This is a genomic window from Roseibium sp. SCP14 (genome assembly GCF_040329475.1).
Classification (GTDB): domain Bacteria; phylum Pseudomonadota; class Alphaproteobacteria; order Rhizobiales; family Stappiaceae; genus Roseibium.
Window position 1 is genome coordinate 1 of sequence record NZ_JBDZYH010000001.1, and the last position, 112918, is coordinate 112918.

The window sequence follows — 112918 nt, forward strand, 5'->3', positions numbered from 1 at the left end:
TATTGCCGGAATTGCCGTTTCCGTTGCTATTGCCGGAATTGCCGTTTCCGTTGCTATTGCCGGAATTGCCGTTTCCGTTGCTATTGCCGGAATTGCCGTTTCCGTTGCCATTGCCGGAATTGCCGTTTCCGTTGCCATTGCCGGAATTGCCGTTTCCGTTGCTATTGCCGGAATTGCCGTTTCCGTTGCTATTGCCGGAATTACCGTTTCCGTTGGCATTGCCGGAATTGCCGTTCCCACTACTCCCGAAGATACTGCCAAGCACATTCTGACTATTCCCGCCGTCTGCAACTTCTGCAGCGCCCGGGACATTCTTCACTGGTGGAGTATCAAAAGCAGGCGCCCGCTTGGCTCCTTTTCTGACGGATGGCTTTGTGAGACCTGCAACCTTCAGACCAACATTTCGTGTCGGTTCACTCGAAGCCGATTGCCCCGCACCCAAATCTGCTCTGTCGCCGGAAGCAAAGTCCTCAACTTCCACGAGGCCGCGCTGTACCGACACTTTGGCTTTTTTGCCCCGCACCGAAACTTCAAATCGAGTGCCCTTTACCACTGCCGCGAAAAAAGGCGTTTCAACCGTGAAATGCGGCTTGCTGCGCTTTTGGACGTCGACCTCGATTGTTCCCTTGCGTTGCAAGAGTGTCGTCCGAACGCCCTGACTGCGATACTTCGAAATCGCAAATGTGGTGTTGGGACCAACCGAAATTGTCTCATTTCCACGTGCGATCAACGCTCTGGCTCCTGCACGTGTGCCCAATGTGAAACCTTTTTCGAAAACCATACCGCGCTTGGCGCGAAACGCTTCGACGTTGGGAGCAACGAAGTAAACGATGCCCGAAACACGCTTGACCACCCAGGCTTGCTCCGCCGCATGCGCGACAGTGCTTCCCGTCAATGAAAGCACTTGTATTAAGAACAAGGCAGCAAAAAAACCAGGAAGCACTTTTACGCCTCCTTGCATTTGCTCACCGAACAAGCGGATCGAAAACTTCGTGATGTTCTGCGATTTTTCAAACTGAGTCATTTTGGAGCGTTCCGTCCAAACTAAACTTCGAAGAACGCTAACAGTAAGCAATTAACTCAAGGTGAAATTGCACACATTCCCTTGGTTTACTTCCAAACAGTTACCCAGAAACACGAAAAGACAGTAAACAAAACATCTACACGACCAAGGGCGCACGGTTTACCGCCCACCCCTTTCGCGCTTTCCGATTTCGAGACTGCTCCGGCACATGACAGCGCGATATTAAATGGTATCCCGGCACAGATGGATTGAAGTCTATTTCTTGCCGTTACCACCGGAATTGCCGTTGCCATTGCCACCGGAGTTTCCGTTGCCTTTGCCGCCGGAGTTTCCGTTGCCATTGCCACCGGAGTTTCCGTTGCCATTGCCACCGGAGTTTCCGTTGCCATTGCCGCCGGAGTTTCCGCTGCCATTGCCGCCGGAGTTTCCGTTGCCATTGCCGCTGGAATTACCGTTGCCACCAGAGTTGCCATTATTGCTACTGTTCGAAGAGTTAGCATTTCTACTGGTGTTTGCGGCGTTTGCCTGTTCTTGTGAGGTAGGTACGTTTTTCACAACGCGCGTCTTGAATGCGGGAGCTCTTTTGGGTCCAGCAAACACCTCCGGCATGCTTTTCCCGCCAACTTTCAATCCAATTCGCTTCGTAGGGTTCGTTCGCGCGGACTGACCCGCTTCAATATTCGCACTGTCTCCAGATGCAAAATCGTGCACATTGACCTTACCTCTCCCAACGTCGACATGGGCGCTGTTTTGACTTACGCGAACTTTGAACTGAGTTCCCTTGACAACGGCGGCAAGAAACGGCGTTTCCACTTTGAAATGCCTGTACCAGCGACGTTGAACGTCGACTTCTACCACTCCGCGATCTTGATAAAGCACTGTCCGCTTAATCAAAAAACCTTTTGGCTCAAGGGTCACAACGGAATTCGGGGCGACCGTAAACCTTTCTTTTCCCCGCCCAATGATTATGCGGCCGTGACCGGTATTCACCGTCCAGCCACGTTGGATCCGCATCCCTTTTTCGGCCACCAACTTCTTTCCGTTGTCGATCTCAAAGATCACGCGACCACTGACACGCTCTACATACCAATGCCAACCATTGCGGGCACCTTGGCTTTCAGCTGATCGAGCATCAAACGAAAAGAAAAGTATCGTCGCAACTGCAACCGCAAACAGCGCGATCGTCCGTGTCAGATCAATAGAGCACAATCGGAATCCGATCAGATGGGCAGGCTTACCCTGATCGAAACAATCGTCACCAACGACACTGATATTCATCGCAAACTCCCGAGAGCTGACGGAAAAGTCAAACGGAAGCATACCGATCGTTATTTAACGACGATTAAATAAGCATAAGAAACACAACACTCAAATATATTAATGAAATTTATTCAAATTATAAACATCGAAACTCATAAATATAATTTCACCAAAGAACTCAAAACTTTTAAATATTACTCCAGGTACGCTTCTACTAACCTCTCTTTACCGACTTTTGATAACTGATTTCAGACCAATATCTTCAGTTTGCGCTCTACCTCCCTGAAAATCTCAACATGATCGATGTTCATTTGCTGGATGCCGCAGCGGACGGCTTTCTCGAACACGGCCCGGTCATCTCCGGCATAAAACAATTGCGTCACCAATCCGGAATTCCTGGCTTCAGCGACCAGGTACTCGTCGAAGCAATCTTCGTGAAATTCGAGAATATGCGCCTCCTGGGCAACGGCGCGTTCCACCGATCCGACATGTGCGAACAGAACCATGCGTTTTAGGTCCGGCACCTTTGCCCGCGCTTCTGCCCGGATGGACTGGTCGAATGAAAAGGTCCACGCGTCGTTCAACATGCCGCGCACGGCCAACATGTCCCGCACCTCTCCCGGGTCGCCCTCCTTGATCTCGACATAGGTTCCGATCCGGCCCTTGCATGTGTCCAGAAAAGTGTCGAAGCGCGGCACCTTCTGCCCGGCAAATTCCGGGCCGAACCAACTGCCGGCATCAAGCCGGTCTATCTCAGAGGATGTCATATCGGCGAACCGTCCGGTGCCGTCCGTCGTTCGATCGACGGTCTCGTCGTGCATGACGTAGAGCACGCCGTCCTTTGAGGGCCTCACGTCGAACTCGACCACATCCGCCCCAAGGTCGATGGCCTTTTCAAGTGCGGCCAGTGTGTTTTCCGGCGCGGCAAGGCACGCCCCCCGGTGACACACTATGACTGCCTGTTTCACGATTGATTCTCCTTCATCTCCAGACAATGCCTGGAGTCATGTTTGGCTGAGGGCGCCCGGGACCTGAGGGAAACTGTTCAAACAAATGCACGCGATTGGTGATGGATTGATGACACAACAATTTTCTTCGACATTTCAGCGCCTTGCCACTCCACAAAACAACCTGCAGAAAAGTAAGCTACTCAACTGGAATTGATTCTTCAGTTACCCGGCCTTCAGTTTACCCTCGGCCGGTACGGAATGTGCACCCATTAAGGGTGGACAGGCAAATGTCTGACTTCAATGACGGAAATGCGTGAGAACCGGCCGTGGCGACGAGTGTGGAATTGTTCATCCTGCACGAACAGACAGTCAAATAGCGCTCGCGTATTTTTTACATATATCTGGCTGGCAGCGTTCATGAGCGAACGCTCCCGAAACAGTCAAAGAGGTTTGATCATGATCCGTTTTGCAGCTTCTGCGCTTGCATTGTCTCTCCTGGCCGGAACCGCCGTTGCCGAACCTGTCGCTTATGATTTCGACAAGTCTCACGCCAATTTGTCCTTTACCTACAATCACCTTGGGTATTCCACCACGGATGGCCGTTTCGGCGACTGGGAAGGAAACCTTCTGATCGACAAGGACACGCCGTCCAATTCCTCTATCGAGTTCAGCATCGACATCGACAGCCTCGACACTTTCTGGGCGGATCGCGACACACACCTGAAGAGCGCAGACTTCTTCGACGCTGCAAAGTTTCCGAAAGCAACCTTCAAAAGCACCAAGGTTGAGCAAACCGGTGAGAACCAGCTGGAAGTTACCGGCGACATGACCATTCGGGACATCACCAAGCCGGTCACGTTGCAGGTTCAGGTGACCGCGATGGGTGAACATCCAATGGCCAAAAAAGAAGCGGCCGGTTTTGCCGTCACCACCGTCCTGAAACGGTCAGATTTCGGCATGGACAAGTACGTTCCCTACGTCAGCGATGAAGTGAACGTGACTTTCCACGCAGAAGCGCTTACCGCTGCTCAGACCAACTAAAGAGATCATTGCGGAAGCCGGTTTCGACCGGCTTCCCCTTTCCAGGGAACAGACATGCTGCGCAATACATCGACAGGGTATGGGCAAATAGCCATCTTCTTCCATTGGACGATGGCCCTCCTGATCATCGGCATGCTCGCATTCGGTCTTTATCTGACCACGCTGCCGCAAACCGACCCTGCGACTTTCCAGTTGTTCCAGCTGCACAAGTCCATCGGGTTTGTCGTTTTGACGCTCGGAGTGCTGCGGTTGGTCTGGCGACTGTTCAATCCGTCGCCAAAACTGCCCGAGGGCATGCACCCGCTGGAAAAAATCGGAGCACATCTGGGTCACGTCGGTCTCTATGCACTGATATTCGCGATGCCGATCACCGGTTGGTTCATGGTTTCAGCGTCTCCCTGGGGCATTCCGACAATTCTGTTCAATGTGCAACCCGTGCCTCACCTGCCGGTTCCCGAAATGCTGGGGTCCAAGGAACAGGCAGAGAGCTTCTTCAAACTATTGCATCAGTATGGTGCCTACCTTCTGATTGCGCTGATCGTCGTGCATGTCGCGGCAGCGCTCAAGCATCATTTCATTGCCCGGGATGACACGCTGAAGCGCATGGTATCCACGGCACCTGCAAAAAACGACACCTGATAGATAGCTTTAGGAAAACACTACATGGCTCTGAAAAAACTAGTATTTGTACTCCCCATTTTAGCCGTTTCGACTTTCTCCAATTCTGCGTTCGCCGAAACCTGGACTGTCGACCCTGCGCAGAGCACGCTTGGTTTTGAGGTCAATCAGGCAGGCAACACGCTTGCAGGTACCTTTGCCACCTGGACCGCGAACATCGACTTCGATCCGAACGCACCGGAAGCTGCGAAAATTTCCGCCGAAATCAATCCGGCAAGCGCCACGACCGGCAATCCGCAATTCGATGGCACGCTGCCTGGCCAGGAATGGTTCGATGTAGACGGGTTCCCGGCCGCCGAATTCAAGGCTGACAGTGTTTCGCTGGTTGAAGGCAACAGCTACCGCGCCAGCGGCACCGTAACCATCAAGGGCGTTGCCCATCCGGTGGAACTGGATTTCACGCTGCAGATTGACGGCGACACGGCGAAGGCCGAAGGCAAGGCAATCCTCAACCGCCTGGATTACAAGCTCGGTGCAGGTGTGGGCACTGATACGGTGGGCGATATCGTGACAGTTACCCTGGATCTGACCGCCACGCGGTAATCCGGCAAACCTGGGGTCCGACCAATTGGGCAGGCCACGGCACTTGGCGTCCGTGGCCTTTTTGCCGTATGAGAACACCACTCATTGCTCCAGCGCAGCCGGTTCGCGCTCGAACCGGCAGAAGCCAGATCAGGAAAGCTGTCCCATGAACGCTCCCGTCACCCCTCCCGACTATCAGCACAGCGCTCTTTTCCCGCAAAGCCAAGACGAAACGACGTATCGCAAGCTGACATCCGATTATGTCAGAACAGAAGAGTTCAACGGCGAAGACGTCCTGATGGTGGAACCGGAAGGGTTGCGCCTGCTTGCCGAGGAAGCCTTCAAGGACATCAACCACTACCTGCGTCCGGGCCACCTGGAACAACTGAAGAAAATTCTGGACGATCCGGAAGCAACCGAGAACGACAAGTTTGTCGCATTCGATCTTCTCAAGAACGCCAATATCGCCTCGCATGGCGTCCTGCCCATGTGTCAGGACACCGGCACAGCCATCATCATGGGCAAGAAGGGCCGCCGTGTCTGGACTGACGGGTCGGATGAAGCGGCGCTCGGAGAAGGTGCACGCGATGCGTACTTCAGGAAAAACCTCCGATACTCCCAACTTGCGCCGCTTTCCATGTTCGAGGAAAAAAACACCAAGAACAACATGCCCGCGCAGATCGAGCTCTATGCGGAAGGCGAAGACGCCTACAAGTTCCTGTTCATGGCAAAGGGCGGTGGTTCGGCCAACAAGACTTTTCTCTTCCAGGGAACACCGTCTCTGCTCACCCATGACCGGCTGGTTGAATTCCTGAAGGAAAAGATCCTGACGCTCGGCACTGCGGCCTGTCCGCCCTATCACCTGGCCATCGTTGTCGGCGGCACGTCGGCCGAGCTGAACCTGAAGACTGCCAAACTGGCATCCGCGCGGTACCTGGACAACCTTCCGACGGAGGGATCCGAGCTCGGCCATGCCTTCCGCGATACCGAGCTGGAACAGGAAATACACAAGCTTACACAGGCAACAGGTGTCGGCGCACAGTTCGGCGGCAAGTATTTCTGTCACGATGTGCGTGTCATTCGCCTACCGCGCCACGGAGCCTCGCTGCCGATCGGCCTTGCCGTTTCCTGTTCCGCCGATCGTCAGGCTGTCGGCAAGATCACCAAGGACGGGATCTTCCTGGAACAGCTTGAGATGCATCCGGAAAAGTACCTTCCGGAAGTGACCGACGATCACCTTTCCGACAATGTGGTGAAGATAGACCTGACCAAGCCTATGCCGGAAATCCTTGGAGAACTCTCCAAGCATCCGATCAAGACGCGCCTGTCCTTGTCCGGTCCGCTGATCGTGGCGCGCGACCTGGCCCATTCCAAGCTGCGTGACCGCCTGGAAGCCGGAGAGCCACTGCCCGATTACATCAAGGATCATCCCGTCTACTATGCCGGACCGGCCAAGACACCGGAAGGCATGCCGTCCGGCTCCTTCGGACCGACAACGGCTGGGCGAATGGATGCCTATGTCGATCAGTTCCAGGCAGCCGGTGGCTCCATGGTCATGCTGGCCAAAGGCAATCGCTCGGCGCAGGTCCGCCGCGCCTGTCAGGCTCATGGCGGCTTTTATCTCGGCTCCATCGGCGGCCCGGCCGCCCGTCTTGCCCAGGACTGTATCAAGAAGGTCGAAGTGGTCGAATTCGAGGAACTGGGCATGGAAGCCGTCTGGAGGATCGAGGTCGAGGACTTCCCGGCCTTCATCGTGGTCGATGACAAGGGCAACGACTTCTTCAAGGAGCTCAACCTGAGCTGAGCCCCTCCAAAATCCGCAAGACACGCAGGCAGCCATTCGGCTGCCTGTTTTTTTGCCGTGACTGGACTCATTGATCGCCGCATCAGGTGATTGACAGAATCGTTCTTCAGCCAATACGCTCCGGCCTTGCAGGGGAGCCCCGCTAAGGGGGCTGAGAGGTGGACATCGCGCGAGCGGAGTGAAGCGACCCTTTGAACCTGACCCAGGTGATACTGGCGTAGGAAGCATTCAGAGCGGGCCGCTTTCCGGTCGACCTTTCATGGTCAACAGCTCCCCTTTCCTGCAAAAGCATGACGACGGGTCTTTCTGAGCAAACAGCGCTAGGAGAGAACCTTGACCACTCCCTCAGTTGACATCACCACCGGCTGTCTGCCGGCCTCCCGGAAGATTTACGTTTCCGGGCAATATCATTCCGATATCCGCGTTCCGATGCGAGAGATCGGCCTGCATCCGACCGCTGGAGAGCCGCCGGTCACGGTTTACGACACGTCCGGCCCTTACACCGATCCGGAGGCGACCATCGATATTGCCGCCGGTCTTTCCAAAACACGCCGCGACTGGATCTTGAAGCGAGGCGATGTCGAGGAATATGACGGCCGCACCATTCAACCCGCCGATAACGGCTTCGTATCGGCAGAAAGGCTCGTGCCTGAGTTTCCGAACACTTCGCAGCCCTTGCGCGCCAAGGATGGCCGCCCGGTCACCCAGCTCGCTTATGCCCGAGCCGGGATCGTAACCCCGGAAATGGAATACATCGCCATCCGGGAAAACCAGAAACGCAAGGCGGCAACCGGGCGGGACGGAAACGACTGGGGCGCAAACATTCCCGACCTGGTCACACCGGAATTTGTGCGCGACGAAGTGGCCGCCGGTCGCGCGATCATTCCGGCAAACATCAATCACCCGGAAAGCGAGCCGATGATCATCGGCCGGAATTTTCTGGTGAAGGTCAACGCCAACATGGGCACGTCTGCCGTCACCTCCTCCATGGCGGAAGAAGTCGACAAGATGGTGTGGGCAATCCGCTGGGGTGCGGACACCGTGATGGACCTATCGACGGGCAGAAACATTCACAACACCCGCGAATGGATCATTCGCAATTCACCGGTTCCGATCGGCACCGTCCCGATCTACCAAGCGCTTGAAAAAGTCGGTGGTGTCGCCGAGGACCTCACCTGGGAAATCTTCCGCGACACCCTGATCGAACAGGCAGAGCAAGGTGTCGACTATTTCACGATCCACGCAGGCGTGCGGCTTCACATGGTGCCGATGACAGCGAACCGGGTGACCGGAATTGTCAGCCGTGGCGGCTCGATCATGGCCAAGTGGTGCCTGCATCACCACAAGGAGAGCTTTCTCTACGAGCATTTCGCCGAAATCTGCGACATCTGCCGCACTTACGACGTCTCCTTCAGCCTCGGCGACGGCCTTCGCCCCGGCTCCATCGCCGATGCGAATGACAAGGCGCAGTTCGCCGAGCTCGAAACCCTGGGTGAACTCACCAGGATCGCCTGGGACAAGGACTGTCAGGTCATGATTGAAGGTCCAGGCCACGTCGCCATGCACAAGATCAAGGAGAACATGGACAAGCAACTGGAGTGCTGTGACGAGGCGCCGTTCTATACGCTCGGACCGCTCACGACGGACATCGCGCCGGGCTACGACCACATAACGTCCGGCATCGGCGCGGCAATGATCGGCTGGTTCGGTTGTGCGATGCTGTGCTACGTCACTCCCAAGGAACACCTGGGCCTGCCTGATCGCGACGATGTCAAAACCGGAGTGATCACATACAAGATCGCCGCGCACGCAGCCGACCTAGCCAAGGGTCTTCCCGGTGCTCAGGCACGCGATGATGCGCTTTCTCGCGCCCGGTTCGAGTTCCGGTGGGAAGACCAATTCAATCTGTCCCTAGACCCTGACACGGCACGTGACTTTCACGATCAGACATTGCCGAAGGAAGCCCACAAGGTTGCGCATTTCTGCTCCATGTGCGGACCGAAATTCTGTTCAATGCGGATCAGCCACGACATCCGCGCCGAGGCCCAGAAAACAGGCATGGCCGAGATGGCAATGAAGTATCGCGAGGGGGGAGACCTTTACATGCCGATCACTGATCAGAACACCTGACCAAGGCATCCGCCGGAGGCTGAACTCTCCAGCCCCCGGCGTCACAGTCCGGAATCACACAGTCTGCGCTGGTCCGAGAGCCCCCAAAGCGGCTTCCTTTGCACATTTTTCTGCAGAGAATTTCAAAAATTCCGCTGATAGGTTCAAAATCAACACTCAACCGGAACATCGGTATTAATATCAGCACGTTTGACGAGATTTGTCAGGACAACGAACTGCTCGAGCATAATTTCGTTGCAATTTCAGCAGATTTGAACGACCTCAAGCGAACTCACATCAACGTGAGATTCCTTTCACGCCCATTTTGGGTCATGATTGTTAACAGTGCGGCAAGGACATTCTCCTAACGTAACCTTCGATTTGAAGCGCGCCATTTGTGGGCTGGGCGCTGATGGGGGAAAAAAGATGAAGACTTTTTTATATGCAATGATTGCTGTCATAGCCGGAGCGCTGATGCTTCCAGCCGACGCTTCCGCGCGGGCCGGCTTCTTCGACCACAGCACGAACACATGGGTAACACCCAAATACCATCCGGGCGGCAAATCGCCGATCAAGCGGAAAAAGGTACGCTACAGCGGCCCTTACAAGCCGGGCACGATCGTCGTTAACACGTCCGAGCGTCGTCTCTACCACGTTCTGCCGGGTGGAAAAGCGATGAAATACGGTGTCGGTGTCGGCAAAGACGGCTTCCAGTGGGCCGGGACGCACCGCATTACCCGCAAGGCGGAATGGCCGAGCTGGACTCCTCCGGCACAGATGCGCGCTCGTGAGCGCAGGAAGGGCCGTATTCTTCCTGCCTACATGCCGGGTGGCCCGCGCAACCCGATGGGAGCTCGCGCCCTTTATATCGGCTCCACCCTGTACCGCATTCACGGCACGATCGAACCATGGACGATCGGCTCGGAAGTTTCTTCCGGCTGCATCCGCCTTGCCAACGAAGACATCATCCATCTTTATGAGAATGTTTCAGTCGGTTCGAAGATCGTCGTAACGCGTTGATCTCAAATTTCATTATTCAAAAGCCGGGCAATTTGGCCCGGCTTTTTTAATGCCGTCCGCAAGTCAAACCTGAGGCGTAGCACGGCTTCAACAGATCCTTGGCTAAGTCAGCTTCCAAACTGGGCAGCAATGAGGGTCTCCGCCGACAACTTCGCAGCTCCTGCAGGATCCGGGTCAAAACCCATATGAGCTGCCACAATCGCCCCCTCCTTCAAAAGAAGCAACTGACGCGCAAGCAAATCCGGATCGGCCGCTCCTGCCTCCTCAGCCAACGTTTTGAGGGCCGTCTTGAGCAGCCTCTTGTGTTCGGCGGACTGGATGTAAGCCGGGCTCTCAGGATCCTGAAATTCCGCAGAGGCCTTGATGAACATGCAGCCCTTGAAGTCAGTTTCTTCAAACCACTCCCTCAGAACATCAAAGACAGCCAACAGGCGCTGGCGCGGCGGCAACGCAGTGTCGTCCAACTTGCGGAAGAACCAGTTCCGAAAAGTTTCATCGCGGTATCGCAGGACGGCCAGGATCAGGTCATCCTTGGTCCGGAAGTGCTTGAACATTGTGGTCTTAGAGATACCGGTCTCAGCCACCAGCGCATCCATGCCCGTGGCATGAAAACCGTCCCGGTAGAAAATCGCCTGTGCCTTTCGGACAAGTTCGTCTCGTTTACTCGGGCGCATGAATCCCCTTTCCGTACTGACCTGTAAATATTATTTGACCGGTTTCTTTTCAAGTCTTTTTGAAGAGCGCATGTTTGCGCTCCCTTTATCCTCTTTCCACCCTTTGCTTAACATCTTATTTTCTATCGATTTTTGACTATCTTCCATTCACAACACGCTTCTCTGACAGTTTTCTCAAGGTCAAAATTCTCGCTTGCGCAAATGAACTGATCGGTACATATAAGATTCATTACTGAACAGAACAGTACATAAACTCTGTTCGATGTCAGGAGGCTCACGATGTTTTCCGTCAGACCAGCTTTCCCGCGCAGCTTCTATGCATTCGGTGCCGTGCTCACTGTGCTGCTGCTTGTGATGAGCACATTTCAAAACCGCTCGGTTGAGATGAGAGTTGCGGAGAACGTGCCCCCTCCACCAACCCCGCAAGTTCTCGCTCTGGATCTCAATAAATGACCGAACAACGTCCCCCTCTCCCGCCATTCACGGAAGAAACCGCCCGGCAGAAAGTACGCGCAGCAGAAGACGGCTGGAACAGCCGCAACCCGGAAAAGGTTGCCCTTGCCTACACGCCCGACACTGTCTGGCGGAACAGGTCCGAGTTTCCAGTTGGGCGGGAACAGGTGGTCGCGTTCCTCACGCGCAAATGGCAGCGGGAATTCGAGTATCGCCTGATCAAGGAACTCTGGACATTTGCCGACAATCGGATCGCGGTCCGCTTTGCCTATGAATGGCACGACGGCGAAGGTCAATGGTACCGTTCCTATGGCAATGAAAACTGGGAATTCGCTTCAAACGGACTGATGCAGCGGCGCTTCGCCAGCATCAACGACCTGGCGATTGATGCTGCGGACCGCAAAATGCTCTGGCCCCAGGGTCCACGTCCCGAAGACCACCCGGGCCTGAGCGAACTCGGCCTTTAAATTTCAGGAGAGAGAAATGGCCCGCGCCTTTTCGGAGATCGCCTTCACCCAAAGTGTTCGCAATCGGCAACAAGAGCTTGGTTCACGTGACGGCTACGCATCTTTGGATGCACCGGAGATGGAGCCGGGCGACAAACTGACGGAGATCGAGGCCAGGTTCATCCAGGCTCGCGACGGCTTCTACCAGGCAACAGTCTCTGATTCCGGCTGGCCTTATGTACAATTTCGCGGCGGTCCCGTCGGCTTTCTGAAAGTCCTTGATGCAACGACACTGGCTTACGGAGACTTTCGCGGAAACCGGCAGTATATCAGTTCGGGCAATCTGACAGACAATGATCGTGTTTCGATCATTCTTATGGATTACCCGAACCGAACCCGTTTGAAAATCTGGGCGCGAGCCCGACAAGTTCCGATCGAGGACGGCCAGGAGCTCGCCGCGATAGTCGCACTGCAGGGGTATCGCGCTCTTCCTGAACGTATTGTCGTTCTGTCTGTCGAGGCCTTCGACTGGAATTGTCCGCAGCACATTCCGCAACGCTTTACGCTCTCGGAGCTTGCGCCTGACCTGACAGCTCTGCGAAATCGCATTCGCGAGCTTGAGCAGGAAAATGCGGAACTCAAGACGTTTTTGAAACTCTGAAGGATCGGATGGGGCGCTCCCGACATGTCCCATCCGGTCTTTTTGCTTGAGAAGACACCTCTTTCAACTCAGGTGTCCAACTCTTTCGTAGGTGCCTTTTGCGTTTCAGTTCGCAAGAAGAGCCATTTGTCCATCATGCAGAAAGCACCCTTTTGTGAACAGCGAAAGATCCACGGGATTTGGTAGTCTCAGATCTGAGAAGTCTGGCAGTCTTTTCCTTTCCGGATCAAAAGAACGGTGGATCTGGGAGAGAAAGACCAGCCGGATCTTTCGCCTTGTTGCAAAGTTCTTCAGCGTCCTGATCTGCTGCTCAAGTTCAGGGGCCGTACGGCGCTGATCAAGCGCCTGCAGGTAGTCGATCACGGCAACCGTGCCCGGTCGGGCCGCCGATAGCTGACCGACAATGAGATCTGCACAAAGGTCCTCGGAAAGATCGATCTGAATGCCATCAGGACTGAAAAGCTCTTCTACGGAATGATGAGGTAACCGCCTTTTGATCTCCTTCTCGGAGCATTCGACCGAAAAGAAGGTCGAGGGGGTTCCTGCTTTTGCCGCTTCTGCGAGCAGATTGAGGCCGAAGATCGTTTTGCCGTGTCCTGGACGCGCTGCGAGGAGCAGCATTTCGCCGTTTGCCAATGAACCAAGAACATGTGTTTCGGGTTTTGCTTTCGACTGAGCAGATGACAAATGCGACCAACTGCAAAATCCTTCGCGGGCTGCTACTCGATCAAGTGCAACATGAAGTGGCAGCTTTGCTTCGCGTGCCAGCTGGCGCGCCTGACGTTTCAATCGAAAAAGTGGAGCCGATAATTTCATCCGTGACCTGCCCGTTCTCGTGCGCTGGCCGCAATCCCTCCTTATGCGAAAACACGATCAGGTGGTTCTGAATGAATGTACCCTGCAGGTCGGCTGCTGCTCCGATGGAGGGGGAAGGCTTGGGTCGAGCTCAAACCGACAATAGCCGATTCTGTTTTCGCTTAACCAGCCACCAATTGCGCCGGTAAACCTCAGCGATCTCTGCTGAGGCCTTTCTGCTCCAGTTCCTGCAGGTACACTCCCCAATGCTTTTCCGGTTCATTGGCCAACTCGAAGAAGTAAGTCCAGGAATAGATACCTGAATTGTGCATGTCGTCGAAATGGATGCGCACCGCGTAATTGCCGACCGGTTCGATCTTCATGATCTCGACATTGCGTTTTCCAGGAACAGTTTGTTTCTGTGAAGGATTGTGTCCCTTGACCTCTGCTGAAGGCGAACAGACACGCAGATACTCCGCGGACAAGTCATGTCGCTCGCCATTGTTGAATGCGATCGTCAGTATTTTCTTGTCTTGTGAAACACGCAGCTCGGTTGGCCAGGGGGCGGTGTTGTCGGTCATGGAGAAATCCTGTCTGAGCAATGCTGATAGCTGGTCTGCGCGGACGATAGCGCTGCGGGCTCCTCCGTCAAGCCGCGTTTTGTCCCGCCTGTTTCACCGCTTCGTATCCCTTTAGCGCCGCCCTTCGTGCCGAAGCATGGTCCACAATCGGATGGGGATAGGTTTTCCCCAAAACGACGCCAGCTCGATCCAGGTCCTCTTTCGAGGCCTCGAACGGTGCAAAGAGATCCGCGGTCTTCAGGTTTTTCAGCTCCGGCACCCATTTTCGCACATAGACACCTTCCGGGTCGAATTTCTGTCCCTGACTGATCGGGTTGAAAATACGAAAATACGGCGCAGCATCCGCGCCGGACCCGGCGACCCATTGCCAGCTGGCGGAGTTGCTAGCCAGGTCCGCATCAACAAGAGTGTTACGGAACCAGGCCTCGCCGTGCCGCCAATGAAGCCGGAGGTGCTTGATGAGGAAACTTGCCACGACCATCCGCACTCGGTTGTGCATGTAACCTGTTTGCCATAGCTCTCTCATGCCGGCATCCACGATAGGATAACCCGTCCGCCCTCGTTGCCATCGCCTCAGGTCTTCCGGGCTTTCACGCCAGGGATAGGCATCAAAGCTCGGCCGCCAGTTTCGGGACGGGAGGTGCGGAAAATGGTATAGGAGATGATAGGAGAATTCGCGCCAGGCGATCTCCGAAAGAAATTTCGTTCCATCAGACTTCGGATCGTCATTGCCAGCCAGTCGCTTCCTGGTTTCGTGCCATATCTGTCGCGGTGAGATATCACCGAAATGAAGGTGCGGCGACAAACGTGAAACATTGGGAAGATCCGGCCGATCGCGCAGCTCCCGATATCCCTGAAGCCCGTTTTCCAGAAACGATCTGAGCTGCGACAGTGCACCGGCTTCACCCGGCTGCCAGAGGTGTTTCCACCCAGCTGCCCAGTCCGGATTTTCAGGCAGGAGCTTCAGACCTTGCAGGCTTTCGCCGTACTTATAGGTCTCGGCAACCATTCCCACCGGAGCAGCGAGCGGCAATCCGACCTCCAGGTGCTGCGCTGCCTTCCAGAATGGCGAATAGACCTTGTAAGGTCTGCCTGCCCCGGTCTTCAGTTCCCAGGGTTCAAAGAGCAAACCGGCCTTGAAGCTTCGCGCCTCAAAGCCGTCCTGTTTCAGCGCGTTCTTGATCTCGCTGTCACGGTCGATTGCGTGGGGCTCATAGCAACGGTTCCAGAAGACGGCCTGTGCGCCGACATCTCTGGCCAATCGAGGGATCAGATGCCGTGCACTCCCCCGCAGCAGGACCAGCCCGGGCAAGGATCTTTTCAGTTCTTCAAGGCTGTGGTGCAACCACCATCTGCTGGCACCGCCGAGAGGATGAGTTTCGCCGGACTGTTCCGCCGTTTCCAGAACATAAACGGGTAGCACAGGTCCCCTCTTTGCCGCTTCGTAGAGCGCGGGATTATCGGCAATTCGAAGGTCCTGCCGGAACCATACCAATGTGGTCATGCTGTCCCTGTCTGTATCTTTGAAAAAAGTACGTCAGGGACAGCAAACGGATCAATAAAAATGTCTTGGGTGTCCCGCGCTGAGCTCCAACTCCGGGTCAGGCTTCCACACGTGCCATCGCTTCCTTGCGCAAGCGACCAAAATGCTCGTCCCATCCGCTGTCCAACGCACTCAACATCGCAAACGCTGCCTCGCCGGCCGCCTGCTCAATCCCTTCATGAGACAAAGTGAGTTGAGTGCCTCCCGCTGCTTCCTTCAGGTTCCAGCGAACCGTTGTCATGGCACCGTTGAGCGGTTTGACCGTGAACGTGTAGACAAGGCTTTCGAACGGACGCATTTCCAGGACTGTTCCCCAGCAAATCCGGCTCATGTCTCCCCGCTGATCAAGAAGCGTATAGTCTGCCCCCTCTTTGAGGTCCTGTTCGGCAGGGTGAAACCATCTGGCCAACTTGTCCTTTTTCGTCAGGAAGTCCCAGACAACTTCGCGTGGCGCATCCAGAAAAACCGTTTTGGTAATGGTCGTCGCGTTCATTGGTCGCTCTCCTTGGTCTTTTCCATTTCCTTTGAAATTTCACGCTGCAAATCGGATAGTCTCGCGTCCCAGAAACTTTCGAAGTAACCAAGCCATTCAAAAGCGGATCTGAGAGGCTCGGGATTGAGCGTGCTGCGTCTTTCCCGGCCACTCACTTCTCGCTTGATGAGATTTCCTTCTTCCAGAATGGCCAGATGTTTGTTGATCGCGGTTCTTGTGATGTCGAACCGGTCGGCAATGTCCGCGACTGCAAGACTTTCTTTCGTCAGATAGATCAGAATCTGCCGCCGTGTCGGGTCTGCAAGCGCCCGGAATACGTTCTGAGGGCCCGTGTTCATCGTCCGCCCTCCTTCACCGGGAGAAAATCGAAAGGACCGTCCTGAAACAGGAATGTGATGCAGCTCATTGCCGAAACACACTTGCTGATGTGGGGCATACCGGCAGGTATCTCATAGAACGCACCGGATTTGAGAACTTTGCCGGACCTGTCATTGTTGTCCCCTGGGAGATGAACAATCTCGCCAGACAAGACCACGCCGAACATGGCTGCGCTCTTGATGTGAAGCGGACTTGAAAGACCAGCCGGCAAGCGGACCATGGCCATGTAGCTTTCTTCAAACCTGTTTCCCTGAAGCGCCGCAAACCCAACACCTTCGGGAGTGGTCTCCCAGTCCAAGTCCTCCAGGGACTTCAACTTCATCACTTCAGGCTCCATAGCAAACGCCGGAATGACGGAGCTCGTTCCGATCGAAGCAAGCAGAAACATCATTTGCATCTTCATGCGGCACCTCTTCATGACACCATTCGGTGTTATTTAAATGACACCTTTTGGTTTCATTTCAAGCCTTCGAGCAAAATTCTTTGACAGATTGCTTGATTTGGTACGATTTCGCACTATTTAATTCGATATCGCACTATATGGAGAGCTCTCATGACTTTGACACGACGGAAGACCTTGGCGCTTATCGGGGGTGGTGTTGTTTTTGCCGCGAGTGCATCTGCGGGCACATTCATGGCAACACGAACACCGAAGGCAGCTCATGCCCCCTGGGCTGATGCAGGCGGGTATGAAGATGACCGTCTGTTCGCCCTTTCCTATGCACTCCTGGCACCGAACCCTCACAACAGGCAGCCTTGGCTGATCGAACTTTCAGGCAAAGACAGCTTTCGGCTGCATCGTGACCAAACCCGAGATCTCCCTCACACCGATCCTTATCACCGCCAGATTTTCGTTGGCCTTGGGTGTTTTCTTGAGTTGTTGAAAGTCGCCGCCACGCTTCGACAGAAAACAACGGCAATCGACCTGTTTCCCGAAGGCTTGGATGGACCGATTGCCGATGTAACGATCACGGAAGGAGGCATGACCGACCCTCTGGTTCCATTCATTCTTGATCGCAGGTCGTGCAAAGAACCATTTGAAGACCGACCGATTTCACCGGAAATATCAGAGACGCTGAGTGCCTACGGAACAGTAATTACTGCGGACGCAGAGGTCGAAAGGGTACGGAAGCTGACCTGGGATGCGTGGCTGACCGAAATGCACACACGACACGCCTTGAAAGAGAGCGTTGATCTGATGCGCTTCGGAAAATCGGAAATCAATGCGAATCCTGATGGCATTGACCTCGGCGGACCGTTTCTTGAAACTTTGATATTGGCTGGCATCCTGACCCGCGAAAGCCAGCTCGACCCCAATTCGACCGGTTTCCGGGAAGGTGTGAAGATCTATCAGGAAATGCTCTCGGCAACTCCAGCCTATATCGCGCTCACTACCAACGGAAATTCAAGATACGAGCAAATTGCCGCCGGCAGGCGTTGGCTTCGGTTGAACCTGGAGACGACAAGGCTCGGGCTTTCGCTTCATCCGGTAAGCCAGGCTCTTCAGGAATATGAGGAAATGGCACCGCACTATGCCGAAACACATCGAATACTTGCCAAGCCGGGAGAAACAGTTCAGATGCTTGGGAGACTGGGTTACGGCCCCCACCCTTCACGGACGCCGCGCTGGCCGCTTGAAACACGGATCATGAATGGATAGCGAAACTCGCAACGCCTTTTTCAGGTTCTTCAATGAAATCGGCATCATCGCGCAACTGAGCCGAACCGCGCTGGAAACACGTTTGCCAAAAGGGTTGACCCTGCCTCATTTCAGCGTGGTCAATCACCTGATCCGGGTCAAGGACGGACAAACTCCGCTTGCCCTTGCGAAAGCTTTTCAGGTTCCCAAGACAACGATGACACACACGCTGAGCGGTCTTCTGGAGCATCATTTTGTCGAGATGCGCCCGAATCCGAAAGACGGCCGCAGCAAGACCGTGTGGCTAACTCAAACCGGCAGGCAGTTTCGTGAGGACGCAATACGATCCATCGATCCGGACATCGACGCGCTTTGCCGGAACATTCCAAAGGAAAAGATCGAGGAACTGGTGCCTGCCCTGACCGAGATCAGAACCTATCTTGATATTGCAAGGGACTGACGGGCATCTACGACAAGCCGATGTCACGTGTGGCATTGACAATGTTACACTGAGAAGTTTACCTGATATCGCAAACTGGACAGAACTGGTCCGGTTTCAATTGATATTGTTTGATGCCGCGCCATATGATCAGTTCAAGATCAAGGGCATCGAGGGAGAGCATAACGTGACAGACGGTAAGATTGTGGTCCCGGCACCGGAGGCAGGCACATCCACTTCCCCTTCGCCGATGATCGATCCGTTTGGACGCGCCGTTACATATCTGCGGGTTTCAGTGACCGACCGTTGTGACTTCCGCTGTGTTTACTGCATGGCAGAAGACATGACTTTCTTGCCCAAGCGCGAAGTCCTCAGCCTTGAGGAACTTGACCGGCTGTGCACCGCATTCATCGAAAAAGGTGTACGCAAGTTGCGCCTGACCGGTGGCGAACCGCTCGTGCGCAAGAACATCATGAGCCTGATCCGCAGCCTTGGACGGCATCTGGATAGTGGCGCTCTCGAAGAGTTGACCATCACGACAAACGGCTCCCAGTTGGCACGTTTCTCGAACGAGCTTTACGACTGCGGCGTCCGTCGGATCAATGTTTCCATTGACACGCTCGATGCTCAGAAATTCAAGGCGGTCACCCGTTGGGGTGACCTCGGAAAAGTCATGGATGGTATCCGTGCAGCGACCGAAGCGGGATTGCAAATCAAGGTCAACATGGTCGCTCTGAAGGGCGTGAACGAGCACGAGATCGTAAACATGCTTGAATGGTGTCACGGTCAGGGCCACGACCTGACGCTGATCGAAACCATGCCCCTTGGCGAAATCGATGGCGACCGCACCGACCAGTATCTGCCTCTTTCCACGGTCCGAAACCGCCTCGCCGAACAGTTCACCTTGACCGACAATCCTTATAAGACCGGTGGACCTGCCCGTTATGTGACCGTCGAGGAAACCGAGGGGCGCCTTGGCTTTATCACACCGATGACCCACAATTTCTGCGAAAGCTGCAACCGGGTTCGAGTGACCTGCACTGGTCAGCTTTACATGTGTCTCGGTCAGGACGACATGGCAGATCTTCGGGCACCGCTCCGTGCGTCAGAAGGCAACGAGCTCCTCAGCAGTGCAATCGATGAAGCTATCGGCAGGAAGCCGAAGGGTCATGATTTCGTGATTGACCGGAACACCAAGCAACCGGCAGTGTCGCGCCACATGAGCGTGACCGGAGGCTGAACTTTCCATAGGCCTCACTCCAGGCTATTTTCCGGCATGCACGTATTTTGGCGGAAGTCATTCCGCGGGCTGCAAACTGGCGCGCGTCGACAGCCTCTTCACGGAAAGAGCTGCGATCAGGCTACTGCCAATGCCGAAAGCCATGACAATGATCATGCTCCAGGGCGATCCGGCAAGAGAACTTTCAGCAAACAGCCATGCAACCAAGGTGCCGGCAACCGCTCCCATGCCGACCTGGAAGGAGGCGGTCAACCCTGATGCCGCACCAGCCAGATCCGGACGTACGCTTACCGCGCCGGAGATTGCGCTCGGCAGGCAGACGCCGTTCCCCAACCCAAGTATGAACATTGGCAGGAACAAGCTGGTCGCCGTGACGATGCCCCAATAGGTGAAACCGGCAATCAGCAGGACCGAAAGTCCACCGATCAATGATCCGGCCAGGATCATTGGAAACAGTCCGATACGCTCGGCGAACTTTCCGGAAATGTAGTTTCCAACGATGTACCCAAGCGCAACGAACATGAAATAGAAACCCATCTGGGCAGCGCTCAATTGAAGGATTTCCGCAGCAATGAATGGTGCTCCGCCAAGATAGGCGAAATAGGTGAGTGCCGAGAACGCCGCCGTAAGGGCGTAGCTCCAATATAACGGTTCTCTGAATAAGGACGTGTAGGATCGATAGGCCTGCCCTGCCCCGATCGCAACCGGCCTGCGGTTGGTCTCGGGCAGCGCGTAGATACTCGCGAACAAGACACCTACCCCGAACACGAGCATCAGAACAAAACCGCCCTGCCAGCCGTAGACCTCGTCCAGAACTCCGCCGATCGCTGGTGCGATCGTCGGCATGACGGCCATGCCCATCGTGACGTAACCGATCATGCTGGCGGCCTGCCGGGGACCGTAAAGGTCCCGCACGATTGCGCGCCCCAGGACCATTCCGGTACAACCGCCGGCAGCCTGGACAACACGAGCTGCGATCAATGCTTCGATTGTCGGTGCAACTAGGCACAACACGCTGCCAATGACAAACAGCGCCATTCCGGCAATCACGATCGGCCGCCTTCCGAACTGGTCCGACAAGGGGCCCCACACCAATTGTGAAATGGCAACGGCGACAAAAAACGCCGACATGGAGAGCTGAATTTCGCCGGCCGTGGCGGAAAAGACGATCATCATTCCCGCCAGCGACGGAAGATAAATCTGCATTGCCAGGGGGCTGATACTGGAAATCGCGATCAGGACACCCAACGAAGGCCTAGCTTCTTCTTCACCTTTGATTTGTGGACGGTGGGAAGACATGCCCGATAAGGAATCCTTACTTCTCTAGATACTTTTTAGCGACTCGATCCAGACACAATAATCCCCCTGCGTGATCCGGGCGTGAAAACGCATTTCATGGTTGTTTCTCGTCAAAAATACCATTGTTGAAACTCTCAATTCACTCCACCTGCAATCTTGCAGCTGCAACGAGCAATAACACCGAAATCTCGCTTGAAATCCAATGGAGAAGAAATTGGCGGCGTTGAAACTTGATCAAGCGCAACGCCGTTTCTCCCACGCCCAGGAACTACGACAGCTGCTTTGGATTTATGTCAGCTAAGTTCCAGGTAATCTTTGTTGCTCTTGAGCAATTTCTGAAATCCTTGCCGCATTTTCCAACTCAAGACAGGCTTAGCAATGCGCATGAAACAGCCACGGGGCTCGAATGAAAACTGCATCTCCACGCAGACCCGATCATCGGAACATGTATCAAACAAAAAATCTGCGCGTGCACGCGCTATCGGCAAACTTGTACGTTTGAATTCAATCCCGATCTTCTGCAGGGGAATCCACTCCACTACTTGCTCTTCAATTTCATTCTTGCCGTCTGAAAGTTCACACAATCTCACAGCACCGATGCCGCGTGGCGCCGAATCTTTGAGGATAGTGGTTCTAGCAACTCCTTTATGGAACTTATAAATGCCACCAAAGTCTGCCCAGCTTTCCCAGACTTTCTCAAGTGGTGCTGCCACCACTTGAGACACCACGATATCGGCCTTCTTCATTCCGCTTCTCGATAAATTATGCCTAGCAGAAGTGCGAATAGTCCGAATTGGATCGCCAAGTAACCCGTTTCCAGAAAAATGAAGTTGCTGGCGTTGGGTACATTTTGCTTCGCGACCAGTGCAAGAACGTGCGACGTCCAGTAGAACAGACCTGCAAGGCCAGAAAACTGAAATGCTCGCGTCAGACCAGAACTGCCCGTGTGAAAATGCGGATAGATCAGTGCCAGGGCAAATCCTTGGATGATGATCGTCAGCAAGCCCACGGGAACATTCGGCTCGCCGACGAAGTAACCGAATTCCTCATACATTGGTTTGAAGAGACCAACATGCCAGCCAAGCGCAAGAGGAAAAACAATTATGGCGTAGCCCGCAGTGGCCAAAAAAATCTTCGTCATTGCGAGCTCTTCAACTCTTGGGCGCGCTTCCACAAGGCCAGCGGCGCACCACCTGGATCGCGTATAAAGCTGGCATCGCCAGCCGGGCCTTTCAGATTCTCGGCAATGACTTCGGCGCCGTGTTTTTTTGCATTTTCGACGGCTTCGTTCAGGTCATCGACCTCGAGATAAGGGACCCATCCCTCGATGCCGTTCAGCGTTTCTGAAGTTGCGGCAAATGGCTTCTCCTGTCCTTCGGCCGTCAGAAATGTCATAGGCCCGATGTCATTGGGCACCCAGCCAAATGCGTTTCGCAGGAACCTGGTAGTTGCAAGGCGATCCTCTCCCAAATTGTCGAACCAAACGAAGGGCGATGGCATGAGTAAATTCCTCTTTCATTTTGCAAGTGAATTTTGGATACATGATGCACTTGCACATTGCAAGAGCTTTTGCCGACGACTATTTTGTCCAAATGAGCAAAACCCAACCCCTCGATTGGCATGGTTGTCCAACTCGATATGCAGCAGGCATTTTCGGAGATAAGTGGTGCTTCCTGATCCTCAGGGACGTGTTGCTGCTAGGCAAACGGACCTACAGCGAAATTCTCAACTCGCCTGAAGGTATTTCGACCAACATACTTGCAGATCGACTGTCACGGCTTGAAGCATCCGGGATGTTAGACAGGCAGATTGACCCGCGCAAAGCCAGCAGGGTTTGTTATTTCCCCACTCGCAAGGCTCGCGACATCCTGCCTGCTCTGATCCAAATGATGGTTTGGTCTACCCAGTATGACGAGAACACAGAAGCGCCAGACACATTTGCTGAAGCCTATCGAAGCGATCCACACGAAACAATTGCTTGGTATGAGACAGAAATCGATCGCATTGATAATGAGATACTGAAACGTTGAATAATTACGGTAGCCAGATCTTTGGCGAAACAAAGATTGTTGGATCTCTGAGACAGCCTTTGCAGAGTAATCCAAATTTTTGAAATTTCGACGTGGAGCTAGTTGTTCGGATGCGCACGATCGAACTCGCTCTGACAGTTTTCAATCAGTAACTGAAAGAATGATTGAAAGTCTGAGTTTTCAGCCCCCTTCACGGGTGCGTTGAGGAATCGTAGACCGTTCGAAATTCTTGTTTCGAATTTTGGCTGAACGATACTTTCGGCCGATTGCCCACCGGAACAAACTGTGTCGCGCAAACATTTTTGTAAGGGGACTGCAAAGCAACGCGGCTTGCCTATCGGTCAAAGGTCTGGCGACCGGCAAACCACCGGTCGCCAAAATCTAAGATCAGTCAAACACGATTTTGGGGGCTGCGCGCTCCTGTGAGGCTGCGGACCGCTGGATACCGGCGACGACTTTCGTCGCGATATCCTTGTAAATCCCGGCAACAGGACCTTCCGGATCTGAAACAACGACCGGTGTTCCCGCATCCGAAGTTTCGCGGATCTTCATGGTCAGCGGAATTTCGCCAAGGAAAGGAACTCCCAGCCGCTCCGCTTCGGCTCTCGCGCCTCCGTGACCGAAAATGTCATGACGTCCGCCACAATCCGGGCACAGGAAATAGCTCATGTTTTCAACAATGCCGAGCACCGGAACGTCTACGCGCTTGAACATATTGAGCCCCTTGCGCGCATCGATCAGTGCCAGATCCTGCGGAGTGGACACGATGACGGCACCGGCAAGCGGCACCTGCTGCGCCATGGTCAGCTGAGCGTCACCCGTTCCCGGCGGCATGTCGACCACGAGGACATCCAGATCGCCCCAGGCAACTTCCCGCAGCATCTGGGTCAATGCGGAAATCACCATTGGACCACGCCAGATCATCGGTGTTTCTTCTTCCACCATGAAGCCCATCGACATGACCTTGATGCCGTAACCTTCCAAAGGTTTCAGCACTCTGCCCGAGACGGTTTCGGGTCGGCCGGACACGTTGAAGAGACGCGGAACAGACGGACCATAGATGTCGGCATCCAGTACACCGACCCTCAAACCGTTGGCTGCCATTCCCAAAGCCAGGTTAGCCGTGGTCGTCGACTTGCCGACGCCGCCCTTACCTGAGGCAACCGCAATAATATGCTTGATACCGGGAACTCCCGGCTTGGCAGGAGCCTGTTCCTCCTGAGCGCGTTGCGGCTGCCGGGGCGCCGGTTTAGGCGCCGTGTTGCGCGCGTTGCCCGGAGCACGCTCGGCCGTCAGCGCCACCATTGCATTTTCTACGCCGTCAATTTCCTTGACCACCTTCTCTGCCGCCTGACGCAGCGGCTCAAGTTCCTGCGCCCTTTCAGCTGGTACGGTGATGGAAAATGCAACCCGTCCGTCTGAAACGAATACATCTGACACAAGGCCCAACGAAACGATGTCTCCCTCAAGATCGGGTCCCTTGATCTGTCTGAGGCGTTCCAAAACGATGCTCTTGATGGTGTCGCTCATAAATACGTCCTGTTCGATTCTCCGGCTCCAACCGAAGCGCCGGTTACCTACTCCCGGAAACTAGTGTGCGCTGGCGCGATTACAATCTGCCAAAATGCAGCACGTCTCGCCTCCATCCCCTCTCTCACTCCAGTCATAGAATTGAAGAATTATGGACACAAGACCGAGCGCAAAAATCAACGCATTTCCCTTTTACCTGTACATTTAGATAAACTTAGAACTCTCAAAATACACTCAATGTAAAATTTAGATCTGGAATTCAATTACGTTTGCGGCATGCACAAATCGAAACCCTCATATTGTCGAATGATTCTAGCGACTGGGATTTTCTTCTGCTTGTTGACTTCGTTCATCTTTCCAGCCAACACGGAAAATCGTCCCGAGATAACAATTACTGCCTCGAATTACCCACCGTTTGAAATTGCTGAGCCCATCGACGGATTGAACGGATTCGACCATGAGGTTGTCTCCGAGGCTTTCCGCAGGGTCGGACAACCAGTGCGCATTGTTTTTCTTCCCTGGAACAGGGCGATAATGGAGGTGAAATCGGGGACGGCTGCGGCGATACTTTCCTGCGCACACCGAAAGCAGAGAGAAGAGTTTTTTTATTACTCCGACCTTCTGAGCACCTCAACCGATGGCGTTTACCACCGCGGGGGTCACCCGTCAGGTCACATCCGCAACGCGAGTGACTTGATAGGTGAGCGTGTTGCAGCCGTTGACGGCTATTCCTCATTTTTGAAGCTCCGCGACATGGGCATCGCCCCCTATAGCGTTCCTGACGATGAAACCGGAATAAAGATGCTTCGGCTTGGCCGGTTCGACTATTTCTACAACGGCAAACAGGCAACCGATTTCATGATTTCCCAATCCGGAGACCCCGGCATGTTCGAATTCATTTCCTTTGCCGAAAAACCTTTGTATCTCTGCCTCTCCAAGGTCTTTCCAGGCGCAATAAAATTACTTGCCGAATTCAACAGAGGTCTTGCGGCCGTCAAGGCCGACGGCACCTATGCGCTCATTCACGCTAAATACAAGTAGGGTCCGATCAAGGATGTGCCGCATTGTCCCTGCGCAAAATGGTGACAATGTTTCTATTGCACTGATTGGCCTGCTGAATAACTTGGAAGACCGTTCCACAATTTCCGACTTGCCGGAATTGACTGCTTCAGGATGAAAAAATGCCTACCTGCCTTATCACCGCCTCCAACCGCGGGATCGGATACGAACTAGCGCGGGAGGCACTTTCACAAGGATGGACGGTTTACGGCTCCGTCCGCTCCGAACGCTCCGCACTTGAAACAGGAAGCAAGCTTGGCCCGGACTTCAAACCACTGGTCTTCGATGTCACCGACCACGGCGCGGTTCGGACGGTGGCTGAAGAACTGACTGCCGATGTAGATCTTCTCATCAACAACGCGGGAATCATTGGCCCTGACAATCAATCTCCCCTTGAGATGGACTTCGACGGCTTCCACGAAACGTTGGCGACCAACACGCTGGCGCCACTTGCGGTCTCACAGGCTTTTCTGCCTCATCTGAAAAGAGCCGGTACTGGAAAGATCCTGACCATCTCGAGCCAAATGTCCTGGATGGGATATCGAAAATCCGACCGGATTGCCTACCGCGCGTCGAAAGCGGCGGTCAACAAGGTGATGCAGGGACTTGCGACCGAACTGGAAGCAGACGGCATTCCCGTCGCTCTGATCGACCCGGGCTGGGTGAGAACGGACATGGGAGGTGGTGAGGCCGACAACTGCCCGACGGACGTCGCCAAAGGCGTTCTGAAGATCGGACATGGCCTCACGATTTCCGACACCGGCAAATTTTTCAAGTGGAGCGGCGAAGAGCGCCCCTTTTAACATCACCAGAGTTTTCTCGGAGCTAATTCATGCCCTGGCCCCTTCCCGTCACCCTGACCGGCACCCACGCCTCACTTGTTCCGCTTTCGCAATCTCATGCACAAGACCTGTCAGAAGCGGCCGCTGAGGGTGATCTCTGGAAAGTCTGGTATACCTCCGTTCCGCATCCCGATACGGTTGATCAGGAAATAGATCGCCGTCTTAAATTGCAGGATACCGGTTCCATGCTTCCCTTTGCCGTTTTAAGGCCGGACGGCAAGGCGGTTGGGATGACCACCTACATGAACATCGACCCGGTGCACAAACGCGTCGAAATCGGTTCAACCTGGTACCGGAAAGCCGCTCAGAGAACGCGCCTCAATACCGAGTGCAAACGCCTCTTGCTCACTCACGCCTTCGAAGAACTCGACTGCATTGCCGTCGAGTTCCGCACTCACTTCATGAACAGGCAAAGCCGAACGGCAATTGAGCGCCTTGGAGCAAAACTGGACGGAGTTCTGCGCTCTCACCAGCGCACCGCAGATGGCGCATTGCGCGATACCGCCGTTTATTCGATTCTCCCGCACGAATGGCCAGCAGTTAAGTCAGGACTGGAATTCAAGCTTGCAGAAGAACGTTGAGCTGCTTATCCACACAAAGATAATCGTACGTTGTTTTGCACAGTTTTCTTGATCTACTTCGGCGATTGAAAAGCACACGTTTTCGGAGAACTTGGCAACTATCTGGTAACTTTGATCTCTATTCTTCCAGATCGTTTCAAATTTTAAGCAAATGTGAGGAATTGAAGCGCACGCTGGTTTCATCGGCAAAAGGATGAGACTCGCTATGGAACTTTATCGCGCCTGCTATCGAAGCAAAATCAGATGGGACAAGATGCACTTGTCCTTGCCTGACGAGATCGACAAGACACTCCTGCGTATTCGGCGCATCAACCGAAAAGCGGGTGTTACAGGCGCCCTCCTGCTTGTGGACCAGCACATTATCCAAATACTTGAAGGCCAGACCGGACAAGTGCTGGACACAGTCTATTGTGTGATGAACGACCCGCGCCTCCATGACATTGAAGGCATCATTCACGAACCGGTGGATTTCCGCCTGTTTCCGAATTCCCTGATGTTTTTCCGGGACCTGACGGACGGCATTGCGGCCTCCAGGCACGACGTCTTGAGACCACTTCTGGACCATCCAGGTGAAGTGACCCGCGAAGAGGCCTACAAGGCTTTTGGCCATTTCGCCAAGGAACTTCAGGCAGGCCGTCTGACGAACGACATGCTGATGATCTGATCTCTTTCAGGACAGCGCTTGCACACCTTTTTCGCGTGTCCAGGTGATGCTTAGCGCGCTGCTGTGACTTTGAGGTCATAGCCATTTTGCCGATGACACCTGTAGTGTGCTCCCCCTCGATCATCAGGGAGCACACATGTCCGGCGGACACCCCTCCATCCAATCGATTTCTGCTGGTTTGCTTGCCGCCATCGTCGGCTTTGCAAGTTCCTTTGCTATCGTCATTCAGGGATTGTCAGCAGCGGGCGCAACAGCCAGCGAGGCAACCAGCGGCCTTATGGCACTCTCCATTTCCATGGGTTTGTGCGCAGTTGTCGCTTCGCTCTATACCAGAATTCCTGTCAGCATTGCCTGGTCAACACCTGGAGCTGCCCTTCTGGCTTCTGCCGGGCCGGTTGACGGCGGTTTCGCTGCTGCAGTCGGCGCCTTCATCCTTTGCGCGTTCCTGATAATTCTTGCCGGGCTCATACGCCCCTTCGGCCGGATTGTCGCAGCCATTCCCAGCCCGTTGGCAAATGCAATGCTTGCAGGCGTCCTCTTCGGGCTGTGCCTGGCGCCTGTCCGTGCGGTCGCCGAATATCCAGCCAGTGCACTGACCATTATCATTGTCTGGGCAGTGGCCTTCCGGCTCTTCAGGCTCTATGCCGTACCACTCGCCATGATCGTGACTTTCGCGATTGCATTTTACGACAGCGGGCCAATCAACCTTTCCGAAGTGCCCCTGATCAGCCGGCCCATCCTGATTGCCCCCGAATTCTCGCTTGAAGCGCTGGTCAGTATCGCGCTGCCGCTGTTCATCGTGACAATGGCATCGCAGAATATTCCCGGTGTCGCCGTTCTAAGAGCATACGGTTACAAGCCGCACAGCAGTTCTCTATTCACTCTCTCAGGCGTCTTCAGTCTTCTTTCAGCTCCCTTTGGTGGTCACGCGGTCAACCTTGCAGCCATCACCGCCGCCATGTGTGCCGGAGAGGATGCGCACAAGGACCCCGGTCAAAGATACTGGGCAGCTGCAGCCAGCGGCGTTGCTTACATCCTGTTCGGACTCTTTGCCGGTCTCGTCATGGCACTGGTTGCCGCAACTCCTTCCATCCTCATAGAAGCCGTTGCAGGCCTTGCTCTTCTCACGGCCTTTGCCTTTTCCATCGGAGAGGCCACCAAGTCGGCGGAAACAAGGGACAGTGCCATCATCACATTTGTTGTGACCGCATCCGGTATCGGTTTCTTCGGGGTATCAGGAGCATTCTGGGGACTGCTTGCCGGTGGTGCCTTTATGTTGCTCACAAAACTGCGTTCTCAGAACTAATGCCTTGCTCTTGGACAAAAGCGTCCCATAGTGTTTGTAAAACAATTACATGTGGAGTCGCGCGGCTTTGACAGGCCCATACGTGCTTAAACCCGATCCCCTGGATCCGAAACTCTCGACGTCAGTCAGCGGCATCGACCAGAATGGCATACCGGTCGAAACCAAGGTTGTGACCGAAAAACCTCTGACACTGTTCCTCAATTCCCAGGAAGTGGTCACGATGATGACAATCGGCGATCACCCGAACCTGCTGGCAGTCGGATACCTGAAGAATCAGAACATGCTGGCTGACGACGACGTCATCACCGGCATCGATTATGACGATGATCTTGAAGTCGTTGTTGTGCGCACCGAGCGGGAGACCAACTTCGAAGAGAAGCTGAAGAAAAAGGTCCGCACGTCCGGATGTGCTCAGGGCACCGTTTTCGGCGATGTCATGGACGGCTTTGAAAACGTCGAACTTCCTCAGGAATCAGGCCTCAAGACCTCGTGGCTCTACGCCCTGACGAAAGCCATAAACACAACCCCTTCGCTTTATCTGGAGGCTGGAGCTATCCACGGCTGCGTCCTTTGTCAAGAAGACAAGCCCTTGGTTTATATGGAAGATGTCGGCCGACACAACGCTGTCGACAAGATCGCAGGATGGATGGTTCTGAACGATATCCCCGCACACGACAAGATCTTCTACACGACGGGCCGGCTCACTTCTGAAATGGTGATCAAGACCGTGATGATGGGAATTCCTATTCTCGTTTCCCGGTCCGGTTTCACCGCCTGGGGTGTCGAACTGGCGCGCAAGGCCGGATTGACCCTGATCGGTCGCGCAAAGGGCAAACGCTTCATGGCCCTGTCCGGAGCCGATCGAATTGAATTTGACATGGACCCCGGTCATGCGGAAGACGAACCGGAGAAATCGAAACGAAAAGGGAGCTTGGCAGCGGAATGAAGTCGGAGCGCGAGGTATTGACCGTGGACAAAGTGCTCGGCTGTGTTCTGGCGGGTGGCCAGTCCAGACGCATGGGAGGTGGCGACAAGAGCCTCATGGATCTCGGCGGCAAGACAATGCTGGAGATGATCCTCTCCCGCTTCACCCCCCAGGTACCCAGCGTCATTCTCAACGCCAATGGCGACCCGGCACGCTTTTCGCGCTTCGGACTTCCGATTATTGCCGATCCGGTGGGAGAATATGCCGGACCACTGGCGGGTGTGCTGGCAGGATTAAGTTATGCCAGGGAAAGGCTGCCGGGTGTCACGCATGTCGTGTCGGTCGCCGGAGACACTCCCTTCTTTCCGGTCAGTCTGGTCAAACGTCTCTGCTCTTCCGTTCCCTCGGACAAGCCGGTTATCGCGCTCGCCTCGTCTTCGGACAAACTTCACCCGGTCTTCGGGCTTTGGCCGGTAGCCCTGCACTCGGATCTTCACAATTGGCTGACAACCGGGCAGAGCGGCAAAGTGCTCGCTTTCGTTGACCGGCACGACAGCGTAGAAGTGTCATTCGACACAGATCCGGTTACGGGTCTCGATCCGTTCTTCAATGCAAACAAACCCGACGATCTGGCGACCGTCCGCAACGCTCTGAGCTCACGCATTTCATGACAACACCTCCCGTTTTCGGCATTACCGGTTGGAAGAACTCCGGCAAGACGCAACTCGTGACACGCCTCGTGAGCGAATTTACCGCCAGAGGGTTCAAAGTCTCGACCGTCAAGCATGCGCACCACAATTTCGACATCGACCGGCCAGGCGCGGACAGCTACCGTCACCGAGAAGCGGGAGCCAGCGAAGTTGCGCTTGTCTCGGGCCGCCGCTGGGCCCTGATGCATGAACTCAGAGGTGAAGACGAACCGTCACTGGACGAGATACTCGCACGTCTGGCTCCTTGCGATCTGATCCTGATCGAAGGCTACAAGCGCGAGAACCATCCGAAGATCGAGGCGAGAAGGACGGAATCTCACGACAAGGGACCGTTGGCGCCGTCCGACCCCAATATTCTGGCCGTCGCAACCGATCACGTTTTGCCGAATGAAATCCTGCCTGTCTTTGACTTGAACGACGTTTCTACTATGGCAGACTTCATTCAGGAATATCTCGGTCTTGTTAGGAAAGCTTCATGACCCGGCAAGCGTTACTGGACGACTGTTTTCTGCACGACAAGGACAGGCTGCGCCACCAGGAAGCGCTGAAGATACTGAACGACCGCATGTCTGCCATCGCGGATACGGAAACGGTCCGGATCGAAGACGGGTTGGAGCGTATCCTGGCCAAGGACATTACCGCGCCGCGCAACATACCGCTTGCGGACAATTCGGCGGTGGACGGCTACGCCTTCCGTCATACCGACTTTGATGAGGCGGGAGGCTTCTTTCGCCTGCAGCAGCGCATTGCAGCAGGGCACGCCAGCGACGCCCTTCTCGGCCCCTGGGCTGCAGCGCGGATCTTCACCGGAGCAGTCATGCCTCCTGGCGCTGACACGGTTGCCATGCAGGAAGACTGCGAGACGCATCAGCAGGACGGGCAGGATTTCGTCATTGTCCCACAAGGTCTCAAGGCGGGTGCCAATTGCCGCAAGGCTGGTGAAGATGTAGCCGAAGGCACTACCATATTGTCCACCGGCCAGTTGCTGCGCCCGCAGGACCTTGCCGCCATCGCTTCGACCGGACAGGCGCAAATCAACGTTTTCAGGAAACTGAAGGTCGCACTCATTTCCACCGGTGACGAGCTACGGCGCCCTGGCGATCTGATTACGGTCGGCGACGTCTATGATTCCAACCATTTCCTGCTGCGCGGTTTGTGCGCGACCGCGCCGGTCGAGTTTGAAGACCTTGGCATCCTGAAAGACGACGCGTCCCTGGTGGAGGAAACTCTCAATGACGCAGCTGACCGGTTCGACGTCATTCTGACAACCGGAGGGGCCAGCCGCGGAGAAGAAGACCATGTCCTGCAAGCGCTCGACACGCTCGGCAGTTGTCACATGTGGCAATTGGCGATCAAGCCCGGGCGTCCGATGATGTTCGGGAACATCGGCTCCTGCGTCTTTCTCGGGCTTCCGGGCAATCCCGTCGCCGCCATGGTCTGTTTCCTTCTTTATGCCCGTCCTGTGCTGAGTGTTCTTGCAGGTGGTCCATTTCTGAATCCGCAGCGCTTTCAAGTACCTGCGGCATTCGAAGTTCCGAAAAAGAAGCCGGACCGGCGCGAGTTTTACAGAGGCTTTCTCGAGACCAATGAAAAGGGCCAAACGACGGCCCATAAGTTCGCGCGAGACGGATCGGGACTGATCACCGGACTGCGTGAAGCGGACGGGTTGATCGAAATCCCGGAAGATGTCACCGCCATTCAAAAAGGTGAACCGGTGACTTTCCTGCCATTTTCCGGTTTCGGTATCCGGTAACCCGGCGGAGATCCGCCGGATTACCAAAGCGGAGCCTTAATAAGCGTAAGGCCAGCCGGCAGCAACAAATCGATATCCATCAGCGTTCTTGACCACACGCCCCATGCCCGGGAACGGGATATGCGCACCGGCAAAGAAGAGCTTGTCGCTTGCCGCCTGGTCGAAAAACTTCTTGCGGGTTTCTGCCGCTGTCGGCGCATCGATGTCGAAACCGATTCCCCAGTCCGGTCTTTCGAACTGATAGACGGTCATGTGAATGATGTCGCCGGCGATCACCAGTGTTTCACCATTGCTGTCAAAGACGTACCCGCTGTGACCCGGGGTATGCCCTGGGAGGGCCATCGCACTCACCCCTGGCAAGATCTCCTTTTCGCCTGAAAAGAGCGTTTGCTTGTCCTTATAGGCTTCCGCTGCTCGCCGTGCACCGAGAAAGAACGGTTTGAACTGCTCGGGCGCTCCGTTCATTGCGGCGTCATCGTACCAGAAGGCATTGTCGACTTCCGGCAGGATCAGTTCCGCATTCTTGAACACCGGATTGCCGTCGCCATCGACCGCACCGAACAGGTGATCGGGATGCATATGCGTGATCAGTACCGCGTCTATCTGGTCTGCGGTGACGCCGGCAGCAGCAAGCGCTGACGGCAGACGCCCCATTGTCGGGCCGAGTGCGTCCGACGTACCGGCATCGACCAGAACCAGACGATCCCCTGTGTTGACCAGATACGCGTTCACCGGAATACGCAGAGCGTTGCCATCGATCAGAGCGGCATCGCGCATCCGCTGACCTTCGGCTTCCTCGTATCCGACAACAACCTCCGGCGTCACATCGAGGTACCCGTCCAGCAATGCCGTGACTTCGAAGTCACCGACCTTGTAACGCAACGCGCCTGCCAGGGGCTCACCCGCCTTTGGGGCCGCCGCCTGTACTGGAGAGGGAATAAGAGAAACCCCACCAGCTACAGCCAAGGCCCCTGCCCCGGCAGCTGCAAACAGAGATCGTCTGGAAAGTGAAATGTCAGAAATGGTCATGAATGGCCTCCCGGCTCGACCCGAAAAAAGATGTGTATGAAGACCGCGTGCCAAAGAGGCTGGCCGGGTCGCTTCTAAAAGTGTTTCATACGGAAAAATTTTGAAGACCCGAAAATCTTATAAAACTCATAAGCAGCACTTATGTAACTGATTCTCAATGCCATCACATCTAACGGGAATGACAGATGGATAAATTCGGTGCCCTTTCCAGCTTTGTTCAGTCGGTCAAACTTGGCAGTTTTTCCGCCGCCGCCAAGCATCTGGGCGTTTCGCAGCCCGCCGTTAGCCAGCAGATTCGCGGACTTGAGGAAGATCTGGGAACAAGACTGCTGAACCGGACAACCCGGCAGCTGAGCCTTACGGAAACTGGAGAACGCTATTTTGAATATGCCAGCGACATCCTGGATCGCCTCACGGAAGCCGACCGGTCCGTGCAAAGCGAAGAGGCGCAAATGTCCGGGCCGCTTTCCATCGGGTTGCCATTGGGATTTGCCGAAACCGTCCTGTCGGAATTTCTGATCCGGTTCAAGAAGGAGCATCCGTGCATCTTGCTTGATGTGTCTCTGTCCGACGTCTTTGTGGACGTGATCCAGGAACGTCTCGACGTTGCGATCCGCATGGGTGAAATCAAGGATGACCGATTGATTGTCAGGAAGCTTGGATTGGCACAACGCTGCCTTATCGCTTCACCTGAATATCTGGAAAGACGCGGTCGTCCCCGTCACCCGGCAGACCTGCCGGATCACGACTATCTGCTCTACAAGAATATTTCGACCGGCGATCGGGTTCCCTTTCTCAGCACTCTTGGCGAAAAGCTTTCGGTGAAGATCAATCCGACCCTGATCGTCAACAACTCCGCAACCCTGCGCCAGGCAGCGCTCGCCGGTCTGGGCATCACTTTGTCAAACCGCTGGCTGATCGATCCCTATGTCCGCACAGGAGAGCTTGAACTGGTTCTACCGGACTGGGAATACCCGCCCCATCCCATTCACGCGGTGTATCCCTCCAACCGTTTCATCCCACTGAAGGTTCGAAGGTTCGTTGAACGGCTGCAGGACTATTTCGACGAAAAAGGTGCACTGCGCGGCGGCAATTCAGCCGCCGCCGAGTAACCGCGCCCTGTTCAGATCTCGTCTTCAGGAACGATCCAGGTTTCCTTCAGGGCTTCTTCTTCCCAGGTTTTCCAGGCATCTGTACCGCTCATTGTGCCGTGATACTGCTTAACGACCGGATCTTCTGACAAAGTATAGGTCGCAAAACGGCTGACAACGGGTGCATACATCGCATCCGCGATGGTGAAATCTCCGAAGAGAAATGGCCCGCCTGAAGCTTCGAGACACTCCGTCCAGATTTCGACAATTCTGGCGACATCGGCCTTGACTGCTTCGTCGACAGCCAGAACTTCAACAGGCCGACGCATGTTCATGGGGCAAGCGCCCCGCAGCGCCGGGAAGCCGGAATGCATCTCGGCCGACACTGCCCTCGCCCTGGCGCGGGCTACCCTGTCTTCCGGCAAAAGTCCTTTTTGAGGAAAGCAGTCGGCGACATACTCCAAAATCGCAAGGCTGTCCCAGACCGTCAGCTCTCCATCCTTCAGCACCGGAACCTTCATGCTGGGCGAGAAGGCCCTGAAATTCGGATTACCATTTTCCATGTCGAACGGAACCAGTGTTTCCTGGAATGGGATGCCCTTGTGTTTCAAGGCTATCCAGGGCCTGAACGACCATGAAGAATAGTTTTTGTTGCCAATGAACAAATGGATTTCAGACATCTCTTTCTCCTATCGCCTCACCCCGGCAAATTTTGCTGACGGGTAACAAGGACCGGCCCCGTACCGGCAGCAAGTTACCTACGGCGTCTTCTGCCTGGCATCAAATTCAAGAAGTTCATGGAATTCATAAGGAATTTTCATCAACGATTGCGGCATGCCGCTTGCATGGTCGAATTCAGTTGCAATTACCGAGACATTTGCGGGGCCAGATGAAAGTCATATCCAGCGAAGCGCCACCTGCTTCTTCCAACCCTGCCAAACAGGTTCCCACACAAAGCAAATCCGTTAAGCACGAGTTTCTGAATTTTCGATCGGTACTTGCCGAACAGTATCTGGCCTGGACCGAGTTGCCGGAAGAAGAAAGAATTCGACACAAGTACTTGCGGGATCATGGCCTGACAGAAGCAAACCTGGACAATCTCTCCCCCGGTGACCGCGCAGCGCACGAGGAAAAGATCGCCGAACTGACCAAGCAACCCGTCTTCGCCAATTCGCCGGGCAACGGAGCATCCGCCGGGGACGCACTCTCTCGTCCGGTCATTTCACTTCAATCGGTTCTGGAAGTCAGCAACGGCACCGGTGATGCTGATCTTGAAACCTCAACTGCCGTTCACCGATAATCTGCAAAACCTGTTTTCTCGGCTCGTGCGCTCCCTCCTGAGCAACATCTTGCAGATCAACTTCTTTCAATCGGCCACTCTTCCCTTGGGTCAGGGTCAAAAAAGTGAAAATTAGACAAGGTCACACAGTGTTTTTTTCGTGCTCATGCTTGAAATTTGGAACGAAGTGTATGGAATAGGGCCCTCGAGCAAAAAGTCGGGACGAACCCGTCTGCGCTGCGAAAAAATAATATTAGGGGAAGATAATATGCGTGTTCTGCGTATGGCTGCGGCCGCTGTTGCAGTTCTGGCCGCTGTTGGCGGCGCTGAGGCTAAAGACTGGTCCAAGGTGCGTATCGGCACCGAAGGCGCTTATCCTCCGTTCAACAATCTGACTGCAGACGGCCAGCTTGTCGGTTTTGACGTCGATATCGCAAAAGCACTTTGCGATGAAATGAAGGTCGAATGCGAATTCGTCGTTCAGGACTGGGACGGCATGATCCCGGCTCTGCAGGCCGGTAAGTTCGACGCCGTGATCGCTTCCATGTCGATCACCCCGGAACGCAAGCAGAAGGTCGACTTCACCAACAAGTATTACAACACTCCTCCGGCAATCGCCGTACCGAAAGACTCCAAGGTTGCCGGCACCACTGATGCGGACCTGAGCGGTGTCGCCCTGGGCGCTCAGTCCTCGACAACGCACTCCAACTACGCTGAAGAAAAGCTTCCGTCCGCCGATCTAAAACTTTATCCGACCGCTGACGAATACAAGCTTGACGTAGCCAGCGGTCGTATCGATGCCGTTATCGATGACGTTGTGGTGCTGTCCGAGTGGCTGGAAACCGACGACGGCTCCTGCTGCAAGATCCTCGGCACCCTTACTCCGGACCTGGTCATCAACGGTGAAGGCGCCGGCATCGCGATCCGCAAGGAAGACGGCGAGCTGAAAGATAAGTTCAACACAGCCATCGAAGCCATTCTGGCGAACGGAAAATACAAGGAAATCAACGACAAGTACTTCTCCTTTGACGTATACGGCGGTTGATTTGAAAACGTACTGAACAAACTCAAGCGCGGCGCAATCATTGCGCCGCGCTTTGCTATAGGGTACCGCCTATAGAACTGGCCGATGGGGCGGCCGGAAAAGAAACAACAAGAAAGAAAGAAGCGCCGGCTCATGAATGAAGCTTTGACGCTGCTATCCTTTGGGGACCAGGGCTGGGGTGACCAGATTGCCCGCGGCGTGCTGGTGACGATTTCACTCGCCATTGCAACCCTTCCATTCGGATTGATAATCGGTTTCCTGGTTGCGCTGGCCAAGAACTCTTCCGAACCGAGCCTGAAACTTGCAGCCAATATCTACACGACAATTTTCAGAGGCTTGCCGGAACTGCTGACGCTGTTTCTGGTCTATTTCGGCGTGCAGATCGGAATTCAACAGGGAATGAAGCTGATCGGCTTCGAATCTTATATCGAAGTGAATTCCTTTGTCGCTGGCATGGTCGCACTTTCCCTGGTGTTTTCTTCCTATGCCTCGGAGGCCTTTCTATCGGCCTTCAAGGGCATCCCGCAGGGACAATACGAAGGCGGGCATGCGCTCGGGCTGTCCCGCTACCAGACGATGACACTCGTCATTTTGCCACAGCTCATTCGGCTAGCCCTCCCCGCCCTGGGTAATCTCTGGCTAATTCTGCTCAAAGAAACCTCGCTGGTTTCTGTAATTGGTCTTGCAGACCTTATCCGGGAGTCCGGGATTGCAGCGCGGGTGACAAAGGAGCCATTCCTGTTTTTCGGCATCGCTTGCCTGATTTATTTGGTTCTCGCGATGATTTCCTCAACCGGTCTTGCGCGTATTGAACGCTGGTCCAAACGGGGAGATATGTCGCGATGACAGCTGCAAACCCACTGACCGGATTGAAATCGCCCCCCCAGGCAAACCGTCCCTGGACATGGGCCAAAATCACCGGCCACGTTCTGATGGCATTTTGGGTAATCGCAGGTTTTTACTTGCTGGTCTATCTCCTCGGCAATCTGGAAAAACCGATTCTCGAATTCCTGTCCCCCCACCTTTCCGGGGCCTGGGCTGAGTATGCAGAACAACAGCTGGCAACTCACGAGTTCGAAAGCTTTCTCGAACGATACGGCAACAAGTATGTTGAAGGGTTTCTTGTAACTCTTCAAATAGTCGGTCTATCCCTGCTCGTTGGCGCAGCGCTTTCCATTCCCATCGCCATTGCGCGTAGTTCTAAATGGAAGATTTTCTCTACGCCGGCCTATGCCTACGTGTATTTCTTTCGTGGCACGCCCCTCCTCGCTCAAACCTTCCTGATCTACTACGGTGCAGGCACATTCCGTCCGGAACTGGAAGCAGTCGGCTTGTGGGGCTTTTTCCGCGATGCCTGGTATTGCGTCATTTTCGCATTTTCGCTGAACACGTCCGCCTACCAGGCAGAGATCCTTCGCGGTGCGATCATGAACGTGCCGAAAGGTCAATGGGAAGGCGCGGCAGCGCTTGGCATTTCAAAGCCGGTGACATTCTTCAAGGTCATCCTGCCTCAGGCGTTGATGGTGGCCCTGCGCCCATACGGCAACGAAATCATCCTTATGATCAAAGGTTCGGCCATCGCATCCATTATCACCATCTACGATCTGATGGGGGAAACCCGGCGCGCATATTCGCGAACATACGATTTCCAAGCCTATATCTGGGCCGCGGTCGCCTATCTGCTTATCGTGGAAACCCTGCGCCGTGTCTGGGACAGGATCGAGGCCCGGCTGACACGCCACTTGAAACGGTGATCGCAGTTCACCGCCGATAGAAGAGAAAGCCTGTCTATCCGTCGGGATAATGGGCAAACGACTGTTACGAGAGCCGGGCGAAACAAAGTGATGTCACGAAAAAATCGTGGCATCACCACAAGCACCTTATGACCACCGCCCTCATTCCGTACGAACCTGCACTCCAAGCAGCGGCGACTTCCGGAGAAACTCATGTCCAAATCAACCTCCAACACGACAGGCCTTCACGCGGACAGCCTGCTGGCCCATGCAGGCGGCGGATTTGATCCGACTACCGGTGCCGTTGTTCCGCCGATCCAGACAGCAACGACATTCGTTCGGGACGAAGACTACGAACTCGTCAACCCCGGATACATCTACAGCCGCGACAGCAACGCTCTTTACCAGAAGACTGAGCGGCTGATTGCAGCTCTTGAAGAAGGCGAAGACAGTCGTCTGTTTTCTTCCGGAATGGCCGCCGTGGCAGCTGTTGCCCGCTCTGTCAGACCGGGAGGCACCCTTCTTGCGCAGTCCGGAATCTATTGGGGAACGACACTTTTCCTGCGCAAGCACTGTGCCCGAAACAATATTGCGCTCGTGGAAGCAGATGCCAGCGACCTGGACGCATTTCATGACGAAATGTCCGTTACGCGACCAGACCTCGTCTGGCTGGAGGTTCCCAGCAATCCATTTCTGAAGATTGCCGATATTCAGAAGATTTCGGAGCTTTGCCGTCAAAGCGGAGCACGGCTTGCGGTGGACGCAACGGCTGCGACGCCCCTGATCCTGAAACCGCTCGCCCTGGGTGCGGATCTTGTCATGCACTCAGCCACCAAGGCCTTGAACGGCCACTCGGATCTTCTTGGGGGCGTCGTGACGACCGCAGATGCATCCACCGACACCTGGACCTTCATTTGTGAGGAACGGCAAAACGCCGGAGCGGTTCTGGGGTCATTCGAAACGTGGCTATTGCTGCGCGGTCTTAGAACGCTTTCACTGCGCGTTGAACGCATGAACAAGAATGCGATGGCTCTTGCGGAATACCTGGAGGCTCATTCGAAAATCGACGCAGTTCTCTATCCCGGACTTGCAAGTCATGCGCAGCATGAACTCGCCAAGGCCCAGATGACCGGTGGCTTCGGCTCCCTGATGTCGGTTCTCGTGAAGGGAGGAAAGGCAGACGCCCTCAAGGTTGCAGGTGCTCTGGATGTCTTCCAGCGGGCAACGTCGCTCGGTGGCACAGAGAGCCTTGTCGAGCATCGCTTCACGATTGAAGGAGAAGGATCAGGGATTCCTGAAAACCTCCTTCGCCTTTCTCTCGGCATCGAACATTGCGGCGACCTGATTGCAGATTTCGACCAGGCCCTCGCAGCAATTTAGCCCTCAAAGACTGGTCTGCTCGTCGCGCATCTGGCGTATCCAACTCATGAACGCTTTGAGCGGCGGGCGGTTCACCCCCGGCCTTGTGACCAGATGATAGCCGGACCCGGTATAGACGGCATCCCGGAAAAGAACTTTGAGGTTACCTGCGGCAATATCAGCCTCGACGAACACTTCTGCCGTCGCGGAGATCCCTTCCCCACGTCTGATGCCTTCCAGAACCATGTATCCCGGCAAATGGGTAATGTTCAGCTTGCCTTTGGGAACAATGCCCTGCTTTTCCAGCCAGATGACCAGTTCGTTGGTGCCGTATTCCTGTAGCCAGGGATATTCCAGAATGTCTTCCGGCTTCTTGATACCGCAGTCTCCCACCAGTCGGGTAGCGCCCACGACAACGAAATTTGTCTTGAAGAGCAGTTCCGACTCCAGCCCTGGCCAATCTCCGCGCCCAAAACGGATCGCAAGATCCACGCCTCCTGGCTTGAGTTCGATATTTTCCGCAGTCGGATTGAGCATCAACTCAATATCCTGATGCTTGAGCCGGAAGTCGTTGATCCGCGGCATCAGCCAGCTGATTGCAAAGGACGGTGTCATGGTAATGTTGAGCGGTCGCCCCACATCCTGATGTAATAGCTCGTCGACCGTATCCTGAATGGTCTCGAAACCGCTGCTGATCCCCCTGAAGAGTTGCTCCCCTTCCGGTGTCAATGCAATTCCCCGCCCCTCGCGTACGACGAGTTGCAGGCCGAGAAAGGTTTCGAGGCTTTTCACCTGCTGGCTGACAGCTGCATGGGTAACATTCAATTCCCGGCCCGCCGCCGAAAGGCTTTTTTCCTCGGCGACTGCAGCAAAGGCTCTCAGGCTGTTGAGGGACGGAAGCGTTCGCCAATCCATATGTAATTACACCTTACATATCAAAAATCTTCTTGAGTCGCATTTTGTCCACTAGTGCGTACATAGTGACCATACAAACTCACAGAAGGATGTTAGATCATGTTGAATATCTACGCACAATCTTTTCTGGAAGCCAGCCGTTTTACGCCGCAGACCCGGCCAGATCCGGCAACTCAAAGCAAACTCGAGCGCCAAACTTCGCTCAGGTGGCTTCCGAGATTCGCGCGCAAAACGCGCTAAACGGTGCTAGCGAAGGACTGACAGTTCATCGCAAATGCCCTAAAACCATGATGAACTATCTCTCAAAGAGGCCCGGCAAAAAGCCGGGCCTTCTTCTGCATAAGGAACGTCATCATGGCAAAGGTTGCATTCATCGGTTTGGGCGTCATGGGGTATCCGATGGCTGGCTACCTGAAAACCAAGGGCGGCCACGAGGTTACCGTCTATAACCGCACCACCGCGAAGGCTGAGAAATGGGCAAGCGAATATGGTGGCAAGTTTGCCAAGACGCCGCGCGAAGCAGCTGAAGACTGTGACTTTGTCTTTGCCTGCGTGGGCAATGACGACGACCTTCGCTCGGTGACGACCGGACCGGACGGTGCATTTCACGGTCTGAAAGCCGGAGCTATCTTCATCGACAATACGACGGCTTCCGCCGATGTCGCCCGCGAACTCTATGCCGCTGCCAAGGAAAAGGGCTGCGGGTTCATCGACGCGCCGGTGTCCGGCGGTCAGGCTGGAGCTGAAAATGGTGTTCTGACCGTCATGTGCGGTGGTGACGAGGCCGACTTCGACAAGGCCAAGCCGGTCATTGAATGTTTCGCGAAGTTCGTCGGTCTGATGGGCGGCACCGGCGCCGGGCAGCTCACCAAGATGGTCAACCAGATCTGCATTGCCGGACTTGTTCAGGGTCTGTCGGAAGCCATTCACTTTGCAAAAAAAGCTGATCTGGACGTCGAGAAAGTCATCTCCGCGGTACGCGGCGGTGCAGCCCAATCCTGGCAGATGGAAAACCGTTGGGAAACCATGGAACGGGGCAAATTCGACTATGGCTTTGCCGTCGACTGGATGCGTAAAGATCTTGGCATTTGCCTGCAAACCGCCAATGAAACGGGAGCCCGTTTGCCGGTCACCGCACTCGTTGATCAGTTCTACGCAGAAGTTCAGGCCATGGGCGGCAATCGCTGGGACACTTCCAGCCTGATTGCTCGGTTGGAAAATGCGGACAAGAAATAGAGTCCGGTCGCTGCCATGAAACAGACGGACAATTGGACAAGCAAGGCAGTTGTGGCCGAGCTTCGAACCTTGGGAACGGAAGAAAACCGCGCCGGTCTGGCGCGGTTCGGGATAGATGCTTCAAGAGCCTTTGGCGTTCCCATGTCGGTCCTGAGGCCATTTGCCCGACGGATCGGCAAGTCTCCAGAGCTGGCGCAGGAACTCTGGGAGAGCCAATATCACGAGGCTCGCCTGCTTGCGATCCTGATCACACCTCCAAAAGCGATGACCGCCGACCGTGCCTCACGTTGGCTGGAAGACGTTCAGTCCTGGGACTTGTGTGATCAATTGACCAACGTTCTGGCTCGCCGAAAGGATTCTGATCAGCTGGTTCTCGTTTATGCGGATGATGATCGGGAATTTGTCAAACGCGCAGCCTTCGCACTGATCGCCTCGCGAGCGGTGCATGCGAAATCGGCACCGGATACCGAGTTTCTCAACCATCTGGAGCTCATCAGGAATGCAGCAACAGACGATCGAAATTTCGTCTGGAAGGCTGTTCATTGGGCGTTGAGGCAAATCGGAAAACGGTCAAAAGATCTTCATGGGGCCGCCCTTGCGGTCGCCGAAGATCTTCAGTCCGCCGAAGACAGAACTGCCCGGCGCGTTGGCCGGGAAGCTGTCAGGGAATTGTCGTCCGAGAAGATTCGAACACGCCTGGGTGTGGTTTGATCGAAGCCGGTTTGTCTGAACCAGGCACCAAGCCTTCTACTCTCCAGCTGCCTCTTTGGCGATTCCGTCGAGAAGCTTGTTCACCTCGGCAATGGCCGACTTGGATGCATCGGAACCCGTCTCGCTCAAATTGCGAAACCCGACGGTTACCTGGCCCGGCTTTCCGGGCATTTCATAAACAAACACCGTATAGGGACAATAAGCGATGTTGGCGGGATCGGCTTCCATTGCCTTGCGCGACAAATCGGCGGAACAGAACAGCATCGCTTCGGCATTCTCGAAAATCTTTTTGTCGCTGCCGACATCCGCAGCCGTCCGGTCGAGCATGGTTCCGATATGCGAAACATAGTCGATGACCAATCCACGATTGACGATTGCGTTCTCCAGATCGAACCGGACGTCCTCAAAGGCTGCCGTGACCTCATAGGCGGTCACGCCTTCAGGAATCGAACCGGCATCGGCGGCACTCGCGCCACCGACGGCCATTCCGCCAAAGGCAACCAGAAAGGCAGCGATCTTCTTGAAATTGCGCAACATGCAATGTCCTCCCAATTACGAATGCGGACACTTTAAGCTCTTATCGCAACATCGCAATTGATACATCGCAATTTTTGAATGTTTCCGTGTACAGTGTTTCTCAGACCTCTACCTCAACGGTACCGATCGGGTTCGAACAGCAGGCCAGAATATAGCCGGCATCGACATCATCCTCACTGATGCCGCCGGAGTGAACCATATGCACGTCACCGGAGACTTTCTTCACCTTGCAGGTGCCGCACACGCCAAATGTACAGCCTGAAGGGATGTTCAGTCCGGCATCCTTTGCCACTGCGAGCACAGTATCGGTTTCCGTGCACCAGGCCGAAACACCGGATTGCGCGAAAACGATCTGTGCCTGCGAGTCTTCCTGCGGAACGACATCATCGAACTCGGTGAGCTCGGCCTTGCTCTCGGCCGGTGCCTGGAAGCTTTCCTGGTGATACCGGTCCATGTCGTAGCCAAGAGCATTCAGGATCTCACGAACGGCATCCATGAAACCTTCCGGGCCGCAACAATAGACATCCCGTTCCAGGTAGTCGTTGCACATCAGTCCGAGCATCAACTGGTTGAGATGCCCGCGATAGCCCGTCCAGACTTCATAAGGATCACTCTTGTTGACCACGAAGTGCAGCTGAAGGCCGGTTACCCGACTTGCCATATACTCCAGCTTCTGCCGGAAAATCAGATCGACCGGCCTGTGGGCACACTGGATGAAGCAGATATCGGGATCTTCGCCACGTTCAAACAGGGTTTGGGCCATGGACATCATCGGCGTCACGCCAGATCCGGCAGAAATGAAGAGGAACTTTCCGTCTGGATTGGACGGCAGATGGAAAAGGCCGGCAGGCCCGAAAGCCTTGAGGCGCATACCGGGCTTCAGATGATCCAACATCCACCTTGTGCCGACACTGTCTGCCTGAGCCTTGACCGTGACGGAGATGTAGGCGTTGGAAACCGGCGACGAAGACAGCGTATAGGTGCGCTGAATGTTGCCGCCCGGAACCGGAAGGTCCAGCGTTATGAACTGCCCTGCCCTGTAGACAAAGGTCGCTCCGGAAGGCGGGCGGAAAGAGAACGTCTTCACGTTGGGGGCTTCTGGAACCACCATCACACATTCCAGATATTCGCTGTCACTCCAGACAGGAGTGCCGGGTCCTGGCATCGGAATCATCGTCTTACTCCGCAGCTACACGAAAACGGCCAATCAAGGCGCTTTCCAGCGTTTGCGAATACCAGTCGATGAACTGGATGACGCCGCTTTCCTGAACAGGCGAATAGGGTCCCGGCTCATAGGCGGGAGAGTTGATTCCGATCTGGTTTTCCTCAACAATCCGCCGGTCTTCATCATTGGTGTGGATCCAGACTTCCGACAGCCTGTTGAGGTCGTAGTCGACACCTTCCTGTGCATCCTTGTGAACCAGCCAGGTCGTCGTGACTTCGGTCTCCATCGGACCGACCGGCAGAACTCGGAAGGTCAACACCTGGTCGGACAGGAAGTGGTTCCAGGTGTTCGGGTAGTGGAAAAAGAGACAAGTTCCGGCATCGTCGAACGGAATGGAGCCAATTCGTTTCGAGACGGCTGCCTTCCCGTCCATTGTGTAACTGACTGCGTCTCCAAGAAACGGGATGCGCACGAAACGCCATTGTTCGTTTTCGGAGATCATGTATTTCGACGGCAACCCGGCATTTTCGCATCGCTCGACATGTGCCTTGCCGACATTGGAAGTCGAGGCATCGTCGGCACCCACCAGATTCGGATCATCCGGGAAGGTACGGCACAAGGACGGATGCGAACCCGAGCAGTGATAGCACTCGCGATTGTTTTCCAGCACCAGTTTCCAGTTGGCTTTCTCGATGATCGTCGACTGATGGGCGACCTTCAGGTTGGAGAGGTCGTGCGGTTCGAGATAGCGTGCAGCCTGTTGCTCCAGGTCCCGGGTATCGGGTGCTGTTTTCGCCAGGCAAATGAACACCATGCCGGACACATCCACGCAGTGAACCGTTTTCAGGCTGTGGTCTTCAGGCTTGAACTCCGGCCCCATTTCCCGCGCCCACAATAGTTTGCCATCAAGTTCATAAGTCCACTGATGGTACGGGCACACGAGTTTCGGCGCAGAACCCTTCGCAACCGAGCAGATGCGGCTGCCACGATGTCGGCAGGAATTGTGAAACGCCCGAACGACGCCATCTGCTCCCCGGACAATGATGACCGAGTAGGCTCCGATTTGCAGGGTGACGTAGTTTCCGGATTTCGGCACCTCGGCCGAAGGAACGGCAAAAACCCATTCCTTGTGCCAGATGTTTTTCATATCCGCCTGAAAGACATCGCCGTCGGAATAAAAGGCTTGCGGCAGGGAGTATCCCGCGCGGCGTCCCAACAACAGAGAGAGAATATCTGCGTCGCTGTACATGATGATTGATCCTGTCCTACCGGCTGCGCCGGCCCCTCACTAGGCAAGAAGTTAGGCTCACGCAGGCCCGTTGGCATTGCGCAAAAGCGGCATACGCTTATTCAAGTGAGACGCTGCTGCAAAAAAGTGCAGCAGCGAAAATGACGTCAGATTTCCTTCATCAGACGAAGAGCATCGTAGATTGCGGCATGTGTGTTCCGCGCTGAAACGGCATCTCCAATTCGGTAGAGCGCGTAGTCCCCGCCCGGGTTTGCATCCAGCGGCTGCGGTCTTCCGAAGATCAGAGCCTCCTGACTCACCGAGCCCAGGTTCTTCGAATTGGGCTTCAATTCGAAATAGAGTTCATCCATTGGAACAGTGCCGTGATTGACAACGATCTGATCGAATTCCCGTTCCTCGGTGAACTTGGAATAATCCGTGCCCACCACCGCCTTGATCATGTTGCCTGACTTCTGCGCGGCCTTCAGCCGATAAGTCACGGTGAAGCGCACATCCTTGTCTTGCAGGGCGCGCATGTAAGGCACCAGGTTCATGGCCATGACATCCGGTGCGAACGACCTGTCCGGCGTCATGATTTCAACATGGGCCCCGGAGTTTGCGATGATCTCCGCCGCCTGAAGAGCCGGGTGATCTCCGGCATCATCATATACAAGGACCCTCTTCCCCGGCTTCACATCACCGGCAATGATGTCCCACGCCGAGACAACCAGATCGTTTCCTTCGGTCAATACTTCGGTATGCGGCAGACCACCTGTCGCGACGATTACCACATCCGGGTTTTCCCCCTCGACGTCGTCAGCTTCGGCAAATGTGTTGAACCGAAAGCGAACATCACGGGCCAGACATTGATCCATGCGCCAGTCGATGATCGAAATCATCTCACGCCGACGTTCCGATTGAGCTGTCAGCCGGACTTGTCCGCCGGCATCCGGCGCTGCCTCGAAGACAGTTACGTCGTGCCCCCGCTCTGCTGCAACGCGCGCTGCCTCCATGCCGGCCGGCCCCGCCCCGACAATGACGACCTTCTTCCTGGTATCCGCTGGCGGGATCTCATGCGGCATGGTCAGCTCGCGGCCCGTTGCCGGGTTATGGATGCACAGGGCATCGCCTGCCTGGTAGATCCTGTCCAGGCAGTATGTCGCTCCGACGCAAGGACGAATGTCGTCCTCCCGCTTTTCCGCAATCTTCTTCACGAGCAGCGGATCTGCCATGTGGGCACGCGTCATGCCGACCATATCGAGAAGGCCTTCGGCGATCGCATGGCGGGCAGTAGCGACATCGGGGATTTTGGCGGCATGGAACGTCGGCAGTCCGATTTCTTTTCTGATGGTTCCGGCGAAATCCAGATGCGGCGCGTTCCGCATTCCCTGAACGGGAATGACGTCGGTGAGCCCGGGATCGGTGTCGATATGCCCACGAATGACGTTGAGAAAATCGATCTGCCCGGTTGCCTTTAGCCTGCGTGCAATTTCCAACCCTTCTTCAGGTGTGATGCCACCCTCAAGATCCTCGTCCGCGGTAAAGCGAATGCCGAGAATGAACTCATCGCCGACCCTCTTGCGCACAGCGTCAATAACCTGAAGTGAAAACCGCATCCGGTTCTCCAGCGATCCTCCATATGGGCCGTCCAGCGTGTTGGTTACCGGCGACCAGAACTGGTCCATCAAATGACCATAGGCCTGCAATTCGATGCCATCCATACCGCCTTCTTTCATGCGCTCGGCGGCATCGGCATAATCCTGGATAATCCGGTCGATGTCCCAGTCTTCAACTTGTTTGGGGAACGCGCGATGTGCGGCCTCACGCTCGTGGGAAGGAGCGACGGCCGGCAGCCAGTCACCTTTGTTCCAGTGGGTTCTGCGACCCAGATGCGTCAACTGGATCATCACGGCACAGCCATGGTCGTGACAGGCATCTGTCAACCGCTTCACCCACGGCACCACCTCATCCTTGTAAGCAAGGATGTTGTTGAAGACCGGTGGCGAGTTGCGGGAAACGGCTGCGGACCCGGCAGTCATGGTCATCGCCACACCGGCCTTCGCCCGGATCTCGTGATAGGCCCTGTACCGGTCCTTTGGCATGCCGTCCTCCGGATAAGCCGGCTCATGCGAGGTGATCATTATCCGGTTCTTCAGCGTCAGATGTTTGAGCTGATAAGGCTGCAACAGTGGATCTTTCGACATGCCTCTCCCTCATGAAAGCGCCTGCTCCCTGCGTCCCGGGAACCAACGTTGATGACAAGGTAGAGCCTCGCTCAGCCGCTTGAAAGTTCCAAAAACGACATCCATGTCGCTTTTGCGAACACAGGTGTCAATTTTGATTGTCAGCCCGCTTTTGGCCTGATAACCAGCAAATATGAGCGAGCCTTTGATTGAGAAAACATCCGGTTGGCGCGGTACGCGGGAGATCTGGATTCAGGCGGCCTACCAGGCACTTCTGGACAACGGCATCGACGCCGTGAAAGTCATGCCGCTTGCCGAGCGGCTCGGTCTTTCCCGCACAAGCTTCTACGGTCACTTTTCTGATCGGAATGAATTGCTGGATGCTTTGATCAGGCTTTGGCAGGCCAAAAACACCGGCAATCTGATAAAGCGCACCGAGGATTATGCAGAATCGATCACCGAGGCGATCCTGAACATATTCGACCTCTGGCTCGACCCGGATCTCTTTGATTCACAGCTGGAATTTGCAGTCCGCAATTGGGCGCATACGGACAGTGACCTTGCCCGCATGCTGGAAGAGGCAGACCGTGTGCGGGTAGAATCCTTTCAGACCATGTTCGAGCGTTTCGGATATGACGCGCATTATGCCAACATCCGGGCAAACACCGTCTATCAGACCCAGATCGGTTACATTTCCATGATCAAAGATGGCCCCGCCGAACCTTTGGAACCGCGCTTGAAGCGTATGCCTTACTACGCCGAGATCTTTTCCGGCCAGAAGGTGACGGAAGCTGAAACTGCGCGCTTTTTTTCCCGGCACCCCTTCTGACGCCGTTCTTTTCCCGACCTGACCGTCACGTGTCCGAACGCGGTTTCTCGGGAGCGACATATGCCAGTGGCAGAGCAGTCGTATTCTTGATCTGCTCCATGGCAAAAGTCGTTGAAACGTCGGAGATATCGATCCTGGAAATCAGCTTTTTGTAGAAGGCGTCATAGGCCTCGATGTCAGGCACCGCCACTCTCAGCAGATAGTCGACCTGCCCCGCCATCCGATAAAACTCGACAACTTCCGGAAATTCGCGGATCACGTCTGCAAATTTTTTCAGCCAATCTTCGGAATGCTGGCTTGTGGTGATGGCAACAAAGGCTGTGACTTTCGCATTGACTTTGGTTGGATCGAGCAGCGCGACCCGACCGGTGATTACACCATCTTCTTCCATCTTCTGGATGCGGCGCCAGCACGGCGTTGTCGACAGTCCGACCCGGCGGCCGATCTCGGCAACCGGCACAGTGCAGTCTTCTTGCAGAATGGACAGGATGCGTCGGTCGATACGATCAATCATGAGCAGGAGGTCCAGCGGTTGGCAGCAGAATTTTCCCGCCGATCCATGAACAGATCTTGGGAAATGATTTCTCACTTAGACCAAAACTGGTACCGGAATTGCAAAGCGATTGTCAATTCTTCGGGAAATGAGAATTTTTTTCGAAAACGCCTCCCAAGGATGGGGTCATAGCAATCGCGCCACTTGCCTTCTGAGGACGGGAAGCAAATCCGTTTCGAACCATGGGTTCTTTTTCAGCCAGGAATTGTTGCGCCAGGAAGGATGCGGCAGAGGCATGACAACCGGTTTTCCGTCCGCCGGAGCTTGTTCGAAATACTGTCTCCAATTGGCCACGGTCTCCGTCAGGGACTTCTTGCGATTCGGCCCAAGATGATAGGCCTGAGCGTATTGACCGATGACCAGTATCAGTTCGATCTGCGGCATTGCTGCAAAGAGACGGTCATGCCAGATGCGTTTACATTCGATCCTAGGAGGCAGATCGCCTCCTTTCGCATCGAGCCCCGGGAAACAGAACCCCATCGGGATAATGGCGAGCCGTGCGGCATCATAGAAGACGTCCTCTCCGACTCCCATCCAGTCCCTGAGACGGTCACCTGACGGATCAGTGAACGGTCGCCCGCTGCGATGAACCCGAGTTCCAGGTGCCTGCCCGCAAATGCAAATCCTTGCGGTCGAAGAAATCTGCAGCACCGGTCTGGGGTCGTGCGGCAGCGGAGATTTGACGGGATTTTCCACACAGGCGCGGCAGGCGCGAATGTCCTCAGCCAGTGCTTCGACATCTCTGGATTCCGCATTTACCGACAATGAGTTGCACCTTGGCACAGCTGGTTAACCCTTCTCTTACCACGATCCTGAGGATGATCTTAAGGAATGTTGGATCACATTGCATAAACACGCAGTATCAACTTAACGAAATCAACACCGCCCGGTCTGCTTATGGGATCCCTCTCGCCAGAACATAGCGAAGACGACAATTTCGCCATCAACAGGCAGCGGGCTATCCGGCGCCGCGAAATGGCGCGATTTGCAAGGAATGCACGCAGCCGTCTGGGTACCCCTGAAAACCGTTATTCGACGTTTGACCTGGAACGGCAGCATCTGTTTGCGGACACCCGGATCAACGCTGCCTACGCTGTCCCCCTCCTCGCCCTGATCGTCGCAGTCATTTCACTGCTTTGGGTCAATCCGGTACTTTCCATCGCCTGGTTTTCCAGCACATTGTGCCTTCATTTCATGATGGTTGGAATCAGCCACGCCTACGAAAAGGCCCCGCCTGACCAGCAGTCCCGAAGAATCTGGCTTTGGCGTTTCACAGCAGGCGATCTGATTTACGGCTGTGGCTGGGCGGCTTTTCTTCTTCTGCCGAAGCCCAGTGACGCCGGCGAAGAGCTTGTCATCTTCCAGTTTGCCACCTTGTTGATCGTTGTTGCCACGAACACCATGCAATCGGCAACATTGCCCAGATGCCTGCTCGCCAGCACGCTACCGACGACGCTTGTTGTCACCGTAGGCTTCCTGCTGCAGGGCAGTCCGATCCACTACACGCTCGCCGCCATGGCCATCGGAGCGCAGGGGTTCTTTCTGATCCTTGGCAATCAGCTCTTGAAGAACACCAACACAATGCTGGAATACAGAGCCGACAAGGACCATCTGATCGCAGAGCTGGAAACGGCAAATGCCATGTCGGATGAGGCCCGCCGCCGAGCGGAAGCGGCAAACATCGCCAAGTCCCGTTTCCTCGCCACCATGAGCCACGAGTTACGTACTCCGCTCAATGCCATCCTCGGATTTTCCGAAATCATGAAGGATGAGGTGCTTGGTCCCATGCACAACAATAACTACAGATCCTATGCGGGAGATATCCACGGTTCCGGTCAGCATCTTCTCAATCTGATCAATGAGATCCTTGACCTTTCCCGCATCGAAGCAGGCCGGCACGAACTTCATGAAGAAGCTCTGCTTCTGGGCGATATTGCAGAAGAATGCAGGACAATGATGAATGTTCGCGCCAAGGCGAAGTCCATCGTTCTTCATCACTCTCATGATGGCGGACTGCCGTGCGTCTGGGCCGATGAACGTGCCCTGCGGCAGGTCATCTTGAACCTGATGTCCAACGCGGTGAAATTCACACCCGTTGGAGGCGAAGTGAAAATTACGGTCGGCAGGACTGTCGATGGTGGGCAGTATGTATCTGTCAAGGACACGGGTCCTGGAATTCCGGAAGAGGAAATTCCAACCGTTCTGGAAGCGTTCGGTCAGGGCTCACACGCGATCAGGAGTGCAGAGCCGGGAACTGGCCTTGGGCTCTCCATCGTGCAGGCGCTCATAGGCATGCATGACGGCCGGTTTGCCTTGAGGTCGAACCTGGGCGAAGGCACGGAGGTCACAGTCTCCCTGCCCTCTTCCCGAAACATGCATTTTTCAGATGAAGTTGCCGCTAACATTGACACCAAGAGCAACGGGCAACGACGAGACGCCAAATCGGCTTAGGGACTCGCCCCAAGCCGGTGATTGGGTTCCCAATTCTCATTCAGACTTTTCCGAAACCCCGGCATCCGCGAAGGTCGCCATGCCGGAGTGCATCTCTGCCGCGGCCTTGATGATACCGGTCGCAAGCGCAGCGCCGGAACCTTCGCCCAAACGCATCCCGAAGTCGAAAAGGGCGTCCTTGCCCATATGGTCCAGCGCTCTTGAATGTGCCTGCTCTGCAGAGACATGAGCAAACAGGCAATGGTCCAAACCGGCAGGGTCCATAGCGTAAACAACAGCAGCGGCAGCCGTCGTCACAAAACCATCGACAACAACCGGCACTCTCTGCAGCCTTGCTGCGATGATCAAACCGGCCATCGCCGCGATTTCACGGCCACCGACGCGCCGCAGAATTTCGAGCGGATCCCTGACCCCGTTCAAGCGTGCCACGGCCATTTCGACCGCCTCCCGCTTGCGCGCCAGGCCTTCGTCGTCAACGCCAGTGCCGCGTCCAATCCATTCTTCGGCGCTGCCGCCAAACAGCCCGTTCAGAACAGCGGCTGCAACAGTGGTGTTGCCGATGCCCATTTCTCCCAGGCAGATGAGATCGATACCGCCGGCCAGCGCTTCCATGCCGTAAGCCATGGTCGCCGCGCAATTGGCTTCGTCCATCGCATCTTCCCTGGTGATGCTGGGCGTCGGCAGATCAACGGCGAGGTCGAACACCTTGAGACCGACGTCATTGCTACGGCAAATCTGGTTGATGGCCGCGCCGCCCGCGGCGAAATTCTCGACCATCTGTTTGTTCACAGCGCTCGGAAACGCGGAAACGCCTTCATCGGCGACGCCATGCGCCGTTGCAAAAATCGCGACCAAAGGCCGGGAGACTTTGGGAGGGGCATTTCCGGACCACGCTGCAAGCCATTCGGCAATCTCTTCAAGGCGTCCAAGCGATCCGGCCGGCTTTGTCAATTGGCTGTCGCGCTCACGAACTTTCATGAGAGCCTCATCGTCCGGTCCAGGCATCGACTTCACCAGGTTGCGGATATCGTCGAATGGAAGCGCGGTGTCGGAAAGGGACATGTTCTTGGTTCCCGGTCTTCTTGTGGATGGTCGTCAGCCACTTGGTCCTGTTAAGCGGCTGATCTATAACCGCACCTTGACAAAACTCAAGCGCAGGACCGGCCTTATGAGCCCTGAAACCGACCAGACCTCCGATTCCGGGCTCTCAACGAGTGCCACAGGTACCCGGTCTCGTGGAAAAAAGTATGGTCTGGACATCGAGGGCTTCGCCGCTGACACGGCTGCGTGCGCCCGTTTCTTTTCCCGGTTGCCGCTCTCGAAGGTCAACGCACTGGATGATCCATCCGCAGCTCCCGACTTTACTCGAATTGCAAGGGCCGCCCCCCTCGCCGGCCTTGCGGTCGCGTTGCCCGCTGCTGGCCTCGGCATGTTTCTCGGCTTCACGCATCTGCCGCCGCTTGCCGTCGCAGCACTTGTTGCGGGCATGTTGGCGATGGTCACCGGCGCGCTGCATGAGGATGGGTTAAGCGATGTAGCAGACGGGTTCTTCGGCGCAGAAACACGCGAGAAACGTCTGCAGATCATGAAGGACAGCCGGATCGGTGCGTTCGGGGCCCTCGCTCTCCTGATTTCGGTTCTCCTGCGTGTCTCGTTGCTTGCCGCGCTTTGGCTGCGTTTCAGTCCTGCAGATGCCGCCCTGTTGCTTCTTGGCAGCGAGGCCCTCAGCCGCGCACTGCTTGTCTGGCAGTGGGAAAAGCACCCTCTTGCGCGCCCGGAAGGACTGGCGGCCCGTTTTGGCAAACCCGAACATCAAACCGTTCAACAGGCCCTGCTTGTGACCATCCCCCTCCTGCTTCCGGCAGCGCTCATCCTTTCGGTTGAAGCATTTCTGCTGGGTATCCTGATTGCTATCGGAGCAGCCTACCTCACCGGACGCGTTGCGCTCGACAAGATCGGTGGCACCACGGGTGATGTACTTGGCGCGATTCAGCAACTCGCCGGGCTTGGTTTTTTGCTCGGGATGCTTATGGTGCCTTGAAGCAGTGATGAAGGACAGCCAGCAGAAATGACCGACCAGTCGATTGCAATGGTCCGCCCGCGTTTCAGGGTTTCGGCACCAGTGGTAGCACTGTTCCTTGTTGCCCTTTTCGTTCTGTCGGCTTGTGGCGGGCGACCGTCTGTCGGTGCGCTCGAAGTTTCAATCGCACCCGCGGAAGGAACGAAGGACCACGATATCCTGATCGTCACGACACGGGAAAAGGATAACCAGCCTGACACCTATTTCAGCGGTGAACGCGGTTCGGAAGTCAGTTTTGCCGAGGCGGTCATTTCAGTTCCGCCGACACACAAACCCGGCGCAATCGAATGGCCATCAAGCCTTCCAGGCGACCCCGAGACCGAATTTGTCACGCGGAGTGCCAGTTACATCAGCGACGAAGCTGCATTTACGCGGGACATTAATCAACGATTGGCAAAGCTGCCCAAGGGCGAGCGCGAAATCTTCCTGTTCATCCACGGATACAACACCCGCTTTCCGGAAGCCTTGTTTCGGTTCACGCAAATCGTCAACGATGCGGACCTCGATGCGGTTCCCGTTCTTTTCACCTGGGCCTCCCGCGGCAAGGTCCAGGACTACATCTACGATCTGAACAGCGCGGCAATTGCCCGTCAGGCTCTGCAGAAAACCATGCTGCAACTCTCGAGAACCAATGCCGACAAGATCAACATTCTTGCACATTCCATGGGCAACTGGTTGCTGATGGAAGCAGCGATCCAGACACCGCCGGAGAAACGCAAATTGCTGGCCGGAAAGCTTCAGGATGTGGTTCTGGCGGCTCCGGATATCGACATCGATCTCTTCAAGGCGCAGTTGAAGAAGTTGGGGCCGCGCCCGCGACCCTACATGGTGATCGTTTCTCGCGACGACCGGGCTCTGCGCCTATCAAGGGCAATTGCCGGTGGCAAGGAACGGGTCGGCGCTTACTCCAACGATCAGGAGCTGGCGGAACTCGGTGCCGTCGTTGTCGACGTGACTGACCTTCAGTCACTGGACAGCTCGCATCACTCAAAATTCGCCCAATTGGCCGAATTCAGTCCGCAATTTCGAGAAACGCTCGGACAATCGGGCCTGACATCGGTTTCCGACATGGGGGGCCGCGCCAAGACCAGTGAAGGACTGGGCGATTTCATCGGCAACACAGTCACGCTTCCAATTCGCATCATCGCCGCGCCCGTTACTCTGGCCGGGGGTGGCTGATCAGTTGTTGAACCTCCTCTTTTTGCCACAATCAGACTTGGCACGGCCACATTTCGCCGCCATATGCGCCTTATGAAGTCACCTTGCATAAATATCTGTCAAATCGACCAGAAGCGCGGTCTTTGCACCGGTTGCCTGCGCTCGCTTGACGAAATTGCCGGCTGGGCAAGCTTCAGCGACGATGAACGCGCTGAAGTTCTGTCCGATCTCGACAGGCGCCGTGAGAACGGAAGCCTGGAAGGTGAACAGTAATGGACGGACCGAAAAAATTCCGTGGACTGATCGTGGTCCTGCTGGTGACCGCCATGGCCGCCGTAGCCTTTTATGCCTTTTTCGGCGACCCGACGGATCCGGAAAACATCAATTTCGATGACACAGGTCCTCGCATCGTCGCGCTCTCGGCTTTGGCATTCGTCTTTCTCGCCAGCGTTGTCTTCGGGCAACCCAAAGTTCGCGAGATACTGCGGGCGACCGTCTTTTGGGGCGGATTGTGCGTCTTTCTTGTTGTCGGCTATACCTATCGGACCGATCTGGTTCAGGCGGGATACCGGGTGTTGGGCGCACTTGCGCCGGGCCTTGCCGTCACGCAGCCGGACGGATCAATCCTGATTGTCAGGGACGCGGGCGGCCACTTTGTCGTTGAAGGACAAACGAATGGCACCAGGACCCGCTTTCTTCTGGACACAGGTGCCAGCGCCGTGGTGCTGACATACGATGCTGCCCGCCGGGCTGGTTTCCACCCGGACGACCTGTCCTTTACCGTTCCCGTGTCGACGGCAAACGGCCGGACGCTGGTCGCCCCGGTGCGCATTGAAACTCTAACGATCGGCGATCATACCTTGCGCAATGTCCGAGGTTTCGTGGCGCGTGAAGGCGCCCTTGAAGGAAACCTTCTGGGCATGAGCGCCTTGGACCGGTTGCGCAGCTGGCGGATTGAAGGTGACAGATTGATCATGACGCCCTGACCCGGGGTTGACGGTAAACCCGAAACAGTTCTGACTATTCGGCCGCTTCCTGGTCGAAGCCTGCAGGGCTTACTGCTGCCAGAGCCTTTTCAACGACTTCCAGTCCCGCCCCGGGCTTGATAGCCTCGACGGTCAGAATGCGCCGCCAGGAGCGCGCACCCGGCCGGCCATGGAAGAGACCAAGCATATGCCGGGTCATGTGTGCCAGTTTCACGCCGTTGCTCAAACGGTCTTCCAGATACGTCATATGTGCCTTGACCGCATCCCAGGGTGAGACATCCTCGGTCAATGCGCCATAAAACCTGCGGTCCACCTCGCCCATGATCTGAGGCGTGTGATAGGCCGCGCGACCGAACATCAGACCGTCAAGGATCGCCAGATAGGGTTCGGCCTGGTCCAGCGTCTGCAGGCCACCGTTCAGACCAATGAACCTGTCGGGATATCCCTGTTTCAAACGCACCACGCGATCATAGTCCAGTGGTGGGATATCGCGGTTTTCCTTCGGGCTGAGGCCTTGCAGCCAGGCCTTTCGGGCATGAACCCAAAGCGCATCGGATCCGGCCGCGAAGACGGCTTCCGCCATTTTATCCAACGCCACTTCGGGATCCTGGTCGTCGACGCCGATCCGGCATTTGACGGTGACGGAAATATCGACTGCGTCCTTCATCGCCGCAACGCAAGCAGCAACAAGGTCCGGCTCCTGCATAAGACATGCGCCGAAGCGACCGGACTGGACCCGGTCGGACGGACAACCGACATTGATGTTGACTTCGTCATAGCCGAAATCGGCAACGATCTTCGCCGCTTCGGCCATTTCCCGCGGATCAGACCCACCCAGCTGGCAGGCAATCGGATGCTCCAGATCGGAAAACCCGATCAGATGCTCCCGGTCCCCATGTATCACGGCACCTGTCGTCACCATTTCCGTGTAAAGCAAGGCCCGACTGGTCAACTGCCGGTGAAACGCACGGCAGTGTCTGTCGGTCCACTCCATCATGGGTGCAACAGAGAACTTATACTCTTGATATTTCTGCATTTTTTCTTAATTTTCAAGGAACTAAAGTCGAACATGGGCAGATCAAGTTGGACAAAATTGCACACGTTTGGACCCCTTTTGATCTCTTGGAATACACATAGTGCAAACGCTGGATAGCAAATTTGGCCACTTTTCAAAAGCACCAATCTGTTAACCGGCGCGCTAAGGCCCGTCGCAAGGATGTCTATCAATCTGATACTTTTCGACGCCGCAAAAATGCTGAGCAGTGAGCACTTGAAACTGAGCGCCGCATTGATCGAAGTGAGAGCGTTTCTACAATGCGCGTCGCCAATATATCAATCGTCAGCGATGTGATCCACATCCGCGTTGCAGATATGCGTGAAGTGAATAGGCCACTTAGACGTTCAAAAGTTTATTCTCTGAACTTACTGAAAGCGAAACTGGGTCATATCCCCTTCGAAAAATTGCGCCGTGAAAATCTAATTGAATATGTGAGAAATTGCTTCCATGAAGGCGCCGGTCCTTTCACTCTCAGTTCTGAATTTTCACACATCAACACCGTAATCACGCATGCCCCTGCAGTGCACGGTATAGACGTATCAAAAGAACCAGTCGAACTGGTCTTAAATGCGATACTGGATGCGGAAGCGGACCGGCTTTGCGGTGCGGGCCGCTACTAGAGGAGCGAAGGCCACCAGGACACGCGTGCCAGCAGTTACGAACGTTCCCTGCACACCAAGGCGGGCGATTTGAAGCTGAAGATGCCGAAGTTTCGGCGCCAGACGTTCGAGACAACGATCATTGAGCGCTATCAGCGGCGGGAATGCAGTGTCGAGGAATGGCGGAACCGGCCCATCGAGGGTGAGCATCCTTATCTCTATCTCGACTGGATCGTGAAAAAGCGGACCTGGGCCGGTGAGGTTCGGAATGTGTCCCTGCTTGTCGCCAGCGCAGTCAATGCGGACGGTTGCCGGGAAATTCTTGGCATTTGCGAGGGGGCCAAGGATGACAAGTCCGGTTGGTCAAACTTCCTGCGCCATCTGGTGGACCGGGGCTAGACCTGCGTGAAGCTGATCATTTCCGATGCTTGCCGAGGTCTTGTGAAGAGCATTGCGGATTACCTATCCGATGCAGTGTGGCAGCGTTGCATGGCTCACTTCTACAGGAATGTGTTCAGTCACGTGCCGTCCACCAAGGTTCGGGAAGTGACCCATATGCTGAAGGCGATCCACGCTCAGGAGAACCGAAAGGCTGCACAGGAAAAGGCCGACGCGGTTATCGCAGACCTGTGAGCGCGGCGATTGATGCAAGCAGTAGATCTCATCGAAGAGAGCATCGGTGAGACACTGACCTATTATGGCTTTCCGGACAGCCATTGGCGCAAGATCAGAACCAACAATCCTTTCGAACGGATTGTGAAGGAGATCCGATAACGAACACGGGTGTCGGGGCCTTCCCGGACGGTCAGTCATGCCTGAACCTGGCCGCGGCAAGCCTCAGGCACATTGCGGCCGGTAAATGGTCCAGCCGAAAATACATGCGTATGGCAACGCTCTACCAGAAGCAAGATCAAACCCAAGGAGCCGTCGTCTGAAAACAAAAGAGCGAAAGATCTTTGACACTTCCACACATCAATCATCGACTCTGCGAGCAGCTTCTTCAATTTTGCGTTCTCTTCTTCGAGAGCCATAAGCTGTTTGATCTCAGACACCTCCATGTCACCATACTTTGAGCGCCACTTGTAAAAGGTCGCATCGCTGACGCCATATTTGCGGCAAAGCTCCGCCGCCGAAATGCTGGCCTGATGCTCTTTCAAAATGCTAATGATCTGTTCTTCGGAGAACCTAGATCGCTTCATCGTCTGTACCCTTCAATCTGATGTGCCCCCGCTAAATACGCCCGATTTGGGTCAGAGTTTTCCGCGACGAATTTCCTGGCTGGAAAGGAGCGGAATTGATGAAGGCATCGAAGTTTTCGGATGCGCAGAAGGCGTTCATTGTGAAGCGTGGGGACGAAGGTGTCCCTGTCGCTGAGATCTGCCGTGAGGCGGGGATCAGCCAGGCGACCTATTTCAATTGGCGGAAAAAGTACGGGGCCTGATGCCTTCGGAGATGAAGCGTCTCTGAGAGCTGGAGCAGGAGAATGCCCGGTTGAAGAAGATTTTTGCGGACCTGTCTCTCGACAAGGAAATGCTTCAGGACATCGTCAAACGAAAGATCTGAGGCCTGCCCGGAAGAGAACGCTGGTCGACGAGATGCGATCGAACTGGTCGGTGTCCATTCGCCGCGCCTGCGCGGTGGCCCTGTTCGATCCGACAACCTATCGGTACAAGTCCCGTCGACCCGGCCAGGCCACTTTGGAACAGCGGATCAAGGAGATTTACCAGACACGTGTCCGGTTCGGATACCGGCGCGTGCAAGTTTTGCTGCGCCGGGAGGGCTGGATGATCAATCAGAAGAACACTCGGCGTATCTACAACGACTTGGGCCTGCAACTCAGGAACAAACATCCGAAGCGCCGGGTGAAAGCGAAGCTCCGGGACGATCGCCAAGAAGCTATCGGCCCGAATGATGTCTGAGCCTCGCGGATGCAGTCGAAAAGTTGGAGGATTGGCGCAAGGACTACAACGAACACACACCTCACGGTGCCATCGGCAACAAGGCGCCGGTGAACCTGATGAAATCAGAACCTGCAGCCAGCCCGTGTTCTTGATTTGGTCCGGAAAACTCTAGCCCGTCCCGAGGGCATATTGGGTAGCACTGCAAATTACGGCAGACTAACCTCAAAACGCAGACATTTCAGGGGAGCAGGTCATCCTGGACACACTTATCAGCCGCAACGAGATCCGAAAATTTCTACTTTAAACAGGGAATCAAATCCTTCGCCACCGAATGAAGAAGGCCCTCAATCTCCAGATGTTGATATTTAGGGTCGTCTGCAATATTTGGATACAGCTTCTTTTGACTAGGGTTTTGATACCCGGGAAACGTGTACGTTACAAATCTATTACGTAAAAACTCTCGCACATCACTAGGGTCATTCGCGGGTTCTGCGATGAATTTGGGCAAATCAATGTGTCTGTCGAAGTTTGCAACGTTGGGGCAACCTGAGAACCAAGAATGGCCGAATAGCAGCGACTTTTTGCCAATCAAAGCAGCTTCGAGTGCTGCAGTACCAGAAATTGTCGCAGTAATAGAAGCGTATTTGATCAGTTCGGCCGAAGAGATATCGTCGTTTCGAAGCAGTTGAACCCCTTGGATAGACTTAATCGCTCGATAAAACTCAAGGCTGCGCCCAAGAAACCCACGGGTAGAGCTGTAAAGTTGAGAAGGGTGTTCTCGAACGTAGATAGTGAAGTCTTCAGGTAAGCTATCCCGCAAGGCAGCCAGCGCCTGTATCTGGTCTGTGTATTTCAGTCCGTCCGGGTTTGTCGTTCGTTCAGGCTCATATTGCAACGGAAAATAGGCAAATGGCTTTTGTAAGTCGTGTCCTTCAGAGGCTAGCATGTCAATGTTCTCTTGGAGACTTGAAATATACTGCAGTCGCGACCGATCTCTAAAATAACCCTTAGTAACGGACATGAATCTCGAAGGTTTTAATAGTCTACGCAGCTTTCCACGCGTTTTTTGACTTACGTAGGAAAAATAGCGTTTTCCATCGCCTATATGCTTAGTCTTTTGGTGCCGCATGTAAGATGGCTCCCATGGGACGACCGACGAAGCGCAAACCGTTTCCGCATATTGTTCAAATTTTTCCCACATTTTTAAATCGATCGAGACGTCTCTTGGACCAGAATATGGAATCAATTGATCATTGATGCCCTTTCTTAAATAGAGCCCCCCCGAAAGGGGAAACCAACCTAAGGTAAACGTCGGAATATTATAATATCTACACAGCTCATAAAGTATATAAGATGTATACACGTGCGGCGATTCTATCGCAAAAAAGAAATTCGGTTTGTGTTTGTTTATTTTCCCAACCCCCCAAAATATGACCGATAGTATAGCCGCTTCCCTATCAAGGCGAGACCAACTTTTTCCGGTATCTATTCTATCCATCATTTTTGCAGCGTTATCTTTAACGCGATGGAAATCTCCTGAATCAAGAAAATGAAGATTGTTTACAGAAATGTCTGCTGTCTGGAGATGAGGTGAATAGCGCAGGCCATCAAAATCAATAACATCGCAATCAGGTAATGCGCTTTTGGCCGCACTTTCCAATCGAGGATCGCCAATCCAAAGACAAGGGATTGCAATTTGCCTTTGCTCAAGTTGCGCTGCAAATTGGAGCCATATGTTTCGACCAGATACTGAAAAAAAGTACTTTAGCATCGACTACCTCTAGTCAACATTGACACTTGTCGGGCTGCTCATCGCACGCGATGATCAAAGGAGGAACGGTCCTGCAGCCGGCAGGGTTTCCTCGCTCCCTCAACATCTCTCATTAGCATCACCATCACAATTCGTAGTGAAACAAATCGCCGTATTCTTCATAGAGTTAGTTCTATGCAGAAAACCGACTGGAATCAGAGTTGATACTTGGCTTTTCTAGTAATTCCGCAGATTTCTCTTTACACACGGATATGGTTCAAAAATTTGTCGCATTGGATCTGCAAACTCAGCGACCTTCGCAGTAGAAGGATTCATTGTTGCTTAAACGGCCAGAGTGGCAATATGGATGCTAGAGCGGACTTGCTCGAAGCAACATAAATCTGGCTCTCATTTCTGGTTCTCATGTGCTGATTCAAGGCTGCAAGATATACACCAACGGTGTTTTTGGAGTATTGAGTGTCCATCATTGTATGAATGTTATGCTCACCGGAAGCAGGTAAAGAATATTTGGATCGACTCTCATTGTAGTCAGTAGCATCGAAAAAATGTTGGCCAGCGGTTTCGTCGTTCATATCAATTCCGCATAGCACAATCCTCTCATATCCCATCGCGTAACCGAATGAGACCAGCAAACCTAAAGTTCCCCTCCATTTCACAAAAAATTTCGGGATTCTGCTATATTCGAAAAAACCTAGATTTTTCACAAATTGAATCAATTTGTCGACGTCAATTTCACACTTCGAGTGGACCGGGAATTCATTCATGAAATAAATGTCGTATCCTCCAAAAGTAGATTCTATGATTGGAAGATATTCGTCCGAATTTACACCAAGCTGGCTACCTCTGAAGATAATTGGGACTTCTTTATACTCGTTTTCTCTATCCTTAAAAATTGAGGTGATTTCATTTTCCCTATTGGGAGGGAACTGAAACATGTACATTGTAGGAACGAAATCATGAACCAGCCACCAGTTAAATCCAATTGAATCGTGCTTGGCAATCAATTCAAAATCGGCCTTGTCAAGATCATTTATGGTTGGGCCGCTCCCAAGAACAAACAACGTGTTTGACTTTTTGTACTTAAGGAAATCTTTGCAAATTTTCTTTGCATTTATACTTGCAAGTCTCTCAGAAGAATACTTAATGTTGTTTAATTCATTCACCGTATACAAAAAAGTGTCAGCTCCATTTTTCTTCTTCTTTTTCTGAAAGAACTTTCTTATCATCTTTTTCTCTCACAGGTGCCCTTGTGCTTGGAATGTCAATCATCAGCTATGATATTTTCCAAGAGAACGGGTGAATTGGAGTCAACTGCTTGCCGGAGCTTTTTACCTATAATGACATCGAGAAACTTTGGTGGGGCTCCGTAACCGGGCCGCACGCTACGAACATCGCCCTCGGTGATTACATCGCCAGCATCCAATGATCTTACGAAATATAGCGACCGTCGAAATTTCACATTGCTGCTTTCACTAGATTTTCTTCCATAGTTTATTTCGCCCAAAGCAGTCCATGCAGTTTTCGCATCCTGACACAGAGCCGACAACTCGTTTGGTTCCAGCGAGAAACTGTCATCGGGACCGCCGCCGGCTCGGTCAAGGGTAACGTGTTTTTCGAGTATCGAGGCCCCTATCGCAACCGAGGCTATTGCAGTCGTGTTGTCCAGGGTATGATCTGACAGACCGATCGGCACATCGAAACGCGAGATCATGTCTCTAATTGTCACTAGATTATAGTCTGAAGGAGGGGCCGGGTATCCAGAAACACAAAGCAACAGCGCAAGTTCCTCGCATCCACCTTTTCTTGCGGCAGCAACGGCTTCTTCAATCTCCTGTAAATCAGCCATGCCTGTAGAAATGATCAGCGGCTTACCCTTCGACGCCACATAGCGGATCAGCGGTAAATCAACAGCCTCGAATGACGCTATTTTGTAGGCGGGGGAACCTAGGTCTTCCAAAAGATCGACTGCGCTGAAATCGAATGGAGAGGAGAAGAGAGTTATGCCAAGTTCCTTGGCATAAGAGAAGAGTTTTTCATGCCATTCCCAAGGAGTGTGTGCCCAGTCATATAAGTCATAAAGGCTACGTCCTTCCCATGGACCATCAGCAATCTGGAAATCCGGAGCATCACTTTTCAAGGTAATCGTGTCCGGGCGATAGGTTTGTATTTTTACGGCGTTTGCACCAGCTTCTTTCGCAATTTTGATTATCGAAAGCGCATTTTCTAGATTGCCATTGTGATTAGCGGACAACTCCGCAATCACATAAGGTGGGTTCCCAATACCGATTTTCCGATCGTCGATAGAAATAGACATTAGCACCCTCCAGATATGCTGAGTTGATATGTGAAGAAAGACGAAGACTGCGATAGTTTCTTGAATCCGGTTTTTTCAAATGCCCTGATCGAAGAAACATTTTCTATGTGTACTGTCGCATCCAAGAAATCTATTTTTGATTTCTTCGCAATAGTTTTGGAATGCTGCAAAATTTTAGTGCCCATTCCAGTTCCTTGAGCCATTTTTTCTAAACAAATACTAATGCTTGCCTCAGAATTTGATACCTTGTCCAATCGAAGATAAGCAAAGGGCCATCTTCCGATCATGAAAATGAAGATTTGACAACACGGGTCTGTAAGGGCGTTTTGAAACCAACGATAATGTTCTGCGTAGCTTGGCTGCGTTCTGTTCATCGAAAATCTTTTGTCCTGCACCTCATTTCGCCAATCCCATACGCGCCTCGCATCTCGGATATCTGCTTTGCGAAACTCCAAGTTGTCGGGGCCTATTTTTGACGCGACACGCCAGGCGCCGTCTCCGTCACAAATATTAGCAGCTTCATCTGACATTCTTTTTCTGACACTCGCCGAGGATATCTGATTGAAAGCCTCCGCAAAGCTATTGGTACACAGTTCCTTTACGGGGATTGCAACCTCTGCCTTAGCTAGTGCGTTTGCAACATGAAGCTGATTTGGCGCTGTTACCAGCACGATAGAAGGAAGTCCGACGCAGCACCGTTCCCAACTAGTGGAACCTGCTGCACCTATGGCAATGTCAGCCTTCGAAAACAGCTCGGCCATGTTGGTGGCATTGACATAGACATCGCACTTGAACGGCAACTCTTTTGCAAAACTCTTTACGAGAGACAGATGAGGAGCAGTGGAGCCTAGAATTACGCTAACTTCAACTTCTGAAGGTAAGTCCTGTTCCAGAAGTTTTTTTAATACTTGCGTAGTTGTGTTGCCGAGATCGACACCACCTAGGGTAACCAGTATGCGCTTGATCGACTTTTGGTTTCTTTCGAGCAATGACATCGCGCGACGATTGGCAAATTCTTCACGTAACAACGAAAATTTCGTCCCAGCCAGGATTTGACATGTCGCTGGTACAAGATTTTCGTAGTCGCTCGACTGCCGACCAACGGTCTGATCCAACAATAAATCGGCTTGATGGTATCTATCGGCCAAATCATCGATAACAAATAGCTTGGCACTCGTCTCGGCAACGACGCGGTGCTCCCATTTGTAGTCAAAAGAGTAATGATCCAAAACGACCCAGTCAGGCCGAAAACCCGAAAGCGCTATGCCGGTCTCGTCTGCATCTTGCATCCAGGGAACTTCTGCCCAATGAGCATGGGATGGAGACGAAGGTGCTTCATTTCGGGAAAATGGCGAATTGAGCCTGATCACCTCAAAACCTAGGGAAGCCACGAGATCGATCAGGTTTCCATCCAACTCGCGTGAAACAAATAGGCATTCACACCCTGTTCGATGCAAGGCATTGGCCAGCGTCAAACATCGCATTACGTGCCCGGTTCCGATCTTCAGAGATGCGTCGGTTCTGAACGCGATTTTTGGCCGTTTTACCAAGCGGTCCACCCTCCATCGACTGCGAGATTGGAACCCGTTATGAATGAAGAGGCAGGAGAAAGCAGAAACACTACAGGTCCAACAATTTCATTTGGTTCACCAATTCTACCCAACGGGCATTTGCCCCTGAGTTTCTGGATGAAGTGAGGCAGATGATTTTGAACAGCGGGCGAAGGAAACGGACCCGGTGATATCTGGTTCACTCGGATAGCTTCGCTGCCCAACTCGCAAGCGGCGTAGCGAGTAAATTGCCCGAGAGCTGCCTTTGCGGCGCCATAGTAAGGTGGATTACTAGAAAATTTGTCCTTGTAGATTCTCAGATCAGGACTCACAGACCCATACATTGAACCAATGTTGACGATAGAAGCATTTGCTGTCTGGCAGACTGCCTGACGCAAATTTGGCAACAGAAGTTTGACTAATCGCTGCGCCGCAACAACGCTGATTTCGTACGCGGCCCGCCACTGGTCGGAATCGGAGGTTTCGACACTGCCACCTCCACCGCTATAGGCATTATTGACAAGGCCATGGATTGCTTGGTTTTGAACCATTTCTCCGATGCAATCAATGCTCGTTTCATTTGCCAGATTGCAGGCGATAAAGTCTGCCCTGATACCCGACTTTGCAAGGTCATCAACTAAATCTTCGCCTTGCTGTTCGTTTCGCGCAATTAAGATCAGTTCCGCCCCTGCTTTTCCCAGCCCCATCGCAATTTCTTTACCCAGATGACCTGTCGCCCCCGTCAGCATTACCCTGTGCCCTTGCAATGAAAAGATGTGTGAGACAGCCATTTTGGTCATCAACTCCACATTGCTGGGTTTAGGGTCTGCGCAGGCAACATTGGCCGCGTATCGTTGATGTACTCTAGCTGTTTGACAGTCAAATGCGGTTCTTTGAATAGTTCAATTGTTTCCATCAACTGTGCTTTGGAATTGCTGCCAACGACGACGGCATCAGCCCAATCTTGTGCGCGAGCCCAGGCAAAACATAAGTCTGCTATCGAACCGCGATCTGTTTTGCGTCGGACTTCCCCCAACCAGTTTAAGACGGGTGTTGCGTCTCCACATTGGGCTTTTCGCCATGTCTCAGCATTGTCACTGACCAATAGCCCCTGCAGCAGTGAAGAACGAACGTGAACTGTTATTTTCCTTTTGGACCGAGCTGCGCGTAGCTCTCGGATTACATTGTCCCATCGGTGGTCCAACAAATTGGCTGGGATTTGGATGTGCTCGACGTCGTCGAATGACAGGGCAAGAAGTAATTCTTCCGGTGATTGAACGGACACACCCAGCCGTCCTATTTGGGCACAAGCTCGAAAAGCCCTCAGCCTGCTCCAGACGACACCTGACCAGCTTGATAACTGCGATGCTCTATGCAGCATAAGCGTGTCGAGACGCTCAGTTGCCAGCGTGGCCATGGATTTCCAGACACTGTGTTCGACTAAGGCTTCTACAACTTCGACATCATCTGTGTTCAATCTGCATAGAGCCGCCAAAGGATCGAGCTTTGTGCAAATCGCAAGGGATGAATCTTGCCGGGTTTTCCTGAATGCGCCAATAATCGCTTCACTTTTTCCGTAAGAACGCGCCGTGTCGACAACTGCAACTCCCTGGTCGACCGCATATTCGAGCATCTGCAATGCATCATGTTCCACAAATGGAACGTCGTTAGTTATTCCATATTGCATTCCCAGCTGAGCCGCACCAAGAACGAATTTCGGGAGGGTGGTGATGCGTCCTCTCTCCTTACGTGCTAGGTCTTCAGCAAGCTCGCCCCAATGTGTAGAGCACGCATCCTGAAATGACTTGAACAGACTTGATACCTTTAAGTAATCGTCAAGGGTATCAACCGTAGCGGAAACATCTGCAAGATTTAGATATTCATATTTTTTAAATATTCGATCTTCAACATTTGACCGCGCCCAAGACGTAACATGTTCGCGATCATGCTTTGAAATTGCGTATGAATTCGATTTCTTAATTAACCAAGCACGAATCACCTCGACACTTACCCCGTAAGGTAATCCGGACTCAATCCCGTTGGTTCGCAGATAATCAAGATGTTCGGAGTTAAAATAATTGACCACTTCTTCAATCAATGTGCCATCCGGCACCGGATTGTCTGCGGTTAGACGGACAACTGGCGCGTCATCGTCCAACGGCGCCACAATGTCGGCAAAACGTCCCAACACGTCGTTGAGCGAGCCTCGAAATACAGGTATTCCGTATTCCTCGGCATAGGAACAAAGAACGTCGTCACTCGCTTCATTTGATGTCGCTAGTAACACCTTTATTCCTGTATTGCCAGCTCGCAACGCAGCTAACACAGCCATCGGAATTCCGTTTATCGGAAGCAAAACCTTACCCGGCAACCGACTTGATGAAGTTCGCGCTTGAATGATTACAAGCGTCATTGTGGGAGCTCACGTGATATTGTTTCTACAATATAGTCTTGCTCTGAGAATGATAGACCGGGAAAGAGTGGTATTGAAATAGCTCTGCTATAATAATCTTCAGAGTATGGGAAGTCACCAGACCTAAATCCCAGGTTCTGATAGTATGGTTGAAGGTGTACCGGAATATAGTGAACGTTTGCACCTATCCCCTTGGCTCGTAGGTTCTTAAAGAATGAAAGCCGCTTTGCCAAACTTTCGCAACTTAACTGAAGAACATAGAGGTGGTATGACGAGTAACAATCAGCTTGAAGCTTTTGAACGGTCACCGGCAACTCAGAAAACATCGCGTCGTAGCGTCTCGCGAGTTCGTTCCGACGCAAAACAAATTTGTCCAATCTTTTGAGTTGACTCAAGCCCAAAGCAGCCTGCAACTCGGTCATGCGGTAATTGAAGCCGAGTGCTAACTGTTGATAGTACCAAGGCCCTTCTGACTCTCCCTGCATTATTTTTTCGTCGCGCGTAATTCCGTGGCTGCGGAACAGTTGCATCTTGCTCGCCAACTTCTCAGAATTTGTCACGGCCATGCCGCCTTCGGCCGACGTAACGATTTTTACCGGATGAAAGCTAAAGACTGTGATATCTGAGTGTGAACAATCGCCGACGGCATTGTTTTTGTATTCTGCACCAATCGCGTGACTGGCGTCCTCTAAGACCTTAACGTCAAATCTACGCGCCAGTTTGGAAATATTAGCCATGTCCGGTGACTGCCCACACATGTGCACCGGAGCTATTACCTTGGGCAATCGACCAACTTTTTCTGCTGCTACAAGCTTTCGCTCCAAAGCTTCAGGGCACATGTTGAATGTGGCTGGATCGATATCGACAAAATCGACCTCAGCACCTAGATATCTGGCGCAATTAGCCGTAGCGACAAATGTAATAGGCGTTGTCCAGAAGAGGTCACCAGCTTCCAGACCAAGCGCCCAAACCGCTGAATGCAGAGATGAAGTGGCCGAATTGGACGCAACCGCAAAATTGGCGTTCACCCTAGTCGCGACTGCCGATTCAAACTTGGGCACAACAGGTCCCTGGGTAAGGTAGTCCGAGTTGAGAACTTCGATTACCGCATCGATGTCCTGTTGACTGATGTCTTGACGGCCGTAGGGTATCATTAGAATAAGCCGATTTTTGTTTTGTTTGCTTCTATCCATGCCTCCAGGCTTTCTGGCGACATCCAGTCAGGGTTGTTGTCGCTTGAATAGAGGAAATCTTCTTGAACCCTTTCCCCATTCTTGATGCGCTCGCTCGTCGTGTCCCAATTGTGAATACTAGGCAGGATCTTGTAATACTGATCATATTCGTAGGTGTAATAGGCGTCCTCCGTACCAACCATCTGTTCGTGGAGCTTTTCTCCTGGACGAATTCCGACGACTTTTAGTTCGGCATTAGGAGCAATCACTTTAGCGATATCTGTTACTCTCATGGACGGAATTTTCTTAACATAGATCTCACCGCCCACCATGTCGTTGAAGGCATGCCAGACCAATTCCACTCCCTGGTCGAGTGTAATCATGAAGCGCGTCATACGTTCGTCCGTGATCGGCAAGCAGCCTTGTTCTCGGATGGACATAAAGAATGGTATCACCGATCCGCGCGATCCCATGACATTGCCGTAGCGCACGACGGAAAACCTGGTGCCGTCACCACCGGCATAGGAATTCCCTGCGACGAACAGCTTGTCGGAGGCAAGCTTGGTTGCGCCATACAAGTTGACCGGACTGGACGCCTTGTCCGTCGAGAGTGCCACCACGCGTTTCACGCCGTTGTCGATCGCCGCGTCGATAACATTCATCGCGCCGTTTATATTTGTCTTCACACACTCGAAGGGATTGTATTCTGCCGTCGGCACGATCTTGCTGGCAGCAGCGTGAACCACATAGTCGACGCCGTTCATGGCTCGGTAAAGTCTTTCCCGGTCCCGGACGTCGCCAATAAAGAACCGCACCCTTTCATCAGCTTGAAACAGCTTGGCCATTTCCCACTGTTTCATTTCATCCCGCGACAAGATAATGATCCTGTTCGGCTGATGCCGTTCGAGCGTCATGCGAACGAACGCGTGGCCAAATGAGCCCGTCCCACCGGTCAGTAGGATGTCTTTTCCTTTGAAAAACAACGATTCTTTCTGCATTTTGAGCGTGGCCCTAACTCTTTTACGATCTGATACGATCCTTCGCCGTGCGGAACGGTAGCACCGGACGATTTCTCCCGGAAAGATCACGCGATGTAAAGACAGTGAACACGGTTGTCCAGCACGACGCGCATTCGAATCTGAATATACTCGGAGCACCAGCCCGGTGCTCCGCTGGTGCGCCTGCGTATCCTAAGCGGCAGTGCGTTGCAAGAAACTGCGACTTTGTCAACAAAGTGCAACGGATTAGCGACGCCTTTTCCCGTTGGTGAACAAGAAGGTTCAGGATTGATCTCGACACTTGTGCTTCCGAACAGCTAAACGTCTTGCTGTGGTCGAGAAACGCAGCGGGCGGTTTGACGCGAAGTGGTGGTGAAAACGCCTCTTGTGGAAACGGCGTCTTGTGTCCGCAAAAGAACCGGATGCTTTAAATTGGTTTCATTGAAAACTGCGTGGCACGAAAAGAATTGGATACCGTTCTGATTTAAAGAACTTTACGCGGAAATTAGTATTGCTGGCATGAGTATAGTTTACCGACCTGAAATCAACGGCCTGAGAGCAATCGCTGTTTGCTCTGTCTTGTTCTCCCATGCGAAGTTCGAAGCATTTGCGGGCGGCTTTGTCGGAGTCGACATCTTCTTTGTGATTAGTGGGTATCTGATAACGCGAATAGTGCTCAGGGATTACGAGGCTCGGACTTTTTCCCTCTTTGACTTTTACGTAAAGCGAATGCGCAGACTGTTGCCGGCCCTGTTTGTCGTGTTGTTTTTCTGTTTTCTGTTTTCCTACGCGTTTCTACCGATGGACCGGCTTCGGGAGTTCGCACGAACAACGATCACCGTCGTTCTTTTCTTCTCCAATTTTCACTTCATGAATCAGGGCGGATATTTCGACCTGAGCGACGCGTTCCGTCCGCTCCTGCATACCTGGAGCCTGGGCATCGAAGAGCAGTTCTACATTGTCTTTCCGGTCTTTCTGGTTGTTCTGATGTCCTTGTCGCGTAAAGCATTCGTCGTCGGCTTGGCACTGGTATTCCTGGGCAGTCTTCTTCTGTCCGAATATTTGTCTGCCGTCGAGGAGCGAGTAAACTATTTTCTGCCTTTCACCAGGGCGTGGGAGCTGGCAGCCGGCTGCCTCCTTGCGACATTGAACACTGTTTTCCTTGAGCGCATCGCCGGCGTCTGGCGTGAAATTGCGGCAACCATCGGCATCGTCGTGATAGCTCTATCCGTCGCATTGCTGACGCCTGAATTCGCCTATCCGAGCTTTTGGACCCTGATACCGGTGGCCGGGACCATTCTGGTGCTGGCTGTGGCAGATGAACGCACGCTCGTCGGCAAACTGCTGTCGACACGGCCGCTGGTGTTTATCGGTCTCGTCAGCTATAGCCTTTACCTTTGGCACCAGCCGATTTTCGTATATTTTGGGTTCGTGTATGGTGCGGAGAATATTTCACGAACTGGGTATGGCGTTCTGATCCTACTGTGCGTGTTGCTTGCGTCGCTTACCTACATTTTCGTCGAGACCCCGGTCCGGCAGCGCCGGATAGTGAAGAGCAACGTCCAACTCGTCGCCGTGTGCTTTATGGTCTGTGTGGCCTTTGTCGCCTCATCTCGGCTGACCGTCATCCACGGAAAAAGGGAACTGCCGTTTCGTCCAGATGTCTTGACCGATCTTGATAATCGGCTGCAGCGTAATCTCGGGCTGACAGAGAATTGTGGCAGGATCGCCGATAGCACTGAGTATTGCAAGACATCATCGACGCCGACAATTGCGGTCTGGGGTGACTCGCACGCACGCCATGCCGCAAGATCCATACTGGCCGCAAATCCGGAAGCAGAGATCATTCAGTTTTCCGGAAGCGGATGCCCAGCACTACTTGATCTTGCGAGCGCGAGACGAGGCTCTGAGTGGGCGCGCAACTGTCTTGCTTTCAACCGCAGCGTCATGAATTGGCTGGAGAAAAACGACACGGTGACACACGTCGTCCTTGCGTCCGCTTTTTTGGACTTCAAAGGAAGTCAGAAAGTGATGACCGGCGAAGGTTCGATGACTTTGTCAGATTCGCGAATGATAGCAGCGGGGCTGATCGGGGTAGTCGACTGGATACGCAGGCAAGGTATGGAACCGTTTTTGTATTCATTTACGCCCATGAACGGCACAAATGTCGGATACTGCTATTATAGGATCGCTCAATTCGGCTGGCAGAATACGCATTGCGATATGAAATATGAAGATTTTCTGGCGTCTGCTTCAGATCAAATTGGAATATTCGAAGTGGCGAGCGCGGATGTGCGATCATTGTATTTGCCCGACCTTCTATGTTCCGAAACCGGGTGTGAAATGATGCCGGAGGACATTCTTCTCTATTACGACGGCCATCATCTGTCTCACGAAGGCGCTGACTACATAGGCAGAAAAACAAATCTCTATAAGCTGATCAAAGACTAGGCTCTCGTAAAGAAGTAACTTCGCGCGCGCTCCTCAAACGAAGCAGAAACTGGAAAAATGTATGAGGCCTGCGTTGTCGGAAACGCCAATCAGAACGTGTTGCTCGAGCGTTTTACGGTAACCCCTGTTCTGCCCCCATGTTGTCTCGTTTTTCAAGATCCATGATCAGCAGATCGATGTTGAATCGAGAGGGAGTTTCTCAAAGGAGACCACAATTAAGGCTCTCGCTGACTGGGTTGGCGCCCGTGCCGGTGGCCGGACAAACTAGGCAAAACACCGGCCCTCGTACCTCAGCAAACACGACGACTGATTGAAAAGATCGATAATCGTCTTGATCAGACACACTAGCGTGGTCCGAATTGAGCGCTAATTTTGGGTACATTTCTGATGATAGAGGAGTGAACCGATGTTAAAGAAGCGTTTTTCGGACGAGTAGATCGCGTTTTCGTTGAGGCAAGCGGAATTTGATACGACGATTGGCGAGATTTGTCGGAACGACGCGCCTGCCATGCTATCGCTGTGGTCGGACTTCCCATCGATATCTCTCCAGCCGAGACCCGGAAATGGAATTGCGGATGCGCCCGATAGGTCGATCCTCGCGAAAGTGTCTGGACACTCACGCTCTATCTTGCGGGTGCCGGGGCCTTGCTCAGCGCTTTTGCCATGCCGTTTTTCTGGGTTTCGCCGCGACTGGAAGACGCCTGGCTTTTTCTGGGCATCGCGCTTTTCGGAACATCGGGCATAACCCTGATGCCCCAGGCATTTCGGCTTGCCCCGGCAAGCGTGGTTGCGCCGTTTGATTATTCCGCTCTGTTGTGGGCCACGCTGTTCGGCTGGTTGCTGTGGGAAGAGATACCCGACGCCGCCACATATGTCGGGGCGGCAATCATTATCGCCAGCGGCACTTACATCGTCTACCGGGAGCGTCTGGCGGCCAAATGAGGTCTGCCGGAGCCTTCTTCAAGTCCCGGCAGACCGCTACAATCAGACCCGCTGAATGAATGTCGACGCCTTCACCTCGGCGGCATAGTCCTTCGCAAGATCCAGGAACGTGTTGTAGCTCTTCTGAACTTCGGCGAACTTCGGGTTTGCCTCGGCATTTTCCGTCATGACTTCGCCAACGGCTGTTTTCAACGCCAACATGACGTCGTCCGGGAACGCTGCGAATGTGACACCGTCCTCTTTCAGTTTCTTCATGGCGACGGCGTTGTAGTAGTCAAATTGGGCTGTGATCTCCACTGACGACGCTTCAGCAGCGTTTGCGATGATCGCCTGCAGGTGCTTCGGCAGCCCTTCGTAAGCTTCCTTGTTGACTACGATTTCCAATGCGGCCGATGGCTCGTGGAACGCAGGAACGTAGCAGTATTTAGCAACCTTCTGCAGACCGAAGGCCATGTCCAGCATGGGGCCTACCCATTCGGCGGCATCGATGGCGCCGGACTGGAAGGCCGGGAAAATTTCCGGAGGTGGCAACAGAACGGCGTTGACACCGAGCTTGCGCATGGCTTCGCCGCCGAGACCGGCAATGCGCATATTCAGACCCGCCAGATCGTTCAGGCCCTCTACCGGCTTCTTGAACCAGCCGGCGGCCTGGACGCCGGAGTTTCCTGAGTAAAACGGCTTCAATCCACGCTCTGCATAGATCTCGTCCCAAAGCTCCTGTCCGCCACCAAATCGCAGCCAGGCAGTCGTTTCGACCGCTGTCATGCCAAAGGGCACAGCGGAGAAGAAGTGAAGCGCCGAGTTCTTGGAAGCCGCGTAATAAGGTGTCGAGTGGCCAATTTCAGCAGTTCCCTGCTCGACAGCATCTTCAACGCCAAACGGAGGCACCAGTTCGCCGCCGGAAAAAACCTTGAACGTCAGCTGTCCATCGGACATTTCCTCAACGCGTTTGGCGAATGTGGTCACATTTGTGCCGACACCCGGCGCCTTGGCTGGAAAGGACGTCGGCAATTTCCACTCGATCTTGCCCTGGGCAATCGCGGGTGCGGCCAGCATGGTTGCAGGTGCGGCGACGGCTCCCGCTTTCAAGAAATCCCGTCTTTTCATGTGAAGTCTCCCTTATGCGATTTATCAGAACAAAACTGCCGGTAGCCAGGTTGCCAAAACCGGAAAGCTCGCGACCAGCGCCAGCGCCAACAACTGAATGGCCACAAACGGAATGACCGAGGCGTAGATTTCCGATGTGCGAATATCCGAAGGTGCAACCGATCTGAAATAGAAGAGCGCAAATCCGAACGGCGGCGTCAAGAAGGACGTTTGCAGGTTAAGCGCGATCAGAACGGCAAACCAGACCGGACTGATATCCGATTGCAGGATGATCGGTCCGACAATCGGAACGACAATGAAAATGATCTCGACAAACTCCAGAATGAAGCCAAGCAGGAAAATCACCAGCATCGTCAGAAGCAGCATGCCGTAAGCCCCGCCTGGCAGCGATTGAAGCAGTTCGGCGACATGTTCATCGCCGTCAAATCCCCGGAACACCAAAGAGAGCACACTTGCTGCAATAACGATGCCGAAGATCATGCCCGTGATCGTGACCGTTTCGCGCACAGCCGGCAGCAAGACGTCCCTGGAGATCAAGGAAAAGGCGGCACTGAGCAGAAGGGCAAACGCGACAACAGTCGCCAGCACAGATGCAATTGATTGCAAGGACCAGTCGATCTTGCCTTCGGAAAATATCAGTCCGAGCACACCGGCCTGGCGCAGAATGAGCATTCCGATTGCGAAAACAGCACAAAGAACGGCAACGCGTGGGGCAGAACCTCCCTGCCCGGCTGCGGCGATCAGAATGGCTCCGGCGACGCCAACTCCGGCAGCTTCAGTTGGCGTTGCAATGCCAATCAGAATGCTGCCGAGTACCGCAACGATCAAACCAAGCGTTGGCGCAATATCCCTGACAAGCTGCGCTGCGGTAACTTTGGTCCTTTCCTTGTCTCCTTCAGCCTTGTCGGCTGAACCGCGCAACCGAAAGAGAACATAGGCGGCATAAAGCGCTACCAACAACAGGCCGGGAATGAGAGCGCCTGCAAACAGGTCCCCAACCGTAACCGGATCAGGTGCGAAGTTGCCTGCTTCCTGCTGGGCCTCGAAATAGGCGTTCGAAACCTGGTCCCCCAGAAGGATGAGCACGATGGAAGGAGGAATGATCTGGCCAAGCGTTCCGCTGGCGCAAATCAAGCCACTGCTCATGTGTCTGTTCACGCCGGCATTCAGGAGCGCCGGCAAGGTGATGGTTCCGAGCATCACGATGGTTGCACCGATGATCCCGGTAGACGCGGCAATGAGCGCGCTGACCAGAACCACTGAAAGAGCAAGCGCAGACTGGTGACCGCCGAGAACAGCGGTCAGGCTCTTGAGCATCTTTTCCGCCTGGCGCGACTTCTCCAGCAGCAGCCCCATCAGAACGAAGAGCGGCACCGCTAGCAACAGCGGGTTGGTCATGATGCCATAGACCCGTTGCGGCACGGCCTGAAAGAAAACCAGATCGAAGTCGCCAAAGCTTGCGGCCAGAAGCGCGATCATGGTCGGTGCACCGGCGATCGCCAGAAGGACCGGAACACCCGACAGAATGCAGGCGAAAACCGCGATAGTCATCAGGACCAGCCAAACGATGTCTGCACTCATGAGGACGCTCGCCGAAGCTTGCCGATCAAGCGGGTCAGGGTCAGCAGAATGACCAGCGCAGGAAGAATGAGAAGGCAGGTCTTGACGATGAACAATCCCGGCAGACCACCCGTCTCGGGTGAACCTTCCAGTATGGCCCAGGAACTGCGCACAAGCGGAAACGCTGTCCACAGCATCAGGCAGAAAACCGGCAGTGCCAGCATCAGGTCTCCAAACCAGTCGATCCAGTTGTTGGCTTTTAGCGTCATTTTCTGGCGGAAAACATCAACACGCACATGCCGGTCGGCATCAAAAGCGACGGCAACGGACAAGGCAACGAGGGCCGCGAAGGCATAATTGACCGCATCCTGAATTTCCAGGAAACCGATTCCGAGCAAATACCGCATCAGAACCATGACGAGTTGGCCGAGGAACACAATTGCGGTCAGACCGATACAGCCCCATCTCACCGCAAGAAACACATGTCGCATTCAAAGCCTATGCTTTGCGAATCTTTCATTAGCCCCAAAGGTGGAAATCGCGCACTCACACCCAAGCCGAGGCAGCTTAATCAGCAATTTTTACCATGTATACAGGCATGTTCCTGTTGGCTTCTGTTGGCCACAGTCCATTTTTCGCGAATGCGTTTCCTCTCAAAAACACGCATTCGTATCAGCTGCTTTTCCTTTGATCCCAAGTGGTTGGACCGTCCGGGTAAAACGTCTAGCGAAGATCAACTGGGCGGTGCGGCAAGACGCCCCACCCATTTAACCCCGGGTAAGGATTTTCGCCCCACACGAAATATACGTCTTTTCCTAAAGTCATTTGACCACAACCGTTTAGGTCGACCAGGGAGATCCGCGTTTTAACAGATTTAAATTATTCTAATGTGCAAAAACCTCTTGTCGCAACGCAGCAATTGAGCTACGCGAAAGCTGCAGGACGCTGCGCGTGTTGCTTCCAGAATTCGGGTCGCACTCTCGGGCGAACCGACCTCCTTTTTATTCAAAAGCGAAGCCCCGGCGTCTTTCGAAATTCAAGAAACCAGGAGTTAAATTATGCTCGGCAAAAAAGTTCCTTTCGTTACCTTCCGCACCCGCGTTCGTGACGAGTCCATCGAAGGCCCGAATCCGTTCCGCTGGGAAGACAAGACGAGCGACGACTACTTCAAGGGCAAGAAGGTCGTTCTGTTCTCCCTTCCGGGCGCATTCACTCCGACCTGCTCCACATTCCAGCTGCCGGATTTCGAGAAGCTCTATGAAGAGTTCAAGGCTGAAGGCGTTGATGAGATCTATTGCATCTCCGTCAACGACGCTTTTGTCATGAACGCATGGGCCAAGGCTCAGGGCGTTGACAACGTAAAGGTTATCCCGGACGGCTCCGGGGAATTCACCCGCAAGATGGGCATGCTGGTTGCCAAGGACAATCTCGGCTTCGGCATGCGTTCCTGGCGCTATGGCGCTGTCGTCAATGACGGTGTTGTTGAGCAGTGGTTCGAAGAAGAAGGCTTCTCCGACAACTGCGAAAGCGACCCTTACGGCGTTTCTTCTCCGCAGAATATCCTGGAAAAGATCCGCGAGGCGAAAGTCGAAGCTGCCTAAGCTTCCTGGTTTTTCCAGTGCGATTGAAAGCCCGGCCAATCGGCCGGGCTTTTTTATTGCCGGATTTCAGTTCTCCGACGTTTTTTTTCCCTACCTGATCAAATAAACCCGCACTCACATTCAACTTCTACAGAAACCATAAATTGAAGCCAGGGCAGTTGACGTTACGTCATATTTGTAAAACCATCCTTCCAATGGAGTTTTTTCTGACTGTTGTTCAAGCGTTGCTGCACATACCGAAACGTTTGGAATTCGGAGGCGAAAATGAAAGCGATAAGAGGAGCCTTTCTCGATTTTCTGTATGACCCTTTCTACAAGGACGAGCAGGAAGCCGTGCGCTACCTGACTGACGGCATTCTTGTGATTGATGGTGAAAAGATCGCGGACTTTGGTTCTTACGAGGAGCTTGGAGACAAATATTCCGACGTGGAAACGACCACATATGCCAATCGGTTGATCATGCCGGGTTTCATCGACACACATGTGCACTACCCCCAGACCGAGATGATAGCCGCTTTCGGCGAGCAGCTGCTTGAATGGCTGGAGAAATACACCTTTCCGACGGAACTCAAATTTCGCGACAAGGCTTATGCGCGCCAGGTCGCCGACCGGTTCCTGAACATGCTGCTTGCTAACGGCACAACAACGGCCCAAGTCTTTACGACGACATTTCCTCAGTCAGTGGACGCCTTTTTTGAGGCCTGCAGCGAGCGCAATATCTGCATGATTGCGGGACTGACCGGCATTGATCGACCCGGCCTTGCCCCTCCCGAGTATCTGGACACCGCCGACACGTTCTACGCCAACAGCAGGGATCTGATCGAACGTTGGCATTTGAAGGGGCGCAACAAATACGCGATTACACCGCGTTTCGCCCTTGGTTCGACCCGGGAACAGCTCGACCGTTGTGGTCAGCTCAAAGGCGAATACCCGGATACGTGGGTCAACACCCACATGTCTGAAAACCACAAGGAGATTGCACAGGTCGCCGAGGCCTTTCCTGAAGCAAAGGACTATCTGAACGTTTATGAGCGCGCTGGCATTGTCGGTCCGAAATTCACAGCCGGTCACGCAATTCACTTGAGCGATGACGCCTACCGCAGAATGTCATCATCGAAGTCGTCGATCTCGTTCTGTCCGGCATCCAATCTCTATCTCGGCAGCGGACTGTTCATGATTCACAAGGCAAAATCGGTGGAAACGCCGGTGCTCGTCGGCGTGGGAACCGACATGGGGGCCGGTGATTGTTTCTCTATCCTGCGTGTCCTGAACGATGCCTACAAAGTCGCGGCGCTGCAGACGCAGAAGCTGTCGGTACTGAAAGGGCTTTATCTGGCGACTCTTGGAGGTGCCAAATCCCTGCTGCTTGAAGACGAAATCGGCAGTTTTGATCCAGGAAAATTCGCAGATATCGTTGTCCTGAACACGCGTCCTACCCCTGCTCTCGCCTTCCGGGCCGAAAACGCAATCATCGACGAAAGCAGGCCTGTTGAGGAACAGAGACGTGAGCGGATGGAGCATGAAGCCTTCGGCATGATGATGCTTGGCGACGAGCGCGCTGTCGAGGCAACCTATGTCAGCGGCAATCTTCTCTATCAGAAACTCGGCAACCACATCCATTAGAGCAGGCGAGCCATGCAGGAGACGATCAAAACCGGCGTTGTGGTGCTGTCGCGCGATCCAGGAGACTTTGACGACCTGAGCTACAAGCAATGGCACAATGAACTCGTAACACTGGCCAAGCAGCATGACGGGCTCATCGATATCGATCTTCAAAAGCCGCTCGAAGGCGTTCAGGACCAATGGGTCCAGGTCCTCACCTATGACACCATCGATAATCTGAAGGCCCTTCTCGATGACATCGCTTACAAGTCCGCCGTTGAAAACTCGGAAAGAAGGTTTGGCACGCCCGTCATTCAGCAGGTCGTTGCCAACAGCAAGCCGTCTGCTCTCCCCGTCACAGTCGTGATTTCACAGCTTGTGAAACCTGGTTGCGAGGAAGCTTATCAGGAGTGGCAGCTCGACATGGATCTTGCGGCAAAGAAGTTTCCGGGATTTCTGGGCACCGAAATGATCAAACCGCTGCCCGGTTTGCAGAACGAATGGGTGGTGATCTTTCGGTTCGATTCAGCCCGGCACCTTGATGACTGGTTCGCATCGGATATTCACAAGGACCTCTTGAAGCAGGCCGAACCATACTTCGAAAAGGTGCATGTCCGGCGGGTTGGCAGGGGCTTCGAAGACTGGTTTGCCAATGCAGCCGGCGAAGGTGAAAGCGGGCCCTCCCAAGTCAGAATGGCGATGGTCGTGCTGTTGACGCTTTACCCGACAGTCATGCTGCTTACGCTTTTCGTCTCCCCCCTCATCTCGTCCTGGGGTCTGCCGCTTTCAATGTTTGTTTCCAACGTTCTGAGCGTTGTCATTCTCACCTGGGCCGTCATGCCTCTGGCAACGCGCGCTTTGAAATTCTGGCTCGACCAGGAAACGGGTAGCGGAACATCCGTCACAATTCTGGGAGGAGCTCTGATCGTGGGACTTTACCTGATCAGCATCGGCGTCTTTGTTTGGTTGATGGGATAGCAGGCAGACCGGCGCCGTACGTCTTTCCCTACAGACCGCCGAACGACTGCTCCTGTTGTCGTACTGACAACAAAAAAACAGGCCGCTTTCGAGGCGGCCTGTTTCCAACAATGTTTCAAGTGTTCGGGCTAGCCGTTTTCGCGCTGCCGTCGCTCATCGTCGGAGCGCAACTCAAGCCACATCGCGTTCAGGATCGCGAGGCAGCAAGCGAGCGGCATTCCAAGAGCCCATGCAAAATACCACATAAGATTTCTCCTCAATATGCCGTGTGATTGTCGCGCTCGATGGTTTCTTCATCCACCTTGCCCCACAAGACCTTGTAGACCCATGCCGTGTAGGCGAGGATCAACGGCAGGAAGATCACCGTCGCCACCAGCATGTTGAACAAAGTCCGATGTGTCGAAGAGGCATCCCAAACCGTGAGACTTGCTCCCGGCTGCACCGAGGATGGCAGGATGAACGGAAACATGGTTATGCCGACCGTTGAGATAATGCCGACGACCGCCCATTTGGAAAAGACGAAGATCAGCATTTCCATTCTGGTCTGAAGCAAAAGCAACGTTCCCAGCAGACCGAGAAAGCCAAGTCCCGGCACGATCCAGAGGATCGGATAGGCGGCGTAGTTTGCCATCCATGCCCCCCCTTCAATCACCGCCTGCTTGGCAAGTGGATTGGCCTGCATGTTGGGGTCGATCTCGGACGTAATCCGGTACCCTTCGACGTACCCGCTGGAGACGAGATAGCCGCCGAGCGCAAACAGGACGATCGCGAGCAAGGCAGCAACAGTGCCAAACCGCCGCGCCCGCATGGCAATCTCTCCAGAAGCGCGCATCACCAGCCAGACCGCTCCGTGCATCACAAGCATTGAAACCGACAGAAGCCCGCACAACAGGGAGAACGGCGAAAACAATCCGAAGAAAGAGCCCTCGTAGGTCATGCGCAGATCAAGATCCAGCTTGAAGGGCACCCCAAGCAGCACATTGCCAACCGCAACGCCAAACACGAGAGCCGGAACGAATGATCCTATGAAAAGTGCCCAGTCCCAGGTCGCGCGCCAGGAAGGGTCTGGCCGCTTGGACCGATACTTGAAGGAAACCGGACGCAGGATCATGGCAGCAAGCACGATAAACATCGCCAGATAGAATCCGGAGAAACTTATAGCGTAGAGCGGTGGCCATGCGGCGAAAATCGCACCACCTCCCAGAATGAACCAGACCTGATTTCCTTCCCAGGTCGGGCCAATCGTATTGATCACGACCCGGCGTTCAATGTCGGTTTCGGCGACAAATGGCAGAAGAGCACCGACGCCCATGTCGAACCCATCCGTCACCGCAAACCCGATCAGGAGAATGCCGAGCAGCACCCACCAGATTATTTTCAGCGTTGAGTAGTCGATCAGTTCATGCAGAATCATGTGTCATTACTCCGCTGGAACAGGGGCTGCGCCGGCAACCGGGCGGCTGGCTTCGGGTGACTGGCTATCCGCCGGTACACCGTCGTCGGGACCAATCTTGATGTATTTGATCATCAAGGCGATCTCGACCACCAGCAGTGTGCTGTAAAGCGCCACAAAACCGGCGAGCGTCAGCAGAACCTCAGTTACGGTAAGACTGGAATGCGCCACTGATGTCGGCAGCATACTCTCGATGATCCAGGGCTGACGGCCATACTCGGCGACGAACCAGCCCATCTCGCAGGCGATCCAGGGCAATGGAATTGACCAGACCGCGACATGCAGCAGCCAGCGGCGCTTTTCCCGGAGTTCGTCCAGCTTGCCGGACGAGGAATAGTAGAAGAACACCGATGTGATCAGGATGAAGAAGAAGCCGCACGCCACCATGATCCTGAAGGCATAGAACATCGGGAAGACGTTGGGCACGGTTGACCACGCAGCCTGCTCGACCTGCTCGGTGGTTGCTTCCATCGGATTGTCGGTGAACGGCAACAGAAGATAGGCGTAACCAAGCGAGTTTTCGTTCTGGCGGAAAGTCTCGCGCACGTCTTCGCTGACGGTTTCGGGATTGGCCCGGATCTGCTGAAGGGCGTCCCAGGCGATTGCTCCCTGGCGAATACGATCCTTCGAGCGGTCAACCAGCTCCTTGATGCCCGGAATGACATCCGTCAGTGAGCGAGTGGCAATCAGACCCATCACATAAGGCACCTCGATTGCGAAGAGGTTCTCGCGCTTTTCCATGTCCGGCCAGGCAACGATGTTGAAAGATGCGGGAGCCGGTTCGGTTTCCCACATGGCTTCCATCGTTGCCAGTTTCATTTTCTGGTTCAGGTTGGCCTCATAGCCGCTCTCGTCGCCGAGGACGACCACGGACAGAGCCGATGCAAAACCGAAGGCTGATGCGATTGCCATTGAACGTTTGGCGATCGCAATGTGCCGGCCGTGAAGCATGTACCAGGCCGAAACCCCGAGCATGAACATGGCGGCGGTCACGTAACCGGCCGAAACGGTGTGAACGAACTTTGCCTGAGCGACCGGATTGAACAGAACTTCAAAGAAGCTTGTGACTTCCATGCGCATCGTGTCCGGATTGAACATCGAACCAACCGGATTCTGCATCCAGCCGTTCGCGATGAGGATCCAGAGGGCGGAGAAGTTTGTTCCCAGTGCCACGGCCCAGGTTGCAGCAAGATGCTGTCGTCTGGAAAGCTTGTCCCAACCGAAGAAGAAGAGGCCGACAAAGGTCGCTTCCATGAAGAAGGCCATCAGACCTTCGATCGCGAGCGGAGCACCGAAGACATCACCGACATATTGACTGAAATAGGCCCAGTTCATTCCGAACTGGAATTCCATGGTAAGGCCCGTTGCCACCCCAAGGACAAAGTTGATCCCGAAGAGCGTACCCCAGAACTTGACCATGCGTTTCCAGATCTCGCGACCGGTCATGACGTAGACCGTCTCCATGGTCGCGAGCAGAACGGAAAGCCCGATGGTCAAGGGTACGAACAGGAAGTGGTAGAGCGCTGTCATGGCAAATTGCAGCCGGGACAGGTCAACGACGTTTAATTCCATCCTCTTCCCCCTTTTCAAGCCGGAACAGACTTGAGCACGAAGCCAGGCAAAGACGTCAGAGTTTCAAGACAATCCGGCAGGGCCAAATCGTCCGATCACGTCGGACGGCGGATCCATGCCAATTCCGTCAACCAATTGTCTAAAAATACGAGTCTTCAACCACGGTGATCGTGGCCCAGCCACCCGGCAAGGTCAATGCGGCAGATCGTAATGGACAACCGGAAAGTGCAGAAAAACGGATTGGAATCGTTGGGAAAACGGAAACAATCCTACCCTGGGTGCGCATATTGACGCGCAGGCATTTCCTATAATTGCACAACCCTGTCGGCTGCATTCAGCTCCAGTTTCTTATGGGCAATCATCAGAACGGCTGCGCCTCCCCGGAACTCAAGGAACCTTGCCAATACTTCACTGGCGGTTTGCGCGTCGAGCCCTTCCGTCATCTCATCGAGTATGAAAAGATCCGGTCTGGTCAAAAACGCCCGGGCAAGGGCAAGGCGTCGGCATTCTCCTCCCGAAAGGCCCAGTCCGCCTTCCCCCAGAACCGTTTGCAATCCGTTGCGGTTTTTTGAAATCCGGTCGGCAAGCGCGGCCTTCTCCAATGCCGACCAGAGGTCTGAGTCGCCAGCCTCGGCATTTGCGATCCGCAAGTTGGCGGCGACGGTATCGTTGAAGATATAAGGTCGCTGGCTGAGCACGGTCACCGAACGGCGCAGATGTTGCTCGTCCCAAAACGCCAGTTCCCTGCCCTTCAGAACGACCTGTCCTTCGTCAGGCACCCGAAGCCGCGAAGCAAGCGCCGCGACAGTGCTTTTGCCGCAGCCACTGCGTCCTGCAATCGCAACAACTTCCCCTGGTTCGATCTGCATCGACAGATTTTCAAGAACGTTCCGTTTTGCGCCTGGATAGCGGAACAACACGCCAGCGAAGCGCAGAACGGCTTTATCCGGATCAGACTGATCAGGCTCTCCAGTGCTCGTTGTACCTGCCTGCTCTCGTGATCTGCCCACCTCTGTCGTCAGCGACCTTCGAATGGCCAGGATGGTTCTTGGCAAGCGAACGAGCCCTGCCAAAGGTTGACCAAGGATCTCCGGCAGGGCCATGACCACCAGAACCAGTCCGGCGGCGAACGGCACACTCAACGCTTTGGTCGATGCGCTCCACACGCAGATGAACAACGTCATCGCAAGGAAAGATTGCCCGACAAAAAGCGAGATGCCGTTCAATCTGTCGGCTCGCCGATCTTCAATGTCTTCCGCGTGAGAAAGCTTCCGATCTGCTGCCAGGACACGATCCGCTGCCCATTCCAGCCCTCCATAGATCGCCAGGTCCCTTCGTCCGGCGGCAAGATCGGCCGCGCGCAAACGCATCGCATCCGATGCCGCATCCACTCTTCTGGCAGTTTTGCGATCCGCCCCCGCATAAGCAAACCAGAACAGAGCAGCCCAAACGGCAAGGAAGATTAGCCCCATGAGAAACAGCGGCACTGAAATCGACATCCAGATTGCCAGGAGGGCGACCGCAACGAGAATTGCCAGCACCAGGGGAACAACAAGGCGCAAATAGACCGAGTCCAACGTCGTGATATCGATCGTCAACCGATTTAGCAGGAGGGCGGATCGAGCCCCCTTGGCACCACGCTCGGCATAAACGGCAAACAGACGATTTCTCAGGTCCGTCAGAAATCGGAAGGTCGCATCGTGGGTCAGAACGCGTTCACCGTATCGACCAGCGGTTCTTGCGATCGCCAGGGCACGGATAATCGCGCTTGGTACAAAGATGTTCAGAAAAACACCGCTAAGACCGGCAACGGCGGCTGCAGTGATGAACCATCCCGAAACTCCGAGAAGAAGAACTCCCGCGGCCGCCGGCAGCAGCGCCACCAGAATACCGAGCCAGAAATGCAGCCGGTCATGCCGGTACTGGCTCAACACGAATTGCCAGACCAAATTCATTCGGCAACCTCCTGCGCCGAAATCGCATTCAAGGCCCGCATATCCAACTGACGGCCGGACATATTCAAAACAGCAGGATCATGGGTGGCGATCAGAGTGGTCCTTTCAGACGACAATTGCCGCAAGCCATTTATGACGTCTTGCGCCGTCTCCTCGTCCAGTCCTGCGGTTGGCTCGTCGGCAAGCAGGATGCCTGCGTTTTTCCGCATGGCCGCACGGGCCAGCGCCACACGCCGCATTTCACCTACCGACAGACCAAAGCCGTCCTCTCCGAGAGGCGTATCCAACCCTTGAGGCAAACGCCCGACCAATCCGTCCGCGCCGGCCAGTTTCAAGGCTGCCCAGATCTCTTCGTCTTTGACGCTGGAAGCGTCTTCCGCGCCCATCAGCAAATTTGCTTTCAAGCTGCCATGGAAAAGTCGGGGGGCCTGTCCAAGCCACATGACGTTTCGACGCAATTGGGAAACGACTTCCTGGACAGGACAACCAGCGATCCTGATCTCGCCCTGGTCCGGAACATGAAATCCAAGAACGCAGTCAAGCAACGTGGTCTTGCCGCTGCCGCTCTCGCCCTTGAGGAGAACTGTGTCACCGGGCTGGATGTTCAGATCCAGATCCTTGAAAACAGGTTGCCCAGCCAGGCAAAGCGAGACTCCGGAAAACTCGATGGATGGCGGCGTTGCGACTTCGGTCACGTTTGCCTGTATCGCCGTTTCGGCCGGCCTTTTTTGCCAATCTCCAACGACCTTTTCACCCGCTTGAATATCATTCAGGAGCGATTCCAGCTTTTCCTGGGCCGCAAGACCGGCTGAGCGGTCGTGATAAGCTGCAGCGAAAGCTCTGAGCGGGGCAAAAAACTCCGGTGCCAACAACAACACGAACAAGCCAACCGGAAAACTGAGCGCTCCACTCCAGGTGCCGACCCGGATATCTCCAAGCAGGGAAAACCCGACATAGACCGCGCAAAAGGCAATTCCGAGTGCAGAAAACAGTTCCAAAACGGTGGAGGACAGGAATGCGATTTTCAGAACCCGCATTGTGCCTACCCGAAACCGCTCGCCCGCCGTGGCGATGTCATCCTTCGTTCTTTGCAACGCACCGAAAAGGGTCAGCGTTTCCAGTCCCCTTATGCGGTCGAGAAGCGTTCCGCCAAGCCGGGTGAGTTCCTCCTGCTGTGCGGCGCTTGCTGCCTTGGCCCTTGTTCCGACCAAGGCCATGAACACTGGAATGAGCGGTCCGCAGATCAGCAGGATCAGCGCAGCCAGCCAGCTGAAAACTGCCGTCGCAAGAACGATCGCAATCGGCACGATCTTCAGACGAACCGATTGTGGTGCGAAATTTCGATAATACGGCCCAAGCAGATCGATCTGATCGGTCACATGAGCTGCAAACGCACCTGAAGCCGGAAAGCTTGCGGCAGGAGAGCTGGCGATGGCAGCGTTCAAAAGCGCTTCCCGCGCCCGCGACTGGATTTCACGCGCGCTTTTTCGCGCAATATTCGAGGCGCGATTTTGCAACAGGACCCGCAGCAAAGCGACGGCCATGATGCCGAAACCGGAAGAAAACGATACCCACCAAATTGAGGTACTTGCGGGCGGCACTTTGCTCAGGCCTGCGGTTGCGCTCAGAAGCATTCCCAATGCAAATGCGATCAGAGCGGCTTGCGAGATCCAGAGCAGATCCGAGACAGCCATCAAAGTGCCCGCACGCCGCAGGCATTTCGTTTCACCCGGCAATGGCTGTCCAATAGCAGCCACACCTTGAACCGACGCGATCGCCTCCCCTCCCAGATCACTTGTTTTGTGTCGTTCGGTCTCTGCCATGAATGGCTTGGTGCCGTCCTGATGTTGAAGGGGCAACGTGCCACATTGCCCCGGCTGATTTTCCTCTGGTTGGATGAATGCCACACTATGGCAAATCGAGCAATTTCCACTGCAAGGACATTTAATTCAGAGTTGGGGAATTGTCCTGACAGGATGGTGTCAGGAGGCCTGTGCGATGTTTGTCTCAAGGGAATATCCCCTTTAAAACATGGAGATAGACATGAATGAACCGTGCCTCGAACTGGTAATATTCAAGGTCAAGGATGCAGATAAGGCCCGCATCGCGCGTCGTGCAGCGCAAGACACCGTCAAACACTATGACGGGTTCATTTCATGGTCAGCCTATGAGTCCTGTGAAGACCGCAATCTATTTGCCGATGTCGTTCTCTGGAAGGACCTGGATGCAGCGAAAACGGCTGCGCAGAAAGTCATGAAAGATCCCGGCTTTGCCGCCGTGATGGCGGAAATCGACGGCCTTGTAACCATGTCGCACTATCAGATCGATCAAATGGTTGAAGCGGAAGCCATCGCTGCCTGAGCCCGAACCCGTCAGAAGAGGCGGCAATGCAAATCCGCCTCTTTTGTCGACAACGAGCCGATTTCTGTCAGCTGGCCTCGTTTTCTTCGATCACCGAGGCCACAAGAGCTGAATCGAGATAGGCACGCACTTTGCTGATCATTCCGCTGTCATCAAATGTGCAAACCCAGCAATATCGGTTGTCAAAGGGCTTGCCATTCGCGGCAGTTGAAAGCGACTGCATCTCGACAATCGCCACCTGACCGTCGACGTAAACGTCGACGACCTTCAGCACAACTCCTTCATTCAGAATCTTGTTCAGCCGTTCGAAGGTTGCGTGCAGAAAATCGGATTTGCTGGAGTACGTCCCGGCCAGCGGATGTGTCCCCATTACCGTCCAGCTGACGTCGTCCCGAACGCGTGCAAAAAACACGTCGCCATGCCCGGTCTCAAGATTTCTGAAAAGTTCGCGGACTTGTTCTTTCTGTATCATGTAAGATCGCTTTCCCGGCAGGATTCACCCGAAAAAGCAGGCTCCCGCCAATTGATCTATCAAAATATTGATGCGGTTTATCCGCGTTTGAAACATAGCGAGCTGTATCGACGGTGCCTAGCCGGTTGAAACAGATCTACTCAATCCTCGTTCTCCAGCTGTGCCGCGTTCAGGCCAACGACACTGCGAAACGACACCAGCGATAAGATCGCCGGAACCTTTGAGCAACATCCGTTCGATTGACTTTGGCACCTCAAACCCAAGTCTTATCTGTTACGGTCGAGCCGCAAATATCGACATGTTGTAAAACGCAAGACGGCGCCAAATGGCGCCGTCAATTCTTTCAGAATGTGGTCAGACCTTACTTCATCGTCGGAATGACGAATTCCGCACCGTCCTTGAGACCGGACGGCCAACGGGAGGTCACGGTCTTGGTACGGGTGTAGAATTTGAACCCGTCCGGGCCGTGCTGGTTCAGATCGCCGAAGCCGGACTTCTTCCAGCCGCCGAAGGTGTGGTATGCGAGCGGCACCGGGATCGGCACGTTGATGCCAACCATGCCAATGTTGATACGGGACGCGAAGTCACGCGCGGTGTCGCCGTCACGGGTGAAGATCGCGGTGCCGTTGCCGTATTCATGGCTCAGCGGCAGGTCGAGAGCTTCCTCGTAGGTTTCTGCGCGGACAACGGAAAGAACCGGACCGAAGATTTCGGTCTTGTAGATATCCATTTCCTTGGTGACGTTGTCGAACAGGCAGCCACCCATGAAGTAGCCGTTTTCATAGCCCTGCATGGAGAAATCACGGCCATCGACAACGAGGTTCGCTCCTTCCTTGACGCCCTGGTCGACAAGACCTTTGACGCGTGCAAGTGCTTCCTTGGTGACCAGCGGGCCGAAGTCGACGTCATCGCCGGCGGTGTACGGTCCGATCTTCAGGGCTTCGACTTTCGGAGCCAGCTTTTCGATCAGAGCATTTGCGGTGCTTTCGCCAACCGGAACAGCGACGGAGACGGCCATGCAGCGCTCGCCGGCTGCGCCGTAACCAGCACCGATCAGAGCGTTTGCTGCCTGATCCATGTCGGCGTCCGGCATGATGATCATGTGGTTCTTGGCGCCGCCGAAGCACTGGGCGCGCTTGCCGTTGGCAGTTGCGCGGGAATAGACATACTGGGCGATCGGGGTGGAACCGACGAACCCGACGGCCTGGATGGCTTCATCGTCGCAGATCGCGTCAACAGCGCTCTTGTCACCATTGACGACGTTCAGGACACCTGCAGGCAGACCGGCTTCGATCATCAGCTCCGCAAGCATGATCGGCACGGACGGGTCGCGCTCGGACGGCTTCAGGATGAAGGCGTTACCGCAGGCGATTGCCGGACAGAACTTCCACATCGGGATCATGGCCGGGAAGTTGAACGGCGTGATGCCGGCAACAACGCCAAGCGGCTGGCGCATGGAGTACATGTCGATGCCCGGACCAGCGCCTTCGGTGAACTCGCCTTTCAGCATGTGCGGTGCGCCGATGCAGAACTCAGCGACTTCCAGGCCACGGATCACGTCGCCCTTTGCATCCGGCAGGGTTTTGCCGTGTTCGCGGGAAAGCGCTTCGGCCAGCTTGTCCATGTCGCGGTTGAGAAGCTCAACAAACTTCATCATCACGCGGGCGCGGCGCTGCGGGTTGGTGGCTGCCCAGGCAGGCTGCACTTCAACCGCGTTGGCGATGGCTGCGTCCATTTCAGCCTGGCTGGCAAGTGCGACCTGAGCCTGGATTTCACCAGTGGCCGGATTGTAAACGTCGGCGTAGCGACCAGAGGTGCCCTCGACGTGCTTGCCATTAATAAAATGACCGATCTTCTGCATCTGAGTATCTCCCGTGATGTCAGGGCCTGTCAGCCTGCTGCCGCATGACCCGTCTTATCGTCCGGATCTTTGTCGCTTTTATTTTTGCAATATACAAGATCCAGTTTTCCGCATCTGTTGTGCATTTTTTATAGTTATGGCATTTGAATGAGTTCAAGATTTCAAGTCACTCCGGATGCGATCCGGCGGACCATGCCTAGACAGTGCCTATTAACGAACGAAGTCTCGCCCGCCAAAAAGCAATGACACGTGTGACCGGTGATCCCTTTGACAGTCGGGAAAATAACATGGGAAGCGAACGGAAATGAACTGGGATGATATCCGTATTTTCCTGAGCATTGCGCGCACAGGTCAGATCCTTGCGGCAGCGCGGCGGCTTGGACTGAACCATGCAACGGTCGCGCGTCGCCTGACTGCACTTGAAGAAAGCCTCGGCGCCCGGCTGTTCGACCGATCAACATCAGGCTGTCTCCTGACCGCAGCCGGGACGCGGTTCTTCGATCGTGCGGAAAGAATGGAGGCCGAAGCGGTTGCTGCCGAAGCCGACCTTGGCGGCGATACGCCTGAAATTTCCGGCACTGTTCGCATCGGTGCACCGGACGGGTTCGGCGTCGCCTATCTCGCCCCACGGCTCGGCAAGCTCTCGGAAAAACATCCGGGTCTCAAGGTGCAGCTGGTTCCGGTGCCCAGATCGTTCTCACTCTCAAGACGGGAAGCCGACATCGCAGTCACCATCGACCGCCCGGAAACGGGCCGCCTGGTTGCTGGAAAGCTCGTTGACTATGCCCTTGGTCTTTATGCTTCCAAGGACTATCTCAAGGAACACGGAACACCCAGGTCACCCAGCGATCTAAACGCGCACGATCTTATCGATTACGTTGAAGATCTGCTCTATTCCCCTTCCCTGAACTACAGCGCAGATTTCACCAAGAACTGGTCCGCCCGATTTGAGATCGCTTCCGCCCTCGGTCAGACCGAGGCTGTCCGGGCCGGTGCGGGCATTGGTATTCTGCACGATTTTATCGCCCGCGGAGACAATGCATTGGTTGAAGTTCTGCCAGACATCAAACTCCGGCGGGCCTACTGGATGGTCACCCACGAAAGCTCCCGCCCCTTGCGCCATGTCGCAGCCGTGCAGGAATTTCTGCGCGATCAGGTCGCGCGCGATAAAGTCATTTTTGGCTAGGAAAATATCTATTTGTCTCGAAGGTTTCCATCACACGGATTGGACTGATGAAACCGTTCAGTTCGTAAGAAATACAAGCGGTTTGGTTTCATTAGCGCCATTTTTGGGTAACTGAAATCCACTCTCGTGTCCTTGTCTCTGGATCCGGATTCAAGGTGATGTCCGTCACGACGGCAGCGCTGTCCGCGCCGTTTTTGAACACGCCCTCAAGGCGTTCAGGATTAAGTCCACCGATCGCCACAAGCGGCAAACCGCCGATCTGCTGCTTCCATCTGCCGATCTTTTCGAGGCCCTGCGGAGCCCATTTCATTTTCTTCAAAATGGTTGGATAGACCGGGCCCAGCGCCACGTAGTCCGGGTCAACTGAGAGTGCGGTATCCAGTTCCTCGCCGTCATGTGTCGATACCCCAAGGCGCAGTCCTGCCCTTCGGATCGCCGTCACATCCGCATCCGCCAGATCTTCCTGGCCGAGATGAACAAAGTCGCAACCTTCATCGATGGCGAGCTGCCAATAGTCGTTGATGATCAATTGGCAACCATGTCTTTTGCAGATCGTCTTTGATGCTGCGATTTCTTTACGCAGTACCGCCTCCGGCTTGTCCTTGATGCGCAATTGGACCAGCTTGACGCCAAGCGGGATCAGCCGTCCGATCCACTCGGAACTGTCAACGATCAGGTAAAACGGGTCGAGTTTCATTCAAATACTGCCATGCCAATTACAGGGGTTGAGGGAACGGCCATGTCGCGTGGGTCCAGCGGTTGGGCTTCGAATGCCTGGCGCCCCGCCTCGACGGCCTTTGAAAAAGCTTCTGCCATCGCAACAGGATCACCGGCCTTTGCGACAGCTGTATTCAAGAGAACCGCGTCAAAGCCGAACTCCATGACCTGAGCGGCGTGAGACGGACGACCAAGACCGGCGTCCACGACAAGCGGAACGCCGGGGAAATGAGCGCGATAGGCTCTAAGAGCATCGGGATTGACCGGTCCCCGTGCAGACCCGATCGGTGCACACCAGGGCATCAACACCTGGCATCCTGCTTCCAGCAGCCTTTCACCGACAACGATGTCATCCGTGGTGTATGGAAAGACTTTGAAACCGTCTTCGCACAGAATTCGTGCAGCCTCCACCAATCCAAATACATCCGGCTGCAAGCTGTCATGATGGCCTATGACCTCCAGCTTGATCCAATCTGTTCCGAACAACTCCCGCGCCATCTTCGCAGTGGTTACGGCCTCTTTCACAGAATGACATCCGGCAGTGTTGGGAAGCACGCGCACATTCAGCTGGCGGATGAGGTCCCAGAACTTGCCACCAGCACCGGTTCCTGCTGCTTCGCGGCGCAAGGAAACGGTCAGTATTACACTACCTGATCGCATTGCTGCATCTGAAAGGATTTTCGGCGACGGATATTGCGCTGTTCCCAGAAGCAAGCGGGAAGAAATCACCTCGCCATAAAACTCAAGCATGGTCCTCACCCTCCCTGCATGGGAGACAGGATCTCGATCCGATCCCCTTCAAGAAGCTCGCAGCTGGCACGTTCTTCAGCAGAAACAAGCTCGCTGTTGCGCGCTGTGGCAAGAAAATCGTGTTCATAGGCCAGTTCATCCAGAAGCCCTGAGAGGGTCGAACTGGTCACCTCCTGCTCTTCGCCGTTAATGATGAGTTTCAAGGGTGGTCTCCTTGGAAGAAAGGAACAGGGTTTCGGCGGCCTGTGCCGCAAAATGCGGAGCCAGCAGGAAACCGTGACGGTAGAAGCCATTCAGGCTCAGGACCCGGCCGTCAAAGTTGATGCGCGGCAGATTGTCGGCATAGGCCGGGCGAACACCCACGCCTGTCTCAATGATCTTGGCTTCAGCGAAAGCCGGGTGAAGGCTATAGGCAGCGTTCAGCAGTTCCATGGTGGAGCGAACACTGACCGGGCCGTCATCGGCACTTTCGATCATCGTTGCCCCGACCATGAAGTGGTTGTTGTCCCGAGGCACGATATAGACCGGAATGCGCGGATGAAGCATTCTAACGGGCCTGGACAACGTGATCTCTGGTGCGTGCAGGATCAGCATTTCCCCGCGCACTGCCCTCAACTCCTTTTCTTTCGACGCCATACCTATGCAATCGGCGATGAAATTCGTATCCACCTTCGGTTCTTCTGGTCCGAAGAAGGTTCTAACACCCAGTCTGGAAACCGTTTCTTCAAGCTGGATCAAGGCTTTTCGCGGATCCAGGTGAGCCTCCTTCGGGAAGAACAGTCCTTTGGAAAATCTCCCCTCCAGGTCGGGCTCAAGACCTGTTACCCCGGCCCCATCCACCCATTCGTAGCCGCTCGTACGTCCGGCGAAGCGACTGAGTTCGGCGATATCACGAGGTGGCGCAACGACCAGGGTACCTTTGTGCGAAACCGCACCCGGCAACGCTTTTGCCCACCAGTCGACCGACTTTTTTCCATAAGCGAGAACGTCTTCTTCGGCATTTTCACGCTCACACCACGGTGCCAGCATGCCACCGGCCAGCCAGGAAGCACTTCTGGTCAAGCCTTCACGGATCTCAAACAAGGTGACTTCGGCACCCCGCTTGCGAAGTTCGTATGCGAGCGACAACCCGGCAACACCTGCTCCGCGGATCAGGACCCTCATGTCTTTGCACCTGCGCCTGAGACACCTTGCACGACGTTTCACTCCTGCAGGGCCAACCAAAGGCCTTACATTCTTTTTCGTCAGGGGCTGTCGGGGATGCGCTTGACTGCATGCGCCGGACAAATGGTCCTCGCGCGCCGTCAGGGCCACCATCCCTTCGCCAGCATGACCTGGATCAGGTTCTTCGGGTCCCTGCGCTGTGCGTGTTACCGCACCCTGCAGCATCTCAGCCCCATGACGGGACACCCCGGGTGAGCCCCGTTTGTGCCGTCGGCACGCACGTTCTGTCAAGACATCTCAGCGTGTGTCCGCTCCCTGTCTTCAGGTTTCCGGTGACAGGTCATCCAAAAACGCACGCGTCTCTTTCAGACTGGAAAACTTCAGAACAGTCAGATGCGGCGGCGGAGCTGTGTAGATCCGAAGCAGCTTGGCGCGTGCGCTATGCCGGGTGCGCCAGATGAACCGCACGAACTCGACGGTTTGGCCGTTGAAACGCTCCGGACACCCTTCCGGCAAATCAGGCCGGCTTTTGCCGTAATATTGAAGAGAGCGTTTCAGAACCCGAAAGATCCGCAACCAGACCGGAACATCCAACCAGATGAATGTGTCCGCCCGATCAACCCGTTCCGCGTAAGTGCTCGAATGACCACCTTCGAAGATCCATTCGCTCTTCATGTGAACCTGATGCGTCAGCGCATCTTTTTCCTGTCTGGGTCTTTCAACCCAGCCAGGCAGCCAGTGAATGTGGTCCATGTTGTAGACGGGCAAACCCGTCCGCTGACCGAGCTGGTGCGCGAGCGTGCTTTTGCCCGAACCGGGACCTCCGACGATCATCACGCGTTTCATGAAACACCTTTTGGGGCGATTGAGGGCTCGCAGTTATACGCCCTTCTGATTGAAAGAAAAGATGGAAACAGACTGTTCAATGGACACTTACAGGCCTGCGACCCTATCTAACCGGCAGACGCGCTTTTGACTGCAAGGAGAGGCAGATGAGCTGGTTGAACACCCCCGACCCGGTCGCGGGCAATGCCGCAAGTTGCGATCCGATCGATACGATCATTGTTCCCCGGACATCAGACCTGGGCGGCTTTCATGTCCGCCGTGCCCTGCCGTCTCCACGACGGCGCATGATCGGTCCGTTCATCTTTTTCGATCAGATGGGACCAGCGGAGCTGCTTGTCGGCGGTGGTATCGACGTCCGCCCACACCCGCATATCGGTCTCGCGACGGTAACCTACCTGTTTGAGGGCGAAATGTATCATCGGGACAGTCTCGGGACGGAAATCGCGATCTCGCCCGGAGCGCTTAACTGGATGAGTGCCGGCAAAGGCATCGTCCACTCGGAACGCGAACGCCCGGAGCGAAAGCAGGAAACCCGGCAATTGTTCGGCCTTCAAAGTTGGGTTGCTCTACCAAAGCATCTGGAAGAAGGCGATCCGACTTTCCAGCACTTTGGAACCGAACAGCAACCCGAATTCGCGGACAAAGGCGCTTCAGTGAAGCTGATTGCCGGTGACCTTTACGGCCATAAGGCACCGGTAAAAACCGCTTCGGAAATGTTCTACGCGGATATCTCACTGGAACCCGGCGCAAAGATCCCTCTTGATGCCGGCTGGGAAGAACGTGGGCTTTACACAATATCAGGCCGTATATCGATTGCCGGACAGGACTTCGACCCCGCTCAGCTGCTCGTCTTCAAACCTGGCGATCATCTGGTGGTCGAAAACCAATCCCCTGCTCCGGCCCGCTTCGTCGTCCTCGGCGGCGAACCGATGGATGGGAGGCGTTACATCTGGTGGAATTTCGTTTCCTCCTCGAAGGAGCGTATCGAACAGGCCAAGGAGGACTGGCGTCAGGGTCGCTTCGATACGGTGCCGGGCGACGAAAAGGAGTTCATTCCGCTGCCTGACCGTCCCGGTCCTTAGGGTCGCCTCTATTGCTCCAGCCGCTTTCCAATGGCGGCGCCACTTCAAAACGGTCGGCGGGCCGGATCAGGTCCGGTTCGCCGAAATTCAAGATGATGTTCAAGCGCTGGTTCGCCAACGGATCTCCGGTCAGATTCGGGTCTTCCGGCGCGATTGACAGCTGAACTCCTCGATACGTCGTTTCGAGCTGCCTGAAGTCAGCAATCGCCCGCCGAAAGCTATCGGGAACTGTCCAGCCATAGCGTGCCGCGAGTGCATCGATGACCAGCCAGACCGCTTCCTGCCCGATCTCCATTTGGCGCGCATCTTCCACCGCCAGCTTCAGGCGCAAATAGTCGATCTTCTCCTCCGACGGGCCGCGAAGGAGGAAAAACAGGGTCGTTGGCCCAAAGTCAACGCTTGGTGTTGTAAGCAGCACCAGGTCAGACGCACATTGCCAACGGCCCCTTTGAAAAGGCGCCTTCTTCCATCCTCGATTTTCAAGTCCCAGAGCATGCAGCTCGGCGCAAAGCTGATCGGGCTTCCCTAGAAAACCGCGTTTAAGTTTGGCATCCAGTTCCGGTAGCTGGCTGAGAAGAGCCGTTTTTGCTCCTTCATCGAGCCGCACAAGCGGGTCGCGATGGGCTGGAACTTCTTCCGCGTTGTCGGGCATTTTCTGCTTCTGGTGCCAATAAATGGTACCGGAGGCAAATCCTATGGCCAAGATCGCCAGGGTTCCCCAGACATAGTATGGCGTCACTGAGGGTCTTTGAGTGTCCTGTTGTCGAGACTGGTCTGATCCTGGATGCGTCAAACCCCATTCTTCACCGGCATCCTGCTCAGCCCATCGAGGCCCTGAAGCGCGTGCTGTTCCCTGACGTTGAAACTCACGCCGGTGACCTTGTCTTCGCGCACCGGCACCAGCCTTCAGCCAGAGCATCTTCAACTTGTGCGCAAGTCCGGGCATTCAACCTCTGTCAACGTTCCACGCAATTGGTGCGTGCATTTGCGTTTTATCAGCGCAATGCCTTGAAAAGGCAACAGGAACACTGTCATTTAAGCGCCGGTCGAGGATCTCCGACCAGACCATTTCGTTCACTTCCTGAATTGAAGGCCAGATGTCAGACATGGCTCCCTTTCCAGACGATACGGCGGATCTTCGCCACGATATAATCGAAACCGCCCGCGCACTGCCCCGCCTCGGCCTTACCAAAGGCACCTCGGGCAATGTCAGTGCACGCACAAAATCCGGTTTTTTGGTGACGCCTTCCGGCACTCCTTATGAAGACCTGACTGCAGACCGGATCGTTGCGCTGGATTTCGAAGGACGGTACCGCGGAGATACCCTTCCGTCTTCCGAGTGGCGCATGCATCTGGATTTCTATCTCGCCAAACCGTCTTGCGGCGCAGTCGTTCATTGTCATAGTCCCCGCGCAACGGCGCTTTCGTGCCATAGGCGCGGTATTCCGGCATTTCACTACATGGTTGCTCTGGCTGGTGGCGACAGGATCGAGTGCGCAGACTATGCAAGCTTCGGAACACGTGCGCTCTCGGACGCAATGACTGCGGCGCTCGGAGAGCGCAATGCCTGCCTCCTGGCCAATCACGGCCAGATCGCAGGTGGACCGAACCTCAAAAAGGCTTTATCGATTGCTGAAGGAGTTGAGGATCTGGCCGATCAGTACCTGTCCTCTCTGGTCCTGGGGGAACCGGTCATTCTGGACGCTGAGGAAATGGCCGACATTCTGAATAAATTCAAAAGCTACGGCAAACAGACCGACGAACTGGAAGACGGCCAGGCGGCTGCCTTCGAATTGCCGAAACGGGTGGACTGACATGCGATTGGGAATTGATTGGGGCGGAACGAAAATTGAGATTATCGCCCTTTCCGGCGAAGGTGAGGAACTGTTCCGGCAACGGGTTGATACGCCCCGGGACGACTATCAGGGTTGCCTCGCAGCGGTGAAGCACCTGGTCGATGCAGCAGAACATGCAACCGGCCAGCATGGCACGCTGGGCCTTGGCATTCCCGGCTCCCTTTCTCCCAAAACGGGTGTCGTCAAGAACGCAAATTCAACCTGGATGAACGGCAAACCGCTCGACAAGGATCTGGAAGCGGTTCTTGGCCGTCCGGTGCGGATCCAGAACGATGCAAACTGCCTCGCGGTGTCGGAGGCAACCGACGGTGCCGGTGCCGGTGAACACGTTGTCCATGCAATCATCATCGGAACCGGGTGCGGTTCAGGAATCGCGATTGATGCCACAGCCCATCTCGGCGCAAATGGTATCGGAGGCGAATGGGGCGCAATTACCGTTCCCTGGCTCAAGGCAGACGAGTTTCCGGGTCCGGACAGCTGGATCGGCCACAAAGGCGTCATTGACCGCTGGTGTTCCGGCACCGGTTTTCAGCTTCACTACAAGGAGAAAGCCGGCACCTTGCTGAAAGGACACGAGATCATGGCGTTGAAACGGACGGGCGATAAGGTCGCAAACGAGGTTTACGAGGCCTATGTCAGCCGCCTGGCCCGTTGCCTTGCCATGTCTGCCAACCTTCTCGATCCTGATGTCTTCGTCCTCGGTGGCGGCATGTCGAACATAGATGAGCTTTATGAAGACCTTCCGCCGGCGATGATGCCCTTCATCTTTTCCGACACCTTCGACACACCAATCCGCAAGGCCGTTCACGGTGACAGCTCGGGCGTTCGCGGCGCAGCCTGGCTCTGGCACTGAGTTTCAAATGCCCTGGCGGCGGCGACGTCCCAGCGAGACCAAAATGATCCCGATGCCGACGAAAACGACTGCTGCAGCCTTCGCGGCATTGGGAACTTCGCCGAATACCAGATAACCAAGCCCCAGTCCGACGACCGCTGCGACCGAACCGATCTGGCTGAGATAGACCGGACCGGCTGTCTGCTGGAGCCGGAAGTACAGGCCATACTGAAGCGCAAAAATTGCCGTTTGCGACAGAAGCAGAACACTGGCCTCCAGGGTCCAGCTTTCGGGCACGACCGGAACGCCCCAGACGGCTGTGAACGCGGCAAGCGCGAGAAATCCCGTCGCCATCATCCCGAGCGCTAGGTCCACCGGCTTCGCTCCTTCGGGCCATTTCAACGTCCGGTAGATGTTGCCTGAAGCCAAAAAGACAGGGATGGACAGAGCAAAGACCGACCAGAGCGATGCATCAGCGGAAAGATTTGCACCCGACATAGCCAGCAAGACACCGCCGGCAAGACCAAACAGAACACCGGCGCCCATCAGGAACTGGAGGTGCTCAAGTCTCAAGAAAACGGCAATGGCGTAAGTAAGAACCAGCGGGAAGGCAAAACTGAGCGAAACAAATCCAGCGCCTACCTTTGGCGCGGCAACGACAGCGATCATGTTGGGTGCAATGAAGAGAACGCCGCTGATAGCCAGATAGGCAATCAATTGCCTCCGCACCGAAGTGCCGGTGCTCCCTTCCTGTTGCCCATCTGCCCTTGCAACGAGACGCGTCACCATGAACAAGGTGACAGCACCGCCCAGAATTGACCACTGCAGCAGTGCAAGGGGATGCCAGCCGAAATCCGGAGCCGATTTCGCCAGAACCGTTGACACCGCAAGAAAGCTTCCAACGACCAGAAGAAGAACGAAGGGTTTTTCAAAGGCCTTGATGACGTTGGCTTTCAGCTTGGCCCTTACCCGTGTCGTTGATCTTTTTCCGACCTCCGGCAAATCATTCAGCATATCCGCCATAGGACCATCCTTTCTTGCAACGGAATTCGCTCGTTAGGAGCGGCTAGCCGACAGATAGCATTTTTTATCTTTATATCAAGATACTTTATCTCAAGATTCTTGATGCATGTTGACATTTTCAATCTTTCAGACGAGTCTCAGTCTGCGAAAGCAGTTGAAAGAACTTGCCTTTCCGGTGTTCTGATCGCCGGTTCAAGACACGGCGTTTCAATCGCAACAACGATGTTTCGGGAAAATGAGTGATGGCAAAATCACCTGACGAGCCTGGCAAACCTGCCAATCACCTGTTTGGAGACCCGGAAGACCTGTTGCTGGACAGAGCCGAACGCGCCCGACGGCAATGGCAAAAGGAAGTGCCGGAAGTTGCCGACAAACTTACGCCGATGGTCCTTCTCGGACGGCTGAATGAAGCAGCGCAAGTTATGAGCAGGGATTATCTGGTGCCGGCCTACGCGGAAATCGGTCTGAAGATCGGCGAATTCGATGTCCTGGCAACTCTGGTCCGGTCCGGTCCCCCTTACAAGCTGACACCAACGGAGCTCTACCGGACTACGATGATGAGTTCGGGCGGAATGACCGCCAGGTTGGACAAGCTTGAAAAAGCTGGTCTGGTGGAACGTTGTCCGCATCCTGAAGACCGCCGCGCACTGACCGTTTGTTTGACTTCAAAGGGTCTTGAGCTGGTGAAGGGCAAGATCCCGGACTATGTCGAAACTCAGCAAAAGGCAGTCTCAGGCCTTTCAATTGAAGAACAGGATCAATTGTCCACACTTCTGGAAAAACTCATCCGGTCCGCCAACGATCCACTCGCACGCAAATAGTCCGCCCCCTTCGAAGAGTGAAGCGCTCCATTCCTCTGAATTCTAGCCGCTGATTGCCTTCAATCCCTGCTCCAGCAGGTTCCATTGTTGCCTTGAGACAGCATCTTTGGACGCCAGCAGCCAATAGGTTTCGTGATGGGGAAGACTGTCCTGGGAGACCCTGACCAGCCGCCCCGTTTCCAGATCGCTCGAACAAAGCGGCAACGACGCCAGTGCGACACCAAACCCTGCCCTTGCCGCCGACAATGCCGCCGCGAACGTGTCAAACCGCAAGTCCGGCAACGGGGTCGATGGAATGCCAAAGCGCGCAGACCATTCGTGCCATCCCGGACGAGGCCCAACGAGGGCGATGCGTGGAAGGTCTGTCCAGCGCTCTGTTGATCCGGCGACCCGCGGCGCGGCGACTGGAGCCAGTGTTTCGCTGTAGAGCGGCAATTTGTAAGTGACCGGCCAATCGCCTGTTCCATATCGAATTTGTATTGTCCCGCTTTCCTGTGCAGCCTCGCCGGATAGAACCATTGTCCTGAAAGACAATTGCGCGTCGATTTCTTCTCTCAGCCGTTTCAGCCGTGGCAACAGCCATAGCTCAATGATCGAAGAGCTGGCCGAGATGGTCAGCCGTTTTCTCGAGATTCCAAAAAGACCCTCGGAGCTTTCCCGCAGGCTTTCAAGTGCGGAGCGAACATGCGGAAGCCAGGCTTCGCCTTCCACAGTCAATGCGATCTGGCGAGCCTGACGCAGAAACAATTGCGTTTCCAGGCGTTTTTCCAGCTTGCCGATCCGCTGGCTGATTGCTGACTGGGTCAATCCGGTCTCATGAGCAGCGGCGGTAAAACTTCCTAGCCGGGCCGCAACTTCGAACGCACGCACCCATTCCAGAGGTAGATTCTCAAATCTCGATTTATCCATTAGAAATTCGCACCCTTAGCGTCGCAATTCCTAATTTGATTTTATAGAAGGAACGCTTGATCCTGTCATGAACCAAATTGGAGAGGCTTTGGTAAATGATGGACGTAGCGATTTGCGACGACGGCAGTTTTGTCGCACTCAAGGAAGACCAGACCCAACACAGGTTTCACGCGATCTGGCTGCGCGACAATGCCTGGGATTCAGAAACGAGATCTCCTTCAAACGGGCAGCGCCTTATCGCGCTGCGGGACATCAGCCCGGACGTCGGCATCGCATCGGCTGAAATCAGTGGCGACACGTTGAAAGTGACCTTCTCGCCGGAAGACAAGACTGTCGACTATTCGATTTCCTGGCTGCTGGAGAACTCATACGATCACGCTGCACCGGCCGAAAAAGGCTGGCTCGCGCCAATGATCGAGGCCTGGGATGGTGAACTCAACAAGGCCGTCCCTTCAGCAGATTTCGGTGCCGTAAGCTCAAACCCGGCTACCAAGCGCGCCTGGCTTGCGGATGTGGCCAGATACGGTTTCGGCAAGCTTACCGGCGGACCTGTGGAAGACCAGGCTCTCATGAAAGTAGTCGAGCTGTTCGGATTTGTGCGCGAAACAAATTACGGTCGCCACTTCGAAGTCCGGACTGAGGTCAATCCAACAAACCTGGCCTTCACAGGACTTGGATTGCAGGCACACACCGACAACCCTTACCGGGATCCGGTTCCCTCTGTTCAGGTTCTTTATTGCCTGGAAAGTTCGGCAGCAGGCGGAGAGAACATGGTTGTCGACGGCTTCCGTGCCGCCCTGCGCCTGAAAGAAGAAAATCCGGATTGGTTCGATGTTCTGAGCAAATACTGCGCCCGTTTCGAATATGCAGGCGAACAGGGCGTGGTTTTGCGATCTCGCAGACCGATGATCGAACTGGCGCCGGACGGAGAACTGGTCGCCGTTCGGTTCAACAACCGCTCGGCCGCCGCCATCACCGATGTGCCTTTTGAAGACATGGCGACTTACTATGCAGCCTACCGCCGCCTCGGTGAAATCATCGATGATCCGGCTATGGAAGTGACCTTCAGGCTTGAGCCGGGCGAGTGTTTCGTGGTCGACAACACACGCGTCCTGCATGCACGCAAGGCATATTCCGGCACGGGAACCCGCTGGCTTCAGGGATGTTATTCCGACAAGGACGGTCTTCTTTCCACACTTGCAGCACTTGAAACCACAACATCCGAGGCTGCGGAATGAGCAAGCCGGATTTTTCCACCCTGACACGTGACAACATTGTCGCGTTCATCGGTGACATCTTTGAGCGGTGCGGTGACGAAGAGTATCTCGGCGAACCCGTGACCATGGCTCAACACATGCTGCAGGGCGCCACGATCGCGGAGCAGAACGGACTCGATGAAGAAATCATCGTTGGTGCACTGCTCCACGATATCGGGCACTTCACCTCCGAGTTCGGAACCTTCACCATGGATGATACCGAGGACCGCTACCACGAAGAAGCTGGAGCCAAAGTCCTCAGCGCCTTTTTTCCATCCGTCATCGTCGATTGCGTGAAATATCACGTTGCCGCAAAACGGTACCTGTGTGCGACGAAACCGGACTATTTCAAACGCCTGTCCGAAGCCTCGGTTCATTCGCTCAACCTTCAGGGTGGACCGATGAACGATGAGGAAGTGGCGGAGTTTGAGAAAAATCCGAACCTGAAGAAGATCATTCAGGTGCGCTACCTTGATGAAGCAGGCAAGCAGGCGGACATGGAAACGCCGGACTTCTGGCACTTTGCTCCCATGGTCCAGCGTATTGTCGACAAGTATCAGGTTTCAGAAATCTGAACTGTTCGCTGCCGGAACCCGGTTCCGGCAGCGTTTCATTCTGGCAACCACCTAACCGCCGAGCATGATGCGTTCTGATTGCTCCAGGATTTTTACGCCGTTCCTGATCAAGGTTGCCGTGCCGACATATTCGCCCGTCGGCCATGCCTCAATCTTCAGTTTGCGGCCTGCGAACGCAACCCATTGAGCCTTGTTTCGGTCAAGGGGATTGCCTTCCGTTTCGGCTATGATGCCGGTCGGTCCGACAAGACGCAGGGCAACGCGGTCTCCCTTTTGCAAATTGATGAGTCGGGCAAAAAAGACGAGCGCTGGCGAGTTGGCTGCCGGTTCGTTCACCTTTTCCGTTTCAAGGTCCAAAGTTGAGACCCGGTTGTCCGCGAATCCGGTTTGGATGATTGATCCATCTGCATCCTCCACCAGTTCGGCAACATCGCCCTGCCAGAGAGTTCCATCGAACTCAATTGCACCGGCGTCACCTGCCAGACAATAGTCTTTCCGGTTGGCGGTAGCTTCCCTTGTGCGCAGGAACGGATCTATCATGACCCCGTCTTTACGCACCGCCAGGTGCACATGCGGAAACGCCGCAAACCCGGAATATCCGACCTCCCCGAGCTTTTGCCCCCGCTCCACCCGATCACCAGCGCCGACCACAACGGACGATTGCCGCAAATGGCAATATTGGGTCTGCCAATCCCCACCGTGGTCAATCAGCACGCCATTGCCGCATTCCTTGCCCTGGACACGCGCCCTGTCTTCATTTGTCAGAACCAGCTTGTCCGGTGTATCGCTGCGCACGGACCTGACGACACCCGGCGCAGCTGCGACGACATCTGCAGTTTTTTCAGTGCTCAAGACCCGAAAGTCAGTCCCCTTGTGACCGTCATAACTTGCCCGATTGCAGAACGCGGTTAGAACCTCAGAACCGGGATCGATGTCGACATAGTTCTGAACGAAGCAATCATGCCCCAGCTTGCAATCAAGTGGCAGGGTCAGTTCCAGTTCCTGCGCAGTCGCCGAAGCCAAAGCGATGAAACTGAAACAGCACCAGATCGCCACAGCCAGGGTGACTGAGCCAAAGCGCCACAGCATGATTTCTTTCCTTTCCAAACGCGGTCCCGTTCAAGTAGCCTTGAGTTGCAATCAGATTGTCAATCGACGATCTTCTGCAAGGTTATCTCCTGAAATCTATGGAACAAGCGTGATGATTAAATGGTTGTCCGGCATTCTGGTTACGGCAATGTTGGCTTTTCCTGCCGCAGCGCAGGAAGAACTTCAGATCAAGGACATTGAAAAGGGCACCGGAGAGGAGGCCAATGTGGGAGAAACCGTCGTGGTTCACTACACCGGCTGGCTCATGGACGGAACCAAGTTCGATTCCAGTGTTGACCGCGGCACACCGTTTTCCTTCACGTTGGGCGAGCGCCGTGTGATCCCGGGATGGGAAAAGGGTGTTGAAGGCATGCAGGTCGGCGGCAAGCGCGAGCTGATCATTCCGCCCGACATGGCCTACGGAGCCCAGGGTGCAGGCGGGGTTATTCCACCCAACGCAACCTTGAAATTCGAAATCGAGCTACTTGAGGTGAAGGGCAAGAAATTCTCCGACATCGGCAACGACGAGTTGAAGGACAAGCTTGCGGCAGGGACAACGATTATCGACATCCGCAGGCCTGACGAATGGCGGCAGACCGGTGTCATTCCCGGCAGCCACCTTGTGACTTTCTTCGATGAGAAAGGCAACGTAAATCCGGAATTTGGGCCGCAACTTCAAAAGTTCGTTTCCGGTCCGGCTGACGAAATCGTCTTTATCTGCCGAACCGGACGGCGCAGTCAGGTTCTATCCGAATACCTGTCCGCTCAGGCAGGTTTCACCAACATCGTCAATGTCAAGAACGGCATCACCAGCTGGATTGCTGACGGCGGTCAGGTGACCGATGCAACCATGCCCGAGAATTGCTGGCTCTGCTGAGCGGCGCAGAGCGTGTGCATCAAACTGATGCAGCAAGCGCCAGACTGTGCCGGTTGTGCTCTTCGATGACCGGCCCCATTTCCATCGTGGCAATCTGGCCATCTTCAACGATCGTGCGTCCGTTGATCACCGTGGTCCGGGCCGACTGAGGTGCGCAGAAAACAACGGCAGCGACCGGATCGTGCAGCCCACCTGCAAACTGCAGCGTGTTCAGGTCAAGCGTGAAGAAGTCCGCACATTTTCCGGCCTCCAGTGAACCGATATCATCACGCCCCAGAACGGCTGCACCTCCAAGTGTTGCCAGTTCCAAGGCTTCCCGGGCAGTCATCCATTCTCCAGCCCGCAGTGGATGCGAGGGCGGTAACAGAGCGTGTTTGCGCGGTCCTTCCGGCGGCATCAAACCCAGTTGCAGGCGTGCAAGCAACATCGCCTGGCGAACTTCCATCAACATGTTCGAGCCGTCGTTGCTGGCAGATCCGTCGACTCCCAGTCCGACCTTGACCCCGGCAGCCATATACTTCTTGACGGGAGCAATGCCTGACGCAAGGCGCATGTTCGAACAGGGACAGTGCGCGGCGCCGCAGCCCGTTTTTGCAAAAAGCCGGATTTCATCGTCATCGACATGGATCGCGTGTGCGAACCAGACATCCGGACCTGTCCAGTCCAGCCCTTCCATCCACTCGACCGGACGCTTGCCGAAGCGTTCAAGCGTGTAGCGTTCCTCGTCGAGCGTTTCGCACAGGTGGGTGTGCAACATTACCCCCTTGTCGCGGGCAAGACGAGCGCTCTCGCGCAGAAGATCCTCGGAAACGGAGAACGGCGAACACGGTGCAACGACAACGCGGGTCATCGCCCCGTGGGAAGCATCGTGGTAGAGGTCGATCACGCGGACACTGTCGCGCAGAATGTCTTCTTCGTTTTCGACGCATTCGTCTGGCGGAAGTCCGCCCTTGCTCTCACCCAGGGACATGGATCCGCGACTTGCGTGGAAACGAACTCCCAGTTCCCGCGCGGCCTCGATCTGGTAATCAACCTTGTTGCCGCTCTGGAACAGATAGGTGTGATCAAATACCGTCGTGCATCCGGAAAGAGCCAGTTCAGCCAGGCCGATAAGTGTACTCGCGCGGGATGCCTCCGGATTGGTTCTGGCCCAGATCCGGTAATGAGCCTGCAACCAGGGAAACAGGTTGTTGTTCTGCGCCGCAGGAAGATTTCTGGTCAGCGTCTGATTGAGATGATGATGCGTGTTGACGAAGCCAGGCAGAACAATCTGCCCTGACGCATCGATCACCCGATCGGCTGATTGCGGCAGTTCCTCCGAAGGACCAACCTGCCGGATGACACCATCCTCGGCATAAAGTCCGCCTCCCGGAAGTTCTCGGCGCTCGCCGTCCATTGTGACGAGCATGTCGGCATTCTTCAAAAGCAGTGTCCGGGGCATGGAGATTCCTTGCTGTAGATCAGTCGAGGGCGACATTGCACGAGGCTATCCGCTCTTGGACAGCAAGACCACGCTGTCAAAGCCGGAAGTCCTTCAGGAATTTATTGAAATCCGAAACCGACTATTCCGAAAGCGGAGGCATCCTGTTCCAGGCGTCCAGAGCCGCAATCTTGTAGGCTTCAGCCAGGGTTGGGTAGTTGAAGGTGTTCTCTACAAAATACTCCAGTGTCCCTTTGAGGTTCAGGACAGCCTGACCGATGTGAACCAGTTCGGTCGCCCCCTCCCCGACAATGTGACAGCCGAGCAATCGTCTCGTCTTCAGCGAGAAGATCATCTTCAGCATTCCGGTATCGAGCCCCATGATGTGACCACGGGAGGTTTCCCGGAACCGGGCAACACCACATTCATAAGGAATGCCACGCTCCTTGATTTCCTCTTCTGTCATGCCAACTGTCGAAATCTCCGGGACCGCGTAGATGCCATAGGGAAAATACTCAGGCGGATCGTAGGCCTTTTCGCCGAGCGCCTGACAGGCTGCTATCCTGCCCTGCTCCATCGATGTGGAAGCCAGGCTTGGAAAGCCGATCACGTCACCAGCGGCAAAGATGTGCGGCACTTCCGTCTGGAACGTCATCGGGTCAACCTTCAGCCGGCCACGATGGTCAACTCCCAGACCACAATTCTGCAGATTGAGAGACGGCGTAGCTCCCATGCGTCCGGCAGCGAACAGGATCACATTGGAGCGAACACAACGACCACCTTCCAGAGTGATCTCGCAGTCCGCAGGTCCGAGTTTCTCGATCTTCTGAACCTTTGCACCAAACCGCAGAGCAATGCCCCGGTCCCGAAGCTGATGGGTGAAATCCGCGACCAGTTCCTTGTCCAGGAAGTCGAGCATCGTGTCTCGAGGTTCAACCAGCGTCACGTGAACATCCAGAGCGGAGAAGATCGACGCATACTCGACACCAATCACGCCGGCACCAATCACGGCAACGGATCTTGGAATTTCCGTCAGTTCCAGGATCTCGTCACTGTCGAGAACATATTCTCCATCGAAAGGTACATAGTCCGGGCGAAAAGGCTTTGTGCCGACCGTGATGACGAACTTGTCTGCCTTGAACCTGTGGGTTTCCCCTGCTTCGCCTTCCACCTCGATCGTGTGTGTGTCAGCGAAACGCGCCTCGCCCCGTATAGTATCGACCTTGTTGCGCGCGAACTGGTGCTCAAGAACTTCAACCTCATGGTCCAGCGTAATGTGAAGCCGCGCCATCAGGTCGGCGGCGGTCAGGTCATCTTTGACCCTGTAGGATCGACCATAAAAGCCCCGTTCGCGCCATCCGGTCAGATTGAGCACAGTCTCGCGCAATGTCTTGGAGGGAATTGTGCCGGTGTGAACCGAGACCCCACCTACCCGGCGGCCACGCTCCACGACCAGGACGTTGCGGCCAAACTTTGCCGCCTGGATTGCTGCCCGTCGTCCCGCAGGTCCGCTGCCGATCACGATGAGATCGTAATGTTCCATCTGCCCCTCACTACCCTTCGCCGGTCACCACTTTCCGCGCCCGATTTCCAGCGTTCGTCTTGTTCTGATGCGGAACTGCAATGCCAGTATCTTGGCCCGGGGGTCAAGATGAAGCGGAAAAAAGGATTGGATCGATTGATGAAAGACGATTTCGGCAATCCCGATCCCGCGAAAATGCGGCCTGTAGAGCCACGAAACCGGCAAATCGCGACTCTCGGAAATCATGTGCGCAAATATGACGTTGCCAACCTTCCCACCATCAGTTATGCCTCTTGCCATGAAGATGATCTTGAAAGCAGCTTGGTGGTGGCGCGGCGCAAAATAGGCGGCCAGCGATCAGTCATGCTCTGAACGGATCAAACATCACACCAAGGCCGCCGCGGGATACCGCTGGCGGCCTTGGTGCTTTATAAGGTCGCCAACATCCCAAACGGCCACCAATACGGGAACAGAAAAGCCATGCCAGTGCCGGCAGATCATACCTTTGAAACGAAAAGCGGGATCACGATCCTGCGCACGTCGCGGCCATCAGACTATGAGACCGGCACTTCCGAGTGGATCGACCGTCTGGACAGCGAGCTCGGTGCGGTCCTGTCCTCGTCCTATGAATATCCCGGCCGCTACACCCGCTGGGACATGGCGCTGGTCAACCCGCCGCTGGTGATGGAAGCCGCCGACCGCAAGGTGGAAATCCGTGCCTTGAACGACCGGGGCAAAGTCCTGATGCCGGCGATCACGGACGCCCTGAAATCTCATGAGGTGGTCGAAACGTTCGAGACAGACGACGACCGGATCAACCTGACCGTCAAACAAGCGGATCGATTGTTCAACGAAGAGGAGCGTTCCCGCCAGCCTTCCACATTCTCAATTGTCCGTGCGCTGAAGGATCTGTTCGCCTGTGACGATGACCAGCTCGGGCTGTACGGTGCTTTCGGCTATGATGTTGCGTTTCAGTTCGAACCGATCGACCTGAAACTGGAACGACCGGACGACCAGCGCGATGTTGTTCTGTTCCTGCCGGACGAAATCCTCATCGTCGATCACCACGGCAAGCGGGCCTACGTGCTGGAATATGATTTTGTCGTGCACGGCAAAACGACAAAGGGCATGCAGCGCACAGGCGAAAGCCACGCCTACAAGCCTGCCAACCGCGACCCGGGCCGCGGCGACCACGAGCCTGGCGAATACGCCATGCTGGTGGAACAGGCAAAGGACTATTTCCGGCGCGGAGACCTGTTTGAAACGGTTCCGGGTCAAACCTTTTACGAACCCTGTGCCAATCCTCCGTCAGCCGTTTCCCGGCGCCTTGCTCAGATCAACCCCTCCCCGTATTCCTTCTTCTTCAACCTCGGCAACGAGGAATACCTGGTTGGCGCTTCTCCGGAAATGTATGTCCGCGTCACCGGCGGCCGCCGCGTTGAAACCTGCCCGATCTCCGGCACTATCCGTCGCGGCAAGAACGCGATCGAGGACGAAGCCCAGATCCGCAAGCTGCTGAACTCTGCCAAGGACGAGGCAGAGCTCACCATGTGTTCCGACGTCGATCGCAACGACAAGAGCCGCGTTTGCGTTCCAGGATCCGTGAAGGTCATCGGCCGCCGCCAGATCGAGATGTATTCCCGCCTGATTCACACGGTCGATCATATCGAAGGTATCTTGCGCGAAGATCTGGATGCACTCGATGCATTCCTTTCGCATACCTGGGCCGTCACGGTGACCGGCGCTCCAAAACGCTGGGCGATGCAGTTCATTGAAGATCACGAAAAGTCACCGCGCGCCTGGTATGGTGGTGCGATCGGGGCCGTTCTCTTCAATGGCGACATGAACACGGGCCTGACGCTTCGAACCGTTCGGATCAAGGACGGCATGGCACAGATCCGGGCCGGTGCAACGCTGCTTTACGACAGTGTTCCGGAAGACGAGGAAGCTGAAACGGAGTTGAAGGCGGAAGCCATGCGTGCGGCAGTGCGTGAAGCAGGTCTGGCGGTCAGCACGACGGAAAAGCAGGAAGCTACCAAGCCGGGCAAAGGCCTGAAGATACTGCTGGTCGATCATGAAGACAGCTTCGTCCATACGCTCGCGAACTACTTCCGCCAGACGGGAGCTGATGTTGTGACATACAGGTCACCGGTCGCAGATCACGTCTTTCACGACGTCAATCCGGACCTCGTCGTGCTGTCACCCGGCCCGGGCAACCCGAAGGATTTCGACTGCAGTGCAACGATCGGCAGAGCACGCGCACGTGAATTGCCGATCTTCGGCGTCTGTCTCGGGCTGCAAGCCTTGTCGGAGTATTTCGACGCGGAACTCGGTCAACTTGACATCCCGATGCACGGCAAGCCGTCGCCGATCAGCCTTGCAGGCAACTCCTTGCTGTTCGAAGGACTGAATGCACCCGTCGTCGTCGGACGGTATCATTCGCTTTTTGCCAAGCGTGAAACGTTGCCGGCGGACATGCGGGTGACCGCTGAAACCGAAGACGGTGTGGTCATGGCCATCGAGCACCAGAAGGAACCGATCGCCGCCGTGCAATTCCATCCGGAATCCATCATGTCGCTTGATCAGGACGCTGGACACAGGATCATAGAAAACGTGGTCAGCCGTCTGGTTTCAGCGAAGAGCAAGCAGGTAGCAGCGGCCCAATAACCCTGCCTCGAACATCAAATGAAAAAGCGCAAGCGGGTCCAATCCTGACAAAATCAGATCCCCGCTTGCAGTTCGTGGCATTCCTTCAACGCGTTGCAGGACACATGATTGCAGAATTGATCTGACATCTTTTCTTGGCGATGGTATGAATTCCTCCAAGTTGTGGAACGCCTGACAGGCTGAACAGACGAAATTCCACAGAAAGCAAAATAACAACGAAATGCCGTTGATTAATAGAACGCAAAATAGTTCTATTAAATCGCGCGAACACTTTTATTTTGCCTTCATCGGCGACCAGTAGATTGACTAGAACTTGATCAATCAAGTTTCGAGGAGATGAAATGACTGGCGGAGCCAATTGGAACAGGTTATGGCTCAGCCGGCTATGTACAAGACTTGCCGGCTTCTTGCTCATACTTGGCACGCTCGTCGTTCCAACCGCAGGCCCTGAAGCCGTTGCCCAGGTCAGTCACCGGCTCCAAAACCACATTCTGGGGATCGGTAATTGCCCGCCTTGGAATCCGCAATCGGTTGAAGTGTGCAAACACAGTATCGAGAAAGTCGTTGCGGCACTCGCGCCCCGGGTAGATGCCGGGCCGGAAAACATTCATCTTCTGATCAACGAAGGCGCCAGTGCTTCCGCGCTGAAACGAAAAGCAACGGAACTTGCAGGCAAGCTCGGCCCTGAGGACCGGCTGCTGATCTACGCCAATCTGCCGCTCGGTCAGGCCGACGCCGGGCAGCAAAACGACAAGAACGGCTATGCTCTGGAACTTTGGGCCGGAGAAAAACCGGAAACCACAAGTGAAGCGATCAGCGAGGGAACCTGGATCTCCGCGCCTGCTTTTGCTGCCATGATCCACACCATCCCTGCCGCCGAAGCAATCCTGATCCTTGACACCAACAATTCGCATGCGATCAACATGCACTTGTTTGACAAGAATTCGGTCGATCACAAAGACCGCCCGGAAGCACTTGTTTCCTCTTCCGGCACCGGTCAGACCGCCAACTATTCCGCCGACCGAACGATCTCGCTCTTTGCCAAACATCTTGCACAAGCCCTTGGCGAAACGGAAGGCTCGCTAAAGGAAGTGATGGATGTCGCTGCCAGCGGCACCAGGCAGGCGGCAATCCCCATTTGCGCCGAACTCAAGGAGCACCAGGGTCAGAAAAGTGATTGCAGCCAAGTGCCTGAGGTTCATGATCCGGACGCCCTGTTGAGTCGAACCATCTTGATCCCGCTGTCGGAATCCGACATCAGCAAATAGTGGTTTGCATTAGCCGTAGCGATGTCCAAAACCGCCTGGCAGCCCGGCTTAGCCGGCGGCTGCTTCCGCAGGTTTACACTGTCCCGCAGACAATGATCGGCCGTTGTATTCGTCCTTCACTTCGGCCAGGCGGGTACCGGGCTTTCCCTGGAGCCGCGCAAGAAACCACTCCCAGTCCTCGGCCTCGAAACTGGCAAAGCCCGCACGCTCAGGTTCGATCGGCTTGACGTTGCCTTCGTCAACTTCACCAATCGCAAAACGGAATGCATATCCCGGTGTCAGCCCCATGCGCAGATCCGACATCACGACCTTGTTGCCGACAAGGTCGGTCCGGAAGAAGCCGCGGCTAAACCAGTCAAGTTTCCGGAAGGAGTTGGAGTCCTGCAGGCAGGCTATCAGCTCAGGGTGACGTGGATGGACGTAGATTTCTGGTGGCCCTGCCCCGTCCAGAAGCGAATAGTAGAGATTGTCGTACCGGTCCTCGCCAAGCCCGATGACTTTCCAGACCAGGATATTGAACGGAGCTGCAATTGCGAAAACCTCGTTGGATGGCACCCCTTCTTCTTGAAATATCTGTCGTGCCTGACTTTCGACATGACGCTGCAGGACAACACCGATTCCAAGATAGGCGGTTGAAAAAACGAGCGCACCGGTCACCCAGCTTCGCAATCGCGACGACCAGTTTTTCTTGCAGAGCGCCCAGACAACGACAATCAACATGGGCAACGTGTAGAGCGGATCGATGATGAATATGGAACCGACCCCAACCGGATCGGGATAAAGCGGCCAGAACAGTCGTGTCCCATAGACTGTCATCGCATCAATGATGGCATGGGTCGACAGACACAGGAACACAGTCGCCCAGGTGAGCCAACGATGATCGCGAAGCTTCTTGAACAGCAACCTGAGCCCTTCACCAATCACCGGTGTTGCCAGGGCATGAACGAAAATGGAATGCGACCAGCCGCGATGATAAACGAAACTGTCGATCGGATCATCAAAGGGAATGAAGACGTCCAGATCCGGCAGCGTTCCCAGCAATCCCCCGACAAGTGCGGCCTTGCGCGGGCCTAGCGTCTTTCCAAGGCAGGCGGTCGAAACAGCAGCGCCGAGAACGAATTGAGTAAGTGAATCCATAAAGCAGACCGGTTGTGCGAAACGTCCTGAATGTTAGCTGGTTATGTGAGCCATCCGACACGGGATGACAATGCCTTCCAGTAAAAAAGGCGGGTTACACAACCCGCCTCTCCTGCTTGGTCAGATGGTTCCGACGTGTCAGTCGACTTCCCGGAATGCGCCCTTGGAGGCGCTGGTCGTCATCTTGGCATAGGCGCGCAGGGCCTTCGAGACT

Annotated in this window: 109 protein-coding genes, 4 pseudogenes and 2 riboswitches (1 of these 115 cut by a window edge); of the genes and pseudogenes, 55 read left to right on the top strand and 58 right to left on the bottom strand. The window is 54.7% G+C overall.

The annotated features are described in order from the left end of the window. The 3 genes from ABLQ08_RS00005 to ABLQ08_RS00015 form a co-directional block, all read right to left on the bottom strand. Positions 1-895, bottom strand: an 895-nt coding sequence (locus ABLQ08_RS00005) for a FecR family protein (protein WP_352937968.1), incomplete at its 3' end; no start/stop codon positions are given. Positions 896-1279: 384 nt separating this feature from the next. Further along, the gene (locus tag ABLQ08_RS00010; RefSeq protein WP_352937970.1) at positions 1280-2302 is read right to left on the bottom strand and encodes a FecR family protein; all 1023 of its coding nucleotides are present in this window, start codon (positions 2300-2302) and stop codon (positions 1280-1282) included. A 230-nt stretch (positions 2303-2532) separates the two neighbouring features. After that, the gene (locus tag ABLQ08_RS00015; RefSeq protein ID WP_352937972.1) at positions 2533-3252 is read right to left on the bottom strand and encodes a glycerophosphodiester phosphodiesterase family protein; all 720 of its coding nucleotides are present in this window, start codon (positions 3250-3252) and stop codon (positions 2533-2535) included. A 438-nt stretch (positions 3253-3690) separates the two neighbouring features. Between ABLQ08_RS00015 and ABLQ08_RS00020 the strand changes: the two genes are divergently transcribed. From ABLQ08_RS00020 to ABLQ08_RS00045, 6 genes are all read left to right on the top strand, one after another. After that, a complete protein-coding gene (locus tag ABLQ08_RS00020; RefSeq protein ID WP_352937974.1) occupies positions 3691-4275 on the top strand; it encodes a YceI family protein in 585 nt (194 codons plus the stop codon). Positions 4276-4329: 54 nt separating this feature from the next. Next, positions 4330-4914: a cytochrome b gene (locus tag ABLQ08_RS00025; protein ID WP_352937977.1), complete on the top strand. Its 585-nt coding sequence runs from the start codon at positions 4330-4332 to the stop codon at positions 4912-4914. Positions 4915-4938: 24 nt separating this feature from the next. Then, complete coding sequence (locus ABLQ08_RS00030; RefSeq protein ID WP_352937979.1) at positions 4939-5496, top strand: YceI family protein; 558 nt, start codon at positions 4939-4941, stop codon at positions 5494-5496. 145 nt (positions 5497-5641) lie between these two features. After that, positions 5642-7279, top strand: a complete 1638-nt coding sequence (locus ABLQ08_RS00035; RefSeq protein ID WP_352937980.1) for a fumarate hydratase — start codon at positions 5642-5644, stop codon at positions 7277-7279. 120 nt (positions 7280-7399) lie between these two features. Next, positions 7400-7520: riboswitch (TPP riboswitch) on the top strand. A 92-nt stretch (positions 7521-7612) separates the two neighbouring features. Next, on the top strand, positions 7613-9409 hold the full coding sequence (thiC, locus tag ABLQ08_RS00040; RefSeq protein WP_352937981.1) for a phosphomethylpyrimidine synthase ThiC: 1797 nt from the start codon (positions 7613-7615) through the stop codon (positions 9407-9409). Positions 9410-9814: 405 nt separating this feature from the next. Further along, positions 9815-10408: a L,D-transpeptidase gene (locus tag ABLQ08_RS00045; RefSeq protein WP_352937984.1), complete on the top strand. Its 594-nt coding sequence runs from the start codon at positions 9815-9817 to the stop codon at positions 10406-10408. Positions 10409-10515: 107 nt separating this feature from the next. Here the strand turns inward: ABLQ08_RS00045 and ABLQ08_RS00050 are convergent, their stop codons facing one another. Then, positions 10516-11082, bottom strand: coding sequence for a TetR/AcrR family transcriptional regulator (locus tag ABLQ08_RS00050; protein ID WP_352937986.1), 567 nt, complete (start codon positions 11080-11082; stop codon positions 10516-10518). 449 nt (positions 11083-11531) lie between these two features. Here ABLQ08_RS00050 and ABLQ08_RS00055 point away from each other — a divergent pair, with 449 nt between their 5' ends. Both ABLQ08_RS00055 and ABLQ08_RS00060 read left to right on the top strand, forming a co-directional pair. Then, positions 11532-12002, top strand: coding sequence for a nuclear transport factor 2 family protein (locus ABLQ08_RS00055; protein ID WP_352937989.1), 471 nt, complete (start codon positions 11532-11534; stop codon positions 12000-12002). Between the two features lie 16 nt (positions 12003-12018). Next, positions 12019-12642, top strand: coding sequence for a pyridoxamine 5'-phosphate oxidase family protein (locus tag ABLQ08_RS00060; protein ID WP_352937991.1), 624 nt, complete (start codon positions 12019-12021; stop codon positions 12640-12642). Between the two features lie 105 nt (positions 12643-12747). On the opposite strand, the gene ABLQ08_RS00065 is transcribed toward ABLQ08_RS00060, so the two are convergent. From ABLQ08_RS00065 to ABLQ08_RS00090, 6 genes are all read right to left on the bottom strand, one after another. Continuing rightward, positions 12748-13458, bottom strand: coding sequence for a DNA helicase (locus tag ABLQ08_RS00065; RefSeq protein ID WP_352937994.1), 711 nt, complete (start codon positions 13456-13458; stop codon positions 12748-12750). A gap of 191 nt (positions 13459-13649) precedes the next feature. After that, complete coding sequence (locus tag ABLQ08_RS00070) at positions 13650-14018, bottom strand: DUF971 domain-containing protein (RefSeq protein ID WP_352937997.1); 369 nt, start codon at positions 14016-14018, stop codon at positions 13650-13652. 67 nt (positions 14019-14085) lie between these two features. Next, complete coding sequence (locus ABLQ08_RS00075; protein ID WP_352937999.1) at positions 14086-15522, bottom strand: cryptochrome/photolyase family protein; 1437 nt, start codon at positions 15520-15522, stop codon at positions 14086-14088. Positions 15523-15619: 97 nt separating this feature from the next. Beyond that, complete coding sequence (locus ABLQ08_RS00080) at positions 15620-16054, bottom strand: SRPBCC family protein (protein ID WP_352938001.1); 435 nt, start codon at positions 16052-16054, stop codon at positions 15620-15622. Then, positions 16051-16392 (bottom strand): ArsR/SmtB family transcription factor, encoded by a 342-nt coding sequence (locus tag ABLQ08_RS00085; protein WP_352938003.1) that lies wholly within the window; start codon positions 16390-16392, stop codon positions 16051-16053. The genes ABLQ08_RS00080 and ABLQ08_RS00085 overlap by 4 nt, the downstream gene beginning before the upstream one ends. Next, the gene (locus tag ABLQ08_RS00090; RefSeq protein WP_352938005.1) at positions 16389-16835 is read right to left on the bottom strand and encodes a DUF4437 domain-containing protein; all 447 of its coding nucleotides are present in this window, start codon (positions 16833-16835) and stop codon (positions 16389-16391) included. The genes ABLQ08_RS00085 and ABLQ08_RS00090 overlap by 4 nt, the downstream gene beginning before the upstream one ends. Before the next feature lie 150 nt (positions 16836-16985). On the opposite strand from ABLQ08_RS00090, the gene ABLQ08_RS00095 reads away from it, so the two are divergent. The 3 genes from ABLQ08_RS00095 (at position 16986) to moaA (ending at position 19750) form a co-directional block, all read left to right on the top strand. Beyond that, positions 16986-18092, top strand: a complete 1107-nt coding sequence (locus ABLQ08_RS00095) for an Acg family FMN-binding oxidoreductase (RefSeq protein WP_352938007.1) — start codon at positions 16986-16988, stop codon at positions 18090-18092. Then, the gene (locus tag ABLQ08_RS00100; protein WP_352938009.1) at positions 18085-18531 is read left to right on the top strand and encodes a MarR family winged helix-turn-helix transcriptional regulator; all 447 of its coding nucleotides are present in this window, start codon (positions 18085-18087) and stop codon (positions 18529-18531) included. The genes ABLQ08_RS00095 and ABLQ08_RS00100 overlap by 8 nt, the downstream gene beginning before the upstream one ends. Positions 18532-18760: 229 nt before the next feature. Continuing rightward, positions 18761-19750 carry a GTP 3',8-cyclase MoaA gene (gene moaA, locus ABLQ08_RS00105; RefSeq protein WP_352940480.1) on the top strand — a complete coding sequence of 330 codons (990 nt, stop codon included), beginning with the start codon at positions 18761-18763 and terminating at the stop codon, positions 19748-19750. 57 nt (positions 19751-19807) lie between these two features. Here the strand turns inward: moaA and ABLQ08_RS00110 are convergent, their stop codons facing one another. The 4 genes from ABLQ08_RS00110 to ABLQ08_RS00125 all read right to left on the bottom strand — a co-directional run bounded on the left by ABLQ08_RS00110 (position 19808) and on the right by ABLQ08_RS00125 (position 22549). Continuing rightward, positions 19808-21049: a multidrug effflux MFS transporter gene (locus ABLQ08_RS00110; RefSeq protein ID WP_352938012.1), complete on the bottom strand. Its 1242-nt coding sequence runs from the start codon at positions 21047-21049 to the stop codon at positions 19808-19810. A 293-nt stretch (positions 21050-21342) separates the two neighbouring features. Next, positions 21343-21795, bottom strand: coding sequence for an SRPBCC family protein (locus tag ABLQ08_RS00115; protein ID WP_352938014.1), 453 nt, complete (start codon positions 21793-21795; stop codon positions 21343-21345). Next, the gene (locus ABLQ08_RS00120) at positions 21792-22190 is read right to left on the bottom strand and encodes a hypothetical protein (protein ID WP_352938016.1); all 399 of its coding nucleotides are present in this window, start codon (positions 22188-22190) and stop codon (positions 21792-21794) included. The genes ABLQ08_RS00115 and ABLQ08_RS00120 overlap by 4 nt, the downstream gene beginning before the upstream one ends. Next, on the bottom strand, positions 22187-22549 hold the full coding sequence (locus tag ABLQ08_RS00125; protein ID WP_352938018.1) for a VOC family protein: 363 nt from the start codon (positions 22547-22549) through the stop codon (positions 22187-22189). Before ABLQ08_RS00125 ends, ABLQ08_RS00120 begins: the two co-directional genes overlap by 4 nt. Positions 22550-22590: 41 nt before the next feature. On the opposite strand from ABLQ08_RS00125, the gene ABLQ08_RS00130 reads away from it, so the two are divergent. Then, complete coding sequence (locus ABLQ08_RS00130) at positions 22591-23079, top strand: winged helix-turn-helix transcriptional regulator (RefSeq protein WP_352938020.1); 489 nt, start codon at positions 22591-22593, stop codon at positions 23077-23079. Positions 23080-23466: 387 nt separating this feature from the next. Here the strand turns inward: ABLQ08_RS00130 and ABLQ08_RS00135 are convergent, their stop codons facing one another. After that, entirely contained in the window at positions 23467-24609 is a 1143-nt protein-coding gene (locus ABLQ08_RS00135; protein ID WP_352938023.1) for an Mrp/NBP35 family ATP-binding protein, read from the bottom strand. A 306-nt stretch (positions 24610-24915) separates the two neighbouring features. Here ABLQ08_RS00135 and ABLQ08_RS00140 point away from each other — a divergent pair, with 306 nt between their 5' ends. The 9 genes from ABLQ08_RS00140 (at position 24916) to glp (ending at position 32449) form a co-directional block, all read left to right on the top strand. Then, positions 24916-25650, top strand: coding sequence for a substrate-binding periplasmic protein (locus ABLQ08_RS00140; RefSeq protein ID WP_352938026.1), 735 nt, complete (start codon positions 24916-24918; stop codon positions 25648-25650). 140 nt (positions 25651-25790) lie between these two features. Next, positions 25791-26471, top strand: coding sequence for an SDR family oxidoreductase (locus tag ABLQ08_RS00145; protein WP_352938029.1), 681 nt, complete (start codon positions 25791-25793; stop codon positions 26469-26471). A gap of 29 nt (positions 26472-26500) precedes the next feature. Next, complete coding sequence (locus tag ABLQ08_RS00150; RefSeq protein WP_352938031.1) at positions 26501-27091, top strand: GNAT family N-acetyltransferase; 591 nt, start codon at positions 26501-26503, stop codon at positions 27089-27091. A 205-nt stretch (positions 27092-27296) separates the two neighbouring features. Then, positions 27297-27755, top strand: coding sequence for a BLUF domain-containing protein (locus tag ABLQ08_RS00155; protein ID WP_352938033.1), 459 nt, complete (start codon positions 27297-27299; stop codon positions 27753-27755). A 136-nt stretch (positions 27756-27891) separates the two neighbouring features. Beyond that, entirely contained in the window at positions 27892-29061 is a 1170-nt protein-coding gene (locus ABLQ08_RS00160; protein ID WP_352938035.1) for a benzoate/H(+) symporter BenE family transporter, read from the top strand. Between the two features lie 49 nt (positions 29062-29110). Next, positions 29111-30007, top strand: coding sequence for a formate dehydrogenase accessory sulfurtransferase FdhD (gene fdhD / locus ABLQ08_RS00165; protein WP_352938037.1), 897 nt, complete (start codon positions 29111-29113; stop codon positions 30005-30007). Further along, complete coding sequence (mobA, locus tag ABLQ08_RS00170; protein WP_352938039.1) at positions 30004-30657, top strand: molybdenum cofactor guanylyltransferase MobA; 654 nt, start codon at positions 30004-30006, stop codon at positions 30655-30657. The genes fdhD and mobA overlap by 4 nt, the downstream gene beginning before the upstream one ends. Further along, entirely contained in the window at positions 30654-31175 is a 522-nt protein-coding gene (gene mobB, locus ABLQ08_RS00175; RefSeq protein ID WP_352938041.1) for a molybdopterin-guanine dinucleotide biosynthesis protein B, read from the top strand. The genes mobA and mobB overlap by 4 nt, the downstream gene beginning before the upstream one ends. Then, positions 31172-32449 carry a gephyrin-like molybdotransferase Glp gene (glp, locus tag ABLQ08_RS00180; RefSeq protein ID WP_352938043.1) on the top strand — a complete coding sequence of 426 codons (1278 nt, stop codon included), beginning with the start codon at positions 31172-31174 and terminating at the stop codon, positions 32447-32449. The genes mobB and glp overlap by 4 nt, the downstream gene beginning before the upstream one ends. 36 nt (positions 32450-32485) lie before the next feature. Here the strand turns inward: glp and ABLQ08_RS00185 are convergent, their stop codons facing one another. Beyond that, entirely contained in the window at positions 32486-33478 is a 993-nt protein-coding gene (locus ABLQ08_RS00185) for an MBL fold metallo-hydrolase (protein ID WP_352938045.1), read from the bottom strand. A 185-nt stretch (positions 33479-33663) separates the two neighbouring features. On the opposite strand from ABLQ08_RS00185, the gene ABLQ08_RS00190 reads away from it, so the two are divergent. Further along, positions 33664-34590, top strand: a complete 927-nt coding sequence (locus ABLQ08_RS00190; RefSeq protein WP_352938047.1) for a LysR family transcriptional regulator — start codon at positions 33664-33666, stop codon at positions 34588-34590. An 11-nt stretch (positions 34591-34601) separates the two neighbouring features. Here the strand turns inward: ABLQ08_RS00190 and ABLQ08_RS00195 are convergent, their stop codons facing one another. Then, the gene (locus tag ABLQ08_RS00195) at positions 34602-35249 is read right to left on the bottom strand and encodes a glutathione S-transferase family protein (RefSeq protein WP_352938049.1); all 648 of its coding nucleotides are present in this window, start codon (positions 35247-35249) and stop codon (positions 34602-34604) included. Positions 35250-35458: 209 nt separating this feature from the next. Between ABLQ08_RS00195 and ABLQ08_RS00200 the strand changes: the two genes are divergently transcribed. The 5 genes from ABLQ08_RS00200 (at position 35459) to ABLQ08_RS00220 (ending at position 40006) form a co-directional block, all read left to right on the top strand. Further along, a complete protein-coding gene (locus ABLQ08_RS00200) occupies positions 35459-35869 on the top strand; it encodes a hypothetical protein (RefSeq protein WP_352938052.1) in 411 nt (136 codons plus the stop codon). A gap of 247 nt (positions 35870-36116) precedes the next feature. Next, positions 36117-36893, top strand: coding sequence for an ABC transporter substrate-binding protein (locus ABLQ08_RS00205; RefSeq protein WP_352938054.1), 777 nt, complete (start codon positions 36117-36119; stop codon positions 36891-36893). Positions 36894-37025: 132 nt separating this feature from the next. Next, positions 37026-37739 carry an ABC transporter permease gene (locus ABLQ08_RS00210; protein WP_352938056.1) on the top strand — a complete coding sequence of 238 codons (714 nt, stop codon included), beginning with the start codon at positions 37026-37028 and terminating at the stop codon, positions 37737-37739. Further along, positions 37736-38647 (top strand): ABC transporter permease, encoded by a 912-nt coding sequence (locus ABLQ08_RS00215; protein ID WP_352938059.1) that lies wholly within the window; start codon positions 37736-37738, stop codon positions 38645-38647. Before ABLQ08_RS00210 ends, ABLQ08_RS00215 begins: the two co-directional genes overlap by 4 nt. 192 nt (positions 38648-38839) lie before the next feature. Beyond that, positions 38840-40006: a trans-sulfuration enzyme family protein gene (locus ABLQ08_RS00220; protein ID WP_352938061.1), complete on the top strand. Its 1167-nt coding sequence runs from the start codon at positions 38840-38842 to the stop codon at positions 40004-40006. Between the two features lie 3 nt (positions 40007-40009). On the opposite strand, the gene ABLQ08_RS00225 is transcribed toward ABLQ08_RS00220, so the two are convergent. Further along, entirely contained in the window at positions 40010-40900 is an 891-nt protein-coding gene (locus tag ABLQ08_RS00225; protein ID WP_352938064.1) for a LysR family transcriptional regulator, read from the bottom strand. 297 nt (positions 40901-41197) lie between these two features. On the opposite strand from ABLQ08_RS00225, the gene ABLQ08_RS00230 reads away from it, so the two are divergent. Both ABLQ08_RS00230 and ABLQ08_RS00235 read left to right on the top strand, forming a co-directional pair. Further along, the gene (locus ABLQ08_RS00230) at positions 41198-42136 is read left to right on the top strand and encodes an NAD(P)-dependent oxidoreductase (protein WP_352940481.1); all 939 of its coding nucleotides are present in this window, start codon (positions 41198-41200) and stop codon (positions 42134-42136) included. A gap of 15 nt (positions 42137-42151) precedes the next feature. Then, positions 42152-42847: a DNA alkylation repair protein gene (locus ABLQ08_RS00235; RefSeq protein ID WP_352938066.1), complete on the top strand. Its 696-nt coding sequence runs from the start codon at positions 42152-42154 to the stop codon at positions 42845-42847. 36 nt (positions 42848-42883) lie between these two features. Here ABLQ08_RS00235 and ABLQ08_RS00240 read toward each other — a convergent pair whose 3' ends face one another. From ABLQ08_RS00240 to ABLQ08_RS00255, 4 genes are all read right to left on the bottom strand, one after another. Further along, positions 42884-43384, bottom strand: a complete 501-nt coding sequence (locus ABLQ08_RS00240) for a DUF302 domain-containing protein (RefSeq protein ID WP_352938068.1) — start codon at positions 43382-43384, stop codon at positions 42884-42886. 100 nt (positions 43385-43484) lie between these two features. Continuing rightward, a complete protein-coding gene (locus tag ABLQ08_RS00245; protein WP_352938070.1) occupies positions 43485-44558 on the bottom strand; it encodes a 2Fe-2S iron-sulfur cluster-binding protein in 1074 nt (357 codons plus the stop codon). A gap of 4 nt (positions 44559-44562) precedes the next feature. Beyond that, complete coding sequence (locus ABLQ08_RS00250) at positions 44563-45798, bottom strand: aromatic ring-hydroxylating oxygenase subunit alpha (protein ID WP_352938072.1); 1236 nt, start codon at positions 45796-45798, stop codon at positions 44563-44565. Between the two features lie 146 nt (positions 45799-45944). Beyond that, positions 45945-47981, bottom strand: coding sequence for an NADH:flavin oxidoreductase (locus ABLQ08_RS00255; RefSeq protein WP_352938074.1), 2037 nt, complete (start codon positions 47979-47981; stop codon positions 45945-45947). Positions 47982-48153: 172 nt separating this feature from the next. Between ABLQ08_RS00255 and ABLQ08_RS00260 the strand changes: the two genes are divergently transcribed. Next, a complete protein-coding gene (locus ABLQ08_RS00260; RefSeq protein WP_417714877.1) occupies positions 48154-48789 on the top strand; it encodes a TetR/AcrR family transcriptional regulator in 636 nt (211 codons plus the stop codon). A 25-nt stretch (positions 48790-48814) separates the two neighbouring features. On the opposite strand, the gene ABLQ08_RS00265 is transcribed toward ABLQ08_RS00260, so the two are convergent. Together ABLQ08_RS00265 and ABLQ08_RS00270 are read right to left on the bottom strand one after the other, a co-directional pair. After that, a complete protein-coding gene (locus tag ABLQ08_RS00265; protein WP_352940483.1) occupies positions 48815-49300 on the bottom strand; it encodes an Lrp/AsnC family transcriptional regulator in 486 nt (161 codons plus the stop codon). 168 nt (positions 49301-49468) lie between these two features. Next, the gene (locus tag ABLQ08_RS00270) at positions 49469-50107 is read right to left on the bottom strand and encodes a uracil-DNA glycosylase family protein (protein WP_352938077.1); all 639 of its coding nucleotides are present in this window, start codon (positions 50105-50107) and stop codon (positions 49469-49471) included. Positions 50108-50317: 210 nt separating this feature from the next. Between ABLQ08_RS00270 and ABLQ08_RS00275 the strand changes: the two genes are divergently transcribed. Beyond that, complete coding sequence (locus ABLQ08_RS00275; RefSeq protein WP_352938079.1) at positions 50318-51793, top strand: sensor histidine kinase; 1476 nt, start codon at positions 50318-50320, stop codon at positions 51791-51793. Positions 51794-51829: 36 nt separating this feature from the next. Here ABLQ08_RS00275 and cobT read toward each other — a convergent pair whose 3' ends face one another. Next, on the bottom strand, positions 51830-52855 hold the full coding sequence (gene cobT / locus ABLQ08_RS00280) for a nicotinate-nucleotide--dimethylbenzimidazole phosphoribosyltransferase (RefSeq protein WP_352938081.1): 1026 nt from the start codon (positions 52853-52855) through the stop codon (positions 51830-51832). On the opposite strand from cobT, the gene ABLQ08_RS00285 reads away from it, so the two are divergent. The 4 genes from ABLQ08_RS00285 (at position 52854) to ABLQ08_RS00300 (ending at position 56017) form a co-directional block, all read left to right on the top strand. Next, complete coding sequence (locus tag ABLQ08_RS00285; RefSeq protein ID WP_352938083.1) at positions 52854-53834, top strand: adenosylcobinamide-GDP ribazoletransferase; 981 nt, start codon at positions 52854-52856, stop codon at positions 53832-53834. The two genes, cobT and ABLQ08_RS00285, sit on opposite strands and share 2 nt — an antisense overlap. A gap of 27 nt (positions 53835-53861) precedes the next feature. Beyond that, complete coding sequence (locus tag ABLQ08_RS00290) at positions 53862-55052, top strand: alpha/beta hydrolase (protein ID WP_352938084.1); 1191 nt, start codon at positions 53862-53864, stop codon at positions 55050-55052. Positions 55053-55124: 72 nt separating this feature from the next. After that, entirely contained in the window at positions 55125-55304 is a 180-nt protein-coding gene (locus tag ABLQ08_RS00295) for a DUF1289 domain-containing protein (RefSeq protein WP_352938087.1), read from the top strand. Further along, positions 55304-56017: a retropepsin-like aspartic protease family protein gene (locus ABLQ08_RS00300; RefSeq protein ID WP_352938089.1), complete on the top strand. Its 714-nt coding sequence runs from the start codon at positions 55304-55306 to the stop codon at positions 56015-56017. The genes ABLQ08_RS00295 and ABLQ08_RS00300 overlap by 1 nt, the downstream gene beginning before the upstream one ends. A gap of 34 nt (positions 56018-56051) precedes the next feature. On the opposite strand, the gene dusA is transcribed toward ABLQ08_RS00300, so the two are convergent. Then, the gene (dusA, locus tag ABLQ08_RS00305) at positions 56052-57053 is read right to left on the bottom strand and encodes a tRNA dihydrouridine(20/20a) synthase DusA (protein WP_352938092.1); all 1002 of its coding nucleotides are present in this window, start codon (positions 57051-57053) and stop codon (positions 56052-56054) included. Between the two features lie 278 nt (positions 57054-57331). On the opposite strand from dusA, the gene ABLQ08_RS32645 reads away from it, so the two are divergent. Further along, positions 57332-57694, top strand: coding sequence for a hypothetical protein (locus tag ABLQ08_RS32645; RefSeq protein WP_417714878.1), 363 nt, complete (start codon positions 57332-57334; stop codon positions 57692-57694). Positions 57695-57742: 48 nt separating this feature from the next. Continuing rightward, positions 57743-58447, top strand: a pseudogene (locus ABLQ08_RS00310) (IS256 family transposase). A 197-nt stretch (positions 58448-58644) separates the two neighbouring features. Here ABLQ08_RS00310 and ABLQ08_RS00315 read toward each other — a convergent pair. Beyond that, a pseudogene (locus ABLQ08_RS00315) lies at positions 58645-58872 on the bottom strand (transposase); the annotation flags it as partial. A 98-nt stretch (positions 58873-58970) separates the two neighbouring features. Between ABLQ08_RS00315 and ABLQ08_RS00320 the strand changes: the two are divergent. Continuing rightward, a pseudogene (locus ABLQ08_RS00320) lies at positions 58971-59726 on the top strand (transposase). A 143-nt stretch (positions 59727-59869) separates the two neighbouring features. Here ABLQ08_RS00320 and ABLQ08_RS00325 read toward each other — a convergent pair. The 8 genes from ABLQ08_RS00325 to pseB all read right to left on the bottom strand — a co-directional run bounded on the left by ABLQ08_RS00325 (position 59870) and on the right by pseB (position 69792). Beyond that, on the bottom strand, positions 59870-61345 hold the full coding sequence (locus ABLQ08_RS00325; protein ID WP_352938094.1) for a hypothetical protein: 1476 nt from the start codon (positions 61343-61345) through the stop codon (positions 59870-59872). 311 nt (positions 61346-61656) lie between these two features. Beyond that, a complete protein-coding gene (locus tag ABLQ08_RS00330) occupies positions 61657-62571 on the bottom strand; it encodes a hypothetical protein (protein ID WP_352938096.1) in 915 nt (304 codons plus the stop codon). 35 nt (positions 62572-62606) lie between these two features. Then, positions 62607-63659: a pseudaminic acid synthase gene (gene pseI, locus ABLQ08_RS00335; protein WP_352938098.1), complete on the bottom strand. Its 1053-nt coding sequence runs from the start codon at positions 63657-63659 to the stop codon at positions 62607-62609. Beyond that, complete coding sequence (gene pseG, locus ABLQ08_RS00340) at positions 63659-65209, bottom strand: UDP-2,4-diacetamido-2,4,6-trideoxy-beta-L-altropyranose hydrolase (RefSeq protein WP_352938100.1); 1551 nt, start codon at positions 65207-65209, stop codon at positions 63659-63661. The genes pseI and pseG overlap by 1 nt, the downstream gene beginning before the upstream one ends. Next, a complete protein-coding gene (locus ABLQ08_RS00345) occupies positions 65203-66009 on the bottom strand; it encodes an SDR family NAD(P)-dependent oxidoreductase (protein ID WP_352938103.1) in 807 nt (268 codons plus the stop codon). The genes pseG and ABLQ08_RS00345 overlap by 7 nt, the downstream gene beginning before the upstream one ends. Beyond that, entirely contained in the window at positions 66009-67622 is a 1614-nt protein-coding gene (locus tag ABLQ08_RS00350; protein WP_352938105.1) for an aldo/keto reductase, read from the bottom strand. Before ABLQ08_RS00350 ends, ABLQ08_RS00345 begins: the two co-directional genes overlap by 1 nt. Further along, positions 67619-68776 carry a UDP-4-amino-4,6-dideoxy-N-acetyl-beta-L-altrosamine transaminase gene (gene pseC / locus ABLQ08_RS00355; RefSeq protein ID WP_352940484.1) on the bottom strand — a complete coding sequence of 386 codons (1158 nt, stop codon included), beginning with the start codon at positions 68774-68776 and terminating at the stop codon, positions 67619-67621. Before pseC ends, ABLQ08_RS00350 begins: the two co-directional genes overlap by 4 nt. Continuing rightward, positions 68776-69792 carry a UDP-N-acetylglucosamine 4,6-dehydratase (inverting) gene (gene pseB / locus ABLQ08_RS00360; protein ID WP_352938108.1) on the bottom strand — a complete coding sequence of 339 codons (1017 nt, stop codon included), beginning with the start codon at positions 69790-69792 and terminating at the stop codon, positions 68776-68778. The genes pseC and pseB overlap by 1 nt, the downstream gene beginning before the upstream one ends. Before the next feature lie 519 nt (positions 69793-70311). Here pseB and ABLQ08_RS00365 point away from each other — a divergent pair. Both ABLQ08_RS00365 and ABLQ08_RS00370 read left to right on the top strand, forming a co-directional pair. Next, positions 70312-72243: an acyltransferase family protein gene (locus ABLQ08_RS00365; protein ID WP_352938109.1), complete on the top strand. Its 1932-nt coding sequence runs from the start codon at positions 70312-70314 to the stop codon at positions 72241-72243. 615 nt (positions 72244-72858) lie between these two features. Continuing rightward, positions 72859-73185 (top strand): annotated as a pseudogene (locus tag ABLQ08_RS00370) (EamA family transporter); the annotation flags it as partial. Positions 73186-73227: 42 nt separating this feature from the next. Here the strand turns inward: ABLQ08_RS00370 and ABLQ08_RS00375 are convergent. From ABLQ08_RS00375 to ABLQ08_RS00385, 3 genes are read right to left on the bottom strand one after another with little or no spacing between them, the layout of a single operon-like run. Continuing rightward, positions 73228-74292, bottom strand: coding sequence for a TRAP transporter substrate-binding protein (locus ABLQ08_RS00375; protein WP_352938111.1), 1065 nt, complete (start codon positions 74290-74292; stop codon positions 73228-73230). Between the two features lie 24 nt (positions 74293-74316). Further along, positions 74317-75873 carry a TRAP transporter large permease gene (locus ABLQ08_RS00380; RefSeq protein WP_352938113.1) on the bottom strand — a complete coding sequence of 519 codons (1557 nt, stop codon included), beginning with the start codon at positions 75871-75873 and terminating at the stop codon, positions 74317-74319. After that, a complete protein-coding gene (locus ABLQ08_RS00385; protein WP_352938115.1) occupies positions 75870-76343 on the bottom strand; it encodes a TRAP transporter small permease subunit in 474 nt (157 codons plus the stop codon). The genes ABLQ08_RS00380 and ABLQ08_RS00385 overlap by 4 nt, the downstream gene beginning before the upstream one ends. Positions 76344-76910: 567 nt before the next feature. Here ABLQ08_RS00385 and ABLQ08_RS00390 point away from each other — a divergent pair. The 3 genes from ABLQ08_RS00390 (at position 76911) to ABLQ08_RS00400 (ending at position 80033) form a co-directional block, all read left to right on the top strand. Next, on the top strand, positions 76911-77453 hold the full coding sequence (locus tag ABLQ08_RS00390; RefSeq protein ID WP_352938117.1) for a peroxiredoxin: 543 nt from the start codon (positions 76911-76913) through the stop codon (positions 77451-77453). A gap of 264 nt (positions 77454-77717) precedes the next feature. Continuing rightward, entirely contained in the window at positions 77718-79076 is a 1359-nt protein-coding gene (guaD, locus tag ABLQ08_RS00395) for a guanine deaminase (RefSeq protein WP_352938118.1), read from the top strand. 12 nt (positions 79077-79088) lie between these two features. Next, positions 79089-80033: an antibiotic biosynthesis monooxygenase gene (locus ABLQ08_RS00400; protein ID WP_352938120.1), complete on the top strand. Its 945-nt coding sequence runs from the start codon at positions 79089-79091 to the stop codon at positions 80031-80033. A gap of 128 nt (positions 80034-80161) precedes the next feature. On the opposite strand, the gene cydX is transcribed toward ABLQ08_RS00400, so the two are convergent. The 5 genes from cydX to cydD all read right to left on the bottom strand — a co-directional run bounded on the left by cydX (position 80162) and on the right by cydD (position 86836). Continuing rightward, positions 80162-80278 (bottom strand): cytochrome bd-I oxidase subunit CydX, encoded by a 117-nt coding sequence (cydX, locus tag ABLQ08_RS00405; protein WP_352938122.1) that lies wholly within the window; start codon positions 80276-80278, stop codon positions 80162-80164. Between the two features lie 11 nt (positions 80279-80289). Beyond that, the gene (gene cydB, locus ABLQ08_RS00410; RefSeq protein WP_352938124.1) at positions 80290-81447 is read right to left on the bottom strand and encodes a cytochrome d ubiquinol oxidase subunit II; all 1158 of its coding nucleotides are present in this window, start codon (positions 81445-81447) and stop codon (positions 80290-80292) included. A 6-nt stretch (positions 81448-81453) separates the two neighbouring features. Next, a complete protein-coding gene (locus ABLQ08_RS00415; protein WP_352938127.1) occupies positions 81454-83058 on the bottom strand; it encodes a cytochrome ubiquinol oxidase subunit I in 1605 nt (534 codons plus the stop codon). 305 nt (positions 83059-83363) lie between these two features. Beyond that, on the bottom strand, positions 83364-85013 hold the full coding sequence (gene cydC / locus ABLQ08_RS00420; protein WP_352938130.1) for a thiol reductant ABC exporter subunit CydC: 1650 nt from the start codon (positions 85011-85013) through the stop codon (positions 83364-83366). Continuing rightward, positions 85010-86836 carry a thiol reductant ABC exporter subunit CydD gene (gene cydD, locus ABLQ08_RS00425; protein WP_352938132.1) on the bottom strand — a complete coding sequence of 609 codons (1827 nt, stop codon included), beginning with the start codon at positions 86834-86836 and terminating at the stop codon, positions 85010-85012. The genes cydC and cydD overlap by 4 nt, the downstream gene beginning before the upstream one ends. A gap of 220 nt (positions 86837-87056) precedes the next feature. Here cydD and ABLQ08_RS00430 point away from each other — a divergent pair, with 220 nt between their 5' ends. Beyond that, a complete protein-coding gene (locus ABLQ08_RS00430; protein WP_352938135.1) occupies positions 87057-87374 on the top strand; it encodes a hypothetical protein in 318 nt (105 codons plus the stop codon). 67 nt (positions 87375-87441) lie between these two features. Here ABLQ08_RS00430 and ABLQ08_RS00435 read toward each other — a convergent pair whose 3' ends face one another. Both ABLQ08_RS00435 and ABLQ08_RS00440 read right to left on the bottom strand, forming a co-directional pair. After that, on the bottom strand, positions 87442-87846 hold the full coding sequence (locus ABLQ08_RS00435; protein WP_352938137.1) for a nuclear transport factor 2 family protein: 405 nt from the start codon (positions 87844-87846) through the stop codon (positions 87442-87444). Between the two features lie 361 nt (positions 87847-88207). Continuing rightward, a complete protein-coding gene (locus ABLQ08_RS00440) occupies positions 88208-89707 on the bottom strand; it encodes a CoA-acylating methylmalonate-semialdehyde dehydrogenase (RefSeq protein WP_352938139.1) in 1500 nt (499 codons plus the stop codon). 304 nt (positions 89708-90011) lie between these two features. On the opposite strand from ABLQ08_RS00440, the gene ABLQ08_RS00445 reads away from it, so the two are divergent. Next, positions 90012-90893 carry a LysR family transcriptional regulator gene (locus tag ABLQ08_RS00445; RefSeq protein WP_352938141.1) on the top strand — a complete coding sequence of 294 codons (882 nt, stop codon included), beginning with the start codon at positions 90012-90014 and terminating at the stop codon, positions 90891-90893. Between the two features lie 91 nt (positions 90894-90984). Here ABLQ08_RS00445 and ABLQ08_RS00450 read toward each other — a convergent pair whose 3' ends face one another. The 5 genes from ABLQ08_RS00450 to ABLQ08_RS00470 all read right to left on the bottom strand — a co-directional run bounded on the left by ABLQ08_RS00450 (position 90985) and on the right by ABLQ08_RS00470 (position 94370). Beyond that, entirely contained in the window at positions 90985-91590 is a 606-nt protein-coding gene (locus ABLQ08_RS00450; RefSeq protein ID WP_352938144.1) for a thiamine phosphate synthase, read from the bottom strand. Next, entirely contained in the window at positions 91587-92360 is a 774-nt protein-coding gene (locus ABLQ08_RS00455) for a thiazole synthase (RefSeq protein WP_352938147.1), read from the bottom strand. The genes ABLQ08_RS00450 and ABLQ08_RS00455 overlap by 4 nt, the downstream gene beginning before the upstream one ends. Before the next feature lie 5 nt (positions 92361-92365). Beyond that, positions 92366-92563 (bottom strand): sulfur carrier protein ThiS, encoded by a 198-nt coding sequence (gene thiS / locus ABLQ08_RS00460; protein WP_352938150.1) that lies wholly within the window; start codon positions 92561-92563, stop codon positions 92366-92368. Further along, positions 92547-93524 carry a glycine oxidase ThiO gene (thiO, locus tag ABLQ08_RS00465; RefSeq protein ID WP_352938152.1) on the bottom strand — a complete coding sequence of 326 codons (978 nt, stop codon included), beginning with the start codon at positions 93522-93524 and terminating at the stop codon, positions 92547-92549. Before thiO ends, thiS begins: the two co-directional genes overlap by 17 nt. A 134-nt stretch (positions 93525-93658) precedes the next feature. Then, positions 93659-93784: riboswitch (TPP riboswitch) on the bottom strand. 61 nt (positions 93785-93845) lie between these two features. Further along, entirely contained in the window at positions 93846-94370 is a 525-nt protein-coding gene (locus ABLQ08_RS00470; protein ID WP_352938155.1) for a DNA topology modulation protein FlaR, read from the bottom strand. A gap of 146 nt (positions 94371-94516) precedes the next feature. Here ABLQ08_RS00470 and ABLQ08_RS00475 point away from each other — a divergent pair, with 146 nt between their 5' ends. Further along, positions 94517-95452, top strand: coding sequence for a pirin family protein (locus ABLQ08_RS00475; RefSeq protein WP_352938157.1), 936 nt, complete (start codon positions 94517-94519; stop codon positions 95450-95452). On the opposite strand, the gene ABLQ08_RS00480 is transcribed toward ABLQ08_RS00475, so the two are convergent. Next, a complete protein-coding gene (locus ABLQ08_RS00480) occupies positions 95421-96398 on the bottom strand; it encodes a DUF6030 family protein (protein WP_352938159.1) in 978 nt (325 codons plus the stop codon). The genes ABLQ08_RS00475 and ABLQ08_RS00480 overlap by 32 nt on opposite strands. Positions 96399-96549: 151 nt before the next feature. Here ABLQ08_RS00480 and ABLQ08_RS00485 point away from each other — a divergent pair, with 151 nt between their 5' ends. Both ABLQ08_RS00485 and ABLQ08_RS00490 read left to right on the top strand, forming a co-directional pair. Then, positions 96550-97266: a class II aldolase/adducin family protein gene (locus ABLQ08_RS00485; protein WP_352938161.1), complete on the top strand. Its 717-nt coding sequence runs from the start codon at positions 96550-96552 to the stop codon at positions 97264-97266. Between the two features lies 1 nt (position 97267). Next, entirely contained in the window at positions 97268-98161 is an 894-nt protein-coding gene (locus ABLQ08_RS00490; protein WP_352938163.1) for an ROK family protein, read from the top strand. A gap of 3 nt (positions 98162-98164) precedes the next feature. Here ABLQ08_RS00490 and ABLQ08_RS00495 read toward each other — a convergent pair whose 3' ends face one another. Beyond that, positions 98165-99163: a DMT family transporter gene (locus ABLQ08_RS00495; protein ID WP_352938165.1), complete on the bottom strand. Its 999-nt coding sequence runs from the start codon at positions 99161-99163 to the stop codon at positions 98165-98167. Between the two features lie 242 nt (positions 99164-99405). Here ABLQ08_RS00495 and ABLQ08_RS00500 point away from each other — a divergent pair, with 242 nt between their 5' ends. Next, positions 99406-99984, top strand: coding sequence for a MarR family winged helix-turn-helix transcriptional regulator (locus ABLQ08_RS00500; protein WP_352938168.1), 579 nt, complete (start codon positions 99406-99408; stop codon positions 99982-99984). A gap of 42 nt (positions 99985-100026) precedes the next feature. Here the strand turns inward: ABLQ08_RS00500 and ABLQ08_RS00505 are convergent, their stop codons facing one another. Next, complete coding sequence (locus ABLQ08_RS00505; protein ID WP_352938171.1) at positions 100027-100893, bottom strand: LysR family transcriptional regulator; 867 nt, start codon at positions 100891-100893, stop codon at positions 100027-100029. Positions 100894-100988: 95 nt separating this feature from the next. Here ABLQ08_RS00505 and tmpA point away from each other — a divergent pair, with 95 nt between their 5' ends. Next, positions 100989-102131 carry a 2-trimethylaminoethylphosphonate dioxygenase gene (gene tmpA, locus ABLQ08_RS00510; protein WP_352938174.1) on the top strand — a complete coding sequence of 381 codons (1143 nt, stop codon included), beginning with the start codon at positions 100989-100991 and terminating at the stop codon, positions 102129-102131. After that, on the top strand, positions 102128-102724 hold the full coding sequence (tmpB, locus tag ABLQ08_RS00515; RefSeq protein WP_352938177.1) for a (R)-1-hydroxy-2-trimethylaminoethylphosphonate oxygenase: 597 nt from the start codon (positions 102128-102130) through the stop codon (positions 102722-102724). Before tmpA ends, tmpB begins: the two co-directional genes overlap by 4 nt. Positions 102725-102775: 51 nt before the next feature. On the opposite strand, the gene ABLQ08_RS00520 is transcribed toward tmpB, so the two are convergent. Continuing rightward, positions 102776-103813 (bottom strand): M23 family metallopeptidase, encoded by a 1038-nt coding sequence (locus ABLQ08_RS00520; RefSeq protein ID WP_352938180.1) that lies wholly within the window; start codon positions 103811-103813, stop codon positions 102776-102778. Positions 103814-103925: 112 nt separating this feature from the next. Here ABLQ08_RS00520 and ABLQ08_RS00525 point away from each other — a divergent pair, with 112 nt between their 5' ends. After that, complete coding sequence (locus ABLQ08_RS00525) at positions 103926-104690, top strand: FKBP-type peptidyl-prolyl cis-trans isomerase (RefSeq protein WP_352938183.1); 765 nt, start codon at positions 103926-103928, stop codon at positions 104688-104690. Positions 104691-104709: 19 nt separating this feature from the next. Here the strand turns inward: ABLQ08_RS00525 and ABLQ08_RS00530 are convergent, their stop codons facing one another. Next, a complete protein-coding gene (locus ABLQ08_RS00530; RefSeq protein ID WP_352938185.1) occupies positions 104710-106131 on the bottom strand; it encodes an 8-oxoguanine deaminase in 1422 nt (473 codons plus the stop codon). A 121-nt stretch (positions 106132-106252) separates the two neighbouring features. Further along, positions 106253-107653 carry a Si-specific NAD(P)(+) transhydrogenase gene (sthA, locus tag ABLQ08_RS00535; RefSeq protein ID WP_352938187.1) on the bottom strand — a complete coding sequence of 467 codons (1401 nt, stop codon included), beginning with the start codon at positions 107651-107653 and terminating at the stop codon, positions 106253-106255. A gap of 138 nt (positions 107654-107791) precedes the next feature. On the opposite strand from sthA, the gene ABLQ08_RS00540 reads away from it, so the two are divergent. The 3 genes from ABLQ08_RS00540 to ABLQ08_RS00550 all read left to right on the top strand — a co-directional run bounded on the left by ABLQ08_RS00540 (position 107792) and on the right by ABLQ08_RS00550 (position 111567). Continuing rightward, entirely contained in the window at positions 107792-108004 is a 213-nt protein-coding gene (locus tag ABLQ08_RS00540; protein WP_352938189.1) for a hypothetical protein, read from the top strand. Positions 108005-108112: 108 nt separating this feature from the next. Then, the gene (locus tag ABLQ08_RS00545) at positions 108113-110299 is read left to right on the top strand and encodes an anthranilate synthase component I (protein ID WP_352938191.1); all 2187 of its coding nucleotides are present in this window, start codon (positions 108113-108115) and stop codon (positions 110297-110299) included. Positions 110300-110640: 341 nt separating this feature from the next. Beyond that, a complete protein-coding gene (locus ABLQ08_RS00550) occupies positions 110641-111567 on the top strand; it encodes a hypothetical protein (protein WP_352938193.1) in 927 nt (308 codons plus the stop codon). Between the two features lie 48 nt (positions 111568-111615). On the opposite strand, the gene ABLQ08_RS00555 is transcribed toward ABLQ08_RS00550, so the two are convergent. Beyond that, positions 111616-112704: a metal-dependent hydrolase gene (locus tag ABLQ08_RS00555; RefSeq protein WP_352938195.1), complete on the bottom strand. Its 1089-nt coding sequence runs from the start codon at positions 112702-112704 to the stop codon at positions 111616-111618. A gap of 138 nt (positions 112705-112842) precedes the next feature. Continuing rightward, positions 112843-112918 carry the end of a dihydroxy-acid dehydratase gene (gene ilvD / locus ABLQ08_RS00560; RefSeq protein WP_352938197.1) on the bottom strand. 1769 nt of this gene lie beyond the right edge of the window, so only the last 76 of its 1845 coding nucleotides appear in the window; its start codon lies off the right edge, out of view; its stop codon occupies positions 112843-112845.

Excerpts from the sequence above, each read along its gene's own strand:
- ABLQ08_RS00010 (WP_352937970.1), bottom strand. The coding sequence starts at position 2,302 with ATGAATATCAGTGTCGTTGGTGACGATTGTTTCGATCAGGGTAAGCCT.
- ABLQ08_RS00020 (WP_352937974.1), top strand. The coding sequence starts at position 3,691 with ATGATCCGTTTTGCAGCTTCTGCGCTTGCATTGTCTCTCCTGGCCGGA.
- ABLQ08_RS00025 (WP_352937977.1), top strand. The coding sequence starts at position 4,330 with ATGCTGCGCAATACATCGACAGGGTATGGGCAAATAGCCATCTTCTTC.
- ABLQ08_RS00030 (WP_352937979.1), top strand. The coding sequence starts at position 4,939 with ATGGCTCTGAAAAAACTAGTATTTGTACTCCCCATTTTAGCCGTTTCG.
- ABLQ08_RS00035 (WP_352937980.1), top strand. The coding sequence starts at position 5,642 with ATGAACGCTCCCGTCACCCCTCCCGACTATCAGCACAGCGCTCTTTTC.
- ABLQ08_RS00045 (WP_352937984.1), top strand. The coding sequence starts at position 9,815 with ATGAAGACTTTTTTATATGCAATGATTGCTGTCATAGCCGGAGCGCTG.
- ABLQ08_RS00050 (WP_352937986.1), bottom strand. The coding sequence starts at position 11,082 with ATGCGCCCGAGTAAACGAGACGAACTTGTCCGAAAGGCACAGGCGATT.
- ABLQ08_RS00055 (WP_352937989.1), top strand. The coding sequence starts at position 11,532 with ATGACCGAACAACGTCCCCCTCTCCCGCCATTCACGGAAGAAACCGCC.
- ABLQ08_RS00060 (WP_352937991.1), top strand. The coding sequence starts at position 12,019 with ATGGCCCGCGCCTTTTCGGAGATCGCCTTCACCCAAAGTGTTCGCAAT.
- ABLQ08_RS00065 (WP_352937994.1), bottom strand. The coding sequence starts at position 13,458 with ATGAAATTATCGGCTCCACTTTTTCGATTGAAACGTCAGGCGCGCCAG.
- ABLQ08_RS00070 (WP_352937997.1), bottom strand. The coding sequence starts at position 14,018 with ATGACCGACAACACCGCCCCCTGGCCAACCGAGCTGCGTGTTTCACAA.
- ABLQ08_RS00075 (WP_352937999.1), bottom strand. The coding sequence starts at position 15,522 with ATGACCACATTGGTATGGTTCCGGCAGGACCTTCGAATTGCCGATAAT.
- ABLQ08_RS00080 (WP_352938001.1), bottom strand. The coding sequence starts at position 16,054 with ATGAACGCGACGACCATTACCAAAACGGTTTTTCTGGATGCGCCACGC.
- ABLQ08_RS00085 (WP_352938003.1), bottom strand. The coding sequence starts at position 16,392 with ATGAACACGGGCCCTCAGAACGTATTCCGGGCGCTTGCAGACCCGACA.
- ABLQ08_RS00090 (WP_352938005.1), bottom strand. The coding sequence starts at position 16,835 with ATGAAGATGCAAATGATGTTTCTGCTTGCTTCGATCGGAACGAGCTCC.
- ABLQ08_RS00095 (WP_352938007.1), top strand. The coding sequence starts at position 16,986 with ATGACTTTGACACGACGGAAGACCTTGGCGCTTATCGGGGGTGGTGTT.
- ABLQ08_RS00100 (WP_352938009.1), top strand. The coding sequence starts at position 18,085 with ATGGATAGCGAAACTCGCAACGCCTTTTTCAGGTTCTTCAATGAAATC.
- moaA (WP_352940480.1), top strand. The coding sequence starts at position 18,761 with ATGATCGATCCGTTTGGACGCGCCGTTACATATCTGCGGGTTTCAGTG.
- ABLQ08_RS00110 (WP_352938012.1), bottom strand. The coding sequence starts at position 21,049 with ATGTCTTCCCACCGTCCACAAATCAAAGGTGAAGAAGAAGCTAGGCCT.
- ABLQ08_RS00115 (WP_352938014.1), bottom strand. The coding sequence starts at position 21,795 with ATGAAGAAGGCCGATATCGTGGTGTCTCAAGTGGTGGCAGCACCACTT.
- ABLQ08_RS00120 (WP_352938016.1), bottom strand. The coding sequence starts at position 22,190 with ATGACGAAGATTTTTTTGGCCACTGCGGGCTACGCCATAATTGTTTTT.
- ABLQ08_RS00125 (WP_352938018.1), bottom strand. The coding sequence starts at position 22,549 with ATGCCATCGCCCTTCGTTTGGTTCGACAATTTGGGAGAGGATCGCCTT.
- ABLQ08_RS00130 (WP_352938020.1), top strand. The coding sequence starts at position 22,591 with ATGATGCACTTGCACATTGCAAGAGCTTTTGCCGACGACTATTTTGTC.
- ABLQ08_RS00135 (WP_352938023.1), bottom strand. The coding sequence starts at position 24,609 with ATGAGCGACACCATCAAGAGCATCGTTTTGGAACGCCTCAGACAGATC.
- ABLQ08_RS00140 (WP_352938026.1), top strand. The coding sequence starts at position 24,916 with ATGATTCTAGCGACTGGGATTTTCTTCTGCTTGTTGACTTCGTTCATC.
- ABLQ08_RS00145 (WP_352938029.1), top strand. The coding sequence starts at position 25,791 with ATGCCTACCTGCCTTATCACCGCCTCCAACCGCGGGATCGGATACGAA.
- ABLQ08_RS00150 (WP_352938031.1), top strand. The coding sequence starts at position 26,501 with ATGCCCTGGCCCCTTCCCGTCACCCTGACCGGCACCCACGCCTCACTT.
- ABLQ08_RS00155 (WP_352938033.1), top strand. The coding sequence starts at position 27,297 with ATGGAACTTTATCGCGCCTGCTATCGAAGCAAAATCAGATGGGACAAG.
- ABLQ08_RS00160 (WP_352938035.1), top strand. The coding sequence starts at position 27,892 with ATGTCCGGCGGACACCCCTCCATCCAATCGATTTCTGCTGGTTTGCTT.
- fdhD (WP_352938037.1), top strand. The coding sequence starts at position 29,111 with ATGTGGAGTCGCGCGGCTTTGACAGGCCCATACGTGCTTAAACCCGAT.
- mobA (WP_352938039.1), top strand. The coding sequence starts at position 30,004 with ATGAAGTCGGAGCGCGAGGTATTGACCGTGGACAAAGTGCTCGGCTGT.
- mobB (WP_352938041.1), top strand. The coding sequence starts at position 30,654 with ATGACAACACCTCCCGTTTTCGGCATTACCGGTTGGAAGAACTCCGGC.
- glp (WP_352938043.1), top strand. The coding sequence starts at position 31,172 with ATGACCCGGCAAGCGTTACTGGACGACTGTTTTCTGCACGACAAGGAC.
- ABLQ08_RS00185 (WP_352938045.1), bottom strand. The coding sequence starts at position 33,478 with ATGACCATTTCTGACATTTCACTTTCCAGACGATCTCTGTTTGCAGCT.
- ABLQ08_RS00190 (WP_352938047.1), top strand. The coding sequence starts at position 33,664 with ATGGATAAATTCGGTGCCCTTTCCAGCTTTGTTCAGTCGGTCAAACTT.
- ABLQ08_RS00195 (WP_352938049.1), bottom strand. The coding sequence starts at position 35,249 with ATGTCTGAAATCCATTTGTTCATTGGCAACAAAAACTATTCTTCATGG.
- ABLQ08_RS00200 (WP_352938052.1), top strand. The coding sequence starts at position 35,459 with ATGAAAGTCATATCCAGCGAAGCGCCACCTGCTTCTTCCAACCCTGCC.
- ABLQ08_RS00205 (WP_352938054.1), top strand. The coding sequence starts at position 36,117 with ATGCGTGTTCTGCGTATGGCTGCGGCCGCTGTTGCAGTTCTGGCCGCT.
- ABLQ08_RS00210 (WP_352938056.1), top strand. The coding sequence starts at position 37,026 with ATGAATGAAGCTTTGACGCTGCTATCCTTTGGGGACCAGGGCTGGGGT.
- ABLQ08_RS00215 (WP_352938059.1), top strand. The coding sequence starts at position 37,736 with ATGACAGCTGCAAACCCACTGACCGGATTGAAATCGCCCCCCCAGGCA.
- ABLQ08_RS00220 (WP_352938061.1), top strand. The coding sequence starts at position 38,840 with ATGTCCAAATCAACCTCCAACACGACAGGCCTTCACGCGGACAGCCTG.
- ABLQ08_RS00225 (WP_352938064.1), bottom strand. The coding sequence starts at position 40,900 with ATGGATTGGCGAACGCTTCCGTCCCTCAACAGCCTGAGAGCCTTTGCT.
- ABLQ08_RS00235 (WP_352938066.1), top strand. The coding sequence starts at position 42,152 with ATGAAACAGACGGACAATTGGACAAGCAAGGCAGTTGTGGCCGAGCTT.
- ABLQ08_RS00240 (WP_352938068.1), bottom strand. The coding sequence starts at position 43,384 with ATGTTGCGCAATTTCAAGAAGATCGCTGCCTTTCTGGTTGCCTTTGGC.
- ABLQ08_RS00245 (WP_352938070.1), bottom strand. The coding sequence starts at position 44,558 with ATGATTCCGATGCCAGGACCCGGCACTCCTGTCTGGAGTGACAGCGAA.
- ABLQ08_RS00250 (WP_352938072.1), bottom strand. The coding sequence starts at position 45,798 with ATGTACAGCGACGCAGATATTCTCTCTCTGTTGTTGGGACGCCGCGCG.
- ABLQ08_RS00255 (WP_352938074.1), bottom strand. The coding sequence starts at position 47,981 with ATGTCGAAAGATCCACTGTTGCAGCCTTATCAGCTCAAACATCTGACG.
- ABLQ08_RS00260 (WP_417714877.1), top strand. The coding sequence starts at position 48,154 with ATGAGCGAGCCTTTGATTGAGAAAACATCCGGTTGGCGCGGTACGCGG.
- ABLQ08_RS00275 (WP_352938079.1), top strand. The coding sequence starts at position 50,318 with ATGGCGCGATTTGCAAGGAATGCACGCAGCCGTCTGGGTACCCCTGAA.
- ABLQ08_RS00285 (WP_352938083.1), top strand. The coding sequence starts at position 52,854 with ATGTTCTTGGTTCCCGGTCTTCTTGTGGATGGTCGTCAGCCACTTGGT.
- cobT (WP_352938081.1), bottom strand. The coding sequence starts at position 52,855 with ATGTCCCTTTCCGACACCGCGCTTCCATTCGACGATATCCGCAACCTG.
- ABLQ08_RS00290 (WP_352938084.1), top strand. The coding sequence starts at position 53,862 with ATGACCGACCAGTCGATTGCAATGGTCCGCCCGCGTTTCAGGGTTTCG.
- ABLQ08_RS00295 (WP_352938087.1), top strand. The coding sequence starts at position 55,125 with ATGAAGTCACCTTGCATAAATATCTGTCAAATCGACCAGAAGCGCGGT.
- ABLQ08_RS00300 (WP_352938089.1), top strand. The coding sequence starts at position 55,304 with ATGGACGGACCGAAAAAATTCCGTGGACTGATCGTGGTCCTGCTGGTG.
- dusA (WP_352938092.1), bottom strand. The coding sequence starts at position 57,053 with ATGCAGAAATATCAAGAGTATAAGTTCTCTGTTGCACCCATGATGGAG.
- ABLQ08_RS32645 (WP_417714878.1), top strand. The coding sequence starts at position 57,332 with ATGCGCGTCGCCAATATATCAATCGTCAGCGATGTGATCCACATCCGC.
- ABLQ08_RS00325 (WP_352938094.1), bottom strand. The coding sequence starts at position 61,345 with ATGCTAAAGTACTTTTTTTCAGTATCTGGTCGAAACATATGGCTCCAA.
- ABLQ08_RS00330 (WP_352938096.1), bottom strand. The coding sequence starts at position 62,571 with ATGATAAGAAAGTTCTTTCAGAAAAAGAAGAAGAAAAATGGAGCTGAC.
- pseI (WP_352938098.1), bottom strand. The coding sequence starts at position 63,659 with ATGTCTATTTCTATCGACGATCGGAAAATCGGTATTGGGAACCCACCT.
- ABLQ08_RS00345 (WP_352938103.1), bottom strand. The coding sequence starts at position 66,009 with ATGACCAAAATGGCTGTCTCACACATCTTTTCATTGCAAGGGCACAGG.
- ABLQ08_RS00350 (WP_352938105.1), bottom strand. The coding sequence starts at position 67,622 with ATGACGCTTGTAATCATTCAAGCGCGAACTTCATCAAGTCGGTTGCCG.
- pseC (WP_352940484.1), bottom strand. The coding sequence starts at position 68,776 with ATGATACCCTACGGCCGTCAAGACATCAGTCAACAGGACATCGATGCG.
- pseB (WP_352938108.1), bottom strand. The coding sequence starts at position 69,792 with ATGCAGAAAGAATCGTTGTTTTTCAAAGGAAAAGACATCCTACTGACC.
- ABLQ08_RS00365 (WP_352938109.1), top strand. The coding sequence starts at position 70,312 with ATGAGTATAGTTTACCGACCTGAAATCAACGGCCTGAGAGCAATCGCT.
- ABLQ08_RS00375 (WP_352938111.1), bottom strand. The coding sequence starts at position 74,292 with ATGAAAAGACGGGATTTCTTGAAAGCGGGAGCCGTCGCCGCACCTGCA.
- ABLQ08_RS00380 (WP_352938113.1), bottom strand. The coding sequence starts at position 75,873 with ATGAGTGCAGACATCGTTTGGCTGGTCCTGATGACTATCGCGGTTTTC.
- ABLQ08_RS00385 (WP_352938115.1), bottom strand. The coding sequence starts at position 76,343 with ATGCGACATGTGTTTCTTGCGGTGAGATGGGGCTGTATCGGTCTGACC.
- ABLQ08_RS00390 (WP_352938117.1), top strand. The coding sequence starts at position 76,911 with ATGCTCGGCAAAAAAGTTCCTTTCGTTACCTTCCGCACCCGCGTTCGT.
- guaD (WP_352938118.1), top strand. The coding sequence starts at position 77,718 with ATGAAAGCGATAAGAGGAGCCTTTCTCGATTTTCTGTATGACCCTTTC.
- ABLQ08_RS00400 (WP_352938120.1), top strand. The coding sequence starts at position 79,089 with ATGCAGGAGACGATCAAAACCGGCGTTGTGGTGCTGTCGCGCGATCCA.
- cydX (WP_352938122.1), bottom strand. The coding sequence starts at position 80,278 with ATGTGGTATTTTGCATGGGCTCTTGGAATGCCGCTCGCTTGCTGCCTC.
- cydB (WP_352938124.1), bottom strand. The coding sequence starts at position 81,447 with ATGATTCTGCATGAACTGATCGACTACTCAACGCTGAAAATAATCTGG.
- ABLQ08_RS00415 (WP_352938127.1), bottom strand. The coding sequence starts at position 83,058 with ATGGAATTAAACGTCGTTGACCTGTCCCGGCTGCAATTTGCCATGACA.
- cydC (WP_352938130.1), bottom strand. The coding sequence starts at position 85,013 with ATGAATTTGGTCTGGCAATTCGTGTTGAGCCAGTACCGGCATGACCGG.
- cydD (WP_352938132.1), bottom strand. The coding sequence starts at position 86,836 with ATGGCAGAGACCGAACGACACAAAACAAGTGATCTGGGAGGGGAGGCG.
- ABLQ08_RS00430 (WP_352938135.1), top strand. The coding sequence starts at position 87,057 with ATGAATGAACCGTGCCTCGAACTGGTAATATTCAAGGTCAAGGATGCA.
- ABLQ08_RS00435 (WP_352938137.1), bottom strand. The coding sequence starts at position 87,846 with ATGATACAGAAAGAACAAGTCCGCGAACTTTTCAGAAATCTTGAGACC.
- ABLQ08_RS00440 (WP_352938139.1), bottom strand. The coding sequence starts at position 89,707 with ATGCAGAAGATCGGTCATTTTATTAATGGCAAGCACGTCGAGGGCACC.
- ABLQ08_RS00445 (WP_352938141.1), top strand. The coding sequence starts at position 90,012 with ATGAACTGGGATGATATCCGTATTTTCCTGAGCATTGCGCGCACAGGT.
- ABLQ08_RS00450 (WP_352938144.1), bottom strand. The coding sequence starts at position 91,590 with ATGAAACTCGACCCGTTTTACCTGATCGTTGACAGTTCCGAGTGGATC.
- ABLQ08_RS00455 (WP_352938147.1), bottom strand. The coding sequence starts at position 92,360 with ATGCTTGAGTTTTATGGCGAGGTGATTTCTTCCCGCTTGCTTCTGGGA.
- thiO (WP_352938152.1), bottom strand. The coding sequence starts at position 93,524 with ATGAGGGTCCTGATCCGCGGAGCAGGTGTTGCCGGGTTGTCGCTCGCA.
- ABLQ08_RS00470 (WP_352938155.1), bottom strand. The coding sequence starts at position 94,370 with ATGAAACGCGTGATGATCGTCGGAGGTCCCGGTTCGGGCAAAAGCACG.
- ABLQ08_RS00475 (WP_352938157.1), top strand. The coding sequence starts at position 94,517 with ATGAGCTGGTTGAACACCCCCGACCCGGTCGCGGGCAATGCCGCAAGT.
- ABLQ08_RS00480 (WP_352938159.1), bottom strand. The coding sequence starts at position 96,398 with ATGCCCGGACTTGCGCACAAGTTGAAGATGCTCTGGCTGAAGGCTGGT.
- ABLQ08_RS00485 (WP_352938161.1), top strand. The coding sequence starts at position 96,550 with ATGTCAGACATGGCTCCCTTTCCAGACGATACGGCGGATCTTCGCCAC.
- ABLQ08_RS00490 (WP_352938163.1), top strand. The coding sequence starts at position 97,268 with ATGCGATTGGGAATTGATTGGGGCGGAACGAAAATTGAGATTATCGCC.
- ABLQ08_RS00495 (WP_352938165.1), bottom strand. The coding sequence starts at position 99,163 with ATGGCGGATATGCTGAATGATTTGCCGGAGGTCGGAAAAAGATCAACG.
- ABLQ08_RS00500 (WP_352938168.1), top strand. The coding sequence starts at position 99,406 with ATGGCAAAATCACCTGACGAGCCTGGCAAACCTGCCAATCACCTGTTT.
- ABLQ08_RS00505 (WP_352938171.1), bottom strand. The coding sequence starts at position 100,893 with ATGGATAAATCGAGATTTGAGAATCTACCTCTGGAATGGGTGCGTGCG.
- tmpA (WP_352938174.1), top strand. The coding sequence starts at position 100,989 with ATGATGGACGTAGCGATTTGCGACGACGGCAGTTTTGTCGCACTCAAG.
- tmpB (WP_352938177.1), top strand. The coding sequence starts at position 102,128 with ATGAGCAAGCCGGATTTTTCCACCCTGACACGTGACAACATTGTCGCG.
- ABLQ08_RS00520 (WP_352938180.1), bottom strand. The coding sequence starts at position 103,813 with ATGCTGTGGCGCTTTGGCTCAGTCACCCTGGCTGTGGCGATCTGGTGC.
- ABLQ08_RS00525 (WP_352938183.1), top strand. The coding sequence starts at position 103,926 with ATGATTAAATGGTTGTCCGGCATTCTGGTTACGGCAATGTTGGCTTTT.
- ABLQ08_RS00530 (WP_352938185.1), bottom strand. The coding sequence starts at position 106,131 with ATGCCCCGGACACTGCTTTTGAAGAATGCCGACATGCTCGTCACAATG.
- sthA (WP_352938187.1), bottom strand. The coding sequence starts at position 107,653 with ATGGAACATTACGATCTCATCGTGATCGGCAGCGGACCTGCGGGACGA.
- ABLQ08_RS00540 (WP_352938189.1), top strand. The coding sequence starts at position 107,792 with ATGAAAGACGATTTCGGCAATCCCGATCCCGCGAAAATGCGGCCTGTA.
- ABLQ08_RS00545 (WP_352938191.1), top strand. The coding sequence starts at position 108,113 with ATGCCAGTGCCGGCAGATCATACCTTTGAAACGAAAAGCGGGATCACG.
- ABLQ08_RS00550 (WP_352938193.1), top strand. The coding sequence starts at position 110,641 with ATGACTGGCGGAGCCAATTGGAACAGGTTATGGCTCAGCCGGCTATGT.
- ABLQ08_RS00555 (WP_352938195.1), bottom strand. The coding sequence starts at position 112,704 with ATGGATTCACTTACTCAATTCGTTCTCGGCGCTGCTGTTTCGACCGCC.